This is a genomic window from Foetidibacter luteolus, assembly GCF_009650435.1.
GTDB lineage: Bacteria > Bacteroidota > Bacteroidia > Chitinophagales > Chitinophagaceae > Foetidibacter > Foetidibacter luteolus.
The window spans coordinates 126,581-241,923 of record NZ_VVIP01000003.1 but is presented as its reverse complement, the minus strand read 5'-3'; the positions used below and the strand labels follow the sequence as shown (position 1 = coordinate 241,923).

At 44.7% G+C, this 115,343-nt stretch carries 87 protein-coding genes and 1 riboswitch (2 of these 88 running past the window's edge); of the genes, 56 read left to right on the top strand and 31 right to left on the bottom strand.

What is annotated here, in order from left to right; all coding sequences use genetic code 11:
- The 3 genes from F0364_RS01090 to F0364_RS01080 form a co-directional block, all read left to right on the top strand.
- Positions 1–510 carry the final stretch of a hypothetical protein gene (locus tag F0364_RS01090; protein WP_153795893.1) on the top strand. 627 nt of this gene lie to the left of the window's left edge, so 510 of the gene's 1,137 nt are visible here — the last part of the coding sequence; its start codon lies off the left edge, out of view; its stop codon occupies positions 508–510.
- 308 nt (positions 511–818) lie between these two features.
- Entirely contained in the window at positions 819–1,259 is a 441-nt protein-coding gene (locus F0364_RS01085; protein ID WP_153795892.1) for a hypothetical protein, read from the top strand.
- 288 nt (positions 1,260–1,547) lie between these two features.
- Positions 1,548–2,045, top strand: coding sequence for a hypothetical protein (locus F0364_RS01080; RefSeq protein WP_153795891.1), 498 nt, complete (start codon positions 1,548–1,550; stop codon positions 2,043–2,045).
- A gap of 117 nt (positions 2,046–2,162) precedes the next feature.
- Here the strand turns inward: F0364_RS01080 and F0364_RS01075 are convergent, their stop codons facing one another.
- The gene (locus F0364_RS01075; RefSeq protein ID WP_153795890.1) at positions 2,163–3,026 is read right to left on the bottom strand and encodes a helix-turn-helix domain-containing protein; all 864 of its coding nucleotides are present in this window, start codon (positions 3,024–3,026) and stop codon (positions 2,163–2,165) included.
- A gap of 215 nt (positions 3,027–3,241) precedes the next feature.
- Here F0364_RS01075 and F0364_RS01070 point away from each other — a divergent pair, with 215 nt between their 5' ends.
- Positions 3,242–4,054 (top strand): class I SAM-dependent methyltransferase, encoded by an 813-nt coding sequence (locus F0364_RS01070; RefSeq protein WP_153795889.1) that lies wholly within the window; start codon positions 3,242–3,244, stop codon positions 4,052–4,054.
- Positions 4,055–4,405: 351 nt separating this feature from the next.
- On the opposite strand, the gene F0364_RS01065 is transcribed toward F0364_RS01070, so the two are convergent.
- Positions 4,406–5,518 carry an acyltransferase family protein gene (locus F0364_RS01065; protein WP_153795888.1) on the bottom strand — a complete coding sequence of 371 codons (1,113 nt, stop codon included), beginning with the start codon at positions 5,516–5,518 and terminating at the stop codon, positions 4,406–4,408.
- Positions 5,519–6,036: 518 nt separating this feature from the next.
- Here F0364_RS01065 and F0364_RS01060 point away from each other — a divergent pair.
- The 3 genes from F0364_RS01060 (at position 6,037) to F0364_RS01050 (ending at position 9,517) form a co-directional block, all read left to right on the top strand.
- Positions 6,037–7,083 carry a ScyD/ScyE family protein gene (locus F0364_RS01060; protein ID WP_153795887.1) on the top strand — a complete coding sequence of 349 codons (1,047 nt, stop codon included), beginning with the start codon at positions 6,037–6,039 and terminating at the stop codon, positions 7,081–7,083.
- Between the two features lie 760 nt (positions 7,084–7,843).
- A complete protein-coding gene (locus F0364_RS01055; protein ID WP_153795886.1) occupies positions 7,844–8,620 on the top strand; it encodes an HNH endonuclease in 777 nt (258 codons plus the stop codon).
- Between the two features lie 9 nt (positions 8,621–8,629).
- The gene (locus tag F0364_RS01050; protein ID WP_153795885.1) at positions 8,630–9,517 is read left to right on the top strand and encodes a DNA cytosine methyltransferase; all 888 of its coding nucleotides are present in this window, start codon (positions 8,630–8,632) and stop codon (positions 9,515–9,517) included.
- Positions 9,518–9,703: 186 nt separating this feature from the next.
- Here the strand turns inward: F0364_RS01050 and F0364_RS01045 are convergent, their stop codons facing one another.
- The 7 genes from F0364_RS01045 to F0364_RS01015 form a co-directional block, all read right to left on the bottom strand.
- A complete protein-coding gene (locus tag F0364_RS01045; RefSeq protein ID WP_153795884.1) occupies positions 9,704–10,354 on the bottom strand; it encodes a hypothetical protein in 651 nt (216 codons plus the stop codon).
- A gap of 937 nt (positions 10,355–11,291) precedes the next feature.
- Positions 11,292–11,453 carry a hypothetical protein gene (locus F0364_RS01040; protein ID WP_153795883.1) on the bottom strand — a complete coding sequence of 54 codons (162 nt, stop codon included), beginning with the start codon at positions 11,451–11,453 and terminating at the stop codon, positions 11,292–11,294.
- 97 nt (positions 11,454–11,550) lie between these two features.
- A complete protein-coding gene (locus F0364_RS01035) occupies positions 11,551–11,718 on the bottom strand; it encodes a hypothetical protein (RefSeq protein ID WP_153795882.1) in 168 nt (55 codons plus the stop codon).
- Between the two features lie 170 nt (positions 11,719–11,888).
- Positions 11,889–12,500, bottom strand: coding sequence for a DUF4253 domain-containing protein (locus F0364_RS01030; protein WP_207632450.1), 612 nt, complete (start codon positions 12,498–12,500; stop codon positions 11,889–11,891).
- 499 nt (positions 12,501–12,999) lie between these two features.
- Positions 13,000–16,194, bottom strand: a complete 3,195-nt coding sequence (locus F0364_RS01025; protein WP_153795880.1) for an efflux RND transporter permease subunit — start codon at positions 16,192–16,194, stop codon at positions 13,000–13,002.
- Between the two features lie 393 nt (positions 16,195–16,587).
- Entirely contained in the window at positions 16,588–17,730 is a 1,143-nt protein-coding gene (locus F0364_RS01020) for an efflux RND transporter periplasmic adaptor subunit (RefSeq protein ID WP_153795879.1), read from the bottom strand.
- Between the two features lie 30 nt (positions 17,731–17,760).
- Positions 17,761–19,077, bottom strand: a complete 1,317-nt coding sequence (locus F0364_RS01015; RefSeq protein ID WP_153795878.1) for a TolC family protein — start codon at positions 19,075–19,077, stop codon at positions 17,761–17,763.
- A gap of 667 nt (positions 19,078–19,744) precedes the next feature.
- Here F0364_RS01015 and F0364_RS01010 point away from each other — a divergent pair.
- Together F0364_RS01010 and F0364_RS01005 are read left to right on the top strand one after the other, a co-directional pair.
- Positions 19,745–21,568 carry a M61 family metallopeptidase gene (locus F0364_RS01010; protein ID WP_153795877.1) on the top strand — a complete coding sequence of 608 codons (1,824 nt, stop codon included), beginning with the start codon at positions 19,745–19,747 and terminating at the stop codon, positions 21,566–21,568.
- Positions 21,569–21,722: 154 nt separating this feature from the next.
- Entirely contained in the window at positions 21,723–22,187 is a 465-nt protein-coding gene (locus F0364_RS01005) for a DoxX family protein (RefSeq protein WP_207632449.1), read from the top strand.
- A 19-nt stretch (positions 22,188–22,206) separates the two neighbouring features.
- Here F0364_RS01005 and F0364_RS01000 read toward each other — a convergent pair whose 3' ends face one another.
- From F0364_RS01000 to F0364_RS00990, 3 genes are all read right to left on the bottom strand, one after another.
- Positions 22,207–22,617, bottom strand: coding sequence for a hypothetical protein (locus F0364_RS01000; RefSeq protein WP_153795875.1), 411 nt, complete (start codon positions 22,615–22,617; stop codon positions 22,207–22,209).
- Positions 22,618–22,715: 98 nt separating this feature from the next.
- Positions 22,716–24,242: a hypothetical protein gene (locus F0364_RS00995; protein ID WP_153795874.1), complete on the bottom strand. Its 1,527-nt coding sequence runs from the start codon at positions 24,240–24,242 to the stop codon at positions 22,716–22,718.
- Positions 24,243–24,660: 418 nt separating this feature from the next.
- Complete coding sequence (locus F0364_RS00990) at positions 24,661–26,661, bottom strand: LTA synthase family protein (RefSeq protein ID WP_153795873.1); 2,001 nt, start codon at positions 26,659–26,661, stop codon at positions 24,661–24,663.
- 69 nt (positions 26,662–26,730) lie between these two features.
- Between F0364_RS00990 and F0364_RS00985 the strand changes: the two genes are divergently transcribed.
- A complete protein-coding gene (locus F0364_RS00985; RefSeq protein WP_153795872.1) occupies positions 26,731–27,354 on the top strand; it encodes a phosphatase PAP2 family protein in 624 nt (207 codons plus the stop codon).
- Between the two features lie 185 nt (positions 27,355–27,539).
- Here the strand turns inward: F0364_RS00985 and F0364_RS00980 are convergent, their stop codons facing one another.
- The 3 genes from F0364_RS00980 to F0364_RS00970 all read right to left on the bottom strand — a co-directional run bounded on the left by F0364_RS00980 (position 27,540) and on the right by F0364_RS00970 (position 28,972).
- Positions 27,540–28,100, bottom strand: a complete 561-nt coding sequence (locus tag F0364_RS00980; RefSeq protein WP_153795871.1) for an NADPH-dependent FMN reductase — start codon at positions 28,098–28,100, stop codon at positions 27,540–27,542.
- A 43-nt stretch (positions 28,101–28,143) separates the two neighbouring features.
- The gene (locus F0364_RS00975; RefSeq protein ID WP_153795870.1) at positions 28,144–28,518 is read right to left on the bottom strand and encodes an RNA recognition motif domain-containing protein; all 375 of its coding nucleotides are present in this window, start codon (positions 28,516–28,518) and stop codon (positions 28,144–28,146) included.
- Positions 28,519–28,687: 169 nt separating this feature from the next.
- Positions 28,688–28,972, bottom strand: coding sequence for a hypothetical protein (locus F0364_RS00970; RefSeq protein WP_153795869.1), 285 nt, complete (start codon positions 28,970–28,972; stop codon positions 28,688–28,690).
- Positions 28,973–29,729: 757 nt separating this feature from the next.
- On the opposite strand from F0364_RS00970, the gene F0364_RS00965 reads away from it, so the two are divergent.
- The 8 genes from F0364_RS00965 to F0364_RS00930 all read left to right on the top strand — a co-directional run bounded on the left by F0364_RS00965 (position 29,730) and on the right by F0364_RS00930 (position 41,499).
- Entirely contained in the window at positions 29,730–30,143 is a 414-nt protein-coding gene (locus F0364_RS00965; protein WP_153795868.1) for a (R)-mandelonitrile lyase, read from the top strand.
- 377 nt (positions 30,144–30,520) lie between these two features.
- Positions 30,521–31,654: a hypothetical protein gene (locus tag F0364_RS00960; protein ID WP_153795867.1), complete on the top strand. Its 1,134-nt coding sequence runs from the start codon at positions 30,521–30,523 to the stop codon at positions 31,652–31,654.
- A gap of 75 nt (positions 31,655–31,729) precedes the next feature.
- Positions 31,730–32,974 carry a C4-dicarboxylate transporter DctA gene (gene dctA / locus F0364_RS00955; RefSeq protein WP_153795866.1) on the top strand — a complete coding sequence of 415 codons (1,245 nt, stop codon included), beginning with the start codon at positions 31,730–31,732 and terminating at the stop codon, positions 32,972–32,974.
- Between the two features lie 229 nt (positions 32,975–33,203).
- Positions 33,204–34,292 (top strand): efflux RND transporter periplasmic adaptor subunit, encoded by a 1,089-nt coding sequence (locus tag F0364_RS00950; protein ID WP_235920978.1) that lies wholly within the window; start codon positions 33,204–33,206, stop codon positions 34,290–34,292.
- 648 nt (positions 34,293–34,940) lie between these two features.
- Positions 34,941–38,015 carry an efflux RND transporter permease subunit gene (locus F0364_RS00945; RefSeq protein ID WP_153795865.1) on the top strand — a complete coding sequence of 1,025 codons (3,075 nt, stop codon included), beginning with the start codon at positions 34,941–34,943 and terminating at the stop codon, positions 38,013–38,015.
- 270 nt (positions 38,016–38,285) lie between these two features.
- On the top strand, positions 38,286–39,587 hold the full coding sequence (locus tag F0364_RS00940) for a TolC family protein (protein ID WP_153795864.1): 1,302 nt from the start codon (positions 38,286–38,288) through the stop codon (positions 39,585–39,587).
- A gap of 87 nt (positions 39,588–39,674) precedes the next feature.
- Entirely contained in the window at positions 39,675–40,670 is a 996-nt protein-coding gene (locus F0364_RS00935) for a type IV toxin-antitoxin system AbiEi family antitoxin (protein WP_153795863.1), read from the top strand.
- On the top strand, positions 40,645–41,499 hold the full coding sequence (locus F0364_RS00930) for a hypothetical protein (RefSeq protein ID WP_153795862.1): 855 nt from the start codon (positions 40,645–40,647) through the stop codon (positions 41,497–41,499). Before F0364_RS00935 ends, F0364_RS00930 begins: the two co-directional genes overlap by 26 nt.
- Before the next feature lie 168 nt (positions 41,500–41,667).
- On the opposite strand, the gene F0364_RS00925 is transcribed toward F0364_RS00930, so the two are convergent.
- A complete protein-coding gene (locus tag F0364_RS00925; protein ID WP_153795861.1) occupies positions 41,668–42,066 on the bottom strand; it encodes a RidA family protein in 399 nt (132 codons plus the stop codon).
- Positions 42,067–42,361: 295 nt separating this feature from the next.
- Between F0364_RS00925 and F0364_RS00920 the strand changes: the two genes are divergently transcribed.
- The 9 genes from F0364_RS00920 (at position 42,362) to F0364_RS00880 (ending at position 58,056) form a co-directional block, all read left to right on the top strand.
- On the top strand, positions 42,362–45,778 hold the full coding sequence (locus tag F0364_RS00920; RefSeq protein WP_153795860.1) for a ThuA domain-containing protein: 3,417 nt from the start codon (positions 42,362–42,364) through the stop codon (positions 45,776–45,778).
- Between the two features lie 563 nt (positions 45,779–46,341).
- Positions 46,342–46,836: a VOC family protein gene (locus F0364_RS00915; protein WP_153795859.1), complete on the top strand. Its 495-nt coding sequence runs from the start codon at positions 46,342–46,344 to the stop codon at positions 46,834–46,836.
- A gap of 91 nt (positions 46,837–46,927) precedes the next feature.
- Positions 46,928–47,347: a hypothetical protein gene (locus tag F0364_RS00910; RefSeq protein ID WP_153795858.1), complete on the top strand. Its 420-nt coding sequence runs from the start codon at positions 46,928–46,930 to the stop codon at positions 47,345–47,347.
- 214 nt (positions 47,348–47,561) lie between these two features.
- Positions 47,562–48,215, top strand: a complete 654-nt coding sequence (locus tag F0364_RS00905) for a hypothetical protein (protein WP_153795857.1) — start codon at positions 47,562–47,564, stop codon at positions 48,213–48,215.
- Between the two features lie 526 nt (positions 48,216–48,741).
- On the top strand, positions 48,742–51,111 hold the full coding sequence (locus F0364_RS00900; protein ID WP_235920977.1) for an ABC transporter permease: 2,370 nt from the start codon (positions 48,742–48,744) through the stop codon (positions 51,109–51,111).
- Between the two features lie 411 nt (positions 51,112–51,522).
- The gene (locus F0364_RS00895) at positions 51,523–53,976 is read left to right on the top strand and encodes an FtsX-like permease family protein (RefSeq protein ID WP_153795855.1); all 2,454 of its coding nucleotides are present in this window, start codon (positions 51,523–51,525) and stop codon (positions 53,974–53,976) included.
- 213 nt (positions 53,977–54,189) lie between these two features.
- Positions 54,190–56,616 (top strand): ABC transporter permease, encoded by a 2,427-nt coding sequence (locus F0364_RS00890; RefSeq protein WP_207632448.1) that lies wholly within the window; start codon positions 54,190–54,192, stop codon positions 56,614–56,616.
- A gap of 73 nt (positions 56,617–56,689) precedes the next feature.
- On the top strand, positions 56,690–57,286 hold the full coding sequence (locus F0364_RS00885) for a hypothetical protein (RefSeq protein ID WP_153795853.1): 597 nt from the start codon (positions 56,690–56,692) through the stop codon (positions 57,284–57,286).
- Positions 57,286–58,056, top strand: a complete 771-nt coding sequence (locus F0364_RS00880) for a CPBP family intramembrane glutamic endopeptidase (RefSeq protein WP_153795852.1) — start codon at positions 57,286–57,288, stop codon at positions 58,054–58,056. The genes F0364_RS00885 and F0364_RS00880 overlap by 1 nt, the downstream gene beginning before the upstream one ends.
- Positions 58,057–58,299: 243 nt before the next feature.
- On the opposite strand, the gene F0364_RS00875 is transcribed toward F0364_RS00880, so the two are convergent.
- From F0364_RS00875 to porX, 7 genes are all read right to left on the bottom strand, one after another.
- Entirely contained in the window at positions 58,300–58,599 is a 300-nt protein-coding gene (locus tag F0364_RS00875) for a type II toxin-antitoxin system RelE/ParE family toxin (protein WP_153795851.1), read from the bottom strand.
- Positions 58,592–58,843, bottom strand: coding sequence for a type II toxin-antitoxin system ParD family antitoxin (locus tag F0364_RS00870; protein ID WP_153795850.1), 252 nt, complete (start codon positions 58,841–58,843; stop codon positions 58,592–58,594). The genes F0364_RS00875 and F0364_RS00870 overlap by 8 nt, the downstream gene beginning before the upstream one ends.
- A gap of 241 nt (positions 58,844–59,084) precedes the next feature.
- Positions 59,085–59,630, bottom strand: coding sequence for a hypothetical protein (locus F0364_RS00865; protein WP_153795849.1), 546 nt, complete (start codon positions 59,628–59,630; stop codon positions 59,085–59,087).
- A 142-nt stretch (positions 59,631–59,772) separates the two neighbouring features.
- The gene (locus tag F0364_RS00860) at positions 59,773–60,306 is read right to left on the bottom strand and encodes a DUF1877 family protein (RefSeq protein WP_153795848.1); all 534 of its coding nucleotides are present in this window, start codon (positions 60,304–60,306) and stop codon (positions 59,773–59,775) included.
- Positions 60,307–60,671: 365 nt separating this feature from the next.
- A complete protein-coding gene (locus F0364_RS00855) occupies positions 60,672–62,084 on the bottom strand; it encodes a SusD/RagB family nutrient-binding outer membrane lipoprotein (RefSeq protein WP_153795847.1) in 1,413 nt (470 codons plus the stop codon).
- 23 nt (positions 62,085–62,107) lie between these two features.
- Positions 62,108–65,122 (bottom strand): SusC/RagA family TonB-linked outer membrane protein, encoded by a 3,015-nt coding sequence (locus F0364_RS00850; protein ID WP_153795846.1) that lies wholly within the window; start codon positions 65,120–65,122, stop codon positions 62,108–62,110.
- A 449-nt stretch (positions 65,123–65,571) separates the two neighbouring features.
- Entirely contained in the window at positions 65,572–67,131 is a 1,560-nt protein-coding gene (gene porX, locus F0364_RS00845) for a T9SS response regulator signal transducer PorX (RefSeq protein WP_153795845.1), read from the bottom strand.
- 305 nt (positions 67,132–67,436) lie between these two features.
- On the opposite strand from porX, the gene F0364_RS00840 reads away from it, so the two are divergent.
- From F0364_RS00840 to F0364_RS00825, 4 genes are all read left to right on the top strand, one after another.
- Positions 67,437–68,648 (top strand): HD domain-containing protein, encoded by a 1,212-nt coding sequence (locus F0364_RS00840; protein WP_153795844.1) that lies wholly within the window; start codon positions 67,437–67,439, stop codon positions 68,646–68,648.
- Between the two features lie 128 nt (positions 68,649–68,776).
- A complete protein-coding gene (gene lpxD, locus F0364_RS00835) occupies positions 68,777–69,829 on the top strand; it encodes a UDP-3-O-(3-hydroxymyristoyl)glucosamine N-acyltransferase (RefSeq protein ID WP_153795843.1) in 1,053 nt (350 codons plus the stop codon).
- Between the two features lie 378 nt (positions 69,830–70,207).
- The gene (locus F0364_RS00830) at positions 70,208–70,411 is read left to right on the top strand and encodes a hypothetical protein (RefSeq protein WP_153795842.1); all 204 of its coding nucleotides are present in this window, start codon (positions 70,208–70,210) and stop codon (positions 70,409–70,411) included.
- Positions 70,408–70,857, top strand: a complete 450-nt coding sequence (locus F0364_RS00825) for a PIN domain-containing protein (RefSeq protein WP_153795841.1) — start codon at positions 70,408–70,410, stop codon at positions 70,855–70,857. The genes F0364_RS00830 and F0364_RS00825 overlap by 4 nt, the downstream gene beginning before the upstream one ends.
- 118 nt (positions 70,858–70,975) lie before the next feature.
- On the opposite strand, the gene F0364_RS00820 is transcribed toward F0364_RS00825, so the two are convergent.
- Positions 70,976–73,243: a TonB-dependent receptor gene (locus F0364_RS00820; protein WP_153795840.1), complete on the bottom strand. Its 2,268-nt coding sequence runs from the start codon at positions 73,241–73,243 to the stop codon at positions 70,976–70,978.
- A 570-nt stretch (positions 73,244–73,813) separates the two neighbouring features.
- Between F0364_RS00820 and F0364_RS00815 the strand changes: the two genes are divergently transcribed.
- Positions 73,814–75,226, top strand: coding sequence for a bifunctional UDP-3-O-[3-hydroxymyristoyl] N-acetylglucosamine deacetylase/3-hydroxyacyl-ACP dehydratase (locus tag F0364_RS00815; RefSeq protein ID WP_153795839.1), 1,413 nt, complete (start codon positions 73,814–73,816; stop codon positions 75,224–75,226).
- A 101-nt stretch (positions 75,227–75,327) separates the two neighbouring features.
- Positions 75,328–76,125 (top strand): acyl-ACP--UDP-N-acetylglucosamine O-acyltransferase, encoded by a 798-nt coding sequence (lpxA, locus tag F0364_RS00810; RefSeq protein WP_153795838.1) that lies wholly within the window; start codon positions 75,328–75,330, stop codon positions 76,123–76,125.
- On the opposite strand, the gene F0364_RS00805 is transcribed toward lpxA, so the two are convergent.
- Positions 76,122–76,616, bottom strand: coding sequence for an SRPBCC family protein (locus F0364_RS00805; protein WP_153795837.1), 495 nt, complete (start codon positions 76,614–76,616; stop codon positions 76,122–76,124). The two genes, lpxA and F0364_RS00805, sit on opposite strands and share 4 nt — an antisense overlap.
- Before the next feature lie 502 nt (positions 76,617–77,118).
- Positions 77,119–82,263, bottom strand: coding sequence for a S8 family serine peptidase (locus tag F0364_RS00800; protein ID WP_207632447.1), 5,145 nt, complete (start codon positions 82,261–82,263; stop codon positions 77,119–77,121).
- 574 nt (positions 82,264–82,837) lie between these two features.
- Here F0364_RS00800 and F0364_RS00795 point away from each other — a divergent pair.
- From F0364_RS00795 to F0364_RS00785, 3 genes are all read left to right on the top strand, one after another.
- On the top strand, positions 82,838–83,869 hold the full coding sequence (locus tag F0364_RS00795) for a radical SAM/SPASM domain-containing protein (RefSeq protein ID WP_153795835.1): 1,032 nt from the start codon (positions 82,838–82,840) through the stop codon (positions 83,867–83,869).
- A 336-nt stretch (positions 83,870–84,205) separates the two neighbouring features.
- Positions 84,206–84,655: a MarR family winged helix-turn-helix transcriptional regulator gene (locus F0364_RS00790; protein WP_153795834.1), complete on the top strand. Its 450-nt coding sequence runs from the start codon at positions 84,206–84,208 to the stop codon at positions 84,653–84,655.
- Between the two features lie 27 nt (positions 84,656–84,682).
- Complete coding sequence (locus tag F0364_RS00785) at positions 84,683–86,257, top strand: glycoside hydrolase family 10-like protein (protein ID WP_153795833.1); 1,575 nt, start codon at positions 84,683–84,685, stop codon at positions 86,255–86,257.
- 23 nt (positions 86,258–86,280) lie between these two features.
- Here F0364_RS00785 and F0364_RS00780 read toward each other — a convergent pair whose 3' ends face one another.
- The gene (locus F0364_RS00780) at positions 86,281–86,721 is read right to left on the bottom strand and encodes a type I restriction enzyme HsdR N-terminal domain-containing protein (protein WP_153795832.1); all 441 of its coding nucleotides are present in this window, start codon (positions 86,719–86,721) and stop codon (positions 86,281–86,283) included.
- A 461-nt stretch (positions 86,722–87,182) separates the two neighbouring features.
- On the opposite strand from F0364_RS00780, the gene F0364_RS00775 reads away from it, so the two are divergent.
- Together F0364_RS00775 and F0364_RS00770 are read left to right on the top strand one after the other, a co-directional pair.
- Positions 87,183–87,953: an AMP nucleosidase gene (locus F0364_RS00775; protein ID WP_153795831.1), complete on the top strand. Its 771-nt coding sequence runs from the start codon at positions 87,183–87,185 to the stop codon at positions 87,951–87,953.
- Positions 87,953–89,662, top strand: coding sequence for an ABC transporter ATP-binding protein (locus tag F0364_RS00770; protein ID WP_153795830.1), 1,710 nt, complete (start codon positions 87,953–87,955; stop codon positions 89,660–89,662). The genes F0364_RS00775 and F0364_RS00770 overlap by 1 nt, the downstream gene beginning before the upstream one ends.
- A 21-nt stretch (positions 89,663–89,683) precedes the next feature.
- On the opposite strand, the gene F0364_RS00765 is transcribed toward F0364_RS00770, so the two are convergent.
- A complete protein-coding gene (locus tag F0364_RS00765) occupies positions 89,684–90,901 on the bottom strand; it encodes a T9SS type B sorting domain-containing protein (protein WP_153795829.1) in 1,218 nt (405 codons plus the stop codon).
- Positions 90,902–91,022: 121 nt separating this feature from the next.
- Complete coding sequence (locus F0364_RS00760; RefSeq protein WP_153795828.1) at positions 91,023–92,003, bottom strand: glycosyltransferase; 981 nt, start codon at positions 92,001–92,003, stop codon at positions 91,023–91,025.
- A 526-nt stretch (positions 92,004–92,529) separates the two neighbouring features.
- On the opposite strand from F0364_RS00760, the gene F0364_RS00755 reads away from it, so the two are divergent.
- The 5 genes from F0364_RS00755 (at position 92,530) to F0364_RS00735 (ending at position 99,748) form a co-directional block, all read left to right on the top strand.
- Entirely contained in the window at positions 92,530–93,129 is a 600-nt protein-coding gene (locus F0364_RS00755) for a trimeric intracellular cation channel family protein (protein WP_153795827.1), read from the top strand.
- 226 nt (positions 93,130–93,355) lie between these two features.
- Positions 93,356–93,488, top strand: a riboswitch (SAM riboswitch).
- Between the two features lie 255 nt (positions 93,489–93,743).
- Positions 93,744–94,937: a trans-sulfuration enzyme family protein gene (locus F0364_RS00750; RefSeq protein ID WP_153795826.1), complete on the top strand. Its 1,194-nt coding sequence runs from the start codon at positions 93,744–93,746 to the stop codon at positions 94,935–94,937.
- Between the two features lie 253 nt (positions 94,938–95,190).
- Positions 95,191–96,516, top strand: coding sequence for an O-acetylhomoserine aminocarboxypropyltransferase/cysteine synthase family protein (locus F0364_RS00745; RefSeq protein ID WP_153795825.1), 1,326 nt, complete (start codon positions 95,191–95,193; stop codon positions 96,514–96,516).
- A gap of 699 nt (positions 96,517–97,215) precedes the next feature.
- On the top strand, positions 97,216–98,295 hold the full coding sequence (locus tag F0364_RS00740) for a homoserine O-acetyltransferase family protein (RefSeq protein WP_153795824.1): 1,080 nt from the start codon (positions 97,216–97,218) through the stop codon (positions 98,293–98,295).
- A 196-nt stretch (positions 98,296–98,491) separates the two neighbouring features.
- Positions 98,492–99,748, top strand: a complete 1,257-nt coding sequence (locus F0364_RS00735; protein WP_153795823.1) for a homoserine dehydrogenase — start codon at positions 98,492–98,494, stop codon at positions 99,746–99,748.
- A gap of 51 nt (positions 99,749–99,799) precedes the next feature.
- Here F0364_RS00735 and F0364_RS00730 read toward each other — a convergent pair whose 3' ends face one another.
- Complete coding sequence (locus F0364_RS00730; protein ID WP_153795822.1) at positions 99,800–101,551, bottom strand: DUF885 family protein; 1,752 nt, start codon at positions 101,549–101,551, stop codon at positions 99,800–99,802.
- Between the two features lie 405 nt (positions 101,552–101,956).
- Positions 101,957–103,174 (bottom strand): DegT/DnrJ/EryC1/StrS family aminotransferase, encoded by a 1,218-nt coding sequence (locus F0364_RS00725; protein ID WP_153795821.1) that lies wholly within the window; start codon positions 103,172–103,174, stop codon positions 101,957–101,959.
- A 187-nt stretch (positions 103,175–103,361) separates the two neighbouring features.
- Here F0364_RS00725 and F0364_RS00720 point away from each other — a divergent pair, with 187 nt between their 5' ends.
- The 13 genes from F0364_RS00720 to F0364_RS00660 form a co-directional block, all read left to right on the top strand.
- Positions 103,362–104,129 (top strand): polysaccharide deacetylase family protein, encoded by a 768-nt coding sequence (locus F0364_RS00720; RefSeq protein ID WP_153795820.1) that lies wholly within the window; start codon positions 103,362–103,364, stop codon positions 104,127–104,129.
- A gap of 273 nt (positions 104,130–104,402) precedes the next feature.
- On the top strand, positions 104,403–106,124 hold the full coding sequence (locus tag F0364_RS00715) for a M23 family metallopeptidase (RefSeq protein ID WP_153795819.1): 1,722 nt from the start codon (positions 104,403–104,405) through the stop codon (positions 106,122–106,124).
- A gap of 59 nt (positions 106,125–106,183) precedes the next feature.
- Positions 106,184–106,654, top strand: a complete 471-nt coding sequence (gene bcp / locus F0364_RS00710; RefSeq protein WP_153795818.1) for a thioredoxin-dependent thiol peroxidase — start codon at positions 106,184–106,186, stop codon at positions 106,652–106,654.
- Positions 106,655–106,657: 3 nt separating this feature from the next.
- On the top strand, positions 106,658–106,987 hold the full coding sequence (locus F0364_RS00705) for a DUF4157 domain-containing protein (protein ID WP_153795817.1): 330 nt from the start codon (positions 106,658–106,660) through the stop codon (positions 106,985–106,987).
- A gap of 315 nt (positions 106,988–107,302) precedes the next feature.
- The gene (locus F0364_RS00700; protein ID WP_235920976.1) at positions 107,303–107,713 is read left to right on the top strand and encodes a c-type cytochrome; all 411 of its coding nucleotides are present in this window, start codon (positions 107,303–107,305) and stop codon (positions 107,711–107,713) included.
- A 10-nt stretch (positions 107,714–107,723) separates the two neighbouring features.
- Complete coding sequence (locus F0364_RS00695) at positions 107,724–108,467, top strand: 3-keto-disaccharide hydrolase (RefSeq protein WP_153795815.1); 744 nt, start codon at positions 107,724–107,726, stop codon at positions 108,465–108,467.
- Between the two features lie 276 nt (positions 108,468–108,743).
- A complete protein-coding gene (locus F0364_RS00690) occupies positions 108,744–109,922 on the top strand; it encodes a Gfo/Idh/MocA family protein (RefSeq protein WP_153795814.1) in 1,179 nt (392 codons plus the stop codon).
- A gap of 350 nt (positions 109,923–110,272) precedes the next feature.
- The gene (locus tag F0364_RS00685) at positions 110,273–110,635 is read left to right on the top strand and encodes a hypothetical protein (protein ID WP_153795813.1); all 363 of its coding nucleotides are present in this window, start codon (positions 110,273–110,275) and stop codon (positions 110,633–110,635) included.
- A 4-nt stretch (positions 110,636–110,639) separates the two neighbouring features.
- Positions 110,640–110,951 carry a hypothetical protein gene (locus F0364_RS00680; RefSeq protein WP_153795812.1) on the top strand — a complete coding sequence of 104 codons (312 nt, stop codon included), beginning with the start codon at positions 110,640–110,642 and terminating at the stop codon, positions 110,949–110,951.
- A gap of 89 nt (positions 110,952–111,040) precedes the next feature.
- The gene (locus tag F0364_RS00675; protein WP_153795811.1) at positions 111,041–111,865 is read left to right on the top strand and encodes a DUF4241 domain-containing protein; all 825 of its coding nucleotides are present in this window, start codon (positions 111,041–111,043) and stop codon (positions 111,863–111,865) included.
- Between the two features lie 191 nt (positions 111,866–112,056).
- Positions 112,057–112,839, top strand: coding sequence for a hypothetical protein (locus F0364_RS00670; RefSeq protein WP_153795810.1), 783 nt, complete (start codon positions 112,057–112,059; stop codon positions 112,837–112,839).
- 44 nt (positions 112,840–112,883) lie between these two features.
- The gene (locus F0364_RS00665; RefSeq protein WP_153795809.1) at positions 112,884–113,900 is read left to right on the top strand and encodes a peptidyl-alpha-hydroxyglycine alpha-amidating lyase family protein; all 1,017 of its coding nucleotides are present in this window, start codon (positions 112,884–112,886) and stop codon (positions 113,898–113,900) included.
- A gap of 233 nt (positions 113,901–114,133) precedes the next feature.
- Positions 114,134–115,343: the 5' portion of an adenylosuccinate synthase gene (locus tag F0364_RS00660; RefSeq protein WP_153795808.1), read on the top strand. 53 nt of this gene lie beyond the right edge of the window; only the first 1,210 of its 1,263 coding nucleotides appear in the window; it begins with the start codon at positions 114,134–114,136; the stop codon falls past the right edge of the window.

Sequence of the window (115,343 nt, the reverse complement as noted above, 5' to 3'; positions counted from 1 at the left end):
TATGATGACCTGAAGGTGGAAGAAGCAGAAGGATTAAAAGGCAACCAGCAGCGCAGGTACATAAAAGGCTTTACTATTGGCCAACAATATACCGGCAGGATTACCAGGCTTGCAGACTACATTAAAAACAATTATACTGACAGCAAAGATTTTATAGCCGAGCAACAGCGCCGGTCTGTGTGGCCATTGAAAAGTACTGGCGATGATTGCGTTTCTGTGCTTGAGATAGATTGTAACAATAAAACGGGCAGCGGTACAACCAGCAAAGTAAAGATGCTGCTTGGTTGCCCGCTGTTTCCTGAGTCGGCCGCATCCCGCCCGGCATTTACTACTTACATAATACCCCTTAGTTCCGGGCAGGAGAATAACCGCATCATAAGAGAAGAACTGGAAGTAACGCAAATGGTATTTGATGCGGAGCGTCAATACCCGGATGTAGCACCGCGGGGCGCAGTACGCCAGTTTACGCACAGAAAAAGCATATTGCCGGTTATTGAAATTAAAGAATGACAAAACCACTTCAACACATGTCTGTACTGAATACGCCATTGAAACATTTTGTTAATACCAGTTCTATATTTTAACCCTTGTTTTACTGTTTTTGTATTTTCAATAACACTTTTTTCCAAACGCTTTACAGGCAAGCGTTTCAGCGGATTACCACAACAGCTATGATGAGTTTATTCTGCCGTTTGTACATTTCATTCCACGTAACCCGCACTTCAGTCACTATCCTGTTTTACAGTGCAAGTTTGCGCTATACTTTTGACTCATCAAACAAACACAACAACAAACAACTAATCTTAAAAAATTAAACCATGAAAAAGTTATTCATCGCCGCCGCAATGCTGGTAGCAGTTTCAACAGCCGCAGTAGCCGCTGGTACATCAACCAACTCAAAAGCCTTCAAAAGCTTTTCTACAGAATTTAAAGACGCTAAAAACGTAACCTGGAAAACAGGTGAAGGATACATAAAAGCATCTTTCGTTTGGAACGATTTCAATATGGAAACTTTCTATAACGAAGAAGGTGAACTGATTGGCACAAGCCGTGCAGTAACCCTTAACGCTTTACCTGTTAAAGCCTTAAAAACAATCAATACAAAGTATGCCGGTTATACAGCAACTGAAGCTATTGAATTTGACAGTGTACAGGATGGCGTTAGCTACTATGTATCTGAAGTAAAAGATAACGAACGCGTAGTATTGAAAATCTACTCAAGCGGCGAAGTAACCGTTTACAAAAAAGAAGTAAAGTAAGCATAAACATAAGCAGTTTTCTCATGTGATCATCCCGCGGATTCTTCCGCGGGATTTTTTGTTATGGGGCCAGCAAAGAACTGCTATGGGGTAGGCCCTTTCCGCCATGCAGCAATCTCGACAGGCTTAGGTTTTCGCCCACCATTTATGGTACAGGTATTACTCAGGGGGCAATGCAAACAAAACGATAAAGCATTTTCGGCAACAAATGTTTAACAATAGTTGATTAAACAAATAAAAACATGCGCCATCTGTACATGCATCTTTTAAATTTCAAAAACACTTTTTATGAAAAAGATATTCATCGCCGCATTTACACTGGCAACATTATCCGCCGCAGCACATGGCACAGCTAAAAAAACCACACTCTTTATTCCTGCAACTGTAAGCAGCTCTTTTAACGCCAATTTCCCCGATGTTTCCAATCCATCCTGGAGTTGGGATCAACAATACTTAAAGGCAACCTTTGTAGAGGGTACCACTTCGGCCAACGCCTTTTTTAGCAGCGATGGCACACTGGAAGGAACGATAAAATCAGCAAATTTTTACGCTTTGCCGGCTTCTGCACAAGAGCACATCAATAACAAATACAAAGACTATACAGTAGAAGAAACTATTTTGTTTACCGACAATGACCCCTACGTAGATTCCAGAATGTTTGGGTATGAAGACAGCCCTTCCAACTATTTTGTGTCACTTAAAAAGGATAATAAGGAACTGATACTTAAAGTTGATCTTGATGGCAGTGTAAGCTATTACCATGAGGATACTTTAAAGGGTAAATAGAAAACAACAGAACTACCCTTAGAAAAGGCGGCAGCTATTAAAGGCTCCCGCCTTTTTTATTTGTTAAGACAACTCAACGGGTGACGCCACAACTGTAAAAAGCGGGTAAAAACATCACTATTTTACAGCGGCCGGAGAAACGCCAAACTTTTCTTTAAATGCCCGGCTGAAATGCGAAGTGTTTTCGAACCCGCTTTCAAAAGCAGCTTCGCTAACTGTTTTGTGCATATTGCTCAATAAACGTTTTGCATGCTCCAGCCTTCTTTCCGTTAACCATTTGCCGGGTGTGGTATTGTATATTTTCCCGAAGTCTCTTTTAAAAGTAGAGAGGCTGCGGTTACTCAAACTGGCATATTCCTCCAACCTGAGGTTAAAGCAATAGTTGTCATCCATAATACGCTGCAGGCTTACAGACTGTGGCTCATGCATCAGCGAAGAAAAATACGATAGCAGTTCAGTATTGCTGTTATCGTCTGCAAGTGTTAATACCAACTCTTTAAATTTAAGCTCAAGCAACGCGGAGTCGGGCTCTTTCACTTCAGCAAAATACGCACTCATAGATAGAAAAAACCCAACCAGTGTATCGCTGGTATTCAATACCATTAACGGCTCATAATGCTTGTCGAAGCTGTGCAGCTTTTTCGTTTTTGCCTGCAGCGTATTGCGTATAAACTCATCAGGTATAAAAAATAATACCACGCAAAAACCCTGATCCAGTAATTGTTCCAGTATAAAAGCGCCTTTTCTTACAAACACGCAACTATCTTTTTGTATATCATAAGTGCCTTTGCATGTGTGCCATATTTTCCTGCCGCCTATTACATAAAAAAGGTAATTGTATTGAGTCCAGAGGTCTGCATACCGGGCTTTTGTAAGTTTTGCTTCCATAGGGCAGTTAAATGCCGTTATGAGGCTGCTGTTACAAACAAATTGCCTGTAATAATCTGGTTGTTGCAGTACTTTTTCATAAAAGTTAACCATTGTACCGGGGAATGATTTGCTAATAAAAATAACTATACCTGTTCAAAAAGTAAAGTGTTTCACTGGCTGCTGTTAAAGCCTTATAAAATAAGCTGATGAACTTCTGAGTAACATCTTTGACCTTTATAATCATGCTTCCGGCGCATCTACGCGGTATTTTTGTAGTATGATAAAATGAAGAACATTTTATCTCCTAACTTTTAAAACATCATACAATGAATCCAAACAAAGCCCTTTGGGAAAAGGGCGACTTTACAAAACTTGCAGAAACCATGCGGGAAAGTGGCGAAGCACTCGTTTCCAAACTCGGCATCACACCAGGACTTTCCGTTCTTGATCTTGGTTGTGGGGATGGCACAACTGCCATACCGGAAGCACAGTTGGGCGCCAGCGTTCTCGGCGTAGACATTGCCGGCAACCTGGTTGCGGCAGGCAACGAACGTGCAAAGGCTGCAGGCATCACTAACTGTAATTTTGTTGAAGGCGATGCATCAAACCTGCATGAATTGAAAGACGCCTCTTTTGACGTAGTCGTAACTATTTTCGGGGCCATGTTTGCGCCACGACCTTTTGATGTTGCAAAAGAAATGGTACGTGTTACAAAACCCGGCGGCCGTATTATTATGGGTAACTGGATACCAGGCGACCCCACACTCGTTGCACAAATTCTAAAAATCAGTTCTGCATATACACCACCGCCACCAGAAGGTTTTGTAAGCCCGATGCTGTGGGGCGTGGAAAGCAACGTAACAGAAAGATTTACGCAGGCGGGCATTGCAAAAGAAAATATCACGTTTGAAAAAGATACGTTCAACTTCAGGGCGCCGTTCTCACCGGCAGAATTTTTAAACAGGTTCAGGATGTATTATGGCCCCACCATGAATGCTTTTGAAGCTGCAGAAAAGGATGGCAAAGCTGAAGCATTAAAACAGGAGCTTGAAACATTGTTTACCAGCCAGAACAAAAGCACAGACATTAACACAACACTTATACCTGCTACCTTTTTAAGAGTAACAGTGGTAAAATAAAATGTTTGTTACGTGGAAAAGGTTGCTTCGTAAAAAAGCAACCTTTTTATTTTATGTACTAAGGCGTAGTGATGCTATTAAGCTTTTGTTACGCCGCACACTTTGTAGCTATCGTGTGTACACTTTTAGAGGAAACAAAAGCAGCACGGATGACACGGATAAAATGGATTCTCAATATTTGTTTTCGCATTCGCGAAAACATCCATTAAAAATTAAACTTACACGCTAAGAAAAGTATGGATTTTCACGGCTGATGCCGCAATGCAGCATTAAAAATCCTGCGTATCCGTTCTTTCCATGTCATCCGTGTTCCATTTAATGTTTGATAAATCTCTCATTCCTCCTGGTTACCTACTTCATCTTCTTCCGTAACCACTTTCTTACCGGTTCATCATACAGCTTCAGGCTTAAATAAGCCAATACCATTGCCCCAGAAAATGTAAGCAGCGCATAAGGTAAGGCGCCACTTAATTTAATACCGCTGTGATTGCTAACCCAGGCTACGTAAAAATAAACAAGCACATAATGGGTCATGTATAGGGGATAGGAAATATCGCCGAGGAACTTACAGATTTTATTTTCCGTTTTATTGTGCACCACACCGCTGGCGCCGATATATACTATAAGTGGAAACGCAATGATAATGCAAAGCGCTTCGTACAAACCATTTGCCCAAAGATGTTCCGCACCCCCAATCCGCGGCATAAACAAAACAGCAGCAACCAGCAGGCTACACAACAAAAAAGCATTTTTGATCCGGGTAGGCCGCGCCACCCTTGACAAAAGCAAACCCGCAAAAAATGGAAATATCGTTCGGGTTATCCCAACACGCATGTGTTGGGCATTAAGTGTCCAGCCACCGGTAACATCCCCGTTCGGGTTAGTAACAGCAAAATGCATAAGCACTGCACCCGCCAGTACCACAAACCAAGCCAACGCTTTATTGGATAACCTTCTTAACCCCAGGGCATAGAGAATATTGGCTATATACTCAAAAAATAACGACCAGCCAACGCTGTTTAGCGGATGCATCTCCTGCCAGCCACGTATATCCATAGAAAGTGGTATGGGTAAAATTGTCCACCCAATCAACATAACAACAAGTAGCTTCCATAGCGGAACTGTATGAATAAGCGGCCATATAGTTGAGTCAGTATAGTAAAAGGTAATAGCGCCAAGCGTCATACCCAATACAACAAGCGGCTGCAGCCGCTCAAACCGGCGCCTGAGAAAGCCCCCGATGGTTAGCTTGTCCCACCTGTCATCGTACGCATAACCCATAACGTAGCCAGACAGAAGAAAGAAGAAGTCAACCGCCAGGTAACCATGGTTTACAACATTGTCAAAATGGTTGCTGGCAAGCGGTTCGGCAAGGTGAAACAATACCACGATAATAGCTGCTACACCCCGTAGCCCATCTAAAATTTGATAATGCGGCTTTGTACCTAGTTTGTTATTGTCCATTACTTTAATTCATTATTCTGTCGCCCTGCAATGATATTCAATTGGTACTGTTTTACTTTGGCAGCTTATTTCATTCTTCCCTCATTTTGTTTCTTTTATGCAAGCATTATTTCCCACCGCACCACTTTATACAGAAAGTTGAAGAAGAAATAGTAGTAAAACATTTGCCGGTTCACAGCTTGCTGCTTACATAAAATAAACATTGCAACATCGGCTCACAATGCTATTTCCTCAGTTAAAAGCATGTCAGTGATAAAACATCTAAAAAAGTGATGAGATTACCGCCCATATAGCCATCAGCATAGTGCAATTAGAAAGTTGTAAACCTCAAATTCCCGTTATCAGCATGTTCCGTTCCTGCGGCGCCTACCGAAATAATAAAAATGTATAAAAAAGAAATTTCCAAAGATTGCTTTTTTAATCCGGTGTGCTTATATTGGGTTGCTCCGCAGCCATATATATCCTGATTGCAAAACCACTACGTATATAATTTTCACTCAAATAAAACATCAAAACCAATGAAACAATCACCACAACGGCTTGCTTTGTCCAAAAACCAACTGTTTTACGCACCCCTCATTCTGCTTATTTTATTCATTAGCGGTTGCAGAAAAGATCCTGAACCACCATCGGTTAAAGTAACCACGATAGTCACAGGTTTGCAGGAGCCGATGGGAATAGAAACCGACTGGAAAGGAAATATTTGGGTTGCAGAAACCGGCACTACAAAAAATGATGGAAAGGTGGTAGTAATAGCTCCCGGTTTTATAAAAGGAGAACAAAAGATGATGGCCTATGACGCTATTATTAACTTATCCTCCATCAAGAATGCATTATCAGGAGAGCCGGAAGGGCCTGCCAATCTCATCCTGGACAATGGAATTTTATACATACTGGCCGCTGACTTTTTATACAGCATAGATGTCAGCTCATTTAAGCCAGGTGATGAACCCATTGATGCCAGCAAATTACCGTATGAAGATATTGGCTCCTGGGTGCGCTCACAAAAGATTGTAACACCTAACGACAGCCACCCCTATCATCTCATAAAATGCATTGATGGCAGCATCTACATTGTAGATGCCGGGGCTAACGCGATTATTAAACGTAAGAGCGCCGGTAAATACAGCGTATTCGCTAAATTCCCCGAAGCAAAAAATCCTACGCCTGTAGGCCCGCCAACTATACAGGGCGTACCAACCGGAATTATTTTCGACGGCTCCAGCTTCCTGGTGTCTACGCTTACCGGTTTTCCATTTCTTGATAAGCAGGCAGTAGTTTATAAAGTCTCCACGTCTGGCAAAGTATCGGTTTACCAGGATGGCTTAACAACACTTACAGGCATCACCCCGGGAAACCTCTTCAACCGCGTGGTATTGCATTTCGGCAGTTTTGGCGCCACAGGTTTTGTTCCCAACACCGGTTCATTGCTTTTGGTTAACGGCAACACAGTAAAGCCCATTACTACAGGGCTTAATTTACCCGCAGGCATCAAGCAAACCGGCCCTCAGTGTTGGTACATAACCTCATTGGGTGATGGAGCGCTTTTACAAGTTTCGTACTAAGCCATCATTCTATTTGGCTGCAATTTTTTTATTAAACAAGCAGGGCCTTTGAGTAGCACGGTTTTCTTTAGAAGTCTATCCGTGCTATTTAAGGGCCCTGCTATCTATAGAGCATGATTAAGGTTTGGTGCCCAGGGTTCGGTACTTTGTGTAGGCTTCGTTGCAAACATGGTTTTGTTATTATTTGGTCTTTCAGTGAAAGAACAAATAATAATCACTACGTTCATCGGTTGGTATTTCATGGCATCTTTTTAGACCCGGGTAGGGAGATTCGGTATTGAGTGAGCATTTGGTGTACCCCTATCGCAAATTCGCTTGCAGGAGACTGTGGAGAAGGAAAAAAGAAGCCAACCAGTATTATCCTGAAGCAAGAGATGAAGAAGAAGGAGATATGGAGAGGTGGGAAAATGTGCTATTCTTCCCTGCATTTGCAAAGGTGACTTAAAAGCAAATGTAGGGCAGCAAAAACTCTTCATTTTTGCTTTGAATCGTGTGACTTAAAGCATGCAGTTTAATTAAGAACTACTTTTTACTTTCGGCACTGACCCAAATTAAATAATTTAAATACGAGCAATAAATTTTCATGACACCATACCTTTCGTCGCATTCCGTTCATCTATGTATCTATGGACTAATTCACTCTGTAGTTCAGTGTTACTTTTCTATATATGTTGGCTTAAACAAAAAATATAACCATACAAAAGTGATTATTATATTTAGCTTGTATTACTGCTTTTTCTCAACCTTATATTCCTAATAAATGAAAGAAAAACACAGACTTTGGACGAGAGAAGAACTCATTCTTGCTCTTACCCAATATTTAAAACTGCCTTTTGGAAAACTTCATTCTCGGAATCCTGAAATAATTCATTTGGCACAAATTATTGGTAGAACTCCTGGATCTGTCGCTATGCGATTGAACAATTTTGCAAGCGTTGATCCCTTTCATCAACAAAGAGGAATTGGAGGATTGCCGGGAGGCAAAAAACAAGTTGAACCTATTTGGAATGAATTCAATAATAATAGAGAAGAATTGATTTTTGAAAGCGAGAGAATACTGGCTGAAAAAGAAAAACTTAGTTTAGAAACTAAATATGCAGAAACACTAAGAGGAACGGAACATCTTAAAGGTGAATATAAACTTCGTGAAATAAAAACACGGGTTAATCAAAATGTTTTTCGCCAAATAGTAATTGCCAACTATACAGGAAAGTGTGCCATAAGCGGCATTGATATACAAGATTTACTAGTTGCAAGTCACATTATTCCATGGAGCAAAAATGAAGCAGAAAGATTGAATCCAGAAAATGGTGTATGCCTTTCCGCTTTATACGACAGGGCTTATGATAAAGGTTATATCGGCATCAATGAAAAATTTGAAATCATCATAGCTAACAAGCTATCAGTAAAAAGTAAGGAAGCATACTATAAATCTATTTTCTTGCCTTTATCTGGATTAAAACTAATCTTGCCGCAAAAGTATTTGCCAAACAAAATTTTTCTCCAATATCACATGGATACAATCTTCAACAAATAAATTCCAAAAATGTACGTACCCACAGCCAAAGGATATTTTTCCGGATGCGGCGGCATGGAAATAGGTTTAATGCAAGCTGGCATCAATATGATTCAATCTCTCGACTTAGATATGGAGGCAACGACCTGCATGAAACTTAACAGACACTACTTTTTCCATTCAGTATTAACCGCAGATATTAAAGACAAAACTGTACTCGACCAACCCCAAACCGATATTATTGTAGGCACATACCCTTGCACAAAATATTCGCCGATAGCTGATATACATGGCACCCGAACTGGTGACGATTTGTTCCTCCATTTCTTTAGGCACATAGCGATAGAAAAACCTGAAATGTATATTGTGGAAAATGTGCCGGGCATGAAGAAATTTAAAGTAGTAATGGAAGCTATGACTAAACTTCCAGACTATTACGTTAATGTGTTTTGCCCTGTTGATGCGGCTAACTGGTTGCCTCAAAAAAGAAAGAGACTCATCCTAATAGGAACTAAAAAGGCTTATACCATTCAAGCCCCATCTCCCATAAATAATAAAGTAAAGCTTAAAGATATTATTGAGAAAGATCCCGACGTAGAAATTCCCGATTATGTAATCAGCCGTATTAAAGGCAAGTACAGGGATTTACCTATTGTCGTTGATCCAAACCAACCCAATGCATTAGCACCTACTTGCGTGGCGCATTATTCAAAAGACTTAGGTACTAGGCTTGTAAAAGATGATAAAGCAAAATATGGCTTACGCCCTTTTTCTATAAGAGAATATGCAAGGTTGCAAGGCTTCCCAGATAACTTTATATTCCCCGATAAAAGAAGTTCATACAGGTTGATTGGTAACGCTGTGCCGGTGCAGATGGGTAAATGGGTGGGTGAGGTAGCGATGAAATATTTCAGCTAGGAATATGCATTACTAAATAAACCTGTTTGCAAAAAGTAGCAATAGGCTGCACCTATGGGTGAGGGATTGAAGCGGATACCCCGGTGAAGGTCTTGTGCTTAGGCTCTTGTGCCGGAGTATGAGCGGAAAGCCCGGCCCGAGGTACGAGGGACACCCCCAAAAACTTATAGATAGAGAACCCACCCCCTACCCACCCACCAGCACGTAATCATTATGCAAAGCCGGGTTGGTATCTTCAAACAGGCTGCGGCCTATGGATGCCAGCCGGTTCATTTCCGCCCAAAGCGCATTGCCTTTGGTAACACGGTCCAGCGTTTCAAACTGGCGTTGCTCGCTTATATCGCCTATATGTTCTATCGCTTCATCCAGTTGGGTGGCCAGTGCGGCAATAGCCGGCAGTTGGTTATCCATCAGGCCCTGTAGCCGCAGGTCATCCTGCAGGCGGGCGCCCACCCGCACCACGCGGCGGGCCAGGCGGTACAAATGGTAATCATTCATGTGCACCATGCCTTCAAACCCAAAAACAAAATATTTGCCTTTACCATTATAAGCCACCTCGGCCATATTACGTATGGTGCGCAGCGCTTTACGCAGGTTGCCGGCCACAGCATCTTTTTGTTCTGTAGCCTCCATGTGCAGGCCTAGGTATTCCTCGTCGGTAGTTGTGGCGTCAAAGTTTTGTATCTGTTCCTTTATCTCTTGTACCTGCGCCGGGGTAATACGGCGGGTGGTAAAATAGGTAATGTCGCGGTTGATGCTGGCAACAAGCGCATCGGCCAGTTGCTTAAGGTCGGCATCCGGCATTCTGTATTGGCGGGCTAATATCTCTTTAGGCATACGGACTAACAGGGTTTGTTATCTCAAAAATAAACTGCGGATGTAAGAAAGAAACACTGTTAACCTGTTATAAACTGGCGTTTAGGCATATTTTAATAAGCGGAAGACCATTTTACACCTGCGCAATACAACTTTAGGAACAGGAAAGCCTTTTTTAGCTGCATGCAACTGCTTATTAGTCCGGCGCAATAGCCGGTTAGCCGCACGGAAGTGAAGTATAGCTGTTACGTTGTCAGCTTTAGCCACATGAAAGCCTACTTTAGGGTGGCGAAATACAACTTTAGCCCGGAGAAAGCCTGATTTAGGGACATTTTGGCATTTGCGCAGGTGTAAACTACACTTCCCGGCAATGCGCTGCAATTGCCGTACACTTACCAAAGCAATGCTGTGTAGGATTACGTGTAAACTGTGGTGTGGAGAAAAGAATGGTGGGTGTGGATGGGGAGGTTGTATGTGTTTGGGTGTATTATTACCTGTATTAGCTTTAGTTACGCATGCGCAAACATTATACCCGGGGTTAATGGGAATATTTTAAGGCAGTAGTTATTTCTTTTTAGCAGGTTTAAAAGACTTGCTCAGCTTTCTACTCCCCGGCGATATTAAACTGAGTTTTAGATGTGGGCATTTACCTATACTGAATAACTGTCTCTTTACTTTTTTGTCTTGACACAAAAAAGTAACAAAAAAAGTCAAGGAAGAAACGATATACAGCACGTTTCTTCCATTAGCCCTGATTAAGCTTTTGTGCTACTGTGATTTCAGCAGTAGAATTCCATGCGGCAGGGCATGCTAAACTTGATGATGCAGTTAAAATGAATGATCTTGTTTGATTTTGTATATAGCTGAATACCACTATAAAATATCCAAAACTCACGCTAGGTTACGTATTTGCAAAGATTTGAGCCGGGGGGTAATGGAAGTTTTTTTAAGGCAGTAGTTATTTCTTTTTAATAGGCTTAAAAGACTTGCTCAGCCTACCGGCCGGCGTAATCAGGCCCAGATCAAGCAACAGCTTCCTGGCAGCATCCCTGGAAGTACTTACTTCCTTGTACTGTTTATCAAGAATATCTTTCATTATCCTTTTTTCTTTTTCGTTCATATAAGTATTGCTTGTTCACGAAGAAAAATTTGAGGTTTAACTGGATTGCTCCAAGGTTCTCGACAAGTATTGAGTATAAAAGAAGTGCAGCTAATCTTTACCTGTTCTTCAGGAGCTCTGCCGGAAAACCATGCTTTTCTAAAAATAGTTTCGATTCCCTGGCTTTCTTTACAAAAAAGGGATCGTTACCATAGTCTTGCACTTTTTCGCTAATAACTGCTTTAGAAGATTTTTTTGCCTGCTTTTTAGTTTTTGATTCATGCATACTGAGCAAATTTTTTACCTGCTGTAAATTTATCGCTATTACTCCCCCTCTGATATGAGTAAACAACCTATTACCAAGGAAAAGCCGGACGGCACCGATCTGCGACGCAATTAATTACCAAACCAAGTTGATTATGTGAACTACTAAACTGCCTATTGTACGCCAACAAGTTAGTCGAACCAAAAATAGAGTCTTTTAGAATTTCTTAATTCAGCTTCCAAGGTTTGAATGTCACCGGTACCTTGCTCAACAATGTCAGGACAAATTTCGTAAAGCCTTTGAGCAAGTTGACGCCAATCTTTTGGCTCTTTCCGAATTTCAAATTCACACCAGTCAAAATCCGCTCCAACCAATTTCAGGTCTAACATTTTGTTTAGACTGTCAAGATGCAAAATGAGCTTGTGATTGTTAATGCCGTAGTTTATTCCATTTGTTTGCATAAAAACAAGAGGGGTAAATTCATCATCACATCGAACAATTGCAATTCTGTTTTTATCGTTTAGGTTATTGCCGTCACAAAGGAAGAGTTTATATCCTTTTTGTTCTACTATGGGCCTGAGCTTACGTATGATGTTCAAGCCGGTCTGATTTGAATCAATCTTGAAACAGATGCCAGGTAACAAGACAACTTTGCCATTTGGAACATTTTGAAACTCCCTATTAGGATCATCGGGTAACATGGAACAAGAGAAATGTGTTTTCAAGTGCTCAGGGTTTGCTTTGGTTTCTTTCTCCAAAAGTTTTATTGCAAAAATTTCAATTCCGGTTTGTTCAGATAACAAAGTAAGAGATGTATTGGAGCTTGGCGTTTGTGAGTATGAAGTTTTTTCGTTGTTGGTGTTACACGAAAATAAGAGGGTTGCTAAGAAACTAATTATGAAAATGCGCTTTATCATAATGGTGGCTACAGCGCTTATAGTGCGCTGCTCTACACAATGCTAAGAAAAAACAGGATAGAAATTCAACTAACTGCCATCATGCTTTTTGATGAGGCAATATAATCTAGCATCCCTGGTGATTTTCGCTTTAACCCACTTACGCAATCACTTATTTTCCGTGCCTCCGTGGCAATACTCCCGCAAAGTCTCCGGCGCCGGAGGCGGCAGAAACAAAGACTACACGGTGGAAAAAGCTGCGTAGCGAATCCAACCGCAGAAGAGTGCGACGCAACGATGCCTGATAAACATCCTTTTGCCGGGCCCATAAAAATTCCTGCTCCAATAAAAAGGGCCCGCAAAACTGCGAACCCTTTTTTTAATCTTAAGAACACAACTACCCTTCTTACATTCTGCTATCGGTGATGGATCTATCTATAGACTCCTGTTGTTTTAATTGTTCCTGCAGGCGGCTGAGTTTTTTGCCGTATGCTATTTTGGTGATGAGCACAAACAATACCGGCACCACAAATATGGCCAGCGATGTTGCGGCCAGCATACCGCCAAATACAGTCCACCCGATGGTTTGACGGGATACGGAGGCGGCGCCTTCTGCAAAAGCCAGCGGCAATACGCCGAGGATAAAGGCCAGCGATGTCATTACAATTGGCCGCAAACGCAGGTTTACCGCCTGCAGCGTGGCATGCACAATATCTATACCTCTGTCAACACGCTCTTTGGCAAACTCTACAATCAGGATGGCGTTCTTGGCGGCCAAACCAATGAGGGTAATTAAACCTATTTGTGCGTACACGTTGTTGGTAAGGTTGGGTAAAAAGGTAAGCGTTAAGATTGATCCAAACGCACCCACCGGTACCGCGAATAATACCGAGAAAGGTATGCTCCAGCTCTCGTACAGGGCGGCAAGGAAAAGGAATACGAATACGATAGAAATACCAAAGATCAACCCTGTACTGCTGCCTGCTTTTATTTCCTCACGGCTCATGCCGGAGAACTCGTAACCATACCCTTCGGGCAGGGTTTGCTCCGCTACTTCCCGCAGGGCTTCAATGGCCTGGCCACTGCTGAAGCCGGGCTTGGGAGAGCCGTTTATTTCTATGGAACGGTAAATGTTGTAATGCGAAATAACTGCCGGGTTTTCCACCAGTTTGGTGGTTACCAGTGAGTTAAGCGGTATCATGTTGCCCTGGCTGTTACGTACGTAATAACTGTTTAGGCTGTTGAGCGATGTACGGTAAGTACTGTCGGCCATGGCCATTACACGAAAGTTTCTGCCGTAAAGGTTAAAGTCGTTTACATAGCTGCTGCCCAGCAGGGTGCTCATGGTGCTGTACGCATCAGAAACAAGTATGCCCAGCTTTTTGGCTTTTTCCTTATCTACATCTATGCGGTAACTCGGCGTTTTGGTGGAGAAAAAGGTATAGGCCACACCTATTTCCGGCCGCTGGTATAAGGCGCCCAGGAATTTCTGCGCCACTTTTTCAAACTGCTGGATACTGTCTGTACTGGTGGTCTGCTGTAGTTCAAACGTAAAGCCGGATGTTTGGCCCAACCCCGGAATGGCCGGCGGCTGTATAGGCAACACACGGGCTTCTTTAATAGCCCCTGTACGTTTGGCTATTTCGCCCACCACAGCCTGTATCTGTTCTTCTTTGCTCTTGCGCTCATCCCATGGTTTCAGCTTTACAAACATGGTACCCGAGTTACTCTTGTTAGAGAAGGTAATAATGTTAAGGCCCGCCAAACCACCCACCACATCTACGGCGGGTATGCTTTGTACCCTGCCCATAATATCCTTCAGCATGGCTATGCTGCGGGTGGTAGAAGTACCTTCCGGCATTTCGTAGGTTACATACAGGCGGCCCTCATCTTCCGTAGGTATAAAACCTGTTGGCTTTTTCTGAAACAGGAAGAACAGGCCCACGAATAAACAAACCATCATTACCAGCACGTAAGGGGTGCCGCGTATCCATTTGCCTACCCCCCTGGTGTAGGAATGTGTTACGTTGCCAAACCACCGGTTAAATGCCGCAAAGAATTTTTCCAGTATGTTTTTCTTTGCTTCCTCCGGTTTGGATGGCTTAAGCATAATGCTACACAGGGCCGGGGTTAAAGACAGCGCCACAAAGGCCGATATGACCACCGACACCGCAATGGTAATGGCAAACTGCTGGTATAACCTGCCCACAATACCCGGTACAAAGCCTACCGGTACAAACACCGCCGCCAATATTAACGCGATGGCTACTACCGGGCCGGAAATATCTTTCATGGCCTTTTGGGTAGCCTCTTTGGGCGAAAGCTTCTCATGGTCTATGTAATGCTGTACGGCTTCCACCACCACAATGGCGTCATCCACCACAATACCAATGGCCAGTACAAATGCAAACAGAGTTAATGTATTAATGGTAAACCCGAACGGTATAAAGAAGATAAATGTTCCTATCAGCGAAACCGGTATTGCCAGTACAGGTATTAATGTGGCACGCCAGTTCTGCAGAAACAGGAACACCACCAATACCACCAGCACCAATGCTTCCACCAGGGTATGTACCACCTCGTTAATAGAGGTTTGTACCACTGTAGCTGTTTCCAGCGGCACCAGGTAGTCCACATCTTTGGGGAATGTTTTTTTCAGGTTGCCCAGCGCTTCGTTAATACCTTTATAAGTATCCAGCGCATTGGCGCCGGGGGCCTGGTACATCAGGATAAAGGCTGCGGGCTTGCCCTGTACAAAAGCGTTAATGCCGTAGTCAAACTTACCCAGCTCAACCCTTGCCACATCTTTCAGGTACACAATGCTTCCGTCGGCGGGCCTTGTTCTTACAATAATATTTTCAAACTGATCTTTCGTGCTGATGCGGCTGTTGGTGAGCACGCTGTATTCAAAGCTCTGCACATCTTTCTGCGGGTTACCGCCAATGGTACCGGCTGCCACCTGCAGGTTTTGTTCTGCCAGGGAGCTGGTAATGTCTGCCGGGGTAAGGTTTAATGCCGCCAGCTTATCAGGGTTAAGCCATACACGCATGCTGAAGTCATCCGCACGGGTAAAAATATCACCTACGCCTTTTACACGCAGCAAGGCATCCTTCAGGTATATATTGGCATAGTTGCCCAAAAATGTGGCATCGTGTGTGCCGTTGGGCGAGTACAAGGCCAGCGCCATCATGATGCTGGGGTTACGTTTACGGGTGGTAAGGCCCAAACGTTTTACCGCATCGGGCAGGGTAGGCTCGGCAACGCTCACACGGTTTTGCACGTCCAGGGTGGCGATATCTATATTGGTGCCCACCTCAAAGTTTACGGTAATACTGGCCTGGCCGCTGCTGGTACTGTTGCTTTGCATATACGTCATGCCAGGCGTACCGTTTACCTGCGTTTCAATGGCGGTTGTGGTGGTCTGCTCCACCGTTTGCGCATCGGCGCCTGTAAAGTTGCCTGCTATAGACACTGTAGGCGGCGTAATATCCGGGTATTGCGCAACCGGCAATGTTATCAATGCAATAATGCCCACCAGTACAATCACTACAGAAATTACTATTGCTGTAACGGGGCGTTTTATAAAAGTATCTGCTATCATCTTGCTGTATTGTTGTGGTCAATGGTGAGTGGTGAGTAGTGAATGGTGAGTAGGATGGATTCCCTATACTCACTACTCACCACTCCCTATTCACTTTATGTACTTAGCTGTATTACTACTATTAGGCTTCGTTGTGTCACTCTCTTGTACGCCTTATTCTTTACTCAGCAATGTGCAACACATTCCGATTGTTCAATGCTGTTTTATTGCCCGGCTTCCCTATCCGGGCCTGAAAAGCCGCCATGAAAAACCGGACGATGAACGGATTGCGACGCAACAGGCGATACCATGAAATACCGCAGCCCGTATCATAAAAATCGCGGTATTCATTTAGGCCAAAATAAAATAACCAATTCCTCTATTACTACTGTCGCCGGTATCAAGGGCCATTCTTTATTTTTTAGGAGCGGCAGCACCCTGCTGTTGCGGTGGCGCCGTAGAAACCACTGCGCCTTCACGCAGGTTCTGAACACCCTGTACCGCTATCACTTCGCCGGCACTTAAACCATCACTTATCACTACGTTGGTACCTATTTGTGTGCTTAGTTTCACTTTACGCTGGCTAACCTTGCTGCTATCGCCTACTACATACACAAAAAATTCCCCGAGCTGTTCGGTAATAGCCTTGTAAGGTATAATCACCGCTTTTTCAGAAGCATTGTTCAGCACACGCACGGTGGTGTTCATACCGGCTTTCAGCATGCCCTTGTCGTTAGGAAAAACCAATCTTGTTTTAATAGTGCCTGTCTGTGGGTCAACGGCGCGGTCAATCAGGCTTAGCTGGCCGCTTTGCGGGTAAATATCATTGCCAAAAGCGATGGTGAATGTAGAGTCTTTGGCAGCTTGTTTTTTCTGCTGCAGTTGTGTAAAGCGGTAAATCTCCTTCTGGTCAACGGTAAAGTCAACCGCCATGGGGTTGTCTGTAGAAACCGTGTTCAGCAATGTTTGCCCGGCTACAACTGCCGTTCCTACCTTAACCTGCGATATGCCAATGGTGCCGGTAAACGGCGCCCTGATGGTAGCAAACTGTACATTGGCGCTAACGCTGTTAACGGTAGCTTTTGCGGCAGCCACTTGTTTTTTGGCAGCTTCCAGCGCAGCATCGGCATAATCAACCTGCTGCTTGGCGATGGCGTCGTTTTTGTCCAGCTCGTGGTAACGGTCTGCATCTTTTTGCGCCTTCAGCAAATTGGTTTCCTGCACCTGCAGGTTAGCCTGGGCCTGCTCAACATTGGCATTGTATATCTGTGCATCTATTGAGTATAATTTCTGCCCCTTGGTAACTTTGTCGCCGTCTTTAAAATAAATGCCGGTAACATAGCCGCTTACCTGTGCGGTAAGCTGTATCTGGTTAAGCGCAGTAACGGTGCCGGGGTATTCATCATAATATACGGCGTCGGTGCTTTCTACTGTATCGGCGGTAATAGATACAGCGGGGGGCGGACCTTGCTGTTGCTGCTGTTGTTTGGCGCCGCAGGAGGCCAGCATCAACAAAGCCGCTAAACTTAAAGCCCACCAACTTACATTCTTTTGCATATATCTGAGTTGTTTTAGTATGAGTGAATATTAATATTGAAATTGCCCCAATGCTTTCTGCACATCAATCTTGGCACTTAACACATTGTACAGCGCATTGGTATAGTTAATCCTGGCAGTGCGCAGGTCTGTTTCTGCATTAATTACTTCCAGGTATGTTTTTACACCTGATTTGTACTGCAACTGGATGGTATTGTACACGTCTTGCGCCAGGTCCAGGTTTTCTTTCAGCACATAAAAAGTGTTCAGGTTACTCTTATAGGTTGCCAGCGCGGCGCTGTATTCTGAGTTAACGTTGTTCTTCAGCGCAATCAGGTCGTAGTCCACACGTTTCAGCTCCAGCTCCGCCTGCCGTATTTCCTGCACACGTTTGGTGCCCTGGAAAATAGGAAAGGCCAGTGTTAAACCCGCATTGGAGTTGGGGAGGTTATTGCTGTACAACTTGGAGAACTGGTTGTTGAGGTAGCTGAAATTGTAGTTGCCAAACAAAGAAAGGTTAGGTAAAAAGCTCCATTTGGCATATTTAAGATTGGCTTCCTGCAGGCGTTTTTGGGTTTGCAGCATCTGGTATTCAATCCTGTTTTGCAGGTTGGTATTCTGCACGGTGTCTATAAAAGCTTCCTGCTCCATTCTTGCGCTGTCGTACGCCAGGGTAAGTTGCCCCGTTTCGGGATAGTTCATTAACCCTTTCAGGTACACCAGGCGGGCTTTATACAGCTCTTCGCTCTGCTTTTTTTGGGCCTTGCTGTTGTTAAGGGCAATAGTAGCTCTTTTGTAATCCGTTTTATCGGTAATGCCGGCTTTGTACTGGTTGGTGGCGTCTTTAAGGCTGCGCTCCAGGCGAACAATATCGCCTTCCAGTACACGTGTTTGCTCCTGGGTAAGCAGCACATCGTAAAAAGCCTTGCTTACATCAACCGTGATGTTGATCTTGTTGCTGCTGGTATTTTGCCGGGCTTGTGCACGAACGTCTTTGGCGCTGCGGCTGGCCAGCAATACATCCCTGTTAAAGATGGTTTGGGTAAGGCCCAGCGCGGCGGTACTGGTATTTTCAACGCCCAGCCGTATTACCTGGCCGCCAATTACCGATTGCGGTATCTGGAAGTTGTGCTGCACGGTGTAGTTAAGGTTAAGCTGGGGAAACCAGTCCGCCAGTTTTCCCTTGATCTGTCTTTCGGTTATCTGTTCATCTATCAGCGATTGCTGCACGGTGGGCTGGTGCGTTAGCGCATACTGCACTACATTTTCCAGCGTAGCGTTCTGCAACAGCGAGTCCTGCTGCTGGGAGAATGCCGGGGTTACAAATGCCGCCGCCATGGCAGCGATTATATAGAAACGTTTATTCATAAACAATATATAGTCTTTCAAAACTGTACAAACAATAAGTTATAACTGCAAAAGTTAATTTGCAAGGTGGCAGGCAATTTTTACTGTTTTACAAAGAGGAGTGGGTTTTGTTTATACCAGGTTACCATTTAGAAAGCGCAAAGGTAAAAGTAAAAACCTCAATTAATCAAACGTTTGTTTGATTTTTTTTGATGAGCGGCTTTCCTGAGACAAGGGTGGGGTGAGTTGCGTCCAAAGCAATATATTTTGAGACAAAAGTTAAGAGCAGGGTTTGGGCGCCTGCTAAAGCAACGGGCTTTCCGCTATTACTCCGGCACATAAGTCCGGCTGCAATGGCCTCACGGGGGAGAACTTCGTTCGCAACCTCGTTAAAGCAACTGAATGTTGCTTTAACGACTGTTGTGCTTCAATCCCTGGCGCGGGGTGCATCAGGTTGTTTTTAGCAGGCAGGTTTATCTAAGTACGGGCTACAGGTACCCGGTACTTTATGCAGGGCTCTCTTGTTCTGTAAGCAACCGCTCACATGCGGGCACATGCACGTACACCGCACTTCAAAGCATTTTTAAATGGTACATCCCACATTTGCCCTTTTACAAAAAAGGTACCTGGTACTTTGCGACCCGCTAATGCATTATGCTTTATTTTGCCCCTTTAATTACCTAAGTTGATGAAAAGCCTGACTGTTTACCTGCTAACCAACCTTATTGTTGGGTTTGTTACCGCTCAAAATATACGTTACGATATTTCGTTTCCCAATGCCGTGCACCATGAGGCAGAGATATCGCTTACCGTTAAAAATGCAAAGGCTGGCCCCGCTATTTTTCGTATGAGCCGTTCTTCTCCCGGCCGTTATGCCACCCATGAGTTTGGTAAAAATATTTACGCCCTCACCGCATGGGATAAAGCAGGTAAACAACTGGAAATAACCCGGACAGACGCGGATGTGTACGAAGTGGCCCGGCACAGCGGTTTTATTAAAGTGCGCTATACTTTGTTTGGTTACTACGCCGATGGCACTTATGCAAGTGTTGACGAAACGGGGGCACACCTGAATATGCCCGCTACACTTTTATGGATGAAAGGCATGGAAAAAGACAGTTCGCTGATTGAAGTTAATTTTAGCCTGCCGGAAAGTAAGAACTGGACCATCGCCACACAGCTAAAGCCTGCTGCCCGGCCTAACCTGTTTACCGCTCCCGGCATGCAATACCTTATGGACAGCCCGGTTAAAATCGGTAAACTGAAATACCAGCAATGGCAGTTACAAAACCCTGATGGCAAACCATACAGTATCCGGCTGGCACTTGATGCGGCAGCTACGGAAGAGCAGGCAAAAGATTTTGCCGTCAAGATAAAAAACATCACACGACAGGCGCAGGCGGTGTACGGCGAAACGCCGGTTTATGATTATGGCACTTATACCTTCCTCGTAAGCATTAACCCCTATGTGTATGGCGATGGCATGGAACACCGCAACAGCACCATGATAACCCTTCCGGAAGTTTTTAATGGCAGCAATGATGAACTGGAAGCTTTCTCCCACGAATTTTTCCATTGCTGGAATGTAGAACGCATCAGGCCCAAAAGCCTGGAGCCGTTTAATTTTGAAAAGAGCAATATGAGCAGCGAACTCTGGTTAGCGGAAGGCTTTACGCAATACTACGGAGACCTGCTGATGAAGCGTTGCGGTTACTACAGCAACGAAGCGTGGTTTGGCGCTGTAAGCCGTTACATTAACGCGAAAGAGGCCGTACCTGGCGGCAAAGAGTATTCGCCTGTTGATAACAGCCGCAATGCCGTATTTGTGGATGCCGGTGTGGCGGTTGACAAGACGAATTATCCTAATCATTTTTCTTCCTATTATCCCTATGGCGCTGCCATAGCGCTGGCACTGGACCTTACCCTGCGTGACAGTTTCAATAGCAGCCTGGATGATTTTATGCGGTTACTCTGGAAAAAACACGGCAAGCCGGAAAAACCTTACACCGTTGCAGACGTGCAAAAAGCGCTTACCGAATTAACCGGCAGTGCGGCTTTTGCCGCCGGCTTTTTCAACCGGTATATATACGGGCATGAATCTTTTGACTATGCTGCTGCATTGGCCAAAGCCGGGTTTGTTTTAAAAAATGTCAACGCCGGTAAAGCATGGCTGGGCAATGCAAAATTTACTGACGGGTTGAAGATAGCCGGCCCCACTGTAAAGAACACGCCATTGTATAACGGCGGACTGGACGTTGGTGATGAAATTATCAGCATAGAGGGCAAAAGCATTGCCACGCCTGATGAACTGAGTGCTGCCATTGCCGCCTACCAGCCAGGCAAAGAGATAACATTGAGTTACAAACACAACGGTGATACCAAAACCGTGAAGCTGGTATTAGGCCAATCGCCGTTTTTTTCCATTGCTACTTTTGAAAGCGAGGGCAAAGAGATAGACAGCAAGGTTGCCAACTTCAGGGAAAACTGGTGGGGCAACAAGATAAAAGAATAACAAGACAATTTAACCGGCAGGCAACCAAAAGCCTTTAATAGGCCGTACCTTTATAAACGCAGATAAGTTCTTTATTGCAGCGGGCTAACATCATATAACGGGATATAAAAAAAGCATGTGGGTTGAATTATTTTTTCATCACAAAACTTTTTTTATGGGTATTGCATCACGTCTCCGCCACACTTCTTCCTTAAACCAGCCATCCTGGCTGGTAGTGCTACGGGTTGCCTTAGGCGCTATGTTATTTATTAAAGGAATAGCTTTTATCAGTGACAGTTCCAGGCTGGAAGCCATACTGGCCAGCAGCAGGCTATCAAGTAGTTTCAACCCGGTTTTTGCAGACCTTATTGCATGGACACATCTTATTGGGGGCCTGTTTATTTTAACGGGGCTTCTAACAAGGCTTATGACGCTTGTTCAAATTCCTATTTTGGTAGGCGCTGTATTTTTCGTAAACCTGCCCAACCTTACGATTAACAGTTCTTCAGAGCTGGCACTGTCTATTATTATGCTGGTACTGTTGATTGTTTTTTTTGTAGAAGGCAGTGGCCGCTTTTCAGCGGATGAATACTTCAGGACATACTACAAGGCCGGAACGGAAAACAACCTGAAAATTTAATTACCCTGTTGCAGGATAATTATTTATTACCGCCGCGGTTGGGCTGTTGTACAATTATTTTATACCTACCGGCAGGCATGGGAGAATAAAAAGTTGAATCCGGCTTAACTACGGGCATATTATCCAGTGGAGATTCATAAACATCTAGCCCCTTGCCATTATTGTACCTGTAAACGGGTGTCAGGTATCGGCGTTGCCTGGCAGTAAAAGCGTTGGGCATTTCGTTTTTCTTATAGGCAGTATCCGGGTAGTAGGTTCTGTACAGCTCTTGCATTTTGCGTTTGTATGCCCGCATGGAGTCTGTTTGTGCACTGAACTGTTTGTTCTTTGCCGGTGGTGAGGGAAGAGGGTATAAGTAAATATTGTTGTGTTTCTGTGCAAAGGCATTAAGCGACAAGCCAGCCAGTAATAAGAACAAGCAGATTTTCATAGCAGTAAATTTCAGGTAAGATAATTAATCAACTGTTTTGCCGCAATTAAAAATGCCCGCTGCATTGAGCGGGCATTTAGTTGAACACGAAATAGCGGTTATTTTCTTATGGTTATTTGCTCAATAGTGTAAGCGAGTAAATCCCTGTTGTAATAGCCATAATATTGGTTATCCCCTAATGAAAACTGATTAGTGGCTTTTGTTTTTTTGTCGGCGTTATCCAGGTATTCTTTTATCTGTTCAGGTGCTGTAACTGTAGCTTTTCCGTTAGCGGTTTTCAATGTTTTTGGGTCCAGCACTAATTTAAAATAGGAGCTTTTGTAGAACCTCGCGGATGTTCTGACAAAACCCGGAGAACCCGGACGATAAACTAAAATTTGAACCGTCTTGGTTGGGCTTATTGGACTGAAATGGGAAACTCTTTCCCAATGACCAACTCCGGAGCCAGCACTAACCCCCAATGAATTCAAGTCAATCGGGTCATAAGTGCCTGCGGTTACCACATACTGCCCGGCTTTATTCTTACTAACACTCAACCCCTCTGTTCCCCTTGTCATCACACGCACAAACTTTTTCAAACTTTCATACTCCTTTCCGCGAATGTGCTTTCCCATTCTTTCCTCATATACAGGCGGAAAGGCAAACATGCCCAAATCGTCATTATCATTTATTTCATGCACTTTCAGCATGCTTCCGGCGGCTGCATCATAAACAGCAATCCTGATGTTCTTTTTATTTAGTACGAGGGCAAATACTTTACCATCTGCCAGGTAAGAGCTAACATAACTTTTTCCCTTTTCCTCCCCGGGAAAAAGGGGGTCGTGGTCTATAAAAAATTCTTTAGGGGATAAGGTACCAAGGTCAATATCAAACAAATGAGTAGGGTCATCGCCATCATTAACCAGGAAGGTTAAATGATCTTTTGAAGTGAATACTTTGGCACTCTTAACCGTAACATCCAACCCTGCTTCTTCCCTGTCTTTCACAAGTTTAAGGTCTTTCAGATATTCAGACAATTCGTTCTTCTTTCTGCCTTTTCCTTCAGGAATCTTAAATGGCACCGCTTTTCTAACGGGTTCCCCGGCGCCATCCATCATATAAATAATCAGCTCGTTTGTTTTATCGTTAACAGTAATCGTAAAATACCTGTTGTAATCGCTAAACGAAACAAGGCCTGTTTCTTCGCCCGGTATTTCAAACAGTAGTTTGTTAGTTACTGTTTTGCTGTTAAAATCCACCGTTTCAAGCTGGTAATAGATTTTGTCTTTGGCAAAAGTTCTCTTTTTTTCTACTTTATAAACATAGTTAAATACATTGTTTTGTGTTGTTCCGCCCAGGTAAGTTTCCCCGGAAAGTTCAAATACAGTCTTATCTATAGGAACCGTAAACTTTGAGGTTAATTTAAACCCCTTATCTACCAATACATAATCAGCTTTTTTATTGTCTTTAAGAATGAAGGCAAAATTTTCGCTGTTCTTTCCATCAAGGAAGTAAGCATCATAATCACTTTTCTCCAAAAAGCTTTTCTCGAATTCAAAATCGTAGCTAAAAACTCTTTTTTGTGCTTGAGATTGAACAAAGGATAATAGCAGCAGGGCGACAAAAACAGGTACAATAGTTTTCATAAAGATTTTGAGGTATTGGATTTTAGTGCAATAATACCAATGCAACACTACAGTAAAAGCAATGACCGTTTTTTTAATATACTATTAAAGTTGCCGGCCTGTTTAACCGGCACGAAGGGCTTTTACCTGTTTGCCAGCGCATAGAGTATTGCCTAAAAAAGCAGCCTGTTCCCCACCGGGTGAGGGATTGCAGCGGCTACCCCGCTGAAGCCTTCGCAGCCCGGGCGTGTGGCGGAGTAATAGCGGAAAGCCCGACCCCTTGCGCAGCTTGGGGGCACCCCCCAAGTGTGAAGTACGAAGTACTTACTTATGTTAGATGTTTGATGTGGGGTGTACGATATGAATAAAAAGTTAGATGTTTTAATGTGGGAGGTAAGATGTAAAGAAAATGTAAGGTGTTAGGTGTGGGATGTACGATCTACCTGGTTTTCTTATTATGGAACATCAGGTAACGGGAGGTTTCGTAAAACGCGTCTGTTATGCCGCGGTATTCTCTGCGAAGAGAATCTGTGAGTTCAACCTTTTCGTTGCTGTTAAGGCTGCTTATTTGCTCGGTGCCACCTTTTAGCAGGCCGTAATTATAGAAAAGATTGTTGCGGATAATGCCAATTTTACGTGCATCCACATCAAATATAAACACGCTGTTTTGGCGACCAGAGTCGGCAAGCACCTGCGGGTCGTGCAGCAGGTCGCGGCCAAGGGCGGTATTACGGTAAGGAATATTGCAGAGACCGGCAATGGTTGGCAGCACATCCAACTGAGAAGCGGGGTGGCTTATTACCGCCGGCTTAACAAATGCAGGCGCATATACCAGCAAGGGCACGTGCTGGGCTGTTAGCCCCTGTTCGGTAAACACATTGGGCAAAATGCCGCTGGCATCTCCCCTTATGCCATGATCGCCGATGAAAACAAAAATGGTGTTGCTGAAATATTTTTCTTTTTTAGCAGCTTCCATAAACTTCTCGAAACAGAAATCTGTATAGCGGAAAGCATTGAACTCCGGCAGGTTTTGGAAGCCGTATTTTTTAAGGGAGTCAAAGGGTACATCCAATGTTTTAAACTCCTGCCTGTCTTCTTCGGGAATGGTATAGGGGCGGTGGTTATCCGCGGTTTGTAAAACTGCGAAGAACGGCTTTTGCTGTTGCGCCAGTACCTTATTGGCGGATAACAGCATGTTTTTATCGCTCACTCCCCATACATCAATTTTTGGGGCATCATAATCTTCCTGCTCGTACAGGTGCAGCCCGGCAATATTGTTGGTAAGCAGGCCGCGTATATTGGCCCAGCTTGCACTGCCGCCTATAAAGTAAAACTTTTCGTAGCCATTAAAATCATTGATAATCGTATGCTGGTCAACCGCATTGGGGTTGCGGCTGGCAGTATTCAGCAACTCCACATCGGGCATGCCGGTAATGGTTGCCCATACGCCCCTGGCTGTACCGTAAGCCGGCGAAAAGCAGCGGTTGAACAAAATACCCTGCTCTGCAAGTTTGGTAAAATAGGGTGTTGTATTTAAGGGGTTACCGGCAACAGAGCTTTTATAGGCGCTGAACGACTCGCAAAGCACCAGCACCACATTGGGCTTAACAGCGCCAACACTGTCTTTTGTATTAAAAACCCGCTCAAAATTAAAACTGTTGATATCCGGCTTTTGCACCTGCAGGTACTGCGACATAAAAGGATAAGCCGTTTTTACCTTCTCCACATCGTAGCCGGAACGCTCAAACCCCAGTGTGCTAAAGAATGACTGGAAAGGGTTTAATGCCAGGTTGGCCGCATAGTCGTTACCCAAAGCATAGGCATCGCTCCAACGCAAAGGAAACTGCGCCGGCCTGCCGAAAATACCCAGGCCCAGCAACAGGAAAAACACCACCGACCAAATAATGCGTGCCCCCCTGGAAGGTGGCTTTGGCGTACTCAACACCCGGTTGTACGACATACGTACCAACGCCATTAACGCTATCACCACCACCACAAGCCCCAGCAATATCCAGCCCACATGGTAGGTTTGCCAAACCATGCCGGCAGATATTTTTGCATCGTACACATAATTTATAAGCACGGCCGTTAACCTTTGCGACAGGTAGGCATAATTGGCAAAATCTATAATGTAAAACAGTGAAAACCAGGTAATAAACACCCCCCATATCCAAAAGCTTATGCGTTTGCCCCATTTTTTGTCCAATGGGTGCAATGGCGGTATGCAGCCCAGCACAAAAAACACCAGCGATGCTACGCATACCACCCGCAGGTCAAACCGCACACCAAGTATAAAAGCATCAGCAAGGGTAGATTTTGCCAGCTCAGGTGCTTTAAATGCCAGCAAAATGCAAAACCGTAACAACGTCATCAATAACAAAAAAATAACTGCATTATAACCAATCCAGCGTATGTATCTTGGTAGCTTTAAATTTTTCATGCGGCTGCAAAATTAACGATTAAACAATGCCACGTTTTGCAGGCAACGCTTTAAACAGAAATTTATAGAATGACTTTATTGGCCGCCACTGGTTTACTGGAAGCACTGAAGCAATGGGATACCTGGCTCTTTTTGCAAATTAACGGCGAATGGACCACCCCGTTCCTGGACAGCGTTTTTCCCTGGTGGCGGGACCAGGACAGCTCGCTTCCCCTATACCTGTTCCTTTTATGCCTGGTGTTTATAAATTTTGGCTGGCGGGCATGGCCCTGGCTGCTTTGTGCGGTAGTGGCCGTAACACTTACCGATGTGGTGAGCAGCCACTGGCTAAAGGAATCCATTGGCCGTTTACGCCCCTGTAACGATCCTGTACTTTCGCCTTATGTGCGGCGTTTGCTGGGTGGTTGCCCGGGTAGCGGCAGCTTTACATCCAGCCATGCGGCCAACCATTTTGGGCAGGCAGCATTCTACTATTTTACACTAAAACCTTATATTAAAAAATGGGGATACCTGTTTTTTGTGTGGGCTGCCACCATCAGTTACGGGCAGGTGTATGTAGGCGTTCATTACCCGTTAGATATACTGGGCGGCGCTGCTTTGGGCATGTTTTTCGGCACAAGTATGGCGGGGCTTTTTAACCGCAGAATTGGTATGCCGCCACTAAAAAAGTTAACCGCAGAAACCGTAGTTTAATTATAGTATTCCATTCTGGGGGTGCCCCCAAGCTATCGCAAGGGGTCGGGCTTTCCGCTATTACTCCGGCACAAAAGCCTTGCTGCAACGGCCCTCACCGGGGTAACCGCTTCAATCCCTCACCCAAAGTGTAACAGGCCGCAGCTTTTGCAGCCAGGCTGTAGCTAAGGCAGCGCCCCTTTTTGTTACTTATTCCTTAACGTTTTTAAGGCAGTGCCCCAGGCTATTACCTGGTCCAGCATTGGCCCAACGGCTTTGGCTTTATTTTCAGCAGGCTTAAACACGCTGAAATTTTCAAAATCAGTAAACAGCGATAGCATTACCTGTGCCCGCACATCGGCAATCTGCAGCTCGGCCATAATACCGCGCAGGTGTTCAACGGCACGGGCGCCACCGGCGCTGCCATAGCTAACAAACCCGGCAGATTTGTTGTTCCACTCGGCATAAACATAATCAATGGCATTTTTCAAAGCGCCTGAAGTGCTGTGGTTATACTCAGGTGTTATAAAAACAAAAGCATCAAAGGAAGCTATCTTGGCGGCCCATGCTTTCGTGTGCTCGTTTGAATACTGGCCCATGGATGGGGGTATTGGCTCATCCAGCAGGGGAAGGTTATAGTCGCTTACATCAACCAGTTCAAAGGTTGAATCGTTGCGCTGTTGTGCAATATCCAACACCCATTTGGCAACGGCTTCCCCGTTACGGCCAGGGCGTGTGCTGCCCAATATAATTCCCGTGTGTATCATACAGTATTTTTAATCGTTAAATAAAGCAGGTATAAGCCTGGCGCTATTGCCCAAAGCTGCTGCGGTTAAGCGGCATGCGGGTACGCCTCCGTCTCAGGCCATCATCTTCACGGTTAGTATTAAACGATGGCTGTCGCTGTTGAAAAGGCCTCCTGTTTTCCTGGTGCTGCACCGGCTGCTTGTAAGGCTCCACTTTTAACTTAATGGTATGTTCACCAATTTGTTTGGCCTGCAGTTGCTGCATGGCTGTTTCTGCCTGTTCTGCAACCGGCATTTCAACCAGGCCGCGGCCCCGGCTTTTAAGGCTAAGCGGGTCAATATAAATTTTGGCGAAAGTAATCCTTCCAAAAGGCAGGAATAATTCTTCAAGGTCGGTTTCTGTAAAATCCTTGGGTAAACCGGTAACTGTGAATCTCATTGGTTAAGCTTTTTTTCAAAGATAAGGCTGCAAATAAAAATGTCCGCTTCTTACAAAAAAATTAGGTGGCCTGCCTTGCGTTTTATCGTTTGGTTATCAATACCACACCAAGGCACATTAAAAAACCCGCTTATTAAACGGGTTCCTACATCATTTTTACCAGCAGCAGTTACTCATCTTCACCAAAAATAATCCTGTTGATTTCATTTTCTACAATTACATAATCGTTGTGTTCGCCCGGCCAGTCTTTAAGCGGTATTATGCTAAACCCACGGTTCATAAGGGCAGGGCCAAAACGGGCTATAATGCGCAGCACTTCAATATTTCTCAACTCTGTTTCTCTTTGTTGTGCAACCTCAATGGTACCCGGTTCAATCCGGGCCATCTTTTCAAAATATTCTACCGTAATACCGCTTAGTTCAATAAACCTGGTAACTGATCTCAACGAATTCATAAAAGGGTTGTTTTGGGTTGTATTACTTTTTATGGGTTGCCGCACTTTACTTTTTCAATGTTCCATCTAATTGGCAACACTTATGCCAGAACATAATATACCTTCATTTTCAGTAAGTTATACATTTTAGCCTGAGCAAATCTTCCCATAGCAGGAAATATTATTTCAAAAATGGAAGGGCAGTAGTATAATTGCTTCGCTGCTGCAGAAGTCTGGCCTTTAGCCAGCCAACAGAAGGGTGGTGACGGCAAACTCCATCCTTGTAAACGCAAAACATGGATTGCCGCTACAGCCACTATACTACCGTGAGTACCTGTTGGGGGAAAATGCTGCTATTGCACCAGTTGCTGTTGTTACCAGGGATGTTCCGGCCAACACTATTGCTGGTGGCGCTCCTCTCAAATATATCACGAATGGTTCGGCTTAAGTTTACCGTATGTTTTGGGTGTCGTACATACCTGTATTGAATGACGCTATTTTACTTTTTTGTCCCCGTAACAAGTCCGGGACAGGCTTGACACAAAAAAGTAACAAAAAAAGTCAAGGAAGAAACGATATACAGCACGTTTCTTCCATTCGCCTTGATGAAGCTTTTGTGCTACTGTGATTTCAGCAGCAGAATTCCCTTCAGCAGGGCTTACTAAACTTCATGATGCAGTTAAAATGATCTTGCTTGATTTTTATTTGTACATAGCTGAATATCAGTATAAAAGATCCAAAACTCACGTTAAGTTTATTCCAGAATAAAAACCAGTATATGGAAATAACAAGAACAGGTTCAAGACCATCTGTTAAGGGGCCCGAAGATTGGTTTACAGGCGCCGTACGGATAGACCCGTTATTTGATGCAAATAACAGCAGGCGTGGCGTAGCAGCCAGTGTAACATTTGAGCCCGGCGCCAGAACCGCCTGGCATACGCATCCACTTGGCCAAACCCTGCTTATTACAGCAGGTTGCGGCTGGGTACAGCGCAGAGGTGGCCGTGTTGAAGAAGTGCACCCCGGCGATATAGTTTGGTTTGAACCTGATGAAATACACTGGCATGGCGCCACCTCTACAAATGCCATGACACATATTGCCATACAGGAAACCCTGAATGGAAAAGTTGTTGAATGGATGGAGAAAGTAACCAGCGAAGAATATAATAGCCAGCATAAAAGTGTAGAATGATTTTTTTTGAACTTGGCTGCATGGCTACTGTCTCAAATAGGTAGTTTGTTTCCAATCTTGCTGCTCCGCCACGCACGATTGCTCACCTGTACGCTTTGTTCTTTATTCGCCACCGTGCAAAAATCTTGGTTTAAAGCAAAGTACCGCCAACACAAAAAACAGGGTGCTGCACCTGCGGGTGAGGGATTGAAACGGTTACCCCGGTGAAGCCGTCGCCGCGCAGCTTTTGTGCCGGAGTAATAGTGGAAAGCCCGACCCCTTGCGATAGCTTGGGGGCACCCCATTATCATGGCTATCTCCACACTCCTAACCCCTATTGGCGCCTACTTAAAAAACATTCCTTATCTTACTATCCTGCAATGCTAAAAGCCCTTCCTATGCAACATCGCCTGCTGTTTGTTATTTTAATACTGCTGTTGTCATGCGGCACTTATAATCCTGTTCAGCGCAACTACACGTTTGAAGACAAACAGGTATTTGATTTAATTGAACGGCTGAAGAAAGACCCCGCGGATAAGGAGGCAGCCACCCAGCTACCCGTTGCTTACAAGCAGGCTGCGGATAAGCGCAAGTCGGTTACAGAATCCAAATATTACAACCTCTCGGGGGGAGACAGGTACATAGAGCTTTCCAAAGAGTTTACGGTGATGCAGCAAATGTATGAAGCCATTGTATCTACCCCGGCCGCCTATAAAGCCGTGCCGCAACCCTGGAACCCGTCAAACGCCATTCAAAACGCAAAAGAAAAAGCCGCCGCCGAATACTACAGCATGGGCATGAAATACCTTGACTACAATACCCGCCCTTATGCACAAAAAGCATACGATTATTTTGCGAAGGCCGATGAGGCTTACCCGGGCTATAAAGACGTGAACGAACTGATGAACGAAGCCCGCAACCTGGCCATATTAAAAGTGGTGGTTACCCCTGTAAATTATTACCGTAACAACTTTAGCTACTGGGGCTTTCAAAACGACTGGCTGCAGGACCAACTGGTGCGGGACCTTAACCAGCGCTCTTTTCGCGATGTAAAATTTTATACAGACTGGCAGGCCAATTCTCAAAAAATACAGCCCGATAAAATTGTAGACGTTAATTTCACCAATATCTACATCAGCCAGTTATTCAGCAACACCTACACCATTAACCGCAGCAAGCAAATACAAACAGGCAGCACCAAAAGCAACCCTCCACAGCCCATTTATACCACTGTAACCGCTACCGTATATGTTACCCGGCGCTACCTGCAAAGCAATACTAACCTGCAATGCCGCATTTACGATGTGCAGAGCAATGGCAACATGTTTTTTGATAATTTTCCCAACAACTACAACTGGCAGGAAGAAACAGCCCGTTACCGTGGCGATAGCCGGGCCCTTACACCGCAGGACTGGGCCATGATTAACAACAGCAACATAAACCCGCCCGGCAGAAGCATGATTGCAGACCGGCTGCTGCGCAATGCTTACAATATGCTTATTAACAGGATTAATGATAAGGTTAGGTTTTAAAGCCTGCTCCATGGTTACAACGGCAAGGGCAGCTTTCCATTTTTCCATCACAACTGCTTACCGTATTTTCAAGCAATGAAACTGCTCTTCAAAAGCCTCTACCTGCAGGTTATTATTGCCATTGTAACAGGCATTTTGCTTGGATACTTTTTCCCCAACATTGCGGTACAGCTAAAGCCCCTGGGCGATGGGTTTATCAAACTGGTGAAAATGCTGATAGGCCCTGTTATTTTCTGCACCATAGTAACCGGCATGGGCGAAATGCGTGACATGAAAAAGATGGGCCGGGTGGGTTTAAAATCCATTCTGTATTTTGAAGTGCTTACCACGCTGGCCTTAATTATAGGGCTTGTAGTGGTAAACATAGCCAGGCCTGGCGAGGGTATGCATATAAACCCCGCTACCCTGGATAGCAGTGCCATGCAGCAGTATGCAAAACCTGAAGCCCATACTACCATAGCGGAGTTTTTGCTCAATATTATACCTGACACCCTCATCAGTGCTTTTGTAAAGGGCGATTTGCTGCAGGTGTTACTGGTTTCTGTACTGTTTGGCTTTGCCGTTTCAAAACTGGGGGAAAAAGCAAGGCCTGTAGTAAGCGGCGTTAAATATTTTACCAACGTACTTTTTACCATAGTAAAAATAATTATGAAAGCCGCCCCTGTTGGCGCATTAGGGGCTATGAGTTTTACCATTGGCAAATACGGTATTAAGTCGCTCACCTCCCTGGGGGAGTTAATGCTCTGCTTTTACCTTACCTGCCTGCTGTTCATTTTTGTAGTGCTGGGCAGCGTATTAAAAGCTGTTGGCTTCAGCATATTTAAGTTACTGAAATTCATAAAGGAAGAATTGCTGATTGTACTCGGCACTTCCTCTTCAGAAAGTGCGTTGCCCGGCATTATGGAAAAGCTCAAAAAGGTTGGCTGCTCAGAGCCGGTGGTTGGGCTGGTGGTACCCGCCGGTTATTCTTTTAACCTGGATGGTACATCCATTTACCTTACCATGGCGGCGGTTTTTATTGCACAGGCTATAGATGTGCCATTGGCCCTGCCCCAACAGCTTACGTTACTGCTGGTGTTGCTGCTTACATCCAAAGGGGCTGCCGGCGTTACAGGCAGCGGCTTTATTACGCTGGCGGTTACACTGCCCGTGGTGGGGCATATACCCGCGGCGGCCGTTGCCTTAATACTGGGCATTGACCGTTTTATGAGCGAGGCCAGGGCCCTTACCAATATCATCGGCAATACAGTTGCCACTATAGTAATAGCCCGGTGGGAAAAAGAGCTGGATGCAGATACTGCCAAAAAGCTAATTGGCTAAATATTACGCCCAACAACCGGTACGCTGCCCATACGCAGCTTACGGCAAATAAACAACCGTAATTTTTACTGAAAAATTGTACCGTTAGCACAATGATTTGTTAAGTAAAAAAGCCCGCTTTAACCTCACCTTATTTTTTACCGCTTTCACCGCCTCAATATTTTAATAGTGAACAAACGGCGGTAAAACCCGTTATCTTTATCGCCACTCAGCAAAACCTTTAACTTGAATGTTCCAGTTGCACCGTTTAGGTAAACACTTGTTTTATATACCCCTTGTTTTAAGTACAGCCTGTGGAAGTAAAAAAGAGCCTTCGGCAAAACCAGGCAACCCGGGTGCAGGCGCAGCCAGGGGCCAGGCCGTTATTGTAGATGTAATTGTAGCCAAAGCAACAGGTATAGAAAACTTTATAGAAGCTAACGGAACGGTATTACCCAACGAATTTGCTGAACTGAGGCCGGAAATAAATGGCCGCATTACTTACCTTAATGTGCCGGAGGGCAGCTTTGTAGCACAGGGTGCTGTAATTGCCCGCATTAACGATGCCGACCTGCAGGCTAACCTGGGCCGCTCTAAAGCACAGCTTGACCTGGCCGCCCAAACCGAGCAGCGCCTTAAAAAGTTGCTGGACATTAACGGCGTAAACCAGGCAGATTATGATTTGGCTCTCAACAATTTAAATACCATCAAAGCAGATATTGAATTTACACAGGCGCAAATAGACAAGTCTGTAGTGCGTGCCCCGTTTAGCGGTGTAATTGGCCTTAAACAGGTTAGCCCGGGCGCCTTTGTTACACCCGCTAACATTATTGCTACCATACAGCAGGTTAGTAAGCTAAAGGTTGATTTTACGTTGCCCGAAGAATATGGGGCCATAGTAAAAAAAGGCGCTTATGTTGACGTAGAAGTAGATGCTGCCACCAAAGCCAAACGCAAAGCGCTTATTATAGCTTCTGAACCACAGGCTAACCAAACCACACGCAACCTGCGGGTACGTGCCCTGCTGGAAGGTGGTTCTGCCCGCCCCGGCGCCTTTGTAAAAGTGCTGGTAAATGCCGGCGCCGATAAAAAGGCCATTATGGTTCCTTCCAATTGTATTATTCCCGATGATAAAAACAAGCAACTTGTTCTGGTAAAAAACGGCAAGGCCCTGTTTGCCAATGTAAAAACGGGCGTACGCCTGGCCGAAACTGTAGAGGTTACCAGCGGTGTTAATCCCGGCGATTCAGTGGTGGTAACGGGCGTTTTGTTTGCAAGGCCCAATGCAGAGTTAAAGGTACGGAGCGTAAAGGCGTTGGATTCGCTTGCAAAGCAGTAGTTGCCCTTAACATTATTTGTTCTTTGCCATTGTATTTATGGGGTAGTATATGGGATAGTATTTTTTAAGGGCGCCTGCCGAAGGCACCGGGCTATCCGCTACAAGTCCTCACCACCTCCGCTAAGGCTACGGTGGTTGCGGGCTTTCCGCTTCTATCCCTGGCGCGGTGGTGTAACAGCGCAAGCAATCAATGCCAGGCCAAAGGGTAACAACAGGTAATATTCTCTGGTAACAAATTCTGGCTGGTGGCTACGGGTAAAATGATGACAAACCCGCAATGCTGCGGGATGATGTCATTAAGTTAAAAGAAAGACTTTGTTCTTTGCGCCGTAGGTGCTACATGTTTGTAGAAATAGCATACAACAAGGGAATTATGCCGCATAGCGGCTACCCTTAAGCCACGATTGGGTAGCCACTCCGTGGCATCCGTTCCTCTAAAATGATGTTGTTTCTACAAACAGGAAGCCCCGATGGGGCTTAACTTAATGACATTGTGCTGCGGGATGCAGGGTCTGTTGCTCAGTAAAGCGGTACAGTACAAGAGTGCGACGCAACGAAGTTCAACAGCGCTTCGTCTGCCGGGTACATAAAAAAAACATTACAGCGTAGCTGTAATCAGCACATTAGCAAATCAGCACATTACATTGCATGAACATTTCAGAACTATCACTCAAGCGGCCGGTATTGGCAACGGTAATGAACCTGGTTATTATACTGTTTGGCGTGGTAGGTTTTACCTTTTTGGCCGTACGGGATTACCCGGCTATTGACCCTCCTAATATTAGCGTAAACACTTCTTACGCCGGCGCTAACCCCGATATTATAGAAAGCCAGATTACCGAACCGCTGGAAAAACAAATCAACGGCATTCCAGGCATACGCACCATTACTTCTTCCAGCTCTATGGGCAACAGCTCCATTAACATAGAGTTTAACCTGGGTATTGACCTGGAAGCTGCTGCCAGTGATGTGCGTGACAAGGTAAGCCAGGCGGCACGCAGCCTGCCACAGGATATTGATGCACCACCCGTTATCAGCAAGGCCGATGCCAACAGCGATTTTATTATGATCATTGCTGTACAAAGCCGCACGATGGGTTTGATGGAACTGAGTGACTATGCGGAAAACGTATTGCAGCAGCAACTGCAAACCATTAACGAGGTTAGCTCAATAAACATATTTGGCCAAAAGCGCTACTCAATGCGCATTTGGCTTAACCCGCAAAAAATGAATGCTTACGGTGTTGCTTTTACCGATGTAAGAACAGCGCTTTCTACCGAAAATATTGAACTGCCGCCCGGCAAAATTTATGGCGATAATACAGAAATGACCATACGTACCCTGGGCCGCCTTACCAATGAGCAACAGTTTAGAGACCTGCTGATACGGGAAGACAGCACCGGCATAGTACGCCTGAACGATATAGCCACGGTAGAAATAGCGCCGGAATCGCTGGAACAAAGCTGGAAGTACAACGGGGTTAACGCGGTAGGCCTGGCCATAATACCACAGCCCGGCGCCAACAACATTAACATTGCCGATGAGATTTACAAAAGGCTGGATGAGATTAAGAAATCCAGCAAGGCAGATGTTGAAATGAACATCCTTATAGACAATACCAAAAACATCAGGCAGTCGCTGGAAGAAGTGGAAGAAACGCTCATCATTTCCTTTGTGCTGGTGGTACTGGTAATTTTCTTCTTTTTCCGCAACTGGCTTATAGCTATACGGCCGCTGATAGATATTCCTATTTCGCTGGTGGCTACCTTTTTCATCATGTACATTTCCGGCTTTTCCATCAACATACTTACCCTGCTGGGTATTGTATTGGCTACCGGCCTTGTGGTAGATGATGGCATAGTGGTAACGGAAAACATTTTCCGCAAACTGGAGGAAGGGTTGCCCATTCGCAAAGCGGCGCTGGATGGCAGTAAGGAAATATTCTTTGCAGTAATCTCTACCTCCATAACGCTGGCGGTGGTGTTTTTGCCCCTTATTTTTCTCGAAGGGTTTACGGGCAGGCTGTTCCGCGAGTTTGGCGTAACACTGGCAGCCGCCGTACTTATTTCCGCCTTTGTGTCGCTAACCATTACCCCGGTGCTTAATGTGTATTTAACCAGCAAAAAATCGGGCCACGGCTGGCTGTACAACAAAACAGAACCTTTTTTTGAGGGCATGGAAAATGGTTATAAACGCATACTTACGGGCTTCATGAAAATAAAATGGGTGGCATGGGTTATAGTATTGATTTGCTTTGGCGCCATCTTCTTTATCGGTGCGCAATTAAAAAGTGAAATTGCCCCGCTGGAAGACCGCAGCAGTATACGGTTAACTATGACAAGCGCAGAAGGTACCAGTTTTAATTATATGTCTGCTATTACAGACAGTGTGGCCAATTACCTGTACGATTCAGTGCCGGAACGTGATTTTGTGTTTGCCCGTGTTGGTGGTGGGGGCGGTTTTGGCTCTTCTAATTCTTCGCAACCCAGGGTGGCGTTGGTAGAGCCTAAATACCGCAGCCGCAGCCAGACAGAAATAGCCAACGATCTGCAGCGTAAAGTATCCCGTTTTAACGATGCAAGAATTTTTGCCGTGCAGGAGCAAACCATTGCCGTGGGCCAGGGTTCAAGGGGCGGGTTGCCCGTGCAGTTTATTTTGCAAAACCAGGATTTAGCCAAGCTAAAAGATATCATACCCAAATTCCTGGATGAGGCCCGCAAAAACAAAACCTTTGCCAATGTGGATGTTAACCTGAAGTTTAATAAACCGGAATTGCAGGTAACGGTTGACAGGATGAAGGTAAAAGACCTGGGGCTTTCCACATCAGATGTGGTGGCTGCCATGCAAAGCGCCTTCAGTGGTGGCAGGCTGGCCTATTTTACTATGAACGGGTTTCAATACCAGGTGATAGCCCAGGTGGAAAGAACTGATAGGGAAAAACCACTGGACATAGAAAAACTATATGTACGCAATAACCGCGGCGAAAGCATTCCGCTGGATGCGGTGGTGCACCTGGAAGAAAGCAGCAGCCCTTCTACGCTGTTTCATTTTAACAGGTATAAATCGGCCACAATTTCAGCTTCGCTGGCCGAAGGCTATACTATCGGCGATGGCATAAAAGCCATGGAAAGCATTGGCAATGGTTTGCTGGATGAATCCTTTCAAACCACGCTCACCGGCCCGTCAAGAGATTATTCAGAAAGTTCTTCTAATATCATCTTTGCACTTGGGCTTGCATTGGTGTTAATATACCTGGTATTGGCTGCCCAATTCGAGAGTTTTACAGATCCTTTCGGTATTATTTTAACAGTACCGCTTGCATTTGCAGGAGCCCTTTTAAGCTTGTGGATATTCGGGCAAACACTCAATATTTTTTCGGAGATAGGCATGATAATGCTGATAGGGCTGGTAACCAAGAACGGCATTTTAATAGTGGAATTCGCCAATCAGAAACGGGAATTTGGCCTGCCCAAATTGCAGGCGGTCATCGAGGCATCTACGCAGCGTTTACGCCCCATTTTAATGACCAGCCTGGCCACATCGCTGGGGGCGTTGCCCATCGCGTTAAGCCTGGGAGCAGCCTCTACCAGCCGTGTTCCGCTGGGTATTGTTATTGTTGGCGGTATTATGTTTTCGCTGATACTTACGCTGCTGGTAATACCGGCAGTGTACATGTTTATATCAGGCAAACACAAAGGGCATAAAACAGAAATTACAGAGTAGCGGGGTGTTGGCAACAAAGGCAAAAAAATTTGGAGCCCGGCTTACGGTTTTTCATGGCATCGCCTGTTGCGTCGCACTCTTGTACGTTCTGAAAACTATTCATTCTTTTCCCTCTCCTTTAGGAGAAGGTGCCCAAAGGGCGGATGAGGTGCTATGCAGCTTTGTTCACAGGGTGGCTTTGTTTCTGCCGCCCCTGGCGCCAGCCTGGCGGATTTACATATTATTTTCAGGCTTTTAAATAAGTCCGGATATTTTTAACCAATGGTTTTAATGAAACGTTTATTTATCATATTATCCTTTGTAAGTATCAGTGCAACGGCACAGCAGCTAAAGTTGCAGGACGCTATCAATATTGCCCTTAAAAACAGTCTTGACATACAGTTGGCCAAAAACGTGGTTGATCAAAACGCCGTGCTAAACCATTACGGTGTTGCTGGCGGGTTGCCCCTTGTAAGCGCCACACTTACCGATAATGAGCAGTTATCCAGCATTAACCAGAAGTTTAACGTGGGCGATTCGGCTACCCGTACCATCAAAACCAACAATGTAGCCAGTAACAACCTTGCGGCAAACGTTACGGCAGGTATAGTATTGTACAACGGCATGCGCATTGTTTCTACCAAAAAGCGGCTGGAGCAACTGCAAAGCCAGAGTGAACAAATACTCAACTCGCAGGTGCAAAACACCATTGCCGCTGTAATGACCAAATATTTTGATGTGGTGCGGCAGGAGAACTATACCAAAACCATCCAGCAATCCATTGAAGCCTCTAAAGAGCGCTTAAAAATACTGGAAGTAAGAAAGAGTGCCGGCCTGGCCAATAATGCTGATATCTTCCAGGCGCAGATAGACCTGAACACCCTTAACCAGGCCCTGGAATCGCAAAAACTGGTAATTGATCAGGCTAAAACAGACTTACTTACGCTGCTTACCTTAAAGGCAGATTCATCTGTAACGGTAATTGACACCATTGAAATAGACCAGGCGGTAATGCTGGATTCTGTGCTGAACAACCTGACTACCAATGCTGATATTATTGCCGCCGACCAGCAGGTAAGGATTAACCAGCTTATTGTAAAAGAAACAGCAGCCCAGCGTTATCCCACCCTTAGCGCCAATGGTGGCTACAGCTATAGCCGCAACCAGAACGCCGCCGGCCAAACCATTCTTAACACCCGGTATGGGCCAACCATAGGCATTAACCTTGCCATACCTATTTACAACGGCTCTGCTGTAAAACGGCAGCAGCGGGCAGCAGAAATTGGCGTAAACAATGCGGAACTGCAAAAAAGAATACTCATTCGCGATTATGAAGCCAATGCAGTAAAAACCTACCAGGCTTACCAGAATACGTTAAACCAGTATAAAACCGAACGCCGCAATTACCAGCTTACACAAGACCTTCTGTCGCTGGTAATGGAGCGTTTCCGTTTGCGGGTTGCTACCATCATAGAACTCCGCGATGCCCAGCAAAGCTTTGAACAGGCAGGTTACCGCCTGGTAAACTTAGCCTATGCCGCCAAAGCTTCTGAGATTGAATTGAAGAGGGTGGCGAATAAATTAAGCTTTTAGAAATCTTAAAATTCATCTGTCTACAACGTTAAATGGAATTTTGTTCATATTTTTACATTGTTCACGTTTCTTGAACATCTAAAAATAATGAACAATAGTGATGCTATAATTGATTTTGCTGTTCGCAATCTTCATGAATATACGGGTATTACATGCAAATGGGAGAAAGATGCGGAAGGCAATATCAATCTCAGGATTAACACCGGACATGAGTTACTTGAGTTTAGCTGCGTAATTATGCAGCAACCGCGGCTGCATCAACTGCCACACTTGTTAGAGCGTGCCGCCAATACAGAAAAAATGATAGTTGTAGCCAGTCATTTTTTCCCGGGTGTAAAAGAAGAGCTAAGAAAAAACCGTGTTGCTTACATGCAGGCAAACGGTAGTTTTTACGTGTACAGAGATGGGGTGATGATATGGATAGAACAAAGCAAGCCATTTGAAATTGTACCTAAAGCAGCAGGAAAAGCATTTTCAAAAACCGGTCTGAAAGTTGTGTTTAGCCTGCTAAAAGATGATAGTATTACAAATCTTACTTACAGAAAAATAGCCGAACAAACCGGCGTGGCCATAGGCACTGTAAAATATGTATGGGATGATTTGACTAATGCCGGTTTCTTAATAAAGTCTAACCGGAGAGAATACAAACTGTTGCAAAAAGAAAAGCTTTTGGAAAAATGGATGGACGCTTACGCAGTAAAGTTGAAGCCTTCCATCCATACCGGTACATTCCGCTTTTTAAATGAGGATGATTTTGATGCCTGGAGAGAAGTTCCACTAGAAGCTGGTAAAACATTTTGGGGGGGAGAACCAGCCGGTGATATATACACAAATTATTTACGCCCCGAGATTTTAACCATTTACAGTACTGAAACAAGCAATGAACTTATCAAGAATTACAAGCTTTTTCCCGACCCTGGGGGTAATGTACAAGTGTATCAAAAGTTCTGGCATACAGGCAACATGGAAAGCAATGCCGTACCCCCATTACTGGCTTATGCTGATTTAATGAACACCGGCGACAGGCGTTGCATGGAAACCGCAAAAAAAGTTTATAATGACCACCTACAGGCTGAGGTATAACCAGATTAAGCAACAGCCTGGAATATCAGGTATGTTTTCTGCGCTTGAAAGAGGGTTCCAAAAATTTCAGGTTGATTTTTACCTGGTAGGCGCTGTTGCAAAAGATATCTGGCTTACAGGTATCCACAAAATTGCGGCAGGAAGAATTACCCGTGATTTTGATTTTGCAGTGTTCATCAACCAGGAAAAAATTTTTGCAGAGCTAAGAAATTATTTTATCCAAACAGAAGGTTTTGCTGCGGTAAAGGATAATGACTTTGTATTGATCTGGAAAGACAAAACACAGGTTGATTTGCTGCCCTTCAGCCATATTTCCCAAAAAAATGAAAATCTCAATGCGTTATCCCTTCGCCCAGTAAATATACGCCTTGAAGGTTTTGCTGAAGTATATGAAAATGGGCTGCCGGAATTAGACCTTGAAGGAGAACATCACTTTAAATTTTGCACTTTACCAGGCATTGTACTGCTAAAGCTGATTGCATGGGACGACAGGCCTGAAAAACGGCAGGACGATATAAAAGACATCAGTGACATACTGACCCACTTTTTTAGTATCTACGACCAGGAAATATGGAAACAGCACAACGACCTTTTTGACGGGAGCGATATGGCGCTCATAGATATTGCGGCACGGGTTATGGGCAGGGAGATAAGCAAAATCGCCCGGCGCAATCCAAGGCTTTTTAGCAGAGTTGATGAGATACTTTGTACCGCTGCCGGAGAAGCCCGCAATAGCAGGATCGCCGCAATTATGGCCCGCCATATTAAAAACACCATTGAAGAAAATGTATTGCTACTACAGCAGGTAAGGCTGGGCCTTAACGAATAACATTCTTCAAACCACAAACAAACCCTCGTCTTCTTTCCCCGCATTCGGTTACCTCTTACCCACCTTCGGCTATTGCCGGCCTTGGCCGCTTTTCTCAGTTTTGTGCGCTCAACAAAAGCAGCAGCATAAGTACGGGCCTTTTATTAACGTGAGAAGCCCAGAGTAATACTAATCTTCGCCCATCAACGCATCCGCTTCTATTTCTACCAATAAATCAGGATTAACCAGCGCCGTAACCTGCACCAAAGTAGCTGCGGGGCGAATGTTTTCAAACACTTCACCCTGCGCTTTTGCCACTTCTTCCCAACGTTTTATATCGGTTACAAAAGTGCGTATGCGCACCACATCAGTTATATCCGCACCGGCTTCTTTTAAAGCCTTCTTTATTTTTTTGTAGATGTACACTGTTTGCTGGTATGGGTCATCAAAACCAATTACATCACCATGTTCATTTACAGCGGTAGTACCGGCTACAAAAACAAAGCGCCCCTGCTTAACCGCCCGGCTGTATCCAAATTTTTTCTCCCACTCCGTACCGGAAGAAATTAGCTGCCTGCTGCTTTTCATATACAAATTTTAGGACGCAAAGTTTAAGAACATTCTTCTTTTGGCCAACTACGAGTTATACATGGATTAACAATAATCCATGAGCAGGGGGGACATTTACATCGTACCTGAATTACATCGTTCATTTCACATTAAACGTTTTACATAATAAGTACTCTGTAACCCTTACCCGCTGTGGCTTGCGCTATTTAAAAAAAATGCTGCCAATATGCCTTTTTTTGCGACATAATTAATTGTCTGGTTAAGAATTAATTAAGCAACTGCTCTTATCTTTACGCTTTATCAAAAATCGCCAATGAAAAAGTTCTCCCCCTTTTTAACCGCACTTGCTATTATCTTATTTTTTGCAGCCTGTAACACCCGTTCCGGAAAACCCAGGGTTCTTGTTTTTACCAAAACAGCCGGGTTTCACCATGCTTCTATCCCTGCTGGTGTAGCCGCGTTGTACAAGCTTGGTGCTGAAAACAATTTTGAAGTAGATACCACTTCCAATGCTTCTTACTTTACTGAAGACAGCCTTGCCAACTATTCAGCCGTTGTTTTTTTACATACTACCGGGGATTTACTTAACCATTACCAGGAAGCCGACTTTGAAAGGTATATACAGGCTGGTGGTGGTTATGTTGGCGTACACGCTGCGGCCGATGCAGAATATGACTGGGGCTGGTATGGCCGCCTGGTAGGTGGCTATTTCGAAAGCCATCCCGATCAGCAGGAAGCCGTATTGAATATTGTGGATGCTAACGACCCATCAACCAAACACCTGCCCAACCCCTGGAAACGCAGGGACGAATGGTACAATTACAAAAACCTGAACAAGGATGTACACGTGCTGATAAAAATTGACGAGAAAAGCTACAAAGGCGGTACAAATGGTGATAACCACCCGATGGCCTGGTACCACGATTTTGATGGGGGCCGTGCCTGGTACACCGAGCTGGGGCACACAGACGAATCTTTCAGCGATGATAATTACCTGAAGCACCTGCTGGCGGGCGTACAGTATGCCATTGGCGAAAACAAAAAACTGGATTACGCCAAAGCTAAAACACAGCGTGTGCCCGATGAAGACCGCTTTACAAAAACCACCCTGGCGCAGGGCATGTTCTTTGAGCCCACGGAAATGACTGTATTGCCCAACCTGGACATACTGGTGGTACAGCGCCGCGGCGAAGTGTTAAGATATAACCATGAAACAAAAGAAGTAAAACAGGTGGGCTTTTTAAATGTGTACTTTAAAACAGTACATACGCCCAATGTAAACGCTGAAGAAGGCTTATTAGGCCTGCAGAAAGACCCCAATTTTGAAAAGAACCATTACATATACATGTACTACAGCCCGTCAGACACATCGGTTAACAGGCTGTCCCGCTTTACGTTTGAAAACGATACTATTAACCCGGCTTCAGAAAAAATTGTATTGCAGGTGTACTCCCAAAGGGAGATATGCTGCCATACAGGCGGCTCCATCGCTTTTGGAACAGACAGGTTGCTGTACCTGTCCCTCGGCGATAACTCAACGCCTTTTGATGAGCCCGGCCAGAAATATGTAAGCCACGGCTATGCCCCGCTTGATGACCGCCCCGGCCATGAGCAATATGATGCCCGTCGCTCTTCCGGCAACACCAACGACCTGCGCGGTAAAATAATACGCATTAAAGTAAATGAAGACGGCACTTATACCATACCGGAAGGCAACCTATTTCCCCAGGGTACGCAGGGCGCAAGGCCCGAAATTTATGTAATGGGCAACCGGAACCCTTACCGTATTTCTGTTGACCAGAAAAATGGCAACCTGTACTGGGGAGAGGTAGGGCCCGATGCCAACGTAGACAGCTTTGATACCCGCGGGCCCCGCGGCTACGATGAGGTAAACCAGGCACGTAAAGCCGGTTATTTCGGCTGGCCGTTATTTGTAGGCAATAATTACCCCTACCGCAGTTACGATTATGGTAGCGGTACAATTGGCAAGTCGTTTGATCCTGCAAAACCCATGAATGAATCACGCAACAATACCGGCCTTAAAGAGTTGCCACCAGCGCAACCGGCCTTTATCTGGTACCCTTACGGAGATTCTAAAGATTTTCCGCAGGTAGGTACTGGCGGCCGCAACGCTATGGCCGGCCCTGTTTATTATACGGATATGTACCCCAAAGAAACCAGGCTGCCTGATTACTACAACGGCAAGCTGATTATTTACGACTGGATACGTGGCTGGATGAAAGCGGTTACCATGAAAGAAAACGGCGACTTTGACAAGATGGAGCCCTTTATGGAGCACAACAAAAACAATAACCTTATTGACATGGAAGTAGGCCCCGATGGCCGTTTATATTTGCTGGAATATGGCAGCGGATGGTTTGCCAAAAACCCCGATGCAGGTCTGTCTGTTATAGAATATAACTCCGGCAACAGGGCGCCTAAAGTAGCAGGTATTACAGTTGACAAAACTTCCGGCAGCCTGCCCTTAGCGGTTAATGTAGCCGTAGAAGCTGCAGACCCTGAAAAAGATGAGCTTACGTATGTATGGCACTTTAACAACGACACCAGGGAAACCAAAGAGCCAAAGCTTGCACAAACTTTTGATAAGGCTGGAGACTACAGCATTTTTGTAGAAGTAAAAGACAAAGGCGGCTCCATTACCAAAAGCAACACCGTTAATGTGTACGCGGGTAACGAAGCCCCGGTAGTAACCATTAATGTAGAGGGTAACAAAACATTTTATTTTCCCGGGCAGCAGGTAAAGTATAGCGTTGCTATTGAAGACAAAGACGATACAGCCAAAACCAAAAACCTGGAAAACCTTGTGGTGGCGGCGGACTATATTGAAGGCAAAGACCTTGCAGCCAAACCCATGGGCCACCAGGTGGTTAGCGAAGCTGTAATGGGCAAAAACCTGATGCTTTCGCTGGATTGTAAAACCTGCCATAAAATAAACGAAAAATCCATCGGGCCTTCCTTCCAGCAAGTGGCGGATAAGTATGTGAAGGACAGGAATGCCACCAGCTACCTTACAGAAAAAATAATCAAAGGCGGCAGCGGTGTTTGGGGCGAGGTAGCCATGGCGGCCCACCCCAATTTAAAAGAAGCTGACGCCCGCCAGATTGTTGGGTGGATACGCTCTCTGGCCAGCAACAAAGAAAAGAAACCAAGCCTTCCCGCATCGGGCAGCCTTAACCCAACACTGGGTAACCCCGTTAAGCCCAACGGCGTGTTATACTTAACCGCCAGCTATAGCGATAACGGCGGCAACAACATTAAGCCACTCAGCGGCGGCAACGCCATTGCCCTGCGCAGCAATAATTATACGTTCGAGGCCGTTACCAAAACCAAGGATTTCAACAAAAACGTCTTTAATGGTATTGCCTACCTGATGGTTCCCAAAAACACAGGATGGTTTGCTATGGAAAACATAGACCTTACCTCCGTACAAAGCGCTACCCTTAACGTAGCCTGGACCAGCCAGCCTGTTTCGGCCTATACTTTCGAACTGTTGCTCGACGGTGAAACCGGCACCAAACTGGGCGAATTTGTTTTTGAAGGCATCAGCACACCATTAAGCAGCCAAAAGCCAAGCTTCAAGCCTGTAAGCGCCAAACTGCAGCCTGTTACAGATGGCAAATTGCATACGCTTTACCTCGTGGCCAAAGCCAAAGAAGCCAATTCCCCTAACGATGTAATACTCGTATCTATAACCTTCAATAATAAGTAGCACATAAGCTTATGTAAAAAAGCCACGGTTAGCCGTGGCTTTTTTGTTTTTATTATGGGCCCGGCAGCAGTAACTACTATGACGCATCGTTGCGTCGCACTCTTCTACGGCTATACCGCTATGCAGCTTTTCCCGCAATATCGAATATTTATTGTCTGGTGCGGGGGCCGGAAATATTGTCCATGTCGGGTGATGTTTTCTGCCGCCTTTGGCGCCAGAAAACTTATACATTTCAGCCATAAAAAACCTGCTTTTTGCTTTTACTACATCCAGTTTATATGCAGGCGAACAAGCGGTTTATGCTAAAATTTTTTCAACCGCTTGCTAAACTTTTAAAACGTTAATATATTGTAGTTGGTCAAATTCACAGTTAGGGGTCATTTCACGGGTAACACCTAATAGTATGTACAGGGAAAAATTGTGCAGTAGCCCGTAGGGCAAAAATGTGAATAGCCCCGGATAAAATCCGGGGTTGGCATTGTACGATAGAACCTCAACCCCTTGGGGGTTGAACAATACTGTTGCACATTTTTATCCTGCTTGCAGTATAACATTGAACAAACATGAAACACATTAAAAACATTTTTACAACAGTTATTTTGGTACTTGTTATTCAAATATCGAGTTCGTGTGCAGATAACCCAAAGAAAGCCGGTAAACAAACAGATGCTGATAGTAAACTGACAAAGAAATACAACCCGGTTGTATATTTTGAAATACCTGTTAACAACATTGAAAGGGCAATAAATTTTTATAAAACAGTATTCAACTTTCACTTTCACAGAGAGAACATTGATAACAATGAAATGGCCTTATTCCCCTTTATGGAAGAAAACTCAGGAATTTCAGGCGCATTGGCAAAAGGGGAAATTTATAAGCCAACAAAAGACGGGGTTGTGATTTACTTTAAAACAGAAAACATTGATAAAACGCTGAAATTGGCTACTGAAAACGGTGGACAGGTATTATATCCAAGAACGGACAATGGCTTAGGACTTGTAGCAGAATTTGAAGATACAGAAGGAAACAGGATAGCATTGTATCAATCAACAAAATAACGGCATCAATCAGGCACAGCACAGCCACTAAACCTTGTGCCTGATTGCTCTTTTGCAAAAGATAATTTCTCTTAAACTTAAATTATACATTATGGCTAACGATACCCAAATATTTGAAGATGCGGTTGTAAACGACATCAAAAAAAACCTTGATATTTGGCGAAGGATGGCTAACAGCCTGCAGGGTGGGGTAATTGCTTTAGGGGTTACTTCTATTCTTTCGTCTCTTTTTATAACAGCATTTGCCGGTGTATTGGGAAACCATGACTCAACCATTATCAGAATTGTAGCTTTTGTAGCCACACTCTCATTAACCCTTATTGGGGCATTTAATCTTCCGGCAAAAGCAAGCAGCGTAAGAAATGCCTGGAGACATTTGAATAAAGCTTTCTACAGCTTTAGTGCCCGCCGTATTGACATAGATGCATTAATTAAGGCTTACGAGGAAGGGGAAAGTATGTTAGGATCAGTGGACTTTTCTTATGATAAAGCGAGGGCCAAACAAGAATGAAACACAACAACGGTATAAACTTTTATCTGGCACTTGAAGCAAAAATAGCCGGATAATAAAACGGAGATGTCCCCCAAACCGAAGAACTTTACATTTATAACTGCCGTTATGCCGGCAGCTATGCCCAACTATCCAAAACTTAAATATCGCGGTGCCCAGCCAACTTAAACTTTTAATTTCCCTTTACGAAGAAGAGAAAGCTCAACTTCAAAAAATGATGGAGGCGGCCTTGGGTGATGAGGAATATTTACTGGCCCATTACCACTCAGAAGCTTTACAGCGCTTAAACAAAACAATACGGGCTTTAAAGAATATTGACGACAACCTGTTTGACAGGAAGGAATTTGAGCAACGAAGAATTGACAGGCTTAAAAAACAAATTGAAGCCGAAAACCTGGCCTACATGAAGGAATATTACATAAAAGAGCTTGAGGATACCGAGGAAAAATTAAAAGAGCTTAACCGAATTCCCCAACAGGAGGCGCTTACGGGCAACAAAACGTTGCTTGATGAAAGCCTTAAAAAACTGATGGATAAAAAAATAAAAAACCTAAAGCTCATTCTTAAAAGGGCGGACAATTTGTTCCTGGCTTTCAGCTACTCCGGCAAAGTGCTTAAAGTAGTATTGCCGCGTGTTAAACAGCATGTCAAAAAAGGGTTACTGTTTAAAAGCAACATAAATTCCTTTCAAGGCCTGGGCTTCAGGTTAAATGAAAGCGAAACTAAACTTATCCTGGCGCTTACTGGCGAAAAGGAAGACGTTCTGAGCAGGCTGAAATTAATTTTATCAAAAATAGCTTTTGAAATTTTTTATTGCCGGGAGTTTGATAACGACAGCTACATTCAATTTACTGATAAAGCCAGGTGAGAATAATGGACATTTAAATGTTAGAGGTGCGATGTGGGTTGTATGTGTATGAAGAATTTTGCATGCCCGGCACAACCTGGGTGTAGTGTATGCTAACTAGCCTGTATAAAGCCTGCCTGAGAAAACAGCAGCGTGCTGCACTTTTGGGTGAGGGATTGAAGCGGTTACCCCGGTGAGGCCCATCGCAGCGGGGCTTTTGTGCCGGAGTAATAGCGGAAAGCCCGGCCCGAGGTACGAGGGACACCCCCTAAAAAAATCTGATCATAACAGAACTTAACAGCCTGCGATAAGCCCCAAAACTTATTTACCTGCACTGCCCGTTACTGCACAAAAAATGTTCGAAAACGAACAGCCTGCTTAACGACTGCCTACTAATCAGCTTATTAACAATAACTTATAGGTTGGCATAACTGTTGGACAAAAATTTTTTGTTTACCCGGCATACGCCTTTACCGTAAACAACTGCCATGTAACCTGCTTTTAAAGTAATGCTTAAGCTATGTTTAGAAACTACATAAAAACTGCTGTGAGAAACCTGCTACGCAACAGGGTGTATTCGTTTATTAATATAACCGGGCTAAGCATGGGCCTTGCCTGCGCCATGTTAATTATGCTGTATGTAAAAGACGAAGTGAGCTTTGACCGCTTTCACAGCAATGTGAACAATATATACCGTGTAGCTAACAAAAATATAAAGCCCGATGGCAGCACGAATGGCATCAACGGTTTCTCCGGTTATTTTCAGGGGCCCAGGTTTGCAGCCGGCATACCGGAGATACAAAGTTTTGTAAGGTACCGGCAAAACAATCTTGACATGAAAGAGGGTACTGAAATAAAATCGCAGGAGGTTTTTGAAACAGATTCCTCTTTTTTTACCTCCTTCAGTTTTCCCTTGCTTAGCGGTAACCCCAAAACAGTGCTTAAGCAGCCGAGGGCGCTGGTGCTTTCTGAAAAAATGGCCCAAAAACAATTTGGCACCACCAACGCCATTGGTAAAACCATGCTGTTTAAAGACCAGGATAAATTTGTGCCTTACGTAGTAAGCGGCGTAGCCAAAAATTGCCCGCAGAATTCTTCTATAAAGTTTGATATACTGATGCCGCTGAAAGTATCCAGTGAGGAGGAAGCCAATAATGAAAACTGGTTTAACTTTTTTATGAACACGTTTGTAGTGCTTGCCCCCGGCGCCAACATAGCAAACGTAGAAGCCAAAATGAAGGTTGTTTATGAGAGCGATGCAAAGGAATCCATAAAAATGGTAGCCGAAAAATATGGCGTAAAAGACAAAGCAGTTTACTTTCTGCAGCCTTTTACCAATATGCACTTAAACACAGAATTAAGCGCCAGCAATGGGTTAACAGATGCCAGCAACCCCATGTTCTCCTACATTCTTTCGGGCATAGCTTTATTTATACTGCTGATAGCCTGCATCAATTTTGTGAACCTTACCGTAGCGCGGTCTGTAAAAAGGGCAAAAGAAATTGGCATACGCAAAGTGGTTGGCGGCAACAGAAAGCAGCTCATCATGCAGTTTTTAGGAGAGTCTTTTGTTCTTTGCTTTATTGCGTTTGTGCTGGCGCTGGTATTGGTCCAGCTTATTTTGCCTGTATTTAACAGCCTTTCCAATAAAGCGCTTTCTATCTCTTACCTGTTCGATGCAAGGCTGGTGGCCGGTTACATTGCGCTGTTCTTTATAACCGGGCTGCTGGCAGGTTTTTACCCGGCGCTTATACTGTCTAACTACAACCCTGTGCAAACGCTGTACAGCCGGTTTAGGCTGGCCGGTAAAAATTACCTGCAAAAAGGCCTGGTAATATTACAGTTTGCGCTGGCCTCCTTCTTGATTATTGCTACGCTTACCATTTTTTCTCAATTCAATTACCTTACCACAGAAGACCTGGGTTATGACGACAGCAACCTGGTAATTATTGAAAAATGGGGCATCAACCACAACGAGGCCAAATTACTAAAACAGGAACTGATAAAGAGCCCCGGCATATTGGAAGTATCGCCTAAAAATGGTGGTTTTTGGAGTACCATTGCCAAGGTAAATGTTGATAAAGAAATAAATTTTGCCTACGAAACCATTGATGAAAGCTACCTGCCGCTGCTTAAAATTCCGCTGGTAAAAGGGCGCAACTTTTCCAAAGATTTTCCATCAGATTCCACACATGCCGTATTGGTGAATGAGTCTTTTGTAAAAGAAGCAGGCTGGAAAGAACCTTTAGGCCAGGAGGTGAATTTCTGGTACAACGAAAACGAGAAATATACCGTAGTGGGCGTGGTTAAAGATTACCATTACGAAGCGTTGGGGCGTAAAATAGGAGCCCAGTTGTTTACCATGAAACCCGGCAACCATTTTGGCAAAGCACTTATTAAAATAAAGCCCGGTAGTGAAACAGCCAGCCTGCGCCACATTGAAAAAACATTTAAGCAACTTTTTCCTGTAAGCCCCTACACGTACAAGTTTATGGACCAGGAAAATTTAAAGAATTACGAGGCCGAAGCCAAGTGGAAGCAGATAATGCTTTTTGGCGCTGTGCTAACCATATTTATTTCATGCATTGGTTTGTTTGGCCTGTCTGTACTTTCTGCTGAAAAACGCACCAAAGAAATTGGCATACGCAAAGTGCTCGGCGCATCTGTAAGCAGTGTTGTAACCATACTCTCCCGTGATTTTTTAAAGCTTGTTTTTATCGCATTAATAATTTCTATTCCCGGCGCCTGGATGGCGGCCAATAAGTGGCTGGATAATTACCCCTACCGTATTACGCTTAGCTGGTGGTTATTTGCTTCGGCGGGGGTAATGGTAATAGTTGTTGCATTGGCAACAGTCAGCTTCCAGGCAATACGGGCCGCTGTGGCCAACCCGGTAAAAAGTTTAAGAACAGAATAGGCCCCACCTGCCCCTATCCACAAGTGGGGGGTGACAGGCAGCACAAACTGGCTCATTGACTTTATGACCTTTTGACTTTATGACCTTTTGGCTTTATGACTTTTTTAGGGGCCCGGCAGGAGGAACTACTATGAGGCTTTGGTTGTGTCACTCACTTGTACGCCTTGTTCGCTACGCGGCATTGGGTAACAGGCTTTAATTGTTCAAAGTTCTTTGTTCAAAGTTCAATGTGGCTGTTCCACTCTGCAGAACTTGGAGTTCTAAGAGCTACCAGGTTGCCTGCAGCAATCATAATCCGGGCTGAAAAGATGCTTAATAAACAGAACGATGAAGAGTGGTAGTATTTGATGATTGGGTATATCATGGATAATAACCACAAAAACCGGTTTTTTTAAAATAACGCTTAAGCACATGTTTAAAAACTACATCACCATCGCGTTGCGCACACTTTGGAAAAATAAGCTGTTTACAGCCATCAATATCCTGGGCCTTGCCATTGGCATAAGCGCATCGCTGGTTATTTTTTTGCTGGTGCGGTACGACTTTAGTTTTGATAAGTTCCATACCGGTGGAGACCGCATTTACCGCATCGTGTCAAAGTTTGATTTTGGTGGTGAATCCTTTTACAACTCCGGTGTTACTTACCCCTTGGGCCCGGCAGTAAAAAATGAAGTAACCGGCCTGGAAGAAGTAGCCGCTTTCAGCACATGGGACAATGACATAAAAATAAGCGTTCCGGTTAAAGCATCCCCCACACCGGTGCATTACAAGAAGCAGAAAAACATTGTTTTTGCAGATGCGCATTACTTTAACCTGGTTAACTACACCTGGGTGGCAGGCTCTGCAGGTTCCTCTTTACAAAAGCCTTACCAGGCAGTACTTGCAGAAGAAGCCCTGCACAAATATTTTCCGGGCGTTACCGCCGCGGATGCCATTGGCCGTGAACTTATTTTTAACGACACGGTACGCACCAATATAACCGGCATAGTAAAAGATATTACAGCCAATACAGATTTTACATTTACCGTTTTTATTGCAAAAGCCACACTGGAAAATACCAGCTTAAAGCCGGATAGTTACCATGCCTGGGATAACACCACTTCTAACTCGCAATTGTTTATTAAACTTTCCGCAGGTACAGATACCGCCAAGATAAACCGTCAGCTTGCCGGTATTTATCTTAAATACAATAAGCCCAAACCTGAAGAAAAAGCCAGGGTACCTTACTTGCTTCAACCATTAAGCGACGTGCATTTTAACAACTATTACGGTGCTTTTGATAACAGGCTGGCACATAAACCTACGCTGTACGGCTTACTGGCTGTAGCGGCTTTCTTATTGCTGCTGGGCTGTATTAATTTTATTAACCTTACCACGGCTTATGCAACACAACGGGCCAAAGAAATTGGCGTTCGCAAAACAATGGGCAGCTCTAAACTGCAACTGGTGGTGCAGTTTTTAAGCGAAACTTTTCTTGTTACGTTCATTGCCACATTACTGTCTGTTGCCATAACGCCTGTATTGTTAAAAGTGTTCTCGGATTTTGTTCCGGAAAAACTGCACTTCAGCCTTACCCAGCAACCGGTTTTGTTATTGTTTTTGCTCGGCGTAACGGTGGCGGTAACCCTGCTGTCCGGCATATATCCGGCCTTGGTTTTATCTGGCTATAAACCCGTGCTGGTATTAAAAAACCAGGTTTATGCCGGGTCTGGCAAAAGCCGCAACCTATGGCTGCGTAAAATATTAACCGTATCTCAGTTTGTGATAGCGCAGGTATTCATTATGGCCACCATACTGGTTGGCAAACAAATAAGTTATACACTTAATAAAGACCTTGGCTTTAAAAAAGATGCCATCGTTTATTTTCAAACCAATTATCATGATACGGTAAAAGCGCATAAAGCGGTGCTGGTGCAAAAGCTTAAAGCCATACCGGGCATTGCAATGATTAGCCTTTCCAATAACCCGGTAGCGGCCAACGGTACCTGGAGCAGCACCATGAAGTACAAAGACGGCAAAAAAGAAATAGAAACCAATGTACAGATGAAAATGGGCGATACCAATTATATAAAGCTGTATGGCCTTAAACTGCTCGCCGGCAAAAACCTGGAGCAGACAGATACCATCACGCAGTTTTTGATTAACGAAACGTATGCGCATATTCTTGGTTTTCAACAACCGGGGCAGGCAATTGGAAAATACATTGAATGGGATGACAAACCCATACCCATTACGGGTGTTGTAGCCAACTTTCACCAGCAGTCGCTGCATGCGCCCATTAAGCCCATCGCAATTGGCAGTTGGAGTGACCCCGAACGCACTTTTAACATTGCGCTGCAACCACAAAATGCAGAAGGTACGGCATGGAAAACCACCCTGGCCAAAATGGAAAAAGCATTTAACGAAGTTTACCCGGAGGATGATTTGGAATACAGCTTCCAGGATGAAACCATTGCCAAATATTACGCCAGCGAGCAAAAAATATCCGGCCTGCTTAAATGGGCCACAGGGCTTGCGGTATTCATCAGTTGCCTGGGTCTTTTGGGACTGGTAATTTATACCACCACACAGCGGGTTAAAGAAATTGGCGTTCGCAAAGTGCTGGGCGCAAGCATTGCCCAGCTTGTGGCGCTGATGTCAAAAGAGTTTATTTTACTGGTGCTGCTGGCATTTGTTATTGCAACACCGGTTGCCTGGTATGGTACCTATAAATGGCTGCAAAATTTCTCTTACCGTACAGAGCTAAGCTGGTGGATATTTTTATCCGGCGGTTTGCTCATGGTGGTAACCGCGCTTTGCACCATGGGATACCAAACCATTAAAGCAGCCATGGAAAACCCGGTAAAAAGTTTAAGGAGCGAGTAATTGACATACTGACAACAACAATTAATAGCAAGGGTTTTACCTATAACTTAGAAGTGGTTTAAATATAGCCATGAGGATTTTGTACAAAACTGAAGCCGCCATTATAACTGAACGATGAAGTGATTGCGACGCAACGAAGTCCCCATGAAAAACCGCTGCTGGTATCCAAATGAATGCTTTTTAAGCAGCTTCTTACAATCAATAACTTTATCTATGCTTCGAACATATTTTAAATTAACTATCAGGCACCTGTGGCAGCACAAACTGTATTCCGCCATTAATGTTTTTGGCCTTAGCGTTGCCATAGCCTGCATGCTGCTGGCGGTGCTTTACTGGCAGGATGAGCGGAGCTTCGATAATTTTCATAGTAACAACCCCCGCCTGTACCGCGTAACCACTACCATGGCAGACAGTAAAACAGGAGAATGGGTTACCAGTGGCGGCACGGGCCAGGTACAAGGCCCTGCATTTAAAAATGCTGTGCCGGAAGTTGAGCAATATACACGCCTGCTGGGTGGTGAGATATCCGGCGATGTAACCGCCAACAACAAAGCCCTGCATTTGCAGATGCTGTTTACAGATGAGAATTTCTTTAACCTGTTTACTTTCCAGGTACTAAAAGGCAACCCGCAAACAGCTTTAAACGACATTAGCTCCATAGTGCTTACAGAATCTGTGGCCCGTCGTTTTTTTAACAGCATTGATGTAATAGGAAAGCCCGTGAGCCTGACTGCTGACCCTTCAGCCAAACACCTGGGCAGGCCCATGCAGGTAACCGCGGTAGTAAAAGACCTGCCAAAGAATTCATCCATACAGTTTGAGGTGCTGATGCCGATGAAATTTTTCCAGCTATCTTTTGTTGATGACAACTGGTTAAACGCTTACCTGGGAACATTTGTGGTGCTGCACCCCAAAGCCGATGCAGCGGCCGTAGCCAAAAAATTTGACAAAGTATTTGCCACACACGCCAGGCAGCAGGTTGCCGAAAGTATAAAAACGTACAATTACGATCCCAAAATTCATTACGGCCTGCAGCAAATGACGGATATTCACCTGCAGCCATTTACCCAGCTTACAGGAAATACCGAAGGCGGTGTTATTAACGGCAGCAAACCGCTTTACTCGTACCTGTTTATGGGCATAGCCGTGTTTATCCTGCTAATGGCCTCGGTTAATTTTATCAACATCAGTATTGCCAATTCCCTTAAACGGGCGAAGGAAGTAGGCGTAAGAAAAATAACAGGTGGCTCCCGGCTGCAGATTATTGTGCAGTTTTTGGCTGAATCTGCCACCCTGTGCCTGGCCGCGTTTATTATTGCATCTGTATTAATGCAAACCGCGTTGCCTTTGTTTAATACCATTACCAGCAAGCAAATACTTCTGGAAGATGCTTTTAACATACAACTGGCAGGCTGGCTGGCAGCTATCCTGTTAATAATCATATTGCTTACAGGGTTTTACCCGGCTTACACATTATCCCGGTTGCAGCCGGCGGAAGTGTTATACAACAGGCAAAAGTTATCCGGCAGAAATTTATTTGGAAAAGGGCTGGTGGTATTTCAATTCTCCCTTGCCGTTTTTTTAATGATTGCCACTTTGGTATACCATCGCCAGATGCGCTTTATTGAGGTGAAAAACCTGGGCTATAACCCCAGCATGATAATCCGTACACATATTGGCGGCGACAGGGAGGTTCAGCCCATAACACGATATCTCAAAAACGAAGTGGGTAAAGACCCGGCATTAAAAATGATTTCGTTTGGTGGCGGGGAAAGTACTTACGAAGTAAAAATTGGCGACACAAAAATTGACGCCCTACACCAGGTAATAGATGAGAATTATTTACCTGCCCTTGAAATACCACTGAAGCTGGGCCGCAACCTATCGCCCCTGCAATACCCTTCAGACAGTTTTAACGCTGTTCTTGTTAATGAGGCCTTTGTAAAGGCCGCCGGCCTGCAGCAACCGTTGGGTACCCGCATAAAAACAGATGAGTATTTTGACAAGGAAACAAAAGTTATTGTGGGCGTGGTAAAGGATTATCATTTCGGGTCCCTACGGCAACCTATACAGCCCGCGGTTATGTTTATGAATAACTGGTATGGCGGCGGTATATGGGTTAAGCTGGATAAGGCCAGGCTGCAGCAGGGGCTCCGCTCATTTGAGCAGATATACAAAAAAGCAATTCCCGGCGCTGTGTACAGTTACCGCTTTTTGGATGAAATGAACGCCCGCCAGTATGAACAGGAGCGGCGCTGGCAAAAAATAATTACGGCCGCGGCAATTTTATCGGTGCTCATCTGCTGCCTGGGCCTGTTTGGGCTGGCGCATCTTTCCACACACCAGCGCACCAAGGAAATCGGCATCCGCAAAGTACTGGGCGCAACGGTAACGCAAATAGCAACACTTATTTCAACCAGCTTTTTAAAACTGGTGCTGCTGTCATTTCTTATTGCCGCGCCACTGGCATGGCTTATCATGAACCAATGGCTGCAGAACTTTGCCTACCGCATCAGCGTAGGCGCCGGAACCCTTATTGTATCAGCAGCGGCAGCGGTAATGGTTGCTTTGCTCGCCATAAGCTTCCAGGCGGTAAAAGCGGCTATTGCCAACCCGGTTAAAAGCCTGCGTACAGAGTAATTTTTCAACGCTGCTCCGCCGCTTAACCAAACAATCGAAACAATCAGTAAGTTGCAGCAAACTTTATCCTTACTTGAAAAAACAGTTTAATGTGGCCGATGCCATAAAAACACGTAAGCTGCAACCCATAGCCGGTAACAAAAACGCTGAAAACTGCATTTGCAGCAGGTGCCGCTCTATTAACCCTTTTCAACACTCTTTTTGCACCAATTGCGGCTGGCCCGTTCACGAAACGCAGGAGCTGCTGCAGCTTTACCATTTCCGGGACAAACACCGTAAGGATTTATTAAGGCAATACGCCACAGCCATCCTGCAGGCAAGGGTAATGCTGTATATTATTGGTGCGTTGTGCTTAAGCGGTATCGGCTTTTTACTTAGTGAGCGTGATGACAGGATTATCCTTTTCCTGCTCACCTTTATCATGGCCGTACTGTTTGTATTGCTGGCCCGGTGGAGCATAGACAAACCTTTTACCGCGCTAATGGTAAGCTTTGTTGTGGTAATAACGTTTTCAACCATATCGTTGCTTGCCAGCCTGCAGCAAACATTAACCACGCTAAATGGCGTTTACATGATTATGCTTACCATGATAGTGGTTTACTTTTTACTGCGCGGCACACAGGCAGCTTACAAAGCAGATTTAATTAACGAAGAACTGGAGATTACCTGATGACGGAACCATTACACCCTGCACATTTTACCTGCGATGAATGCGGAACAAAAGTAAAAGGCTACCAACGCTTTTGCCATCAATGCGGCGATTACCTGGGGTCCAGCGCGGAAGAGGTAAGCATATTCAACAACATTCACCTGCGCTCCGCTTTTTTATTTTACGGTATTTACCTGGCCATCTGCCTGCTGGTAAGGTCAACAGGCTGGTTTAACAGTTACGACAGGCTGTTCTGGATAGAAGTTCTGCTGGCAGCCATCACCCTGCTGTTTGTGCGTGCTAACAGAACAGCATTAAAGCCCCTGCTTAAGTTCAACAACTTTAACTGGTTGCTGCTGGTAGCCGTTATTGTATGTGCCGCCCTGTTTTCTTTTGTTGTTAATATCTCGGTAAGTGAATTGAACATATCGCTTTTCAGGCAGGAAAACAGCCTGTACGAGGGCTACGACATTTACCAGCTTGCCGTTCCCATCATGATTTACTCGGTTGCCCTTATGCCGGCCATCTTCGAAGAGCTTGCCTTCAGGGGCATACTATACAATTATTTAAGCAATATACTGGACGAACGCCTTGTAGTAATGATTACAGGTTTCGCTTTCGCCGCCATGCACCTAAGTTTTATATCGCTTGTGTGGCTTATACCCTTTGGCATTGCCATAGGCTGGCTGCGGCGCAGGTACCATACACTATGGTATGGCATCATCTTTCATTTTGTATTCAATCTTACCGCCTGCCTTATGGATTTGTACAGGGAAGGCATGCTCTGGTAACTAACAAAAAATACCTGCTAAAGCAGGCATTGATTCTGTGGTGGCCAGCGACGGAATTGCATGGCATCGGCGGTTGCGTCGCACTACGTTCATCGTTCGGTTCATTGGGCGGCTTTTTAGACCCGGTCAATGTTTTATCAAGTCAGAGACTTGATGCATAGGGCTGCGGAGGATGGAGACTTCGGAGAGCGGGGGAGCATGTATATATTTAGTGTTCCATCATAGCCCAATGCAGTTGAAGTTTTACTCCTGGATTCTATTTTTAAGATCCATTTGTGTATGCAATATTCTAGCTATTTCAACTGTATCGTGGCTTAGCCTTCTGTAGAAAAGTATGTGTTGTCCAGCCCTAAAACCTAAAATCTCAGCACTTATTTCCGGATAATTTTTGCCAGATACTTTGCCGTTCGCTAAATCCTGGCAAGTGTCTAAAAGCATAAAATAGTATTTGTCAGCCTGTTTCTCTGACCAGGTATCAACTGTATAGTCCCAAATTGCTGATAAATCTAAAACAGCTTTTTTAGTAAGTGTGTAACTAGCCATTTTTCCGTTTGGCAGCTTTTAATTTTTCAAGATGCTTTTTAGGGTCAAAGTTTCTGGCTACACCACTTTCTATGCCCTCAGTTATCGCTTTCTTTAGGTTTAGTATTTTAGCTTCTTCCTCTTCAAGAAGCCGAAGACCTGCCCTAATAACTTCACTGGCATTTTTAAACCTTCCTGTTGAAACTTTCTCATCAACAAAGTCTTCGAAATGATCGCCTAAGGAAATGGAGGTATTACGTCCCATTGTTTTAAATTTGGTTAAAGTTACCAAAAATTGGTAATTCTGAAAATTTTCAGGTGTTCAAAAAATCACAACCAATGTTCCGCATTGGCGAAGGGCGGATAGCTTTATCAAGCCAGAGATTGGATGCAAAGGGCTGCGGAGGATGGAGACTTGGCAGAGCGGCGATGCCAAACATCGATATTTATAGTTGAACGCTTAACTCCCTGTCACAGTTTAATTAATACACAGTTGTTCGTGTTTCTTATTCTCCAAACCACGCTTCACCTTTTATCTGCGGCAAAAAGCCCTCTTTAAAGTCATTTGCAGTCTTTTGAAGATATGTTTGTTCCAAATCTTGACTCTCCTTGCTTACGCAGATTGCCAAAAACCTAATATTGTTATCATCACTATAGGCAGTCGAAATGCTGGGTCTGTAGATGCATACATCAAACCCGTAATCATATGGATGATAACCGTTCCTTATTAAAATCAATCTGTCAATACCCTCATTTGTGTATCTTAATTCGTCCTTAATAATTGTTCCATTATCCTGTTGATTATACTTGTGTTGAGGTTGATTATACCCAAATTCTTCCACGAGGAAATTGAAATACTTTAAAGTATTTTGCTGGAAGTGTATTCTCTTAAGCTCAAAATTTTCGCTTCTCGCTTCTGGTGTCATTTCTTCATCACCATACGTAATTTTCTCATCATTATCGTTAGTTCCAAAACCTTTTTCACTCTTATTGTTATTCAGAAAGTAAGTAAGTATTAGAACAGCGATAACAAAAATTATAAGCCCTGTCATAAATGTATGGTTTTGAAATGGCCGTTAACGTTTCAGGGTTTAGCGAAGAATAAGACAAAGGCAGAAGCTGCATTTCGCTAGCCCTTTTTTTGTCAAAATCCATTTATTATACGCTGTTTTGCCCAGTTGCAATTGGATATTATTACCCAACAAAAACAATAATGAAGTCCTTTTCTATCTCTGCTTGTTTGATAATTGTTGCTAACTCTCTGAAGTCTTCAAGAATATGTCGCTCATTATAAACCAAGTCGAATGAATTATCATTGTGCCAAGCATATGGATAAATGTGATTGCCATTCAGCTCTGTCGCATCGTAGTTTGAGCGAATGTCTTCTAATGAAATATCTTTAAAGAAGTCGTTAAGGTTTGCAATTGTTAATGTGTCCAAATAAGGAATAAAAGAACCATTTTCATAAAATTCTAGTTGCTCCTCTGGAGTCAAAGCTTCCAACTCCTGTTCACCTATTGATTGTTTAGGATTGAATATCTGACTTACAAGCTCTGTTGTCGAATTGGTTTGTCCCTTAGATAAAATATATTCAAGTCCCATGAACGTACCATGAAACACTGTATAGCTTTTCGCTGAGGTTATGTCAAACCTTTGTCTGCTGCCAGATGTGTTTAACTGCTTAAACGTGTCTTGAGAAACTCTATAAAGTGTAGCTGATTGGCTCATTGTTGTGGTCGCTTTAAATAACCTGTAACGCTTACTTTACCGCAACCCCAATTTATAACCATTCGCAAACATTTACAAACACGTGTTTGAAACTTACAACTTTACGTGCTTACGTGGCATACACCCGGCTATGTATCTGGCGCCGGAGGCGGCAGATACATAGGCTATAAGGCGGGAAAAGCTGCGCAGCGTATCCAACAGCACAAGAGTGCGACGCAAGTAAAGCCCAATATATGTTCCTGCTGCCGGGCCCATAAAAATTGTCTTAAAAGCCGGAGGCTTTGGCCTGTTACACTATTGCCATTGCATAAAAAAAGAAGAAGGCCGGGGCCTTCTTCTGTATGTTTAAATGGTGCGATAAAAAATTACTGGGCATCCCACCATACACGCTCGTCCATTTTGGCGCCCTGCTGAGATTGTGGGTTGGAAGTAATTTCAATTTGCGGGTACAACAACCTCCTGGGGATACCGGATACCGTTGCTACTGCATTGGGTACACGGCTGATAACGGGAAAGCCGGTGCGGCGCCAGTCGTTCCAGTTTTCGAACGAGAGAAAGTTGGCAATAAACTTTTCTTCGATGATGCGCTGCAAGGCCATGCCTGCCGTTAATGTACCCCGCGCTGCCATATAATTTCTGGGGCCATCGCCGGTTAAATCGAGGCCGAGTTTCGTCATGTGCGATTCTACACCGGCCTTGTAAAATGGCTGGGCCGCGGTATAGCCCGATTTGATTAAAGTGGCTTCTGCCTTAAGGAACAATGCCTCAGAATAATTGAACACATAATTGGAAGAACCCGGCGCCCGGTAAAAATCTGAAGGCACGGAGTAATTCTGCAGGTTGCCCACATCAATGGTTCCTATGGCGCGGCCGGTATACAAACCGGTGTTTTGCGCAGGGGCTATCATTTTTTCAAGACGGGGATCGTTTCTTGTTTTTAAGGTATCTACAATAGAGGACGAAAGGATAAGTGTAGATACAGGATCGAACACCCAATACCATTGATTTTCTGTGCCGGAACCACCGGGGTATTTGTACTTAAGGTCATCGTCGTTAGATGTCATACCGTTTTCCAGGGCCTGCAGCGCAAGATCTGCCTGGGCGGTTGCGGTGTGGCCGGGTGCTTTGGTGAGGTGCATATAATACCTGGCTTTAAGCGTGTAGGCTAACTTTTTCCACTGGCCCATATCTCCTTCGTAAAAATTATCATCGCCGCCGGGTGTAAGGCCTGCATTTTTGCTGATATCCGCAATGCCCCTGTCAAGCAATGCCTGCACGCTGTCGTAGATAACTTCCTGGGAGTTATAAGTTGGCGTAAAATTATCGCCGCCCTGCAAGGCATCGGAATAAGGTACATCTCCCCACCAGTCTGAAGCGGTGGCCAGGCAAAAAGCCGACAATACTTTGGCTATACCGGCATAGTTATAATTGCCGCTTGCCTCGGCTTTTGCATTAAGGTTTTTAAGGTTGTTGAGGCAGGTAACGTAAACGGTATTCCAGTCTCCGTTAACGCTGCCGTTAACCAGCAGGTAAGTACCCTCGTTGGGCACAGGTTGGTTAAGGCAAACCACCTGCATGTAATGCTGTGCCAGTATGGGGGCAAATCCATCCCTGCCGGCCATAAGCTTGTGTGCAATGGTTAATTCAACCGGCGCCAATATCAACGCCTCCTGTACGTCGGTGGGGCGGTTGGGGTCGTTGTTTACATCAATGAATTTTCTGCACCCCGTACCCGCCAACAACGTAAGCAATGTGCCTATATATATGAGTTTTTTCATGACAATTTTTTGATTACGGTTAATTAGAAAGTGAGTTTTAAACTGAAATTAACGGAACGGGATGTGGGTGTGCCGAATGAATAAATACCCTGTGAACCGTTGGATGAACCGAAAGAGCTAACCTCAGGATCGGCGCCGGTAAAATGTGGACTGTAAATCCACAGGTTGCGGCCCGTAACACTGAGCGTAGCACTTTTAAACGGCGTTTTGGAAAGCAGGCTGCTGTTAAAATCGTAGCTGAGGTTTACATTGCGCAGTTTAATGTAAGTACCATCCTGTATAACGGCTTCTGTAATACCATTTATCCTCCTGTAATAATCCTGGGCTGTAACGGTGATATCGTTGGGTTTGCCATCAGAAGCTTTAATGCCTGCAATAATCCTGTCTTCCCTGTTTTCGGTTACTTTAGGCGTACCATAGAAATAACCGTAACCGTCCACATTGTTTTCTATATCGCCGCCTTTTTTCATATCAAAAAAGAAACTGAGGCTTAAAGGGCCATAACGGAATGTGTTGTTTAAGCCAGCCAGCCAGTCTGGCGTAATGTTACCAATCATGCCGTCTTCCACTTCCCTAAAGGGTAAGCCGGTAGCATCCACCAATAGCTGGCCATCTTCGGCACGGGCATATTTGCCACCCCATTTAACACCGTAAGGCTGGTCTACAATAATTTGTGTAAAGCCATTGCCCAACTGTGTCATATCCTTGTAAATGGAAAGCACCTTGTTGTTTATTTTGGTGAAGTTGAAAGTAACATCCCAGCTAAACTTCTTTGCCCTCACCGGGCTTACATTCAGCAAAACTTCTATGCCTTTGTTTTCCATTTCTGCGGAGTTAACCGTTGTACCTGTAAAACCGGTGGAAGGAGCGATAGATACGCCTGGAATAAGGCCATTGGTAGTTTTCTTGTTAAAGTAGGAAGCTTCTACACCGACACGGTTATTGAACAGCCTTGTTTCAAGACCAATTTCAAACTCGCCTATTTTTTCGTTCTTTAAATTCTGGTTGCCAAGGGTACCACTCATTAAAAACCCGTTTTGCCCGTTAAAGGGAAAGCTGATATTGCCTATGGTGGCCCTTTCGTATGGGGTAGCAAGCGAATATGCGCCAACCCCATCATTACCCACAACCGCATAAGACACCCGCAGTTTTGCCAGGTTGATGGAACGCTTCATATCCTCCGGTAACAGTTCAGAAAATATGAAACTGGCTGCCGCGGAACCATAAGGGTAAAAACTGTTATCCCTTGACAAAACGGATGAACCATCATAACGGCCGGTTAAGGAAAGCACCAGCAACCTGTTATAATCTACGTTGGCCTGGGCATAAAAGCCAACCTTGCGTGTGCGGTAGTATGCTTCAGAGGTAGTAATGGTTGATGCTATGCCAATATTGTCAAAATCCTGCACACTAAGGCCAAGGCCTGTTTGATCGTAGTATTGTGAATAAACAGAATACAGGTTATTACCCAGTAAGAGGTTTACATTAAACTTGCCAAATTCTTTGGTTGCGTTCACCATGAAATCATGGTTAAACTGGCGGAAGTTGATGTTACGTTGAATAATTCTGCCGGCTGGGGTGGCTATAGAACCCGGGGATTCACGGTATTTATCCTGCTCGGAGTAAATATCGGCACCTACCCTTTCCGTTAAGGTTAACCATTTAAACGGTGTGTAATTAACCGTCATTACCGGCACAAACCTGTTTACATCAGCCTTGTTATAAATGTTATCAACCACCCAATAAGGATTATTTCTTGAATACCGGAATACACGTTGCGTTCCGTCTTCATTTAGATAAGGCAGCGGGTTCCAGGTATAGGGCGCTGTAAGTACTGTCCATATAGGGCTCTCCAGCGTGTAACCTTCCGGCAACCTGTTATTGTGGGAGCTGACATAATTAAACTGGAAAGTGCTGGTTAAGTTCTTGTAGATTTTTGTGGTGTACTTGGTAAATATGGAATGCCTTTTATAGTCTGTTTTAGGTGTTGTTCCTTTTTGATCGAGGTATGAATAAGACATGAAGTAACTGGAAGCGTTTCCGCCACCGCTTACACTTACCGTGCTATTGCTGGTAATACCTGTTTTAAAGAACAGGTCTGCCTGGTTATAACGTTGTGCGGGTTTGCCATCAATTTTTAACGTATCAATCAACGGCCCCCAAACAGCACTTGTTTTTTGGTCTTCTCCATTAAAATAAACACCGCGTTCGCCCTGGCCGTACTTGGTTTGTATTTCCGGCAACAACGGCTTTTCAAAAGAAAAGTCCTGCGAAAAACTAAGGGTGGGCTTCCTGTTTTCTCCGCCGTTTTTGGTGGTGATCATTACAACACCCCTTGCGCCGGCAGAGCCATACAAAGCTGTTGCCGCGGCGCCTTTTAGCACGTTGATGTTTTCGATGATGGACGGGTCAATATCAGACAACCTGTTGGTGCCGGGCCCTGAGTTAAGATTGCCTGTTTCATCATTGTTGATGGGTACGCCATCCAATATGATCAGTGCCTGGTTATCTCCAAAAAATGAGGATGCGCCACGGATAACAATCCTGGATGAACTGCCAGGCGTACCTGAAGAGCTTGTTATCTGAACACCTGCCACTTTACCAGCCAGTGCATTTACCACATTGGGCTCTTTTGCCCTCAGCAACTCATCGCCTTTAACTTCCTGGGTGCTGTAGGTTAAGTTACGTTTCTCACGCTTTACACCCAATGCCGTTACAACCACATCAATTAACTGTTGTGTTGTTTTTGAAAGAACCACATCTAATGTTTCTTCTCCATTAATGGTTATTTCCTTATCAGCATACCCTAATGCTGATACCACCAATACACCTTTGCCTGTTGATGCGATGCTGAAAGTGCCATCGTCCCTGGTTATCACGCCGGTATTCCTGTCTTTAAATTTAACGGTGGCGCCGGAAACGGGTGTGCCGGTCTCTTCGGTAACCTTTCCTTTAAGGCTGCCGGTTTGAGCCTGCACGACAAAACAGAAAGCGCTGAACAAACAGGCCATAAAAAGCCTGGGGGTTCTTTGTTTCATAAGCAGAAGTTTTACATTTTAGATTAGTCAATAAAAAAATCCCTCTTAAAACAGTTTTGGCAATAGTTATACAGCCCGGCACTAAAGCGCCGGTTGTAAAATCGAAGAAATGTTCAGGTTGAAACTGGAGTTAAGCAGTAGCTACATGCTAAATCAAAATACGTATCAAACTTAGTACTTGTTGGCAAGCTTATGTTTATCCCTTTTATCAACTACTTTACAGATATTAACCTTAAAGATGGCACAAACGCGGTGCCGCTGTTAATAAAAGACAACTGTTGAAAAAAGAATTAAGCCTTGAGCCTAAAGTCCGGAGGTATATAAAAAGCTAAAAAACAGCTTCTGGAACTTTGCCGTTAATACGTTGCAAGCCTGCCGGGGTTACTTAAATAAAACAGGGATGGCATTTAATTTACCATCCCTGTTAAATACTTACAGAATATGTATGGCTATACCTTACTCACCATTTTTACCACAGGTACAATCATTTCTTCCAGGCTTACGCCGCCATGCTGAAAAGTGTTGCGGTAGTAGTTAACATAGTAATTGTAATTATTGGGATAACACAGGAAACCATCTTCCTTAGCGAATATGTAAGAGGAGTTTACGTTGGGCACCGGCAGGCCGGCTTCCCGGGGGTCCCGAAAAGCCAGTACTTCTTTTGGCTCGTAGTTTAAATTGCGGCCATGTTTGTAGCGCAGGTTAGTGGTAGTCTGCTTGTCGCCAATAACCTTGCAGGGTGTTTTTACTTTTACGCTGCCATGGTCTGTAGCGATGATGACATTGATTTTTTTGTCGGCTATCCTTTTCAATGCCTGGTGCAGCGGGCTATGCTCAAACCAGCTTTTGGTTATGCTGCGATAGCTTATTTCATCACTGGCCAGTTCTTTTAATACTTCCATCTCTGTACGGGCATGGCTAAGCATGTCTACAAAGTTGTAAATAATAATATTCAAATCGTTCTGCAACAGGTTGTGCATATTGTTAACCAATTGCTGCCCATCGCTGTGGTTAATAATTTTGGTGTAGCTGAATTTAATATCATCCCTCTTTAACCGCCTTAACTGGCCCCGGAAGAACTCCTCTTCATACAGGTTTTTGCCGCCTTCCTCATCATCATTTTTCCATTGTACAGGAAATTGCTTTTCTATATCCACAGGCAGCAGCCCGGCAAATATGGCGTTGCGGCAATACTGCGTTGCTGTGGGCAATATGCTGTAAAAAGTTTCTTCTTCCAGTATGCGGAAGCTTTCCGCGAAAATGGGTTCGATGGCTTTCCATTGGTCAAACCGGAGGTTATCCAGCACAATAAAAAAAGTAGGTATTTCCTTATCCACATGCGGCAGCACCTTAAACCTGAACAGGTTGTGGCTCATTACCGGCGCATCCTGCGATTTTGGGTGTACCCAGCCTGCGTAGTTACGGCTCACAAACTTGAAGAACTCTGTATTGGCCTCCTGCTTTTGGCTCTGCAATACTTCCTGCATTTCGGGACTATCGCTCTTTTCCATTTCCAGCTCCCAGTAAACCAGTTTTTTGTAAATATCCATCCACTCATTGTAATCAGGATTGCTGTTTAAAGCCATAAAAAGATTGCGGAACTGTTGCTGGTAGGCACTGGTGGTTTTCTCTGCCACCAGCCGTTTGTTGTCAATAATTTTTTTAAGGCTTAGCAGCACCTGGTTAGGGTTTACCGGCTTAATCAGGTAATCGGTTATCTGGCTGCCAATGGCATCATCCATCAGGTTTTCCGTTTCGTTCTTGGTTATTAGCACAACGGGTATGCGCTGGTTAACCTCTTTTATTTTGGCTAATGTTTCCAGGCCGGTAATACCGGGCATTGTCTCATCCAGCAAAACCACATCCACCGCATTTTCCTTTACATAATCTATGGCTTCAAAACCATTGTTAAGGGTTTGAATTTCATATCCCTTGTTTTCTAAGAATATTTTGTGCGATTGCAGGCTCTCTATCTCATCATCTACCCAGAGTATCTTTGCTAGTGCCATAGTGTCTTTGTTTGTTGTTGAATGTTTAAAGTTCCATGTTAAAGGGGATGACTGCAAATGAAAAAAAATATAAGGGCTGAAAAGCCGCCATGAAAAACCAACCGTACAAGTGTTCCAATCTTGCTGCTTCGCCACGCAAGATTGCTCAACAGGCGATGCCATGAAATGCTGTAGCCCGTCACCAAATGTATTCATCTAAATTCCCCCTGCTTTCAACTTCCATTCTAATTCTTCTTTGCACCAACATACAAATAGTACATTTGATATTTCCATAGAGGATTTGATTTAACAAATTACCAACAAGCATGCCGCCGAAAAGAAAAATCATTAACGACCCTGTTTACGGTTTTATTACGCTTAACCATCCGTTGATATTTGATATACTTTCTCACCCTTATTACCAGCGGTTGCGCCGCATTCACCAAATGGCGCTGGCACAACTGGTGTACCCCGGTGCTGTGCATACCAGGCTGCACCATTCCCTTGGCGCTTACCATCTTATGTGCAATGCCGTTATTGAACTTAAATACAAGGATGTAGATATTACACCCGAAGAAGAAACCGCGGTTAAGGCCGCCATACTGTTGCATGATATTGGCCACGGCCCCTTCTCCCACGCCCTGGAGCACAGCCTGGTGGCGGGCGCTCACCATGAAGAACTGAGTATGCAGATTATTCATGAAATGAACCGCCAGCTTGACGGCCGCCTGCAACTGGCGCTGGATATTTTTACCGGCAATTATCATAAGCCATTTTTATACCAGCTTATCAGCGGCCAACTGGATGTTGACCGTATGGACTACCTTTCCCGCGACAGTTTTTTTACCGGTGTTAGCGAAGGTGTTATTGGTTACGACCGCATTTTAAAAATGCTGGTGGTACACAACGGTCAATTGATGATTGAAGAAAAAGGCATTTACAGCGTAGAAAAATTTTTGATTGCACGCCGCCAGATGTACTGGCAGGTTTACCTGCACAAAGCTGTACTTGCTGCCGAAAAAATGCTGGTAAAAATTATAGAAAGGGTGAAAACAATTTATAATACCAACGATATACAATTGCAAACCAATTGCGCCTTAGACTATTTTTTAAATGGCTTTAACGGCGTAATGAACAAAGCGGCGCTGGACATGTTCTGCAGTATGGATGATACAGACATGATGTTTGCCATTAAACGGTGGAGCAAACACCCGGATGTGGTATTGCAAACACTTTGCGACGGTATTTTAAACCGCCGGTTACTTAAATGCCAGTTGCACGACGAGCCGATAGATGAAGGTACATTACACGCCATCCGGCAGAAAGTGGCGGGGCAACTTGGCATTAGCATTGAAGAAGCCGCATTTCTGGTTTTTAGCGGCGAAGCGGTTAATACCATATATAAAATGGATGACGAACATATTAACGTGCTTTTTAAAGATGGCCAGGTAAAAAACATAGCGCAGGTGTATAACCCGCTCATCCATCAAACACTTTCCACGCCTGTTAAAAAATTCTACATTTGCCAATTAAAGTAAGTCAGTTGGTCATAAAGTCAATTAGTCATAACGGCTTTATAACAATCGGGTTGCCCGCTTACTTAAATGGCTTTATGTCTCAATGACTGGATGACTTAATGTCTCTATGACTTAAATGACTTTATATTATGCAATTCACTGCAGCGCAGATAGCGCTTATGATTAATGGAAAGGTAGAAGGCGATGCTTCTGCCGCGGTGGGCTCGTTTGGCAAAATTGAGGAAGCCAAGCAAGGCCAGCTTGCTTTTTTAGCAAACCCCAAATACGAGGAATTTTTATATACTACTGGCGCTTCCGTGATTATTGTTAATGATTCTCTTGAATTGAAGCAACCCGTAACCGCTGCCCTTATCCGTGTGCCTGATGCATATAGCGCCTTTGCGGTACTGCTGCAAAAATACCAGGAGTTGATGCGCCAGCAGTTGCAGGGCATCCAGCAACCATCCTTTATAGCCACTTCCGCTAAATTGGGAGATAAGGTTTTTATAGGCGCCTTTACTTATATAAGTGAGCATGTAGAGATAGGCAACAATGTAAAAATTTACCCCGGCGCCTTTATTGGCAACAATGTAAAAATTAACGACAATTCTATACTGTACCCCGGCGTTAAAATTTACCATGATTGCATAATAGGCAAAAATGTTACCATACATGCCGGTACTGTTATTGGCAGCGATGGCTTTGGCTTTGCACCACAGCAGGATGGCTCTTACAAAAAAGTGCCCCAAATTGGCAACGTAGTGGTTGAAGATTTTGTAGAAGTAGGCGCCAACGCCACCATAGACAGGGCCACCATTGGTTCAACCATTATAAAGGCCGGCGCCAAATTAGACAACCTTATACAGGTGGCCCACAATGTTGAAGTAGGTAACAATACTGTTATAGCTGCGCAGGCGGGCGTTAGCGGCAGCACAAAAATTGGCAATAATGTTATGATTGGCGGCCAGGCGGGTATTGTAGGCCATATTCACATAGCCGATGGCAGCAAGATAAATGCCCAAAGCGGTGTAAGCAAATCCATTAAAAATCCTAATACCGCTGTTACAGGAACCCCGGCTTACGATTATACCAGCGCCTTACGCAGCCAGGCTTTAAGCCGCAAACTGCCCGAACTGGAGAAAAAGATTGCCGAACTGGAAAAGCTGGTACAGCAGTTAATGACAGAAAAAGTTGTTGAATAATTCCATGCCCCAGGCGTTTTGGTATTGTTTATTTATTCACCAATCAATGTCATTTAGTTACAGGTGTGATGCGTGAAAAGTAACGGACATAAAACGGTTTCGACAAGCTCAACCTGACATTTGTTTCTTAAACTAAAAACATTATTCACCATTCACAAATTTTGGCTACCAGCAGCATATCCTCGTAGCATCGCCTGTTGCGTCGCAATCCGTTCATCGTTCAGGAATACTATGGGGCTTTTCCCGCATGGTAGATTATATACATGAATTGCTTTCCTGGTACCTCCTCATGTTTCAAATTGTTGCACACCATTTTGTCAGCAGCTTCATAAATTAGACAACGGGAAAAAATGGTAACTTCGGACAAATATTCGAGCAATGTTAGTAGAAAGAACAAAAAAAGAAATAATTATACGGCTGCCATCTTCTGTGGATACTGAAGACCTACAGGATTTTCTGAATTATGCACGCTACAAAGAGCTGACTGCTAACTTTAAAACAGACCAAAAAGAAGTAGATAAAATTGCAAAAGAAGTTAATGAAAAGTGGTGGACTAAAAACAGGAACAAACTGATTAAATGAAAATTATCGTTGATACAAACATTGTTTTTAGTGCCATTCTTAATTCCAACAGCCGTATCGGGAAAATCCTATTACATTCTAAAGACCACTTTCAATTTTTTACCTGCAGTTATTTAAAAGTTGAAATTCAACGACACCGCAACAAACTTTTAAAAATAACAAAACTGACTGAAGAACTACTTTTAGAACTTGAAGAACTTGTAACTCAACACATCACTTTCATTGACGAACGGCTTATTCCGCAAGACCTTTTAATCAAGACCGAAGCACAACTAAAGTCAATTGACCCTGATGATACAGTGTTTGTAGCATTGACAAAACATTTAGAAGGAAAATTGTGGACAGGCGATATGCAACTTTATAACGGGCTTAAAGCAAAACGTTTCAAGGACATTATTCTAACTTCAGAATTATCACTATTACTTGATGACTTAGAGCAGGGCTAAAACATCATTTACTATTCAGTTTGGTGGCTGTCACCGGCATGGTAATATATCCCCCACTCACCACTCACCATTCACCACTCCCTACTCACCATTCACTACTAACCATGTCACGCACCTCTCAAAACCTATACCCCACCCCCACTCTTATGCTAAACGGCACCCCGGGTGTATAATGCAGTTCCGTTACCGGCTCCTGCTCATTCCGCAGGCGGCTTTCCGTATCAAACTGCGCTTCGTTCCAGTCGGTATTTAAAAGGTTCTCAATAGTTAGCTGGTATTGCCAGTGGTTATTGCTGTAACGCAATACCGCATCGTTTACAAAGTACCCCCTTGTTCTTACTGTGTTGGTTTCATTAGCAGGGCGGGCCGGTAACCAGCGGTAACGCAAAGACGCTTCTATACCCTTGCTGAATTTTGCCGACAGGCCGCCCATACTGCTAAACCGTGGCGCCAGCGGAATGCGGTTTTCATTTTTAGGCACATTCAGCAAAACTGGGCTGGCATAGTTGGCATCAACATCGGCATACAGCCATTTGGCTATTTGTGTGCGCAGGGAAAAATCAATGCCCCGCCTGCGGCTTTTACCGCCGGGTTCCACTATGGCTTCATCGCCAACATATACAAATTCCTGGTCAAGGTTCAGTTGCCAGAACGCAAGGTTGAAAAATACATGCTCACCCAGCTTGCCATCGGCGCCAATATCAAAACCATAAGCCGCCGGGGCTATCTGCCTGCCGTTCTGTAGCACGGAAACCCTTGCATCGTTGCTGTGAAAGCTCTTGCCTGTTTTTACATACAGGTTTAATACGTTAGACAGGCGATAATTCAAGTTAAGCTTGGGGCTTAACGTACCGGCGTGGGCTTTGCCTGCCTGTGCATTGCGCAACAGGTCTGCATAATTAAAATAAAAATAATCATACCGCACCCCGGCATTTAATTGCAGCTTATCTGTAATAGCTATAGCGTTATCCCAGTACACCCAGCTATTCAACTGGCGTATGTTTCCCCAGGCATAGTCTTCGTTAAGCGGCATACGCTTAACCGCCCGGCTAAGCCTGCTGCCGTTGGTAGCGTCGTAACGGCTGCCGGCACTCCAGGTACTTTCCGCATCCCTGTTGCCCAAAGCCCATTTTTTTTGCAGGGCCATATTGTAACCACCCAGGTTCCGCTTTTCGTATTGCCTTATCTCATCCCCGTTAACCGGATCATTTAAAAAGAATGTAAAGTTGCTAAACAGTTCAAACCGGTAGTTGCTGTAAAACAGTTGCTGGCTTAAAGTTGTGCGCTCATTTAATTGCGTTTTCAACTGCAGGTTTATATTAGTCCTGCCGGTTGAGCCACCCTCTGAATCGTCAATACTGCCAAACCTGCCAATAAGCCCCTGCTTAACCGCCCTCTCGGGTATTTGCCCGCTGGCATTCCACTTGCTGCCGAAGTCTGACGCGGATATGTTCAGCAAATTCTTTTTGCCAATGAGTGTACGGTATTTGGCAAATACATTATACCGGTTAAAATACTGAGGAGAGGTAAAAGGCCCGTTGCTATAATTGTATTCAGCAGCTATGTAGGCAGATTGGTTGGGGTTCTTCAACCTTTTTTGTTTGGGTATTATGTTCAGCAATGCCAGGGCACGCATGGTGCTAAAGTTGCCTGCTTCCAGCTTAACCTCGTTATTATCCAATGCGTCTTTGGTTGTAAAAGCCACATACCCAGCCGTTGTAAAGTCTCCTTTGCCGGTATAATAAGGGCCTTTGCCAAAGTCAAGCTTTTCTATGGTTTCCGGTATCAGGAAATGCAGGTCGGCATAACCCTGCCCATGCGCATGAGACACCATATTAACCGGTATGCCATCCACGGATATGTTCACATCCGTTCCATGGTCAATATCAAACCCACGCAGGAAAATTTGCTCGGCCTTGCCGCCACCGGCATGCTGGGCTATAAAAAGGCCGGGTACACAACGCAGTAAATCCTGCGAGGTGCGTACCGGCCGCAACTTCATATCAATAGCGCCAATGGTGTTGGTACTGTGCAGCAATGTGTTGGCAGTAACAGTAACATCGGCCAGCGCCAGGTAACTGCGCCGTAGGGAAAGGTGAACAGTTTGTGCTTCATCTTCGGCTGACTGTAACGTAACCGTCTGTTGCATGTAGCCGATGGAAGATATAACCAGTGTATAAGTACTCTCCTTAAGGTCTCCGAAAATAAATTTCCCCAACTCATCCGTAATGGCGGCTTTGGCTGTTTCTTTTACTGAAATAGTAACAAAAGACAGTGGAAGCTGTGTTTGTTCGTCTTTAATTACGCCTTTTATATAATGGTGGTTGGCATTTGCAGCAGAAAAAATGGTAAGGCAAAAAAACGACAGGGAGAGAAGCCTTTTCATAAAGCCAAAATTAGAAGGTTAACAATAGGTATGACGATGCAGTTTTTAATCAGTTAGCTTATGGCCATTTAACAGGCTAAAACCTCCGGCAGGCTGATGCACTTTAGCGCCAGGGATTGAAGCACAACTGAGAAAAAGCAACTAAATGTTGCTTTGACGAAAGTTGCGAACATAGTTCCCCGCTGACGGTCTGGCAGCGGGGGTCATGTGGCGGAGTATAAGCGTAAAGCCCGGCCCTTTGGGGGCGCCCAAAAAATTCTTCTTATCGGTAAACTAAACGGCACAAATGTGAAAGATGGTAAGAGCTCTGCAGTTAGCGCTTAATTCTTGTGCCTGCTATATCCAGGTTACTGTGGCAAAGCCAGTTTAACCTACGAAAAATATAATTACAGGGTTTTGCCAATCACCCTGTTTTTCAACAGGCGGCATGGCAATTGTTATTCGGCCACGCGGTTTTTTATCACACCGCATAGTACCTTAGCCGCGTTTTAGCAGGGCAAAGATTTTAGGTATTTTGAATTATTCTGTTATTTTTACCCATTGCCGGAAATTTAATTAACCAGTTTTATTATGAGTTTTAATCCAGATAAACAGCATACACTTGGTTCAACAGTTCATATCAGCGGTACAGGCCTGCACACCGGTATTTTAGTTGACATGACGTTGCACCCTGCCAACCCAGGTTTTGGCTTTCAGTTTCAACGCATTGACCTGCCCAATAAACCGGTAATAAAAGCCGATTGCGACCTGGTTACCGATACAAGCCGCGGTACTACCCTGCAACTGGGCGAGGTAAAAGTGAGCACGGTGGAGCATATACTGGCTGCATTAGTGGGCATGGGCGTGGATAACGTTTTAATTGAGCTGAATGGCCCTGAAATACCTATTGTAGATGGCAGTTCGGAGCCTTTTATTGAGCTGATTGAAGAAGCCGGCGTTACAGAGCAGGATGCCGCTAAAATATGGTACAGCCTGGATGAAAATATTTACCATTACGATGAGGTAAAACGCGTTGAAATGGTTGCCTTACCGGCCATAGAATACCAGATTACCACGTTGATAGATTTTAACAGCCCGGTACTGGGTACACAGCATGCCGGCCTTAAAACCATACGCGACTTTAAAAACGAAATAGCTCCCTGCCGCACTTTTTGCTTTTTACATGAGCTGGAAATGCTGCTGGACAATAATCTTATCAAAGGCGGAGACATCAACAACGCCATTGTGGTAGTGGACAAACCCGTTACCGAAGACGAAATGAGCCGCCTGGCCAAAGCTTTTGGCCGGGAAAAGATGGAAGTTAAGAGCGAAGGTTACCTTAACAACCTGGAACTGCGCTTTCCTAACGAACCGGCACGCCACAAGCTGCTGGATGTGGTGGGAGACCTTGCCCTTATTGGATACCCCATTAAGGCACGCATTATTGCCAACAGGCCCGGCCACAGTACCAATGTAGAGTTTGCCAAAAAAATTAAGCAGTACATAAAAAAGAACAGGCATGTTAAAGATGTGCCTGTATACGATCCCACATTGCCCGCTGTGTACAACCTGGAGCATATTGAAAAAACATTGCCCCACCGCTTTCCTTTTTTGCTGGTAGATAAAATAATAGAGCTTACCGATACACGCATTGTAGGCATTAAGAACGTAACCTTTAATGAGTGGTTTTTCCAGGGGCATTTTCCCGGCAATCCTGTAATGCCGGGTGTTTTGCAAATTGAAGCACTGGCACAAACGGGGGGCATACTGTGTATTAACGCTGCCCAAAACGGTAAAACAGATGCCAAATACGATACCTACTTTTTAAAGATTGACAACTGTAAGTTTAAACAAATGGTAAGGCCGGGCGATACCATGATTTTAAAAATGGAACTTTCGGCCCCCATACGCCGCGGCATTTGCGAAATGAAAGGTACCGTGTATGTAGGTGGCAAGGTAGCTACCGAGGCCGACCTGGTTGCACAAATTGTGAAGAGAAGTTAAAACTGTAACAGGATGGCTGAATAAAGCTATTTTTGCGCCGCCTGCAACTGCAATCCGGCATTAATGCACAATAAAACCAAGCGATAAGCGATAATATCTGCATGATTCACCCGCATACATACATTCACCCCAATGCAAAGCTTGCCACCAACGTAAAGGTTGACCCTTTTACTGTTATTCACCAGGATGTTGAGATTGGAGAGGGTACCTGGATTGGCAGCAATGTTACCATAATGGAAGGGGCACGCATTGGCAAAAACTGCCGCATTTTTCCGGGTGCGGTTATAGCAGCCATTCCGCAAGACCTTAAGTTTAACGGTGAACGGACATTTGTAGAAGTGGGCGATAACACTACCATAAGAGAGTTTGTTACCATCAACCGCGGCACTACAGACCGCTGGAAAACACGGGTGGGCAATAACTGCCTTATTATGGCCTATTGCCATATTGCCCACGACTGCGTAGTAGGCAATAACTGTGTAATGAGCAATAACAGCCAGTTGGCAGGCCACGTAACGGTTGACGACTGGGCCTGGATAGCCGGTGTATGCGCCGTTCACCAGTTTGTACACATTGGCCAGCACGCTTACATTGGCGGGGGCAGCCTGGTAGGTAAAGATGTGCCCCCGTACATAAAAGCCGTTCGCAACCCTTTAAGCTATGGCGGCGTAAACAGCGTAGGCCTAAAACGCAGGGGCTTTTCAATTGATAAGATCAACCACATCCTGGATATCTACCGCACCATCTACAACAAAGGCATGAACATTTCCCAGGCAATGGAATACATTGAAGAAGAAATGACCGCCAGCGACGAGCGGGATGAAATTCTCACTTTCATCAGAGAAAGCGGCCGTGGCGTTATTAAACGCTATGTAAAAGGCATGAGCGAAGACGATTAAAACTCAATGTTGCTAACCTCCCCAGGCCACGAACCAAACAATTTTTCCACTACAGCATATCGGTAAATGAATATCTTTTTTAATTGTGCCCGCACAAATAACGTATTGGCCATATCGCCAATAACCCAAAACGGAATTTTATAGTGTACAATATCCGTCATTTCCACACCGCCGGCCACAGGTTTAAAATGGTGTTGGTGGTGCCACAGGCTGTACGGTCCGTAACGTTGCTCATCCGCAAAAAACTGCAGGTGATTTACGTGGGTAATCTCCGTCATCCAGTATAGCGGAATGCCCAGTAACGGGCTTACTTTATATTCAATAACCTGTCCGGCATATATATGGTTGCCATGGTGTTTACTGGTAACCTTAAAAGCCAGGTGGCCGGGCGTTATGTCCTTCAGGTTGCCGGGATTGCTAAAAAAAGCCCATACATCTTCAATACCTGCCGGAATTTTTTGCACAGCCTTTAAAGAATACACTCTGCTCATAAAGGGTTTTGTTGCTCAACAAAAATAGGGTTGATTGGTTTGGGGTTCTGGCTAATTAACTATTGAATCGTGAATTTTCAGACACATGTTATCGTGCATTTTACATCGTACATCCCACATCATACACCTTACATAGGTAAGTACTTCGTACTTCACCCTTCGTACTTGTTTTTGGGGGTGTCCCCAAGCTGCGCAAGGGGCCGGGCTTTCCGCTCATACTCCGCCACAAAGCTGCCGCACAAAGCCCTCAGCGGGGTATCCGCTTCAATCCCTCACCCGAAGTTGCAACACACCCCGGCTTTTTGGGACAGGTTTTTAACCTGGGTCCAAATATCAGATTTCCTTACTTCGTAATACAAATGACCCCCGGATATCAGGGTATGCGGCCATTGAGGTTCTTTGTTGCGTTTTTAATGGCTGCCCAAACGGTATCTAGCAAATGTTCTTACTTCTGGCTGGTCATGCACAATAGCAGCATCTTAAAAATCAAGAAAAATGCACTTTATTTCTCAGTCTTTACCAGCTTTTTGTTGTAAACAGCGGTTTCTGTTACAATTTTCAGGTTATACAAACCATTCGCTAATCCATTCAGCATTAACCGGTACTGGTAGGTTTGGGGTCGTACTATCCTTAACAGTTTGCCATGCACGTTGTAACAGTACACTTCCTTTACAATATCGTTGGTTGTTATCAGTACATAGTTGCCTGCAGGGTTAGGCGCAATGCTGTACCACGCACCATTGGCATTGCTAACATGCTCCGTTTTACTGTAATGAAAGTGGCCATCCTTATCAACCTGCCGGATACGGTAGTAATTAATGCCGCGTAAGGGATTAACATGAAGCCATCGGTAAGCTTTGCTTAATGCCAAATTACTTTGGGCTTCCAGCTTTGCCAGTTCAGTAAACGCAAGCCCATCGGTACTGTGCTCAATAGTGTAATGGCTGCAGTTTACCTCGCTGGCAACACGCCATACCAGTTCAACTGCTTTACCTTTCATTCCGGCTGAAAAAGAAAGCCATTTTACTGGCAATGTACTGCTCGCCCAGGCCAGCGAAAAATCGCCAAATGTTGAGAAAGGGATTGTTGAAGTAATAGTACCTGTATCTATATGGGTAGCCGCTCCGCCAACATCAACCCAGTTTCCATTGCCATCATGTTTTACAATACGCAGGCGTGCTGTGTCGTGCAATACTTCGTCTGCTGCAATGTACGACAGGGAAACGGTGCCTGTTGTTACTGTATCAGGCCTGGCGGGTATGCTTCTCTCATTTTCAATTTGCCAGTAACCAGTATTGATTAATTTGCTTATGCTGGTGGGCAGGTTATAAGTTGGCGGCGGCTTGCTAACATAGCGGGCCTTAAAATAATTTTCCGGCACATATCCCCGGCGTTGTATTTGCAATGTTACGGGCTTAAAAGTAGTACCGTAGCCCGCCGGAAACCAGAAATTCTCTGTAGAATTTACAATTAAGCCGGCCGTTTCTGAAGGAAATTTTATAAAGCCATCAATAAAACTTGAATTGTTACCACCGTGTAACATAGCCTTCCTTTGATAAATACCGCAACTCAAATCATTTTTATCTTCAACCTTTACCACTCCATTTTTTAATTGCAGGTATGATTCTACATTAAACCCAGAGTTAACATACAAAGCACCCTGAGCCTGCATAATCAGGTACTTTATGCTGGTAGGTCCGCCGCTTACAGTTACCCCATTACCATTTTGAAAAAATACGGAATCAAAACCGCACTCCTTAATGCAGGTTATTGCTTGCGGCATTGATCCGTCAATGTAAAGCGGCGCCTCTATATGATAACCCATTGTAAGCCCGCCACGCAGCAATATTGATCCTTTGCCGTCAATCCTGCCATTAGAGATCAATTCTACGTCTCCATCGGCAATAAGGTCAAAGCCTGTACCGTCCATTAGGGTCAAAGAAAAAGACTTACTCACCAGTTTAGCTCCGCCTTGCACCCATACCTGGTCAAGCCTTAGCTCTGCTGTATCTATGGTTACAGTATGGCCGGTTTGTATAATAATGCTATCATCACCATATAGGGGAAAAGCCTGGGCCTGCGTAAATTTTCCATCATCCTCTTTCACTTCCCAGGTTGTGGCACGGTTAAATTTGCCGCTTATTCTTGACCGGTACACTTTAGGCTTAAAGCAGGATAGAATAGCATCCCAGGTACCTACATTACCGCCGCCAGAGCGGAACTTAAATGTAAGCGGGCCATTTATTGAATGATAATCATGATTAAGGATAGGTTGGTTCCATTTTGAAAATGCATTAATAAGCTCGTTTTTAGCATTAGCATCGGAGCCGCCATACAGGAACAAAGTGTCGTTGGTTTCATATATTACATCACGGTGCTGTACCTGGAAGGCACTGAAATTTACTTTCAGCTTGCTGCCAGGTTTTGCCGGGTAAATTGTTTTTGTCCAGCGTTCATTTGGTTTATATGATGTATCTGCATGGCCGCCGGAAGGGTAGAAATAACTAAAGCAGGTGGTGTCATTATTATTATTGTTAAGCTTTATTGAACAGTCTTTCACTTTGAAAATGGCCGAAGTACTACCACAACCTCCTCTTCCGGCGGTAATTTTTACCTGGTAACGACCTGTTCTGGGTGCAATGTAAAAACTGTCTTTGGCATCGGGTATTATTTTACCGTCCACCATCCACTGGTAATGATAATTAGCATTTTTTGTTGCGGATAACCTTACTGATTCACCCTCACAAATGGAATCTTTTGGCGCTGCTATTTTAATTGCTGGTTTGCCTGCGCCTGGGGTTATCTTTATAGAACTTACGGCCACATTGCCGCAATAATCTTTTACCGTAAGGGTATAAGTAGTTTCCTTCAAGGGGTTTGCTAAAGGGTTCGCATCTTTGCTGTTTGACAAATACTCTGATGGAGACCAGGTATAATCATAGTTGCCGCCGCTTATAGAGGTGGCACCCACTACGCTGAAATCCCCTACCGCTCCTTTAACTGTTGTGTTAAGTGTTAGCGTGTCCATCTCCCGCAGGTCTGCGCCCTGATTCACGCCATCCCAACTATAATAATATGTGCTTAGGTAAAGTTTGCCGTTCAGCGGGTCAAAACCGCCATCAAGCCGGTAAATATCCTCGCCATAATTAAGGTAAGCAACATCACCGTAAGAAGAGCCTGTATGCTTGTCTAATCTCACAATCCCATTATCATAAAGTCCATTATCGTATTTATAATAAAAAGCAAACAATGTACCATTACTGTTAAAGGCTATCCATGATATCAAACCTGGGGCATTTACCGGTGTTCTTACGATGGCAATGCCAGTTATTAGGTCTACGGTATAAAGATAACTGTGGTAAGACTCGTCATGAGCAACTGCGTATAATTGTTTGGATACAGGGTCCCAGGCCAACCCTGTCCAGGAAACTTTGTTACTTGATAAACCAGCTTTAAAAACAAGCTTTGCGATAAATGTTTGTTCGCGGGTAATAGTGTCCATCCGTATTAGGTTGCCAGTGCGGGTGAGCAGGTAATAGCCCAATGGGGTAAAATCTCCGGTGCAATCGGTATTTTCGGTAATGGCTGGCAGCGGTATAATGCTATCCAGGCTATAATCACGTGGGTTTTCTGTATCAAATTTCAGTAACCCTCCATCGCTAGGAGTTTCCCGGAAATAGACACCATACCCCCGCTTTTTACCTACTATTTTAACTCCACCTCTTGCGGAGGGCATACCTCCTATGCGTACCGCTTCTCCACCGGTACAAATGGATACTGGCCCACCAGCATCTGCTATCAGGCTGTCCGCTTCCGGTGCTGTTACAGTAATAGGGGCAGATACGGCTGTGCAACCGTTAGAATGCGTTACCGTTACGTCATATGTTCCCGCTTCTTTAGCTATAAACGTAGTCCTGCTGCTATCATTAGCCACTCCATTAAAACGCCATTGATAGGCCGCCATTGCAGATGGGTTTAATACACTGAGTTCAACCGAAGTACCCTTGCAAAGCATGGTACTTGCAGCAGTAGCCTCAACTGTGCAAAATAAGCCGCTGATAGCAGCCTGTACGGCCTTATAAGCATTTACAAGGCCATAGCCTACTTCGTCATTCCATATGCCTGCGGGGTTGCCTTCTGTCATTTTAAAATTATAGCCCGAAATTTTATCGCAGCTTGTTTCCATTGCCATCCTTGCTTCCGTTGCAGTTAGTTCCGGGTTGGCAGATAAAATCAATGCCATCACACCAGCCGCATTAGCACAGGCCGAAGATGTACCAGTGAATATTTGTATATAGTCGCCGTAGTTATTGTACCCATCCTTTCCTGAAATATCGGTAGTTGATATGGATACCCCAGGCGCTACCACATCCAGTCCGGCGCCATAATTTGAACCCCAGTCATCATTTGCACTGTTGCAATCATGAGGGAAATAAGACTTGCGTAGCAAGCACTGGTTAATGGCGCCTACTGCTATTACCAATGGATTGCTGGCAGGATAATCAACTGCGCCATTTTCATTACCTGATGCAAATAAAAGTATTGCCCCTTTACCATCACGGCCTTGTTTTGCCGCACGTTCAATAGCATCGTTTACAACACCCGAAAGCATGCTGGCCGTCCATGAGTTGCTAATAATCGCTGCGCCATTTTGCCAGGCATAATCTAAACCGGCCGCTATGGAAAAATCAGTTACAAAGTTGCCGCTCCAATCCATCATGTTAACAGGTATAATCTTACAATCAGGTGCAATACCTGCCACACCAATGCTATTGTTAGCTATAGCGCCAACAATACCTGCACAGGCTGTGCCATGACCTCTCAATGTGTATATTGGCCGGCCGTCACCAGGGTTGGAGGTAAGGGTGGTGCAATCAAAACCCTGTAGCAGGTTAGCTTTTAAATCTGCGTGACCGGTATCCACACCTGTATCCATAATAGCAATTTTAATATCGGTACTACCAGTGGTAATAAGCCAGGCGCTATCTACACTCATACCTCCACCATTGTTTTTATGTGCCCATTGACTGAAGTATAAGGAATCATTGGGCGCTCCGGCAAAGGCGTTATGTGTTCTGAAATCCGGCTCAGCATACTCGAACAAGCCTGATTCATAAAACAGGTTGGCCATTTTTAAGGCGTCATAATCGTTAGTCTCACCAGCGGCAATAAGGTAAATGCCCTCAGCAAACGGATACTTGCTTTTTAGCACGCAATTATGTTTGGCCAGCAGACCTTGCAACTGCACTATGCCCGTACCGGGTTTTAAAGACACGATAAAATCTTCCCCGTACGTAGCCTCCTTACCCGAAATACCAGCGATTGCAGGCCTTGCAAAGGCTATCAACTTTTTATTCAACCCCGTTATAAGCCTATCAACATATACTTTAGAAACACTATTACCGGTACGCACAAACGCATGTTTACCATCGGCCAGCAGTTGCACAGAATCTTTCGTTACCCCAAATAGCTGCGCTATACCTGTTTTAGACTTTTCCTGATTTTTAAGGCCGACTGACACAAGGCCATAGATTTGGCGTAATGGTACTTTTTTGCTCTTGTAATAATAAAAAAGATTATCACCCTGCGCTGTGGCATAGATAGCAAAGCAGGCAGTAATCAATAGGAGGATCAAACGGTTATTCATACAGCATTGTTTTGGCATTTGGCCGGTTAACAATATTTGATAGTTATGCTTTAGCCTGACTTCCAGGGTTACGGGCTTAACATTACGTCTGCTTAGCTACAGCATTACCGGCCAGGCCTATCTACCAGCTTAGTACGCCAAAATTGTAGTGAGATAATATCCATGCATGTATTGTAGTATTACTGGGCACGATAGTTATGTATAAATCTATGCAGGTAAATGTAACAATTGAAGTTACTTTTAAAGTTAAGTAAAAACATATATATTGTTTTGAATGCTCCCAGAAAAAATTGATACAATAACTCTTTTCTACAGGTATACTCCTCAGGGCTACCCTAATATTGGGGATGATTTGCGCTTAATCCATTGCCTGTTGCATTTTTTTTGAAAATATGCCAAATAGCTATCAGACTAACCTAAAACAGAACGGCGCATTCTGAAAAATTGCCGGGGCTCGTGCGCTGTCAAATGATATAAAAAGATCAAAAAAACAGTGGTTCGAATATTTGAAATGTTCCGATAGGCATCTTCCTGAATCTCATTTAACCCGCAAAGCTTACTTTTGCAACATACTATGGCATACTTTAACTGGAATGATAGTGTGAATTTACTAAGCAAGCTTACGCTTCGCCGTGCCTGGAATGCCACAAAAGTGTATGGCAGTTTTCAGCTTAGCAAGTTTAAAAAGAAGCCGGTGCAGTGGGGTTATCCTGTATCTATCTCGTTTGAACCCACTACATCCTGCAACCTGCGCTGCCCGGAATGCCCCAGCGGCCTAAGGGAGTTTACCAGGCCTACAGGCATGCTTAAAAAAGATTTTTTCAGGGAAACCATAGATGATATTTATAAAGACCTGCTATATCTTATTTTCTACTTCCAGGGCGAACCCTTTCTCAATCCCGATTTTTTAGACATGGTAAAGTATGCGCATGACAAGGGCATTTACACCGCTACTTCTACCAACGCCCACTACCTTACTGATGAAAAAGCAAAAAAAACGGTGGAAAGCGGTTTAGACAGGCTGATTATTTCCATAGACGGCACCACACAGGATGTTTACCAGCAATACCGTGTTGGCGGCAAGCTGGAGAAAGTGCTGGCCGGCGCCCGCAACATTGTTAAATGGAAAAAAGAACTGAAAAGTAAAACACCTTTTGTTTTCTTCCAGTTCCTGGTGGTAAAACCCAACGAACACCAGGTAGAAGATATAAAACGCCTGGCCAAAGAGATAGGGGTAGACCAGGTACGGTTTAAAACCGCACAGGTCTACGATTATGAAAACGATCCTAACCAGCTTATACCCACTACTGACAAATACAGCCGCTACCGCAAAGACAAAAACGGCAACATGCAAATTAAAAGCGGCCTCAATAACCATTGCTGGAAGCTGTGGCACGCCAATGTAATTACCTGGGACGGCCTGGTTGTGCCCTGCTGCTTTGACAAGGATGCCATGCACCGCCTGGGCAACCTTAAAATGCAGTCTTTTAAAGAAATATGGCAAAACGATAATTATAAACAATTTCGGAGCGAATTAATGACAAGTCGAAAAAATATAGATATTTGTGCTAACTGTAGTGAAGGACTGACCGTCTGGGAAGACTAAACATTACCGGTTGATTGCTTGTTTTCTGCATATCTCCTGAAAAATCTCAAACTCTGGCAACCGCCCCCGAGGATAAAGTTAACTTATGCAACATGCCATGCTTGCTTTTTAACTACGCAAAAAGCCTGCTTACAGATGATTATTACATGTAAGTGCCGTTTAAAGTGCCGGCGCAAGGGCCTGTAAATAATTGTATTTGTCGTGGCATTAATATTTTATTACCAAATAATTGTTGATGGTAATATTTAAAATAATTTGGTATATCCTTTGACATAACACCAATTCCGGCCCTGCTGAAATTATTAACCCTATTATAAAGTAAAAACATGCTAAGCCATGGGTATATCATTAGCTATTCAACAGACAGGTTACCGGAATGAGTATCAAAAAGCGATGATTAATGTTATTTACACCTCCAACTGGTTCCAGGAACGAGTAAAAAAGATTCTGGAGCATGAGGATATTACGCCACAGCAGTACAATATTCTCCGCATTTTGAGAGCTAGTAAAACACCATTAAGCACGTTACAGATACGGGAACGGATGCTTGACAAAATGAGCGACACCAGCCGCATAGTAGACAGGCTGGTAATTAAGAAACTGGTTGACAAAAAAACATCCCTGGCAGATAAGCGCCTGGTAGATGTTACCATTAACGAAGCAGGGCTTGGTTTGCTTGAAAAACTGGACCAGGAAAACGAGCAGATTGACGGCCTTGTTGGCGGAATTTCTGATGATGAGGCTAAAACGTTAAATATGCTGCTGGACAAAATAAGGAATAGGTAGCAGCGTTTTGGCTTATATCTTCGCCGCATGAACAATAGAGCAGGCTTTTTTACTTTTTCATTACCCGTTTTAATTATCCTTACAAGCCTGTCCTTGCTGGCTGGGGCTCAACCCAAATTTGAGTTTCGTGCTGTTTGGATAGCTACCGTGGAAAACATTGATTGGCCCAGTAAAAAAGGCCTGCCTGTTCAGCAGCAAAAGGCAGAATTTATCCGTATTCTTGATATGCACCAGCGCAACGGCATGAACGCGGTTATCATGCAGGTTCGTCCGGCCGCGGATGCGTTTTTTCCTTCCTCTTACGAGCCCTGGAGCGAGTACCTTACCGGACGGCAGGGCACTGCGCCCAGCCCCTACTACGACCCTCTTCAGTTTATGATAGAGGAAACCCATAAGCGTGGCATGGAGTTTCATGCCTGGTTAAATCCATACCGTGCGGTTTTCAATGTAAGCAGATCTTCAATAGCTGCAAACCATATCACCCGTGCACATCCCGATTGGTTTGTTACCTATGGAGATAAAAAATATTTTAACCCCGGCGAACCGGCGGTTATTGCCCATGTCACGGATGTGGTGAAGGATATTGTGAGGCGTTATGATGTTGACGGGATACACATGGACGATTACTTTTATCCCTACCGTATTAACGGAAGGGAATTTCCTGATGAAGCAGCATACCGCAAATATGGCAACGGACTTACCAAAGATGCATGGCGCCGCAGCAACTGCGATAGTATTGTTAAGTCAATCTACTTAGCCATACAAGCCACCAAACCGCAGGTGAAATTTGGCATCAGCCCGTTTGGGGTATGGCGCAACAGCAGCCAGGACCCCATGGGAAGCGAAACCAAAGCAGGCCAGACCAATTACGATGACCTTTACGCCGACATACTCTTATGGCTGGAAAACGGCTGGATAGATTATGTAGCGCCTCAGCTTTATTGGGAAATTGGCCACCGCCTTTGCGACTACGAAGTACTGCTTGACTGGTGGAGCAAACATACTTATGGCCGCCACCTGTATATTGGCCACGGCGTTTACCGCGTGTACGAAAACCCTACCAAAGCCTGGCGCAGCCCCATAGAAATTCCTGACCAGATAAGGTTTTTGCGGGACTATCCCGAAGTGCAGGGCAGCGTTTATTTTAGCAGCAAAACTTTTGAGTATAACCCCAACGGCTGGTGCGACAGCCTGCGTGAGAACTATTACCGCTACCCGGCCATTGTACCGCCCATGCCCTGGAAGGATACTGTATTGCCTTTAAAACCAGCCATTGTAAATGCTACCGATGGCACCGGCAGTTTTGCCGGTAAAGTGCTTAAAATTGATGCAGGGGAAATTGTAGCTGACAGCACCGTAAAAGCCTATGCAGTGTATTGCTCCAACAACTTTAGTACGCTGGGCCAGCAACTGTGGTATGTTTTTGCCTGTCAAGGCAAAAAAACACTTGCGTTTGACATATGGGCCAGCAGCATTCCGCCGGAGTGGAACAATTGCTACGTTGCTGTAAGCAGCATCAGCAGGAATAATAATGAAAGCCCGCTGAGCAATGTGGTGGAATACATTAAGACAAACAGGGGATGGATGCTACCCAGGCAGTAAAACACAGTCTGCTTTTTACAATTTCACACCACCTGCCAATGCGGAAAATGTTTCAGCGCTATCAAACCATTGCCGTCTTTTTGCCAGGCATAGCAATAGCTGCCATTGGTTACGCATAAGTAATTAACCGGCATAGCCATGTTATACATAAGCACCTGCTTTAACACGGCCTCAGATAAATCAACATGCATCTCTTTGCATTCAACCAGCATCAGCGGCTCATTGTTTTTATAAATAAGTATGTCGCAGCGTTTCTTTATATCGTTTAGCAGCAGCTCTTTTTCAATACCTATAAGCGAAGCAGGATACAATTGTACCTGCAGCAGGTACTGAACAAAATTCTGCCTTACCCATTCTTCAGGTGTAAGCCTTACCCATTTTTTCCGCACTTCATCAAAGATGTATTCTTTGTTATCTTCCTGTTTAATGCGGTAATTGTGTGGCGGGTAATGTATCTTCAGCATAAGGCAAAAGTAAAGGCTGGCAGCGAACAGGCAACAGGTGTCGCCCCGGGTGAGGGATTGCAGCGGTTACCCCGCTGAAGGCTTTGTGCGGCGGCTTTGTGGCGGAGTAATAGCGGAAAGCCCGACCCCTTGCGCAGCTTGGGGGCACCCCCAAGTACGAAATCTGAAGTACGAAGTACTTTTTTATGTAAGATGTTTGATGTGGGATGTAAGATGTACCTGCACCGGCTGCCGCACAATGTCATTAAGTTAAGCTGTCAGCCTGAGCCTGTCGAAGGCGGATTGGTAAAAAAGCGGCTTACATAACCCCGGTTTCGACAAGCTCAACCTGACATTCCTTCCTTAACTTAATGACATTGGGCTGCCGCATGTGCTAACAATATCGCCAATGCAATAACGGCCTGCTTATATTTGCAGAATTTATCTATACATAACCCTTCATTAACCTCAAACATCAGGATATGAAAACAAAAGAAGAAATTATAACCAATTGGCTGCCCCGCTATACCGGAGAAAAACTGGAAAATTTTGGCAAATACATACTGCTTACCAACTTTAGCAATTATGTGCAGCTTTTTGCGAAGTGGAATAATGTGAAAGTTATTGGCCACGATAAGCCTTTTCAGTGCGCTACGGCAAATGGTATCAGCATCATCAATTTCGGCATGGGCAGCCCCGGCGCCGCCACGGTGATGGATTTGCTGAAAGCGATAGACCCTGAAGCCGCGCTGTTTTTGGGCAAATGTGGCGGATTAAAAAAACGCAACAAACTGGGCGACCTTATACTGCCCATAGCAGCCATAAGGGGCGAAGGAACTTCCAACGATTATTTTCCGCCGGAAGTGCCTGCACTGCCGGCTTTTGCTTTGCAAAAAGCCATTTCAACCACCATACGCGATTACCAGGTTGATTACTGGACAGGTACGGTTTACACCACCAACCGCCGCGTTTGGGAACATGATGAAACTTTTAAAGCCTACCTGCAACGCATAAGGGCTTATGCCATAGATATGGAAACGGCCACTATTTTAATGGTGGGCTTTGCCAACAAAATACCTACCGGCGCTCTGTTGCTGGTTAGCGACCAGCCGATGATACCCGAAGGCGTTAAAACAGAAGAAAGCGATAAAAAGATTACCAGCAAATACGTGGAACAACATTTAAAAATTGGCATTGACTCCCTGAAACAACTGATTAATGGAGGTTTAACCGTAAGACACCTGCGATTTTAATGCCGCCACCACTTTTAACCATACAAAACCTTTCGGTTGGTTTTACCGGCAGCAACGGCACAACAAACGCCCTGCATGATATAACTATTGAAGTTAACCGTGGCGAACTGGTAGCCATTGTTGGTGAATCCGGATCGGGTAAATCTGTTACCTCTTTATCCATTCTTCAATTGCTGCCCACGCCGCCTGCAGTTTACAGCAGCGGGAAAATATTGTTTACCGACAACGACAGCACAACTGATTTATTAAAAGCCAGCCCCGCGGAAATACGGGAAGTACGCGGTAACAAGATAGCCATGATTTTCCAGGAGCCAATGACATCGCTAAACCCGGTGTACACCTGCGGCAACCAGGTAACAGAGGCGATACTGGCACATAAAAACCTGCCGGCAGAAGAAGCACGACAGCAGGCGCTGGAGCTTTTTAAAAAAGTACAGTTGCCCTACCCTGAACTGATTTACAATAAATATCCCCATGAGATAAGCGGCGGCCAGAAACAACGCGTAATGATTGCCATGGCCATGAGCTGCCAGCCCTCTCTGCTGATATGTGATGAGCCTACCACCGCACTGGATGTAACTGTGCAACAAAACATCCTGGAACTTATTAAACAACTGCAGTTGGAAAACAACATGGGCGTGATATTTATTTCTCACGACCTGGGCGTAATTGCCAACATTGCAGACAAGGTGGTAGTAATGTATAAAGGCCGTATTGTGGAACAAGGTATGGCCGGGCAGGTTTTTAAACATGCTGCACACCCTTACACAAAGGCTCTGCTGGCATGCAGGCCGGCGCTTTATGATAAGCATGAACGCCTGCCGGTAGTAAAAGATTTTTTGCCCGAAGAAAATACAGCACCAGCAACCCCTGCAAAGGCTGCAGAGATAAAACCGGTTGTACATCATACTTTCCGGCAGCCATTGTTATCTGTACACAACCTGCGGGTATGGTATCCTGCTGAAAAGAATTTTTTTGGCAAACCGCTGAGCTATATAAAAGCGGTGGATGATATAAGTTTTGAAGTGTACAGTGGAGAAACCATAGGCCTGGTGGGTGAATCCGGCTGCGGCAAAACTACCACCGGCCGGGCCATTGCCGGCTTGTTGCAGCCTACAGGCGGCAACATAGTTTTTGACGGTGAAGACCTTGTTACCGCCGGCAAGGCTGTGTGGAAAAAGATAAGGAAAGACATACAGATTATTTTCCAGGACCCCTACTCTTCGCTTAACCCACGCAAAACAGTTGGAGAAGCCATAGCAGAGCCATTAAAAGTGCATAACCTGTACGCATCTGCCGCCCAACGCAGGGAATATGTAATGGCCCTTTTGCAAAAAGTAAGCCTGCTGCCGGAACACTATAAGCGCTACCCGCATGAGTTTAGCGGCGGCCAGCGCCAGCGCCTAGTAATAGCCCGTGCCCTGGCATTACAGCCCCGCTTTATTATTTGCGATGAAAGTGTATCCGCACTGGACGTAAGCGTTCAGGCACAGGTGCTTAACCTGCTGAACGATCTGAAGAAAGAACTGGGCTTTACCGCCATTTTTATATCGCACGATTTATCTGTGGTAAAATACATCAGCAACAGGATTATCGTAATGAACAAGGGCCGCATAGAAGAACAAGGCAATGCAGAAGACATCTACTACCGACCAGCCAATGCTTATACACAAAAATTAATAGCGGCAATACCGGCCATGCCTTATTAGGCAGGCAATACCCGCTGCGCCTTACCGTATTAAAACAAGTGTTCCTTTCATAAGTTCCTGCACATTGCCATCGCCTGTATAACTGAAGGTATAAATGTACGTGCCAGGGGGCTGCTGCGTACCATTAACAGAACCATTCCATCCTTGCTGAAAATGATTGGTTTCAAAAATTTTTTTACCCCAGCGGTTATAAATGCACAATAAAGACTTGCCGGAAGGGATAAGCCCCAGTGGCCTGAAAACGTCATTTAACCCATCCGCGTTAGGCGTAAAAGCGCTGGGCAGCCATACGTTGCAATATCCTTTGCTTATGAGTACGGAAGTATCTGTATAGCAGGAATCAGACGTGGATATATGTATGCGGTTAACGCCTTCCGCTACATTGGTAAACAGTCCGCTGTTATTGGTAATGCTGTTGTTTAAGGTATAGGTATAATCAGCCGCATTGCCCGGCATGGTTACCTGTATAAAAGAAGGAATGTTGCTACCCAGGCAAATGTTGCGCTTTTCCAGCTTATCTATCACAAGCCCTGCCACTTCCCCGTTTTCGGCGCTGCTGGCGGCGTCAAAATACTCCCCCTGTAAAGTGCAGCGGTTGCCAAGCGGTTTCCTGTTTTCCATATCCAGTTCAACAAGCTGCGTAGTACCTGCAGATGCCGCCAATGCAAACACTTTGTTGGTATTGCAACTGCCGGAAATGCTGGTAAGGCCATATACATTAAACTGCGGCAGCTTCATGTACTCCCGGCTTACTGGTGTGGGCTCCAGGGTTATTTCAAGAATCATATCCGGTAAGGCAGCCAGGTACAGTTTGTTGTTATAAAAAATCATATCACCGGCAGGCGAAACCGGCAATGGAAATACCTGGAACGTTTTATTGTAAGGGTTAACTTTTATAATAGCGCCATCCGCGGCGCCGTACAGTATTCCATCCGGGCCAACAGTAAGGGAATTAACCATGGCCATATCCATCACCTTCTCGCACTTTGAAGTATTGCTGAGAAAGGTTCTGAACAAACCGTTGGCCGAGAGTATATACAAGGTATCCGAAGAAATAGCAATGGAAAAAAAATCAAGCATGCAGGGTATGGATATATTACGTACACTACAGCCCGAAGAAGTTACCGTTATCTCTCGTACGCCGTTAGGCAGGTTGGCATAAAATTTTTGCCCGCTGCTTTGTGCAGTAAAAGCAATCAATAGAATAAGAAAGGCAACAAATGTTTTTAAAGGCTGCATATGTTAACAATCAAAGGCCAATTGTTCCTGTGAATGTAATATATATCGCCAGTATATACAGCAGGTAATGTATAAACCGTGGGTAACGGCGTACCATTGCACAACTATGCCGTATAACCGGTTAATTAAAGGGTAAAAATTTTTCCTGCTGCACCTGCTGCAATATGGGGGCAACAGGGTTAAGTGTGTAGCCGTTCAATACCTTTTCATACAGGCTTACATATTTACCTGCCATGTGGCCGGCGGTAAAATTATCCATAACATATTCGTGGCAAGTTTGCCTGCTATAGCTGTTAATGCGCTGTAGTGCGTATGCAAGTTCCGTGGAGCTGTGCGAAAGAAAGCCTACTTCCTCATTAACCAGTTCGGGCAGCGAACCATAAGGTGTAGCAAACACAGGGCAGCCAAAATAAAGGCTTTCAATAATGGCTATGCCAAACGGTTCGTGCCAGCGTACGGGAAAAAGCATGGCCTTGGAGTTGTTGATGATGCGGTTCTTTTCCTCCCCGCCTTTCATGCCGTAAAAATGTACACGGGGGCTAAAAGTAAGCCTGATACCCTGGTTAAAATTAAACCTCACCCCTCCTACCACATGCAGCGGTAAGCGGGCTTTGGCGGCCACTTTTATAGCGCCCCTTACATTTTTTACACGCCAGGCGGCATCCCCCAAAAAATGAATGTATTTTCTTGCGTTATCCAGCACGGGTACGCCATAATCTTCAGGGTCAATACCGTTATGCACAAATATGTTACTGCCAAACCTTGTGGCGTGATTAGCAGACACAAAGACAGTATTTACATCCAGCGGTTGACGGTGGTTCATATTGCCATGCATGGTAATAATGTACGGCAGTGCCGGCTGCTCGCTGGCGCCGTGGTTAAGGTGAATAACATCCACTCCCGCCGGCACCTGGCTGTTTAATGGCTGCGCCGGGTTGTATTCATACACATCAGCAAAAGGGCAATGCGAGCCTTTTGCCACCAGGTACGATACTTTGTGCCTCATTTTTACAAGGGCCTTGCCCAGCCACCAGATAACCCTTTCTGTCCCGCCATATTTTAGCGCCGGTATAACGGTATTGTTAACAATAAGTACGTGCACAAAACAATTTTATGTGCGGAAATATAAGTACAAAGTTTTACCCATTTAAAATAACAGGAAATTTTGGGGGTGTCCCTCGTACCTCGGGCCGGGCTTTCCGCTATTACTCCGGCGCAAAAGCTCTGCTGCCAGGGCCTCACCGGGGTAACCGCTTCAATCCCTCACCCGAAAGTGTAACAAGCTGCATATTTGCAGGCAGGCTCAACGTCAAATATCTTTTTTGAGGCTAATTTCGTTGCGTTGATGCTATATCATTTCACAGTATTAGATGACTTTATAGAACAATTAATTTAATCACATCTTCAAGTTTAGTAAGCGTTGATGATGAAAATATAATTGCTGAGGTTACAGTAGTGCAAAAGCTCAATCAGGGCGTTAGAAAGAAACGTGTTGTATATCGTTTCTTTCTTGACTTTTTTTGTTACTTTTTTGTGTCAAGCCTGTCCCGGACTTGTTCCGGGGACAAAAAAGTAAAACAACGTTCTCACTTTACATACTGGTAAATGCGGCCTAAGTTTATTATTCTATGACTTTGCTAACTATCATCACTCACGTAGGTATTTTCATCTTTGCCATCACCGGGGCATTTAAAGCACGAACATACCGTATGGATGTTTTTGGCGCTGCGGTACTTGCATTTGTTACCGCGTATGGCGGCGGCACTGTAAGAGACCTTCTTATCAATATCAGGCCTTATTGGTTAAGCGACAATATCGCCTTGATACTTGTGTTGGCCTCAACAATCATTACTTTCTTGTTCCGGCGTAATTTCCGGCAATTCAGAAAAATCATATTCTTTACTGATGCCGCAGGCATTGGCCTGTTTACTGTGGCCGGTATTGAAAAAAGCCTGCAGGCCGGCATTGACAATGTAAACGCCATTCTTATGGGTATGATTACCGCCACGTTCGGGGGCCTGTTGGCAGATTTGCTTTGCAACACCGTACCCAACTTATTGAAGCGGGGTGAACTCTATGCCACTGCCTGCGCCATTGGCGGTATTATTTACATAGCACTTAAACAAACCGCCATCAGCGATAATGCCAACCTGCTTATTTGCGTGCTTATCATTGTGGGCATAAGAATTTATTCCAAGCGTAAAAGGTTAATGCTACCGGATATATAATTCAATGTCGTTAAGCTGTCAGCCTGAGTTCCGAAACTTCGGAATCGAAGGCGGATTGGTAAAAAGCGGCTTGCATAACCCGGTTTCGACAGGCTCAACCTGGCATTCGTTTCTTTAACCAAACGACATTGATATATAATTGCCTGTTTGCGCAGGGTTCGCCTGCAAATAATTTTTTTGTTCCTTTCACATTCAGCCCTTTATCTTTGCGCCCAGTTCTTTAAAATACTTATCAAGAAAGGCAGAGGGAATTGGCCCGATGAAGCCTTGGCAACCCTTGCAGTTAACTCAACTGTAAGAAGGTGCCAACTCCATCCCGTTGTTATGCACAGCATGGCAGGTACGGGAAGAGATAAGTCAGAGTACAAGTTTGAAATAACTGCCTCAAGATATTCAAGCCTGCCTGACTTACCAGGCAGGCTTTTTTTATGATGAGCAGGTAACAGGTAATAGTAGATACAAAAGTATTCAATCCTTCAAATTCAGTATTCCTTGTTCCTTGTTCAATATTTTCCTCCGCTTCCTTCCCTACAAGTTTTTACAGAACCTGTCTAAACAACCATTTTTAACCGCTTCACAACTTAACAAACCAGTGAAGCAAAATTCATGTTCAAATGAGCACAGCCACTCAAATTATTCACAGCATCCCCGTAGATGCGCAAACAGGGGCCATAGCGGTTCCCATTTATCAAACCAGCACTTTTGTACAGGAAGCGCCGGGCGTTAACAAAGGTTATGATTATGCCCGCAGCGGTAACCCTACACGTGCCGCACTGGAAGACATTATCGCCAAACTGGAAGAAGGCAGCACCGGTGTTGCTTTTGGCAGCGGTTTAGCCGCTATAGACGCCGTTGTAAAGCTGCTGGAAAGTGGCGATGAAATACTGGCTGTAGATGATATCTACGGCGGCGCTTTCAGGCTCTTCACGCATATTTACGGTAAGTTTGGCATCAAGGTAAATTATACCGATACCACCAATGTTGAAAACGTATTCAACGCGGTTACACCTAATACAAAACTTATCTGGATTGAAACGCCCACCAACCCCACCCTAAAAATTTCCGACATAGCGGCCATTGCAAAAATTGCCAAAGCACACAACTGCCTGCTGTGCGTGGATAATACTTTCGCCTCTCCGGCCCTGCAAAAACCGCTGAAGCTGGGTGCAGATATCGTAGTGCATTCCGCCACCAAATACCTGGGCGGCCACAGCGATTTAATTGCAGGCCTGGTAGTAGCCAAAAACAAAGAATTGGGCGATAAGCTGAAATATATACAAAATGCCAGCGGGGCTATTTTATCGCCCTTTGATAGCTGGCTGGTAATACGCGGCATTGAAACGTTAAACTTAAGGGTAAAGCAGCATTGTGCCAACGCACAGGCCGTAGCCGGATGGCTGCAGCAGCACCCGGCGGTTGATAAAGTGTACTATCCCGGCTTAACATCGCATATAAACCACCAGGTAGCCAAAAAGCAATCAAAAGGGTTTGGCGGTGTGGTGTCTTTTACGCTTAAAAACGATAGTGAACAAGCTGCCACAAAGGTGGTAACCAACACCAGGTTGTTCAAGCTGGCAGAAAGCCTGGGCGGGGTTAAAAGCCTTTTATGTCACCCGGCACAAATGACGCATAAATCAATCCCTGCTGAAAAAAGAAGAAGCGCAGGCGTTGCAGATAGCCTGGTAAGGCTGTCCGTGGGGCTGGAAGAGGTAGAAGATTTAATTGCCGACCTTGATCATGCACTGGGCTTGGCCACAAGCGCAGCAGAAGCTGTGGCTGCACAAACAATAGCCGGTGTTGACCGTTAAATAAATGGATTGATGAATAAGTTGTAAAACGGAGAAAAAACTTAGAAATCAGAAAAAATCTCTATTAAATTTGTAGGATTACGATTATGAAACAAGCAGCAACACAGTTACCTTTTACCATCGCGGCCACAGGCTGTTGTTGTTGTATGCCTTAAGGCATGCTTGTTTCATGTTTCCTTGCCAGGATATCGCCCCCACAAACCAAACTTCGTTGTACAATTAATAACATTCATCACTCCTTAAAAAAAATGCCATGAGCAAATTACATTTCGAGACGCTGCAATTGCATGCGGGCCAACAGATTGACCCCACTACCAAAGCACGTGCAGTACCCATTTATCAAACTACTTCCTACGGATTCGACAATGCCGAACATGCCGCCAACTTATTCGGGCTGCGTGCCTTTGGCAACATATATACCCGCATTATGAACCCGACCACTGATGTGTTTGAACAACGCATGGCTGCGCTGGAAGGTGGTGTGGCCGCACTGGCTACCGGCAGCGGCCAGGCTTCGCAATTTTTGGCGATACAGAATATTTTACAGGCCGGCGACAATTTTGTTTCTACTTCCTATTTATACGGCGGTACTTATAACCAGTTTAAGGTTTCATTCAAAAGGCTGGGCATTGAAGCCCGGTTTGCCGATGGCGACGATGTAGAAAAATTTGTTCCGCTGATTGATAAGAATACAAAGGCCATTTACCTGGAAACCATTGGTAACCCAAGGCTGAATATTCCAGACTTCGAAAAGTTCGCCACACTGGCAAAAGAATATGATTTACCGTTAATCGTTGACAATACATTTGGCGCAGGGGGCTACCTGTTCCGGCCTATTGAATGGGGCGCCAACATCGTGGTGGAATCTGCCACCAAGTGGATTGGTGGTCATGGCACTACCATCGGCGGGGTTATTGTAGACGGCGGCAATTACAACTGGGCCAACGGCAAATTCCCGCAGTTTACAGAACCTTCAGAAGGTTACCATGGCCTAAAATTTTGGGATGTATTTGGAGAAGGTAACCCGCTGGGGCTTCCCAACATCGCTTTTGCCATACGTGCAAGGGTAGAAGGCTTACGTGATTATGGTGCCTCGCAGGCGCCTTTCAACTCCTTCCTCTTGTTGCAGGGTTTGGAAACATTGTCGCTGCGGGTAGAACGCCATAGCCAAAACGCTCTGGCACTGGCACAGTGGCTGGAGCAGCATCCTTCTGTTGAGTATGTATGGTATCCCGGCTTGCCAAGCAGCCCTTACCATGATTTGGCAAAGAAATACTTAACCAATGGGTTTGGCGGCGTATTGCAGTTTGGCATTAAAGGCGGAAAAGAAAAAGCGGCACAGCTAATTGACGAGTTGAAACTGGCCAGTCACTTAGCCAATGTAGGCGACGCTAAAACACTGGTAATACATCCTGCTTCTACCACGCATGAACAATTGAGCGAGGAAGAACAGATTGCCAGCGGCGTATTGCCCAACATGGTCCGCATAAGCACAGGCATTGAACATATCGATGACATCAAAGCAGACTTTGAGCAGGCATTTCAAAAAGTGCATGCGCCGCAGTTTGCGCTCAATTAAGTGAGTGGGGAGTGGTGAATGGCGAGCGGGGGAAAAGGACAGGCGTTTATTGCTGAAGCAGGCCCCATAGGGGCGTCATGTTAGTAGCAGCAGTTTGGTATGAGACAGCAAGCGGAGCGCCGTAGGTGCGATATGTAAAAAAAGATAGATCAATAAAGTTCTTTGCAAGTATTATTAACAATTGGCAATGGGAATTTTATGGGCCCGGCAGGAGCAATACCTATTAAACTTCCGTTGCGTCGCACTCTTGTACGTTCGGAATATTACTGAGCAAAGCGAAGAAGATTATCTGAACCAGGATTTAAGATTGGAAAGCTATTTTTTTGAGGCAGCCGTTTAAGAACGGGATAAATGGTGGTACTCTTTGGCTAAAGCCAATCCTTGCTCCATTTTCCTTAACCCAAGGCTTAAGCCTTGGGTTAGAAGTAAGAAGGCTTATTTGCTTTAGCCAAAGTGTTAGCAAACAAAAGCAATCAGATGAATCAGCAAATTCAGTTCAAAATCCTGGTTCATACAATTGCCCAGTAGAAATACCGAACGTACAAGTGAGTGACACAACGGAAGCATCATAGTAGCAATGCAGGCGGGACACAAATAGTGAGTAGTGAATAGTCAGTAGTGAGTAAACGTGAGGTTACAAACTCACCATTCACTACTGGCCACTCACTCTAACGGTTCACATATAAACACAACAACAAATTGCAAGCGAAGATTTTTGAACACGAAGAATCATTTACCCTGGAAAGCGGCAGAACGGTGCCGGGGTTTCATTTGGCGTACACCACGCTGGGGCAATTAAATGCGGATAAGAGTAATGTGGTATGGGTGTTTCATGCATTAACGGCCAACAGCAACCCTGCGGAGTGGTGGCCCGGCCTGGTGGGTGAACAAAAACTGTTTGACCCTGAGAAACATTTTATTGTATGCGTTAACATGCCCGGTAGTTGCTATGGCAGCATCAGCCCGCTGGATAACGACCAGCAAACAGGCAAGCCCTACTATCACAACTTTCCTTTGTTCACTACAAGGGATATGGTAAGGGCGTACAAGTTTTTAAAAAAACATTTAGGCATCAGCAAAATACAGGTGGGCATCGGCGGCTCTATGGGCGGCCAGCAATTGCTGGAGTGGGCCATTGAAGAACCGGAACTGTTTGAATTTATTTTCCCGATAGCCACCAATGCGGAACATTCATCGTGGGGTGTAGCGTTTAATGCTTCGCAACGCTGGTGTATTGAAAACGATGCAACGTGGAAAGAAAGCCATGTGGATGCCGGCCTGGAAGGCATGAAGATTGCACGTTCCATCGCATTGATATCGTACAGGCATTATGAGACTTACCATAAATCCCAACACGGCTTTACTACTGATACCGAAGCATTGGGCGTAGATAAGCAGGTATTTAAATCTGAAACTTACCAGCGCTACCAGGGCGAAAAATTAGCTAAGCGTTTTAATGCGTTTAGCTATTATTTTTTAACCCAGGCAATGGATAAACATAACGTGGGCCGTGGCAGGGAAAGTGTACGTACGGCACTGCAAAGCATAAAAGCAAAAACATTGGTAATAAGCATTTCGTCAGACATACTGTTTCCCACCAGCGAACAGGAACTGATTGCAGCTTATATACCCAATGCCCAGCTAAGTGTAATTGATTCTTATTACGGCCACGACGGCTTTTTGCTGGAGTATGAAACAATAGAAACGCTGGTGAAAGACTTTGTGGAAAGCAAACCCCCGGCCCCTAAAGGGGAGTTGGAGAAACAGGTGACAGGGTAAGTGGCTGGTAAAAAGCTCTGCGAAGTCTCCGGACTTCGCAGCACTATGAAACGAGTCTCTGACTCGTAGGTCATAGAAAATGGAAGTCTCCGACTTCCTTCATACAATTTCGAAGTCCGGAGACTTCGAAGAGCAAATAACAAAAAACATAAACAACCCGGGACCAGGTAAACTGGTAACCGGTAACATCAAAAATATGGGAACAGATAAAAAACTCGTGATTGGCTTATTTGGTTTTGGCGTAGTAGGCGAAGGGCTGTATCGTGTATTGCACCAAACGCCTTCGTTAAAAGCCGAGATTAGAAAGGTATGTATTAAACACCCGGGCAAAAAAAGAAATGCGCCGCTGGAGCTGTTTACAACAGAAAAGAATGATTTACTGTTTGATACGGACATCAACGTTATTGTAGAAGTAATTGATGACGCCGACGCGGCTTTCGACATTGTGCAAACAGCCTTTAAAAACGGGAAAGCGGTAGTAAGCGCCAGCAAGAAAATGATTGCCGAGCACCTTACGGAAATTCTGCAACTGCAGAAAGAAACAGGCTTACCTTTTCTTTGCGAAGCAGCGGCATGCGCCTCCATACCCGTGATACGCAACCTGGAAGAATACTACGATAATGACCTGCTGCATGGCATTAAAGCCATAGTAAATGGTTCTACTAATTTCATACTGACCAAGATGTTTGAAGACAAGCTGGATTACAGCGAAGCCTTATTGCTTGCACAACAGCTTGGCTTTGCAGAAAGCAATCCTGCACTGGACGTAGAGGGTTATGATGCAGTTAATAAATGGACCTTCCTGCTAACCCATGCCTATGGCATCATTCCTAAAAAAGAAGACCTTTTATTTACCGGCATCCAAAACATACTGTTGACAGATGCCAACGTAGCCAGGGAAAAAAACTACGATATTAAGCTTGTGGCGCAGGCGCAAAAGCTGAAAAACGGCAAAGTGGCTGCCTTTGTTTTACCCCAGTTTGTAACACACGATGACCATTTAAGCTTCGTAAAAAACGAATACAATGGGGTGGTAATCGAAAGTGGCTTTGCTGACAAACAATTCTTCTACGGCAAAGGCGCCGGCAGCTTTCCAACAGCATCGGCTGTACTGAGTGATATATCTGCATTGCGTTACGACTATCATTATGAATACAAAAAATTGTATTACCACACGCCCGGTGAACTGTCGCATGATTTTTTTGTAAAAGCCTATGTAAGCTTTAACCAGTTGGCCGATGTACCTAAGGAAGATTTTGAGTGGATTGAAGAATGGCATGGCGGGCAGGAACGCAGCTACTTTGTAGGCGTTATCCATTTTGAAAAACTGGTAAAAGACCATTGGTGGAAGCAGCATGGCGTATCGCTGATACTTACACCGGATTCCATTATTGAAAATATCGAAATACGCAACCTGAAAAAGCGTAGCCTTGAGCTGGCAGGCATAGTTTAGGCGCTAAAAAAATATGTGTCTGGCGCCTTGCAGGCGCCAGACACATACACATCACTTGTAAAACTTCCACTGGGTGGCAAAATCTTTGTCCAGCGGTTGGTTGGTAAGTATGGCCCTTATCATTTCTACCGGCATCGCATTAAGGTGCATTATAGCGTCATGAAACTGTTTATAGCTCATTTTTCCACTGTCTACCAATTCATTTTTCAGCGCATAAAACTGGCGCCCGCCCGTTAGGTATGCCAACTGGTACAGTGGCGGGTAGCGGCCTTCAAAAGAACGGCGTACTTCCCCTTCTGCATTGGCACGTTCATGGTTAACACGGTCCACCAGGAAATCTATGCACTGCTGGGGTGTCCATTTACCCATGTGATAGTTAAGGGAAAAAATTATCCTTGCACAACGGTGCATATGCCAGAACAACATGCCTATGCGGTCTTCCGGGCTTTGGGGGAACTTAAGGTCCCACAGCAGTAATTCCCAGTAAAGCGACCAGCCCTCTACCCAGAACGGCGTACTGAAATCGCGGTAGGTGCGGTAACGGTCGTTCATAAAAAATTCCAGGTTATGGCCCGCAATCAACTCATGATGTACGGTAGCACGGGAAAAATGCGGATTATTGCCACGCATGCTCATCAGCTTGGCATCTTCATCCATGGTGTTGGTGGGGTAAGAAATAATAATGCTTTGCCCGCCCAAAAAGAATGGGTTTACCAGTTGCCTTTCGGGAGACATCATGTACATGCCCCATGTTTCTTCCGCCAGTGGAGGTATGGTTATCAGGTCATTCTTTTTCAAAAAGTCTATGGACTCATTGTACAGCTTCAGTATTGCTTCCGGTTGTTTGCCGGCAGGCACAAAAGTGTTCTTTACTTTTTCCATCGCCGCTTTCCAGTCGTCGCCAAAACCCATTTCACGGCTGGCTTTCAACATCTCCGCATCGCACCAGGCAAATTCTTTGTTGGCAATCTCAATCAGTTCCTCGGGGCTGTAAGGTATCATCTCGTATTTCAATTGCCTCGCAAGTTCATCACGGCCAACGGGTTGCCCCACTATACCGCTGCTATCGGGTTTGGCAATACTTTCCCGCTTCTTTTTAAACGCGGCTGCGTACACTTTCAGCAGGCTGTCCATTGTTTTGTAAGGTTGTGGCGCCCACCAGGTAAACAAGGGATCGTACCCATTGTAAAACTGGTACACGCTGGCGGCAGATTTACGTATGTTCTCGATATTATCAGCGGCATCATAAGTTGATTCAAAGCTGATGCTTTTGTCATTTTTCAGTTTTGCCTGCAGCGCTTTTACTTCGTTGCCTATGGCAAACCACTCCCTGGCAATTTTCTCACCATCCTGCTGTGTGCCGCGGCGCCTAAGTTTTTCCAGGGCAAAAATTTTGTCTGCAAAAGGCATCCAGGTTTTTACCTTTTCATAAGCTGTGGTTTTAATAGCCGCCACTTTCAGTTGTTCATCAAGGTCTCTTTTAAACAATATGTAGTCCACCTTGCACTCCTGGGACAAGCCTTTGAAATTCAACTGGCTTAACTTCTGCAGGTATTCATTATACAGCTTAACCAACCGTTCTCTTTTTTCGGGGGAGTCTGCGCCATCGCCATCTCCGCCGCGGTAGCTGAACGGAGAGTTATTATCCGCGGGTGTATAAAACCGCTGAATGGCCCTGTAATCAGCCTGGTATTTTTGCATAAGGTCGGGCATTTCCTGGCAGGGTACAAAATCATATTTGGTTTGTGCATGCAAACAGCAAATAAAGAGAAAGCCCAGTACCAGGCTACAGACATGTTTCATAAGCTGAAGTTTTTAGTGATATAATTCAAACTTATGCATTCAGCAGCACGAATTGTTTATCGCAGTTAGCGCTTAGTAAACAGGTATTAACCTAAAACAATTACCTATCGGTGAATAAAGGCTAATATTCGCCTAATGGATTAGAGAATAGCTAAGAAAAAATGAATGTGTAATTGCCCGGCATTTTATCATACAAGGTGGGCGGCTGAATAGAATTACTACAGGGCAATGGCTGCCGGATTGAAGTGGAAAGCCCGCAACCACCGGAGCTTTAGCGAAGGTGGTGAGGACTTGAAGCGAAAAGCCGGAACTGCTGCTGGCTCAAGTTTCCAAAGCCGAAAGCCCCAAAATAAAATAGCGGCCTTTACAGCCGCTATCCATAAAAAATAATTATTCCTGTAAAATTTACGCCTCCACCAGTTTCTCGCTCAACACCTTCTTTACAACAGCCTGCAGCTTTTCCCCTTTTTCTTTTAACTGTTCATCTGTCCAGGTTAAACCTATGGCGGTGGAAATACATCGGCCCAGCCAATGGTCGCTCTTGCTAAAATCCTGCGTTTGCAGTTGTAATAAGGCCTGCTTTTGCGCATCGTTGAGGTTATTAAGAGATGTGGCATTTTTCAGGTGGTCCCACTTGCGTATGTAGTGCCAGTTATTATCGTACCAGTAAAAGTTACCGGCGAGTATACCTTGCGCTTTTAACTCCGCAATCACGGCCCTGGTTAATTCTTCGGTAGGCAAAAACCAGCTAAGAAAAGTGCAGCTATCGCCAGCCTCATCAGGCACAGCCCTGAAAGTTATTTCCGGTATTTGCTCAAGATAAACACGCAGCGCTTTATTGTTCTTTTTCTGTATGGTCAAAAATGTATCCAGCTTCCTTATCTGGGCCAAACCAACCGCGGCATGCAGTTCACTAATGCGGAAGTTATAGCCCAGAAACGGGTGCAGGTCTGCACCACGGTCAACGCCGGCATGGTCGTGGCCATGGTCAGTATAATGGTCGCATTTTTTATAAACGTCTTCGCTGTTGGTCATCACAACGCCGCCTTCGCCACAGGTAATGGTTTTTACAAAATCAAAAGAAAAAGTGCCTGCATCGCCAATAGTGCCCAGCGCTTTACCCTGGTAAGTAGCGCCAATGCTCTGGCAGGCATCTTCCAGCAGCAGCAGGTTATGTTCTTTGCATATTGCCTGCAGCTCGCCAAGGTTGGCCATGCTGCCGCACATGTGCACCGGCATAATGCATTTTGTTTTAGGTGTAACAGCGCCGCGTACTGCCAAAGGGTTTAAAGTAAGGGTGTCATCTACATCCACCAGCACAGGCACGGCCCCAACGCTAAGCACAGCTTCAAAGCTGGCCACAAACGTAAAGCAGGGCATAATTACTTCATCGCCGGCCCCAATACCCAGTACGGCCATAGCCGTGGTAAGCGCTGTGGTGCCGCTGCTGGTTAGCTGCGCATATTTGCTGCCGAAGCGTTCGCAAATGGCCTGCTCCAGTTCTATGGCTTTCCAGGTACCCTTGCGGGGCCCGTCAAAACCATAACGCATTAAAATACCGGTTTCCATCACATCGTTCACTTCTTTTCTTTCTTCTTCTCCAAAAAATTCAAACCCTGGCATATCAAAAGTTTATTGGTTATACTGTTTGTTTTCAATGGGCAAAAGTAGAGAATTGTTGCCGAGGTTGAAGTTAAAATGGCAAGCGGATGATTACCGGTTACCAGCGGCTGTTCCGCTGGTTGTAAACTACTATCTTGCGTGTAGTATTAAACACACTACAGCCTACTTTTAATTACACACCACCATTATGAAAAATATTTGCATAATAACCTGCTGCTTTGTATGCAGCCTTATCTTTTTAAACCATGCCGGCGCAGCAGGCAACAATAAAGATTCTGTTGCAGCAGAAAACCCCGTACAGTACATCTACCTTACATTTGACGATGGCCCGCTGGAAGGCAGCGAAGACATTGATGATGCTGTAAAACAGGAAAAAATAAAGATCAACGTTTTTGTGGTGGGCCAGCATGCGCTTAGCAGCAAAAGAATGAAGGGATACTATGACCTTTACACCAAAAACCCGTTTATTGAAATAGGCAACCACAGCTATTCCCATGCGCATGACCGCTACCAGTTTTTCTACAACAGCCCAGACAGTGTAGTGGCCGATTTTCTTAAATGCCAGCGCCTGCTGAACATACCAAACAAGTTTGCCCGCCAGCCCGGCCGCAACCAGTGGCGGCTCACGGGCCTGGTAAAGAACGATGTAAGCAGCGGTACCAAAAGCGCCGACAAACTTTACCAGCTTGGCTTTAAACTTTTTGGGTGGGATGTAGAGTGGGAGCATGACCCCAAAACCGGCACGCCTATACAAACTGTTGACGACATGGTAGAGCTTATTACAAAGCACCTGGCCGAAAAGAAAACGGTAAAACCCGGCCACCTGGTGTTGTTGTCGCACGATGAAATGTTCCGTAACGGGTGGGAAGAAAGCGAACTGAAAGAGCTGATTGACAAGCTTAAGGCCAAAGGCAATTTTCAATTTGAACATTTGAGTAAATACCCGGGGCTATAAAGCATTTGCGCTTCGTAGTTTTTAAATACCGGCAGCGGTTCCTCGTGGCATCATCGTTGCGTCGCAATCCTTTCATCTCCATATTTTCATGGCATCTTTTCAGCCCCGGCTATGTTTGCATTCTAACCGTATAAGCCTTGTTTCTGGCACCTGCGGTGGCAGAAACAAGGCTTCGTACACAAAGAATCCTTTGCGGGCTTTGTGCCTTTGCGTGATATTCTTTTCTTCGCATAATTGTCCATAAAACAGATTACAGCCAAATAAAAATCATCAATGGCGGATAAGAGAACCTTTTTTACAGGAATTGCTACTTGTTTAGTGCTTTGTTCGTTGTACTGGAGTGTCTCCCTGCACGCACAATACCCGCAGAATTATTTTCGCAACCCGCTTACCGTGCCTTTGCAGCTTGCCGCTAATTTTGGCGAAGTACGGCCCAACCACTTTCACATGGGGCTTGACATTCGTACCCAGGGCCGGGAAAACCTGCCCGTACATGCGGCCGCGGAAGGATATATCAGCCGCATAAAAATTGAGAAATGGGGTTATGGCAAGGCCATTTACATTACCCACCCCAATGGTTATACCACCGTGTACGCCCACCTTAACAGCTTTTACAAACCGTTGCAGGATTTCCTGGAAAAACAGCAATACGCCGCCAAAAGCTGGGAGCAGGATTTTTGCCTGGAACCTGCTGACTTTCCTGTAACCAAAGGCCAGTTTATAGCCCTTAGCGGCAATACCGGCGGTTCTGCAGGCCCGCACCTGCATTTTGAAATACGCGATACGGAAACCGCCAACTGCCTTAACCCACTGCTGTTTGGCTTTGGTGTTCCCGATAATATACCGCCCGTTATACAGGGCTTATACTGGTACGACAGGCGGTACAGTACTTACCAGGTTGACCCGAAGAGGATAAACATTGTTAAAAAACCGGGCGGCTACGTTACTGCTCAGGCTGTAATAAAAGTTAGTTCGCCTTTGGTAAGCCTGGGGCTTAGGGCAGAGGATAAAAGCAGCAACTCTCCGTTTCTGTTTGGCATATACGGCGCCCAAGTTTACCTGGATGATGCGCTGGTAAACAGCTTTGAACTTGATAATTTTTCTTATGATGACAGCCGCTATGTAAATGCCTGTGTTGATTACAGCACTTACATGAAAAGCAAAGCCGCCATACAGCATTTAAGTGTATTGCCGGGCAACAGGCTGCCGGTTTTTGAGAAAGATAAAAAAGGCATACTGATGCTGGCTGATACAGAACCACATAAGCTAAAAATTGTTGTAAAAGATGTGGCCGGCAATACCAGCGTGCTGCAATCGGTAATACAGTTTGACGTTGCTTTGCAAAAAGACTATTTTTTTACCTCCAACAGCATTGCTTTTTCTCCGGGTAAAGAAAACAGGTTAGAAGGCCCATCTGTAAAAGCTGTTTTTGATGAGGCCGCTTTTTATGATGTGGTACCCTTTGTGTCTGGTGAGCAGCAGGCTGCAGGGCCGGGCAAGGCATCTGCCCTTGTGCAACTGCACAACCAGTTTGTACCCGTAAACGACAGTTTTTTGATACAGCTAAAAACCACTTTGCCTGCAGGCAGCCCTTTGCGCAATAAAGTGGTAATGTTTAAAACCACCGGCAAGCATAAGGAAGCAACCAAAGGTGAATGGAACGGCGATTGGATGATGGCCAGGTTTAACCGGCTGGGTAGCTTTCAGCTATTGATTGATACTTTGCCGCCGGTTATTAAGCCGGTAGGCTGGCAAAACAATACCATCTTTGGCGCACAAAAAACTTTGCGCCTGCGCTGTACAGATGAGTTGGATGAAGTGGCCTACTTTAGGGCGGAACTGGATGGCCAATGGCTGATGTTTGCCAAAAAGAACGATGATTTTACCTACGAATTTGACAGCCATTGCAGCCCCGGGAGCCACGTACTAAAAGTAATGGTTACCGATATGGCGGGCAATACAGCAATGCAACAGTTTACTTTTACAAAAAAGTGAAAGGTTAGCGTAAACATAAAACATTGAACAACCAAACATTGAACCTAACAAGATAACCCATGGTAACATTACAACCAGGAGATAAAGCACCTGCATTTAAAGGTGTTGACCAGGATGGCAACAAGGTTTCGCTCGCTGATTTTAAGGGTAAAAAAGTAGCGCTGTATTTTTACCCGGAAGATGATACCCCTACCTGCACCATACAAGCCTGCAACCTGCGGGATAACCATGCGCTGCTTAAACAACATGGCATTGAAGTAATAGGCGTTAGCCCGGATACAGGCAGCAGCCACAAAAAGTTTGAACAAAAATTCAGCCTGCCGTTTAAGCTTATTGCCGATGAAAAGCACAAAATATTAAACCAGTATGGCGTATGGGATGAGAAGCAGATGTTTGGGCACAAGTACATGGGCGTGCTGCGCACCACTTTTGCAATTGATGAAAAAGGCATTATCAGGAAGGTATTTCTGAAGCCGAAGAATAAGGCCCATGCGGAAGAAATATTGAAAGCGTTTGCTGGCACAAAGTAAAGTATGGGCAAGCCTGTAAAAATCCGCATTGTAGAAAAAGCCTGGCAGGCCCGCATAGCTGCCCGGTGGCTGCACAGCAAACGTGTAGCGCTGGTGCTGGGTGGGACCATTTACCTGTGGGGTGTTTGCCGCCAATGCTTTTTGGAAGATGAGGCGTGGATAAAACATGAACTGGCCCATATTGAACAGTTTAAAAGGTACGGGCGTTTACGGTTTGCCGGCCTGTACCTGCTGGAAAGCATAAAAAAAGGGTATTACAACAACCGCTTTGAAGCTGAGGCAAGGCAAATGGAAACAGCGCCGGCAGATTTGTCTGCCGTTGAATTTGTGTAGCAACTTTACCGGTAAGGCAGATAGCCGGTTATTACGCTGTGTCACCCCCGCGCCAGGGATTGAAGCGGTTACCCCGCTGAAGCCATCGCAGCGGGGCCCATGTGGCGGAGTAATAGCGGAAAGCCCGGTGCCTTCGGCAGGCGCCCTTAGTATTAATCTTATGTCTTTAAGCACTTTGCCGCAGTTAAACAACTTACTTTACATATAGCAGTAACAACTGTTGTTAGCACAAGAATATATTTAAACGAATAGTAGGATATTAATTATTGATATATAACTTTAGGCCATTAATTTTTCACCTAAAATATGACCGCTTTGAAAAAGTATTTTATTGCATGTTGCTGTGCCGCCGTATTTGCGGCTTGTGGAGGCACTGAGGAAAAGAAAACCGGGGAAGATACCGAACCCACAAAAGAAGAAGCAAAACCTGCGGCAGATGCCGGAGATGTTACCACTAACCCTGACTATGTGAAGGGCCTGGAACTGATTGGTAAATCTGACTGCCTTACCTGCCATGAGCCATTGGCCAAAAAAATAGGGCCCGCCTACTCAGAAGTAGCTGATAAATATGCCGGCCAGGATACCGCTGTAGCATACCTTTCTAAAAAAATTATAGCTGGCGGTTCCGGCGTTTGGGGTACAGTGCCTATGACGCCGCATGCTACCCTGTCCCAGGCTGATGCCGAGCAAATGGCCAAATACGTGCTGCTTTTGAAAACCAAATAAAATAATCCTGATGAAATTATTGCTTTTGTCGGCAGGCATATCGCTAAGCCTGCTGGCTTGCCAGTCTGGAGAGCAAAAAGCTGCTGATACAGACAGCACCACTACGGCAGCCACCACACCACAAGATACCGGCTGGATATCTTTGTTCGACGGCCAAAGCCTTGCAGGCTGGCACACATACGGCAAAACCGGTACCGGCGCTGCCTGGAAAGTTGACAGCGGCACTCTTTTCTTAAACGCTACCGACAAAAAGGCCTACGAAACCGGTGGTGGCGATATAATTACCGATGGCGTTTACGGCAACTTTCATTTGAAATACGATTGGAAGATTTCCAAAGACGGTAACAGCGGCGTTATTTTTTACGTACAGGAAGACACTGCAAAATTCAAGAACACTTACAACTCAGGCCTTGAAATGCAGGTGCTGGATAATGACGGCCACCCAGATGGCAAAATTCCCAACCACCGGGCCGGTAACCTGTACGACCTGGTTGCCGCTAACCCGGAAACAGCCAAAGGCCCCGGTGAATGGAACCAGGCGGAAATAATATCTAATAACGGCTCGCTGGAACTTTACCTTAACGGAACCAAAGTGGTAACCACTACCCTTTGGGATGACAACTGGACCAAAATGATTGCCGGCAGTAAGTTTAAAACCATGCCGGGCTGGGGCACTTTTAAAGAGGGCCACATAGCCCTGCAAGACCATGGCAACGATGTTTGGTACAAGAACATTGTAATCAAAAAGCTATAGCCTGCGCTAAAAAATAACATTCATTAAAAGCCGCTGTGTTCCAGCGGCTTTTTTTATACATGCTGCAAGCAAACGAGCCGCATCTCCGCATCGCTTACATGCCCTTACATGGTTAAAAACACAATAAAAACACTGCAAACATTGTTTCTTCAAAATATGCTAATCATTCATGAGCCTCACGTGTTAAATGAATAAATAATTTACCCGCCAACCGTTACTTGTATAATTTCTATAACTTACTTTCCTATTTTATTTCATTAAAAAACTGCGATTGCTATGTCAGACAAGAATGCCATTACCCGTAAAACATTTTTAACGCAAACAAGCGCTGCGGCTGCCGGCGTTTTATTAGCCCCTTTATTCAGCAATGCCGCCGCACCGGCTGCCGGCAAAAAAATAAAAGTAGCCGTTATAGGTTGTGGAAGCGTTAGTGGCGTGTACCTGCCGCACCTTAGCAAGGCCGAGTATGTAGAACTTGTGAGCACCTGCGATATTAAGCCCGACCGGGCGCAAAAAAGGGCCAGTGAGTTTAACGTTCCCAACCATTACCCACATATTGACCAACTGCTGGCCGGCGCACCTTTTGACCTGATGGTAAATCTTACCAACATGCAGGAACATGGCCGCCTTAACAAGCAGGCTTTAATGACCGGCAAACATGTGTGGAGCGAAAAACCCATGGCCAACACCTATAAAGAGGGCCGCGAACTGCTTGACCTGGCAATCTCCAAAGGTTTGCGCATCTGGGGCGCACCGGCCGTGGTAAACAGCCCCCAGTTTGCATTTATGGCCCAGGCCATCAACAGCGGTAAGCTGGGCAAGGTTGCAGCAGCCCATGCACATTATGGCCATCTTGGCCCTACATGGTCTGCCTTCTTTTACGAGAAAGGCGGCGGCAGCCTGCCAGACCTTGGCGTGTATAACCTGGCTACTTTAAGCGGCCTGCTGGGCCCGGTAAAAAATGTAATTGCCATGACGAGCATTGTTACCGATACCCGCACCGTAGATGATAAAGGCACCATAAAAGTAGAAGGTGAAGACAATGCCATGGTGGTAATGGACCACGGCAACGGCATACTATCGCATGTGCAGTGCGGCTTTAACTATTTTGACCCCTACGGCCATGAGGGCAAAGGGCAGGACAGGCCCACCATTGCCATTTGGGGCACCAAGGGCAATATGGCCCTGGTGGGGTACGACTGGGCGCCTTTTGGCGTTGACCTGGCGGTATCTTTTACCGAAAAGCCGGTACGTTATGTAGAAGACCCCGGCACTTATGTATGGCAGCAGGGCGCATCCGTTATCTGCGAGGCGCTGGCTACCGGCAAAGAGCCGTTAATTAATGCAGAGCATGCCTTGCACGTGCTGGAAATTATTGAAGCCGCCCGTGAATCGCAGGCCAGCGGCAAACGCATTGCGCTGAAATCAACATTTAAATGGCCGGTGGTTAGTTAGCAACCTGCCAAACAAAATAAAAGGCGCCTTTGCGGCGCTTTTTGTTTTAGGGGGTGTCCCCAAGCTATCGCAAGGGGCCGGGCTTTCCGCTATTACTCCGGCACAAAAGCCCGGCTGCGATAGCTTCACCGGGGTAACCGCTTCAATCCCTCACCCGAAGGTGTAGCCATCTGGTGGTTAGGCGTAGAGGATATTATTAAACAATCCAACGGTCATCTACAACACAATTAGCCAAGTCTAAACAAATTAGAAGTATGTATAAATACAGTATAAGATCTTGAGATGGTATACAGAAAACGTATGTAGCTTTAAATCCATAATCAGATGTCTTAAACTCATAAAATACAGAAATGACTCAACTCCTTTCAAATGAAAACTTTGGTGATACTAGTAAGCTAAAAGGCAGAGATTTTGAATTCTTAATAAGTCCCGCAGATATTGAAATTAAAAACGAAGACTTCGATAGAATTATGACACCAGACTCTTTTCCTTGGACAAAGACAATTAAAAAAAATTGGCTTTATTACAAAGTTGGCATGGATGAATTTTCTTATTCTTGGGAAGCACCTGGAATTCAAATGATTTTTAACGAGGAAATAAAATTTGAAAAAGCAAAACTTATTGCGGATGAAGTGTCACTAAAACTCTCAAACTATTCCGGACAAAAAGTTCAGCTAATTATTATCCCAAAAGACAAACTAATCAGTTTTTAATAAAATGGCGAATACTAAAACAGCGACTTTTAAAATAAAATATGGGTTTCAAATTTCAGGTAGAGCGTTTTTTGTGGTGGGAGACATTGTTTCTGGCGTCATCAAAACAGGGATGGTGGCAGACTTTTCAAATATTGGAATTGACAGAACCCTTAAAATTGAAGCGATTGAATTTGCATTGCACAAAGAAGGCAATAATGCCTTGGAACTGATAGCCCTTGGATTTAATGGCTTAAGCGAATCAGAAAAAGAAACATTAAAAAATCTACCCCCATTCACAAAAGTCATTTTAATAACCGAGAAGATTTTACGCTAATCGCTCCAATTCTGGTACATTTTTATTCGCCCCTGTTTTTTCAAATAAATTTTTACTTTAGCCTACCGTAGTTCAATTATGCACAGATAATGAATAAACAAGGGACATTAATTACATATAAAGATTGCCTCACTATAAAGCTTATGATAGGTTTACTGATTGCGCTATTCCTTATCTCTTGTAGCGGCTCTTCTGGCAACAAAAACACGGCAACAAATCAGGGCTACACTGCTTCTGCTGAAAGCCTTGATACATTACAGATTAACCCTTACACAACAACTGCTAAACCGGAAATATTTGAATCAGCTTTCTTTAAAGGGGCACAAACCAGGGTGGATACCTTGAACCTACAATTTTATGCCGTGGATATTGGAAAAATTAATATTGAAAGCGGAAAAATAATTGCATGCGATCCTATAGGAATGCATGACAGCAAGCCATTTACTCAAACATTCCCGATCGGTCAATTCCCCGTTCAATTAGCTATTGCTAAATTTAAAAATGATGAAAGGGTTGCTTTCAGCAGAATCCAATTTTCAAATAACTCTGTTATCAAATGGGAATTTGCTTTGCTTCATGGCCAGGACCAGGTGCCAATTGACGGTGAAACGCTTTATGGATATGGCGTAGATGCCGGAATTGGGCTCTTTATAGACGAAAAAGCGAATTCAGCTTTTAACGAACTTGCAAATAAAGACGAGGGCTTATGGCAAAAAGTTTTTACAGAAGAAATGGACAATCAATATCGTGATACCTGGCAATATATCATCTACAAATTCGATGGGCACAATTTTGCATGTTTCTCAACCGGTTATGGAGATGGGCATTACGGAACTTATGTTGGCTATGACGCTAATGGAAATATATGCAGCTTATTAACAGATTTTGGACTTGTAGAATGGTGGCATAAATAATAACCCATCTTAATTATCTATAACACTATCCAAACAGATTTTACGGAAAGTATTCATTGTTAAAAAAGATAATCATCCGACTAAAAGCCCTATTTATTGATTTGCAAAATATTATCTTCAGCAACAAAATAATTAAGCTACTGTACCCGTATATGCCACCAGAACTTTATTCAAAAAAACTACCCTTCAAAATGAAATCATCTTACATTCCGTTTTACACCTGCCTGCTATTGCTGTTTTCATGCGCCCCAAAGAAACCTGTTAAAGAAGAGTCCATACCGATATCGGAAATTGAGGCACCTGGCCAGGCAGACAGTTCAAAGGGATTGGCCACTTCAAAAAGCTTTACTCAAATTAACACTGCGCCCAACACGGTTATTTTAACCGGAATGAACAATATCCGGCTGTTTTCTGTTTACAAAACTGGAAGCAGGCAAGACAATAACCTGGCATACGACGAAGGAACAAGCTATTATGATAATGGAGAAAACGACAACCAGGAAGGCAATTACAAATACTTTATGCCAGGAATAGATATTATACCAGGTTACAATCTTTTAAACATCGGCCATTACCAGGTTGACAAAGACAGCCTTTCTTACTTTTTTGAAAAGCCGGTACTTATCAAAACGCTTTACTTTCCCGGCGTTAAGAAGGATTCGCTGGATAAAAAGGAGGTGAGCCGGGATTTCTTTTTGGTTTCTGTTTACAATGCAGATACCAACAATGATTCGCTGATCAGCAACAAAGATTTAAGGCGTTTCTTTTTTATTGATGCACTTAACCGCACCAGGATTTCATTACTGCCTGAAGGATATTCAGCCGTTCGTTCTTCTTATGATTACAAAAACGACATGATGTTCATATACACTAGGCAGGATGCTAACAACAACGGCACGGCCGAGCGGACCGAACCGGTACATATATTCCTGCTGAATTTTAAGAACCCGGCAGTATTGAAAAGACTTATGTAAAAGGATGCCGTGCACTATGCGGCAGTAAAATTTTCTCTTTAACCATGCTTAAGAAAACCCTTTATCTCATTATAGCTTTAGCTGCATTGATGACAGCGTTATATTTTCTGCAGCCACTGAAAAAGGGTACAGGGCTGGACGCCGCAACCCGGTATGAATGGGTGAAAGACTGGCCACAATTACCGGCGGGTTTAAAGTTGGGCAATCCAACAGGTATCGGCACAGACACCCATCAAAACATAGTATTGCTTCACCGGGCAGGCAGGGAATGGTCTTTATTTGGCAATATGCCTGCAGCCCCAATTAATAGCAAAACTGTCTTAATCATCAATAACAGCAGCGGCAGGGTTGATGACAGTTGGGGCGAAAAATTATTTATTATGCCCCACGGCCTTACGGTTGACAATGAAAACAATATCTGGATTACGGATGTGGGCCTTCACCAGGTATTTAAGTTTAGCCACAACGGAAAACTGCTGATGAAACTTGGCGAAGCCAGGGTAGCAGGCAATGACAGTTTACATTTTAACAAGCCTACAGATATAGCTATAGCTTCAGATGGTTCATTTTATGTTAGCGATGGCTACGGTAACAGCAGGATCATAAAGTTTTCGCCCACGGGAAAATACCTGTTTGAATGGGGCAGGGGAGGAAACAAGGCAGGGGAGTTTAACATACCACATGGCATTTGCCTGGATAATACCGGCAAAGTGTATGTGGCAGACAGGGAAAATAACCGGATACAGCAATTTGATGCCAACGGCAGGTTCCTCAACCAATTTTCCGATAATTCTTTTGGCGCTATGTGCGCTGTGGCATTCGGTAAAACAAACGCTAAACTGTTCGCTGTTGATGATTTTACTTTCTTTAAAGTAAAACATCGTGGTTCTGACGTATTTGTTTTTGACACAACCGGCAAAGTGCAAACAAGGTTCGGCAGAAGCGGCGCATACCAGGGCAATGCTGGCTGGTACCATGATGTAGCGATTGATGACAACGGGAATATTTACGTGGGTGATATTTTGAACAATACCATACAAAAGTTTAAGAAAACAAAGTAAAAATAGCCACCGGTTTCTGCCACCGCAGGTGGCAGAAACAATGCTTACCCGGGCTTAAAAGCCGCCCAATGATATGCAGATGAAAGGATTGCGACGCAAGGAACGATGCCATGGCAAACAACTGCCGGTATCCTGAAAATGCTTCCAAAAACGCCGTTAAGGCGGTTTCAAAATTCATTTCCGCCAAACCAAATCTGCAAGCTATTTTTGCGGCTCACCTAATAAATACTTCAATGGTTGATGTAATTCTTGGTTTACAGTGGGGCGATGAGGGTAAGGGGAAGATTGTAGATTACTTTGCTCCTGACTATGATATTATCGCACGTTTCCAGGGCGGGCCCAATGCTGGCCACACGCTGTACGTGGATGGGAAAAAAGTAGTGCTGCACCAGATACCTTCGGGCATTTTTCACCAAAACACCGTTAACCTTATTGGCAACGGCGTGGTGCTTGACCCTGTAACCCTGAAAAGGGAATGCGATACCGTGGCCGCTTTTGGCATAGACGTTCGCAAAAACCTGTTTATTTCTGAGCGTACCAATATCATTGTTCCCACACACCGTGCACTGGATAAAGCTTCTGAGCTTTCCAAAGGCGAAAGCAAAATAGGCTCTACCCTTAAAGGCATTGGGCCGGCCTACATGGATAAAACCGGCCGTAACGCCCTGCGTGCAGGCGACCTGCTGGACAAAACTTTTGTAACGCAATACATTAAGCTGCGCCTTAAACACCAGCGCCTGCTGGATACGTATAACTTTAATGAAGACATTTCCGCCTGGGAAGAAGAGTTTTTTGAAGCCATAGAGTTCCTGCGCACATTAAACATTGTAAACGGCGAATACTTCATTAACAATAAAATGAGCGAAGGCAAGAAAATACTGGCAGAAGGCGCCCAGGGCAGCATGCTGGATGTGGACTTTGGTACTTTTCCCTTTGTTACTTCTTCCAACACTATTTCAGCAGGGGTATGTACCGGTTTAGGCGTGGCGCCTCAAAAAATAAAGCAGGTGCTTGGCGTTACCAAAGCATACTGTACCCGTGTGGGCGGCGGGCCTTTTCCCACAGAGCTGGAGAATGCCACCGGCGAAGAATTGCGCAAAATTGGCAATGAATTCGGCGCTACTACCGGCAGGCCGCGCCGCTGTGGCTGGATTGACCTGGTTGCCCTTAAATACACCTGCATGATCAATGGCGTTACCCAGGTGGTAATGACCAAAGCCGATGTGCTGGACAGCTTTGAAAACCTGGATGTTTGCACCACGTACCACGTTAATGGCAAAGAAAGTGTGGAAGTGCCCTTCCAGATTACAAGGGTTAAGCTGGAACCGCAGTACAAAACATTTGCGGGATGGCATACAGATACAACCGCCATCAGGGATGCAGCGAATTTGCCGGCCAATATGTCAAGCTATATCCAGTTTATTAACGAATACATCGGGGCGC

Bases quoted from the DNA above. Each gene is read 5' to 3' on its own strand.
- F0364_RS00795 (WP_153795835.1), top strand. From the start codon at position 82,838: ATGGCATACTTTAACTGGAATGATAGTGTGAATTTACTAAGCAAGCTT.
- F0364_RS00750 (WP_153795826.1), top strand. From the start codon at position 93,744: ATGAGCACAGCCACTCAAATTATTCACAGCATCCCCGTAGATGCGCAA.
- F0364_RS00905 (WP_153795857.1), top strand. From the start codon at position 47,562: ATGATGGAGGCGGCCTTGGGTGATGAGGAATATTTACTGGCCCATTAC.
- F0364_RS00745 (WP_153795825.1), top strand. From the start codon at position 95,191: ATGAGCAAATTACATTTCGAGACGCTGCAATTGCATGCGGGCCAACAG.
- F0364_RS00985 (WP_153795872.1), top strand. From the start codon at position 26,731: ATGACTTTATTGGCCGCCACTGGTTTACTGGAAGCACTGAAGCAATGG.
- F0364_RS00840 (WP_153795844.1), top strand. From the start codon at position 67,437: ATGCCGCCGAAAAGAAAAATCATTAACGACCCTGTTTACGGTTTTATT.
- F0364_RS00815 (WP_153795839.1), top strand. From the start codon at position 73,814: ATGAGTTTTAATCCAGATAAACAGCATACACTTGGTTCAACAGTTCAT.
- F0364_RS00880 (WP_153795852.1), top strand. From the start codon at position 57,286: ATGACGGAACCATTACACCCTGCACATTTTACCTGCGATGAATGCGGA.
- F0364_RS00685 (WP_153795813.1), top strand. From the start codon at position 110,273: ATGACTCAACTCCTTTCAAATGAAAACTTTGGTGATACTAGTAAGCTA.
- F0364_RS00960 (WP_153795867.1), top strand. From the start codon at position 30,521: ATGCAACATCGCCTGCTGTTTGTTATTTTAATACTGCTGTTGTCATGC.
- F0364_RS01055 (WP_153795886.1), top strand. From the start codon at position 7,844: ATGAAAGAAAAACACAGACTTTGGACGAGAGAAGAACTCATTCTTGCT.
- F0364_RS01005 (WP_207632449.1), top strand. From the start codon at position 21,723: ATGGGTATTGCATCACGTCTCCGCCACACTTCTTCCTTAAACCAGCCA.
- F0364_RS00755 (WP_153795827.1), top strand. From the start codon at position 92,530: ATGACTTTGCTAACTATCATCACTCACGTAGGTATTTTCATCTTTGCC.
- F0364_RS00785 (WP_153795833.1), top strand. From the start codon at position 84,683: ATGAACAATAGAGCAGGCTTTTTTACTTTTTCATTACCCGTTTTAATT.
- F0364_RS00895 (WP_153795855.1), top strand. From the start codon at position 51,523: ATGTTTAAAAACTACATCACCATCGCGTTGCGCACACTTTGGAAAAAT.
- F0364_RS00805 (WP_153795837.1), bottom strand. From the start codon at position 76,616: ATGAGCAGAGTGTATTCTTTAAAGGCTGTGCAAAAAATTCCGGCAGGT.
- F0364_RS00730 (WP_153795822.1), bottom strand. From the start codon at position 101,551: ATGAAACATGTCTGTAGCCTGGTACTGGGCTTTCTCTTTATTTGCTGT.
- F0364_RS00790 (WP_153795834.1), top strand. From the start codon at position 84,206: ATGGGTATATCATTAGCTATTCAACAGACAGGTTACCGGAATGAGTAT.
- F0364_RS00720 (WP_153795820.1), top strand. From the start codon at position 103,362: ATGAAAAATATTTGCATAATAACCTGCTGCTTTGTATGCAGCCTTATC.
- F0364_RS00695 (WP_153795815.1), top strand. From the start codon at position 107,724: ATGAAATTATTGCTTTTGTCGGCAGGCATATCGCTAAGCCTGCTGGCT.
- F0364_RS01080 (WP_153795891.1), top strand. From the start codon at position 1,548: ATGAAAAAGATATTCATCGCCGCATTTACACTGGCAACATTATCCGCC.
- F0364_RS00665 (WP_153795809.1), top strand. From the start codon at position 112,884: ATGCTTAAGAAAACCCTTTATCTCATTATAGCTTTAGCTGCATTGATG.
- F0364_RS00950 (WP_235920978.1), top strand. From the start codon at position 33,204: ATGTTCCAGTTGCACCGTTTAGGTAAACACTTGTTTTATATACCCCTT.
- F0364_RS00935 (WP_153795863.1), top strand. From the start codon at position 39,675: ATGAACAATAGTGATGCTATAATTGATTTTGCTGTTCGCAATCTTCAT.
- F0364_RS00705 (WP_153795817.1), top strand. From the start codon at position 106,658: ATGGGCAAGCCTGTAAAAATCCGCATTGTAGAAAAAGCCTGGCAGGCC.
- F0364_RS00965 (WP_153795868.1), top strand. From the start codon at position 29,730: ATGGAAATAACAAGAACAGGTTCAAGACCATCTGTTAAGGGGCCCGAA.
- lpxD (WP_153795843.1), top strand. From the start codon at position 68,777: ATGCAATTCACTGCAGCGCAGATAGCGCTTATGATTAATGGAAAGGTA.
- F0364_RS00860 (WP_153795848.1), bottom strand. From the start codon at position 60,306: ATGAGCCAATCAGCTACACTTTATAGAGTTTCTCAAGACACGTTTAAG.
- F0364_RS00915 (WP_153795859.1), top strand. From the start codon at position 46,342: ATGAAACACATTAAAAACATTTTTACAACAGTTATTTTGGTACTTGTT.
- lpxA (WP_153795838.1), top strand. From the start codon at position 75,328: ATGATTCACCCGCATACATACATTCACCCCAATGCAAAGCTTGCCACC.
- F0364_RS01045 (WP_153795884.1), bottom strand. From the start codon at position 10,354: ATGCCTAAAGAGATATTAGCCCGCCAATACAGAATGCCGGATGCCGAC.
- F0364_RS00850 (WP_153795846.1), bottom strand. From the start codon at position 65,122: ATGAAACAAAGAACCCCCAGGCTTTTTATGGCCTGTTTGTTCAGCGCT.
- dctA (WP_153795866.1), top strand. From the start codon at position 31,730: ATGAAACTGCTCTTCAAAAGCCTCTACCTGCAGGTTATTATTGCCATT.
- F0364_RS00855 (WP_153795847.1), bottom strand. From the start codon at position 62,084: ATGAAAAAACTCATATATATAGGCACATTGCTTACGTTGTTGGCGGGT.
- F0364_RS00975 (WP_153795870.1), bottom strand. From the start codon at position 28,518: ATGAGATTCACAGTTACCGGTTTACCCAAGGATTTTACAGAAACCGAC.
- F0364_RS00925 (WP_153795861.1), bottom strand. From the start codon at position 42,066: ATGAAAAGCAGCAGGCAGCTAATTTCTTCCGGTACGGAGTGGGAGAAA.
- F0364_RS01085 (WP_153795892.1), top strand. From the start codon at position 819: ATGAAAAAGTTATTCATCGCCGCCGCAATGCTGGTAGCAGTTTCAACA.
- F0364_RS00920 (WP_153795860.1), top strand. From the start codon at position 42,362: ATGAAAAAGTTCTCCCCCTTTTTAACCGCACTTGCTATTATCTTATTT.
- F0364_RS00765 (WP_153795829.1), bottom strand. From the start codon at position 90,901: ATGCAGCCTTTAAAAACATTTGTTGCCTTTCTTATTCTATTGATTGCT.
- F0364_RS00970 (WP_153795869.1), bottom strand. From the start codon at position 28,972: ATGAATTCGTTGAGATCAGTTACCAGGTTTATTGAACTAAGCGGTATT.
- porX (WP_153795845.1), bottom strand. From the start codon at position 67,131: ATGGCACTAGCAAAGATACTCTGGGTAGATGATGAGATAGAGAGCCTG.
- F0364_RS01050 (WP_153795885.1), top strand. From the start codon at position 8,630: ATGTACGTACCCACAGCCAAAGGATATTTTTCCGGATGCGGCGGCATG.
- F0364_RS00910 (WP_153795858.1), top strand. From the start codon at position 46,928: ATGGCTAACGATACCCAAATATTTGAAGATGCGGTTGTAAACGACATC.
- F0364_RS00725 (WP_153795821.1), bottom strand. From the start codon at position 103,174: ATGCCAGGGTTTGAATTTTTTGGAGAAGAAGAAAGAAAAGAAGTGAAC.
- F0364_RS00735 (WP_153795823.1), top strand. From the start codon at position 98,492: ATGGGAACAGATAAAAAACTCGTGATTGGCTTATTTGGTTTTGGCGTA.
- F0364_RS00800 (WP_207632447.1), bottom strand. From the start codon at position 82,263: ATGAATAACCGTTTGATCCTCCTATTGATTACTGCCTGCTTTGCTATC.
- F0364_RS01070 (WP_153795889.1), top strand. From the start codon at position 3,242: ATGAATCCAAACAAAGCCCTTTGGGAAAAGGGCGACTTTACAAAACTT.
- F0364_RS00945 (WP_153795865.1), top strand. From the start codon at position 34,941: ATGAACATTTCAGAACTATCACTCAAGCGGCCGGTATTGGCAACGGTA.
- F0364_RS00675 (WP_153795811.1), top strand. From the start codon at position 111,041: ATGAATAAACAAGGGACATTAATTACATATAAAGATTGCCTCACTATA.
- F0364_RS00990 (WP_153795873.1), bottom strand. From the start codon at position 26,661: ATGAAAAATTTAAAGCTACCAAGATACATACGCTGGATTGGTTATAAT.
- F0364_RS00995 (WP_153795874.1), bottom strand. From the start codon at position 24,242: ATGAAAACTATTGTACCTGTTTTTGTCGCCCTGCTGCTATTATCCTTT.
- F0364_RS01035 (WP_153795882.1), bottom strand. From the start codon at position 11,718: ATGCATGAATCAAAAACTAAAAAGCAGGCAAAAAAATCTTCTAAAGCA.
- F0364_RS00780 (WP_153795832.1), bottom strand. From the start codon at position 86,721: ATGCTGAAGATACATTACCCGCCACACAATTACCGCATTAAACAGGAA.
- F0364_RS00680 (WP_153795812.1), top strand. From the start codon at position 110,640: ATGGCGAATACTAAAACAGCGACTTTTAAAATAAAATATGGGTTTCAA.
- F0364_RS00715 (WP_153795819.1), top strand. From the start codon at position 104,403: ATGGCGGATAAGAGAACCTTTTTTACAGGAATTGCTACTTGTTTAGTG.
- F0364_RS00890 (WP_207632448.1), top strand. From the start codon at position 54,190: ATGCTTCGAACATATTTTAAATTAACTATCAGGCACCTGTGGCAGCAC.
- F0364_RS00930 (WP_153795862.1), top strand. From the start codon at position 40,645: ATGACCACCTACAGGCTGAGGTATAACCAGATTAAGCAACAGCCTGGA.
- F0364_RS00690 (WP_153795814.1), top strand. From the start codon at position 108,744: ATGTCAGACAAGAATGCCATTACCCGTAAAACATTTTTAACGCAAACA.
- F0364_RS00825 (WP_153795841.1), top strand. From the start codon at position 70,408: ATGAAAATTATCGTTGATACAAACATTGTTTTTAGTGCCATTCTTAAT.
- bcp (WP_153795818.1), top strand. From the start codon at position 106,184: ATGGTAACATTACAACCAGGAGATAAAGCACCTGCATTTAAAGGTGTT.
- F0364_RS01020 (WP_153795879.1), bottom strand. From the start codon at position 17,730: ATGCAAAAGAATGTAAGTTGGTGGGCTTTAAGTTTAGCGGCTTTGTTG.
- F0364_RS00775 (WP_153795831.1), top strand. From the start codon at position 87,183: ATGAAAACAAAAGAAGAAATTATAACCAATTGGCTGCCCCGCTATACC.
- F0364_RS01015 (WP_153795878.1), bottom strand. From the start codon at position 19,077: ATGAATAAACGTTTCTATATAATCGCTGCCATGGCGGCGGCATTTGTA.
- F0364_RS01065 (WP_153795888.1), bottom strand. From the start codon at position 5,518: ATGGACAATAACAAACTAGGTACAAAGCCGCATTATCAAATTTTAGAT.
- F0364_RS00940 (WP_153795864.1), top strand. From the start codon at position 38,286: ATGAAACGTTTATTTATCATATTATCCTTTGTAAGTATCAGTGCAACG.
- F0364_RS00670 (WP_153795810.1), top strand. From the start codon at position 112,057: ATGAAATCATCTTACATTCCGTTTTACACCTGCCTGCTATTGCTGTTT.
- F0364_RS01000 (WP_153795875.1), bottom strand. From the start codon at position 22,617: ATGAAAATCTGCTTGTTCTTATTACTGGCTGGCTTGTCGCTTAATGCC.
- F0364_RS00830 (WP_153795842.1), top strand. From the start codon at position 70,208: ATGTTAGTAGAAAGAACAAAAAAAGAAATAATTATACGGCTGCCATCT.
- F0364_RS00980 (WP_153795871.1), bottom strand. From the start codon at position 28,100: ATGATACACACGGGAATTATATTGGGCAGCACACGCCCTGGCCGTAAC.
- F0364_RS01025 (WP_153795880.1), bottom strand. From the start codon at position 16,194: ATGATAGCAGATACTTTTATAAAACGCCCCGTTACAGCAATAGTAATT.
- F0364_RS01075 (WP_153795890.1), bottom strand. From the start codon at position 3,026: ATGGTTAACTTTTATGAAAAAGTACTGCAACAACCAGATTATTACAGG.
- F0364_RS00865 (WP_153795849.1), bottom strand. From the start codon at position 59,630: ATGACAGGGCTTATAATTTTTGTTATCGCTGTTCTAATACTTACTTAC.
- F0364_RS01010 (WP_153795877.1), top strand. From the start codon at position 19,745: ATGAAAAGCCTGACTGTTTACCTGCTAACCAACCTTATTGTTGGGTTT.
- F0364_RS01060 (WP_153795887.1), top strand. From the start codon at position 6,037: ATGAAACAATCACCACAACGGCTTGCTTTGTCCAAAAACCAACTGTTT.
- F0364_RS00770 (WP_153795830.1), top strand. From the start codon at position 87,953: ATGCCGCCACCACTTTTAACCATACAAAACCTTTCGGTTGGTTTTACC.
- F0364_RS00870 (WP_153795850.1), bottom strand. From the start codon at position 58,843: ATGGGACGTAATACCTCCATTTCCTTAGGCGATCATTTCGAAGACTTT.
- F0364_RS00875 (WP_153795851.1), bottom strand. From the start codon at position 58,599: ATGGCTAGTTACACACTTACTAAAAAAGCTGTTTTAGATTTATCAGCA.
- F0364_RS00820 (WP_153795840.1), bottom strand. From the start codon at position 73,243: ATGAAAAGGCTTCTCTCCCTGTCGTTTTTTTGCCTTACCATTTTTTCT.
- F0364_RS01040 (WP_153795883.1), bottom strand. From the start codon at position 11,453: ATGAACGAAAAAGAAAAAAGGATAATGAAAGATATTCTTGATAAACAG.